The organism is Anaerobiospirillum sp. NML120449 (genome assembly GCF_023051105.1).
Lineage (GTDB): Bacteria > Pseudomonadota > Gammaproteobacteria > Enterobacterales > Succinivibrionaceae > Anaerobiospirillum.
The window spans coordinates 1-91,265 of sequence record NZ_JALKIL010000016.1; the positions used below are offsets into that span (position 1 = coordinate 1).

Annotated in this window: 36 protein-coding genes, 1 other RNA gene and 1 pseudogene; 20 read left to right on the forward strand and 18 right to left on the reverse strand. The window is 50.6% G+C overall.

Features of this window, described 5'->3' with window-relative positions; genetic code table 11:
• Window positions 1-231: 231 nt before the first annotated feature.
• From MXE41_RS06265 to MXE41_RS06275, 3 genes are all read right to left on the reverse strand, one after another.
• Window positions 232-1,176: an FkbM family methyltransferase gene (locus MXE41_RS06265; RefSeq protein ID WP_247099874.1), complete on the reverse strand. Its 945-nt coding sequence runs from the start codon at window positions 1,174-1,176 to the stop codon at window positions 232-234.
• Window positions 1,177-1,764: 588 nt separating this feature from the next.
• Complete coding sequence (locus MXE41_RS06270; protein WP_247099875.1) at window positions 1,765-3,309, reverse strand: FkbM family methyltransferase; 1,545 nt, start codon at window positions 3,307-3,309, stop codon at window positions 1,765-1,767.
• Between the two features lie 582 nt (window positions 3,310-3,891).
• Window positions 3,892-5,382, reverse strand: a complete 1,491-nt coding sequence (locus MXE41_RS06275; protein WP_247099877.1) for an FkbM family methyltransferase — start codon at window positions 5,380-5,382, stop codon at window positions 3,892-3,894.
• Between the two features lie 715 nt (window positions 5,383-6,097).
• Between MXE41_RS06275 and MXE41_RS06280 the strand changes: the two genes are divergently transcribed.
• Entirely contained in the window at window positions 6,098-6,535 is a 438-nt protein-coding gene (locus tag MXE41_RS06280; RefSeq protein ID WP_247099879.1) for a metalloregulator ArsR/SmtB family transcription factor, read from the forward strand.
• A gap of 397 nt (window positions 6,536-6,932) precedes the next feature.
• Window positions 6,933-8,117, forward strand: a complete 1,185-nt coding sequence (locus MXE41_RS06285; protein WP_247099881.1) for a cysteine desulfurase family protein — start codon at window positions 6,933-6,935, stop codon at window positions 8,115-8,117.
• 684 nt (window positions 8,118-8,801) lie between these two features.
• On the opposite strand, the gene MXE41_RS06290 is transcribed toward MXE41_RS06285, so the two are convergent.
• From MXE41_RS06290 to MXE41_RS06305, 4 genes are all read right to left on the reverse strand, one after another.
• Window positions 8,802-9,797 carry a hypothetical protein gene (locus MXE41_RS06290; protein ID WP_247099882.1) on the reverse strand — a complete coding sequence of 332 codons (996 nt, stop codon included), beginning with the start codon at window positions 9,795-9,797 and terminating at the stop codon, window positions 8,802-8,804.
• Window positions 9,798-10,694: 897 nt separating this feature from the next.
• Window positions 10,695-11,648: an ROK family protein gene (locus MXE41_RS06295; protein WP_247099883.1), complete on the reverse strand. Its 954-nt coding sequence runs from the start codon at window positions 11,646-11,648 to the stop codon at window positions 10,695-10,697.
• A 1,084-nt stretch (window positions 11,649-12,732) separates the two neighbouring features.
• Window positions 12,733-13,416 carry a D-lyxose/D-mannose family sugar isomerase gene (locus MXE41_RS06300; protein WP_246978486.1) on the reverse strand — a complete coding sequence of 228 codons (684 nt, stop codon included), beginning with the start codon at window positions 13,414-13,416 and terminating at the stop codon, window positions 12,733-12,735.
• 451 nt (window positions 13,417-13,867) lie between these two features.
• A complete protein-coding gene (locus MXE41_RS06305) occupies window positions 13,868-14,272 on the reverse strand; it encodes a hypothetical protein (RefSeq protein ID WP_247099884.1) in 405 nt (134 codons plus the stop codon).
• A 922-nt stretch (window positions 14,273-15,194) separates the two neighbouring features.
• Here MXE41_RS06305 and MXE41_RS06310 point away from each other — a divergent pair.
• The 3 genes from MXE41_RS06310 (at window position 15,195) to MXE41_RS06320 (ending at window position 36,464) form a co-directional block, all read left to right on the forward strand.
• Complete coding sequence (locus MXE41_RS06310; protein ID WP_247099885.1) at window positions 15,195-21,107, forward strand: autotransporter outer membrane beta-barrel domain-containing protein; 5,913 nt, start codon at window positions 15,195-15,197, stop codon at window positions 21,105-21,107.
• Window positions 21,108-22,858: 1,751 nt separating this feature from the next.
• Window positions 22,859-28,711, forward strand: a complete 5,853-nt coding sequence (locus MXE41_RS06315) for an autotransporter outer membrane beta-barrel domain-containing protein (protein ID WP_247099886.1) — start codon at window positions 22,859-22,861, stop codon at window positions 28,709-28,711.
• 1,744 nt (window positions 28,712-30,455) lie between these two features.
• Window positions 30,456-36,464 (forward strand): autotransporter outer membrane beta-barrel domain-containing protein, encoded by a 6,009-nt coding sequence (locus tag MXE41_RS06320; RefSeq protein ID WP_247099887.1) that lies wholly within the window; start codon window positions 30,456-30,458, stop codon window positions 36,462-36,464.
• A gap of 2,139 nt (window positions 36,465-38,603) precedes the next feature.
• Here the strand turns inward: MXE41_RS06320 and MXE41_RS06325 are convergent.
• The 4 genes from MXE41_RS06325 to MXE41_RS06340 form a co-directional block, all read right to left on the reverse strand.
• Entirely contained in the window at window positions 38,604-39,521 is a 918-nt protein-coding gene (locus MXE41_RS06325) for an ABC transporter substrate-binding protein (protein ID WP_247099888.1), read from the reverse strand.
• Between the two features lie 1,331 nt (window positions 39,522-40,852).
• Window positions 40,853-41,872, reverse strand: coding sequence for an ABC transporter permease (locus MXE41_RS06330; RefSeq protein WP_246978474.1), 1,020 nt, complete (start codon window positions 41,870-41,872; stop codon window positions 40,853-40,855).
• A 65-nt stretch (window positions 41,873-41,937) separates the two neighbouring features.
• On the reverse strand, window positions 41,938-42,123 hold the full coding sequence (locus MXE41_RS06335) for a hypothetical protein (RefSeq protein WP_247099889.1): 186 nt from the start codon (window positions 42,121-42,123) through the stop codon (window positions 41,938-41,940).
• Window positions 42,124-42,605: 482 nt separating this feature from the next.
• Complete coding sequence (locus tag MXE41_RS06340) at window positions 42,606-44,177, reverse strand: sugar ABC transporter ATP-binding protein (RefSeq protein ID WP_247099890.1); 1,572 nt, start codon at window positions 44,175-44,177, stop codon at window positions 42,606-42,608.
• Window positions 44,178-46,635: 2,458 nt separating this feature from the next.
• Between MXE41_RS06340 and MXE41_RS06345 the strand changes: the two genes are divergently transcribed.
• Entirely contained in the window at window positions 46,636-47,850 is a 1,215-nt protein-coding gene (locus MXE41_RS06345) for a LacI family DNA-binding transcriptional regulator (protein ID WP_247099891.1), read from the forward strand.
• A gap of 3,167 nt (window positions 47,851-51,017) precedes the next feature.
• Here MXE41_RS06345 and nlpI read toward each other — a convergent pair.
• On the reverse strand, window positions 51,018-52,487 hold the full coding sequence (gene nlpI / locus MXE41_RS06350) for a lipoprotein NlpI (RefSeq protein ID WP_247099892.1): 1,470 nt from the start codon (window positions 52,485-52,487) through the stop codon (window positions 51,018-51,020).
• 751 nt (window positions 52,488-53,238) lie between these two features.
• Here nlpI and ssrA point away from each other — a divergent pair.
• Both ssrA and MXE41_RS06360 read left to right on the forward strand, forming a co-directional pair.
• Window positions 53,239-53,602: a transfer-messenger RNA gene (gene ssrA, locus MXE41_RS06355) on the forward strand.
• Between the two features lie 197 nt (window positions 53,603-53,799).
• Window positions 53,800-54,792 (forward strand): calcium/sodium antiporter, encoded by a 993-nt coding sequence (locus MXE41_RS06360; protein WP_247099893.1) that lies wholly within the window; start codon window positions 53,800-53,802, stop codon window positions 54,790-54,792.
• Window positions 54,793-55,995: 1,203 nt separating this feature from the next.
• On the opposite strand, the gene MXE41_RS06365 is transcribed toward MXE41_RS06360, so the two are convergent.
• On the reverse strand, window positions 55,996-56,910 hold the full coding sequence (locus MXE41_RS06365; protein ID WP_247099894.1) for a flagellin: 915 nt from the start codon (window positions 56,908-56,910) through the stop codon (window positions 55,996-55,998).
• Window positions 56,911-57,990: 1,080 nt separating this feature from the next.
• On the opposite strand from MXE41_RS06365, the pseudogene MXE41_RS06370 reads away from it, so the two are divergent.
• From MXE41_RS06370 to ettA, 7 genes and pseudogenes are all read left to right on the forward strand, one after another.
• Window positions 57,991-58,990 (forward strand): annotated as a pseudogene (locus MXE41_RS06370) (flagellin).
• 185 nt (window positions 58,991-59,175) lie between these two features.
• The gene (locus MXE41_RS06375) at window positions 59,176-60,174 is read left to right on the forward strand and encodes a flagellin (protein ID WP_247099895.1); all 999 of its coding nucleotides are present in this window, start codon (window positions 59,176-59,178) and stop codon (window positions 60,172-60,174) included.
• A 552-nt stretch (window positions 60,175-60,726) separates the two neighbouring features.
• Complete coding sequence (locus MXE41_RS06380; RefSeq protein ID WP_247099896.1) at window positions 60,727-61,668, forward strand: flagellin; 942 nt, start codon at window positions 60,727-60,729, stop codon at window positions 61,666-61,668.
• Between the two features lie 97 nt (window positions 61,669-61,765).
• Complete coding sequence (locus MXE41_RS06385) at window positions 61,766-62,701, forward strand: flagellin (RefSeq protein WP_247099897.1); 936 nt, start codon at window positions 61,766-61,768, stop codon at window positions 62,699-62,701.
• Between the two features lie 97 nt (window positions 62,702-62,798).
• Complete coding sequence (locus tag MXE41_RS06390) at window positions 62,799-63,710, forward strand: flagellin (protein ID WP_247099898.1); 912 nt, start codon at window positions 62,799-62,801, stop codon at window positions 63,708-63,710.
• Window positions 63,711-63,808: 98 nt separating this feature from the next.
• Window positions 63,809-64,717 (forward strand): flagellin, encoded by a 909-nt coding sequence (locus tag MXE41_RS06395; RefSeq protein WP_247099899.1) that lies wholly within the window; start codon window positions 63,809-63,811, stop codon window positions 64,715-64,717.
• Window positions 64,718-65,235: 518 nt separating this feature from the next.
• Window positions 65,236-66,900, forward strand: coding sequence for an energy-dependent translational throttle protein EttA (gene ettA, locus MXE41_RS06400; protein ID WP_246978940.1), 1,665 nt, complete (start codon window positions 65,236-65,238; stop codon window positions 66,898-66,900).
• Between the two features lie 902 nt (window positions 66,901-67,802).
• Here the strand turns inward: ettA and MXE41_RS06405 are convergent.
• The 3 genes from MXE41_RS06405 to MXE41_RS06415 form a co-directional block, all read right to left on the reverse strand.
• A complete protein-coding gene (locus MXE41_RS06405; RefSeq protein WP_247099900.1) occupies window positions 67,803-68,309 on the reverse strand; it encodes a GNAT family N-acetyltransferase in 507 nt (168 codons plus the stop codon).
• Window positions 68,310-69,800: 1,491 nt separating this feature from the next.
• The gene (locus MXE41_RS06410) at window positions 69,801-70,547 is read right to left on the reverse strand and encodes a phosphatase (RefSeq protein ID WP_246978938.1); all 747 of its coding nucleotides are present in this window, start codon (window positions 70,545-70,547) and stop codon (window positions 69,801-69,803) included.
• A 1,478-nt stretch (window positions 70,548-72,025) separates the two neighbouring features.
• The gene (locus tag MXE41_RS06415; RefSeq protein ID WP_246979070.1) at window positions 72,026-73,318 is read right to left on the reverse strand and encodes an NUDIX hydrolase N-terminal domain-containing protein; all 1,293 of its coding nucleotides are present in this window, start codon (window positions 73,316-73,318) and stop codon (window positions 72,026-72,028) included.
• 1,671 nt (window positions 73,319-74,989) lie between these two features.
• On the opposite strand from MXE41_RS06415, the gene MXE41_RS06420 reads away from it, so the two are divergent.
• Complete coding sequence (locus tag MXE41_RS06420) at window positions 74,990-75,163, forward strand: hypothetical protein (protein ID WP_247099901.1); 174 nt, start codon at window positions 74,990-74,992, stop codon at window positions 75,161-75,163.
• Between the two features lie 603 nt (window positions 75,164-75,766).
• Here the strand turns inward: MXE41_RS06420 and tsaA are convergent.
• Together tsaA and rcsF are read right to left on the reverse strand one after the other, a co-directional pair.
• A complete protein-coding gene (gene tsaA / locus MXE41_RS06425; RefSeq protein WP_246978963.1) occupies window positions 75,767-76,480 on the reverse strand; it encodes a tRNA (N6-threonylcarbamoyladenosine(37)-N6)-methyltransferase TrmO in 714 nt (237 codons plus the stop codon).
• A 339-nt stretch (window positions 76,481-76,819) separates the two neighbouring features.
• The gene (gene rcsF / locus MXE41_RS06430) at window positions 76,820-77,593 is read right to left on the reverse strand and encodes an Rcs stress response system protein RcsF (RefSeq protein WP_247099902.1); all 774 of its coding nucleotides are present in this window, start codon (window positions 77,591-77,593) and stop codon (window positions 76,820-76,822) included.
• A 1,056-nt stretch (window positions 77,594-78,649) separates the two neighbouring features.
• Between rcsF and glgC the strand changes: the two genes are divergently transcribed.
• The 4 genes from glgC to MXE41_RS06450 form a co-directional block, all read left to right on the forward strand.
• Window positions 78,650-79,897 (forward strand): glucose-1-phosphate adenylyltransferase, encoded by a 1,248-nt coding sequence (glgC, locus tag MXE41_RS06435; RefSeq protein ID WP_348647417.1) that lies wholly within the window; start codon window positions 78,650-78,652, stop codon window positions 79,895-79,897.
• A gap of 1,046 nt (window positions 79,898-80,943) precedes the next feature.
• On the forward strand, window positions 80,944-82,398 hold the full coding sequence (glgA, locus tag MXE41_RS06440) for a glycogen synthase GlgA (protein WP_247099904.1): 1,455 nt from the start codon (window positions 80,944-80,946) through the stop codon (window positions 82,396-82,398).
• A 1,669-nt stretch (window positions 82,399-84,067) separates the two neighbouring features.
• A complete protein-coding gene (locus MXE41_RS06445; RefSeq protein ID WP_247099905.1) occupies window positions 84,068-84,937 on the forward strand; it encodes a CatB-related O-acetyltransferase in 870 nt (289 codons plus the stop codon).
• Between the two features lie 1,251 nt (window positions 84,938-86,188).
• Window positions 86,189-91,265 (forward strand): hypothetical protein (locus MXE41_RS06450; protein WP_247099906.1); only part of this gene is annotated, 5,077 nt, incomplete at its 3' end.

The following is a 91,265-nucleotide window of genomic DNA, read 5'->3' on the forward strand; positions in this document are numbered from 1 at the left end:
ATATAAAACTATTAGTAAGTTGAGCCCCATTCCCACCATGTGGAAACGGGGCTCAACTTATTCTCCCCGCTGCACTGAAACTTGATTCAGGTTTGGCCTGTCAGTTAGTCAGCCTGCTGCATTGCCTGTTAAGGTAACAGGCCAGGGATGGTGCCAGCTCCAGAACCAGCCATGGCATATGCTATTGGGCATATACCGTGGCTTGGCTGTGCCGGGATGCCTCGCAGGTGCCTACTTCTTTGCTTTTGTGGTGGTGGAGCGGTCGACGCAGTAGAGCACAAACTCGTTGTGGTAGCTGTTCTTGCGGCAGTAGAACTCGTAATCAGGGTTGATGCTCTTGATGAAGATTGGCAGTTCCCACATGTGCTCAATCTTGTGATAGAGGCAGACGCACATGCGTGGCCTGTACTTCTGGATGGTCTTTACAGAGCCCTTGAGAGCTTCAAGCTCGGCGCCTTCAATGTCGTACTTGAGGAAATCTGGCTTGATCTTGTTCTTCTCAATCCAGTCGTCCAGAACAATGCAGTCAACCTCGATATTGCCATCAGCTGTGGCATAGGAGGCACCGGCCATACCAGGAGCGGCAGCAAAAGGAATCTTGCACTCCTTGTCACCTACAGCAAGGTTAATGGCAGTGGCGGTATCGTGGCCATTGGCCTTGAAGTTCTCTACCAGAACCTGGTAGTTGTATGGACTTGGCTCAAAGCTGTAAACCTTGCTGGCTCCATTGTGGTATGCCCACAGAGCAGTATCACCAAAGCAGGCTCCACAGTCGATAAAGACATCACCCTTGTTGACCTTGACCAGATCACCATAGCGGTACTGCTCGGCCACATAGGTGGTCATGAGCATGGTGGCCAGATAGCCCAGCTCCTCTTCCTTGCAGGCCATCTTAGGGCACTGTGGGGACTTTACGAACTCATCCCAGCGGGCCACGATTTCTGTATCCCACTGCTCCTTGGTAAATGGTGATACCTGATCAGCAAGCTCACGATTAATGGTCTTGAGCATCAAATAGGACAGTTCATTCTGGAAATGAACCTTGCTCTGCTCATCACACAGCCAGGACATAACGATTTCCAGCTTGTTCTTGTGGGTTACAAACTTGGAGGAGTTGGTGTGAAGAGCGATTTGCAGAACCTTTTCTGCAAAATTCAGAGAGTCGAGTACAGACATGATATTTTCCGTGTTCGGCCTGACAAGAAGTCAGGCTCCAAAAGATAAATCTTTCCTGCAGTAATACTAATCGATAACCGTGGCAATTCAACGCCACAGGAGATGTGCTATCGACCAAGGCAACACCTCAGCAGCAGGCCATGGCAATGGCTGCGCGTCAGCCCATGGGGCAAGGGGCATGGCAAAGCCTCAGGCTTCTGGTATGAGCAATGGCATGAGCGGCGCATCAGAGCCTCAGGCATGGTCATGGTCATGGTAATCGACCAGACCGTGGGCAATTTCAAGGCAGACACAGGCCAGTCCATTCCTGTGACCCTGCAGCTGCTCCTGCTGTTGTCCATTGAGGAATGCACGGCTGGCCTGACCGGCTAAGCCTGCCAGTACCATGTTTGCAGGCCGATTGGCCTGCAGGATGGCATGCCTGCATGCATGCAGGCATAGTTGTCAGACAAGTTGCCCTGCATTGCCATTATGGCGTCTTGCGTATCGGGAGCGGCCCCGTTATGTGCATGACCTTATGATGTACATGGCTGGAGGCTGATGCAGGCAGGCTTTGGCCGGGCTCAGAGCTGTGGCCATGGCTCGTTGTTACTTTTTGTAGTGGAAGTAGCCGTTGCGTTCTTCCATGGTATCAGGGAGGTAGACCAGGTTGAGGAAATTGACCTCGGCATCTTCAGGTACTGTGCACAGACGCTCATATACGGTCTTGAGCTCCTCTATGGTGGTTGCTCCCAGACCTGGACGATCCTGATTGACTACAGCATAGGCCCTGTAGCCCCACTTGCTTATCAGATCATGCCACCAGGTGACATTGCCTGTGGCCTCCATCATGAAAGGACAGAACTCGGCCATAATCAGAGGGCGGAAGCCCTGCTCAAACATCTTCTGAGCACCGTTGAAGACAAATTGCTCATGGCCCTCAACATCAATAAGAATAAAGTCAGGCCACTGATCTTTGTCTTCCTTTGCGTAGATGTTGTCAAGCGAGTCAGCTGGTACGGTGACAGTCTCAAAGGTGGTGTTGTCAAAGCGTTCAATCTGCTCGATGTGATTGATGGAATTGCCGGCATCGTTGTTATGGTTGATGTGAAACTCCACCTCACCCTTCTTGTCAGTCAGGGCCACAGCATGGACCTTGACCTGGTTGTCCAGCTGATTGATTCTGATATTGTCACGCAGCAGCTCCAGGGTTGCCGGAGTTGGCTCAAATACATCAACACTTACCCTGCCTGTAAGCTTGGCAGCCAGTACGCTGTACCATCCGATATTGCCACCAATATTGGCCATATTGAAGTGGTCTTTCTGGTCAGCAATCATCTTGATGATGTTGGAGGCGATAACAGTCTCTGAAGGCTCCCAGCAGCCGCTCACAGCAATGGACTGTGCTACATAGCCATGGAAGATACCAGGGTCAAAGGTGCGCATGATGTAAGGGCCCATGTCACCACGCCAACGGGTGCCCTCAGGCAGAGCTTTATTGAGCTCACTTTCATCACGCAGCTGCAGGGCTTTGACAGCATCAGGCAGATTAACCAGACCAAAGTGCTCATCAGGCTTTTTCAGGCAAACCAGATAGAAAGAATTGCTGGCTATGCCCTCCTTATTGGCCATAAGAAAAGCGTTGAGCTTACCAGCATCCTCAAAGGTCATGCCTGCAATTCTGCTGCTGAGCTCCGGGGTCAGATGGCACTTCTGACTGAGCATGCGGAAGTTGATGCCACGGGCATCAAGCTCCTTACAGCTTAATCTGGCTGCCTCATTCTGGGCTATAGCCTTGCGTTTCTGGTCATCCCAGAACTCAAAAGTTCCACCACTGATACTGCGTACTATGCCAGGATCAGCCACAGTCATTGGGTTATCCGGTGCAGCGGCTCTGATTTCAATCAAAGCACCATGGGCACAGATACGCCACAGCTCAGCAATAAAATCAATGAAGGTAAAAGAGTCCTCAAATTGCAGTCTCTCGAGGCTGTAGACAAAACGGGCTGAGCAGACTGAGTCACTTTCTATTTTGGAAAGTGTTTTACCCCCCCCCATTAAAAATGGCTTGTTTAAGCCATTTTTAACCATTGATGCTGTATTTTTGAAACCCTTGATGGTAAAGGTTTCATCACCAAAGTTCAGACAAATCATAATTCAAATACTTCGATATTAGTTACAAAGGACTGACCCCAGTCCTGAGATATAAATCTGAAGAACCGCTTTGTTGCCAGGCAAGGTCAGGCCGTGCCAGCCAGTAACTTCACTTTTCAACGTCAGGAAGACTATCTGCAAGCAAGCATACCTGTCTATCTGCATGCATGCATGTGTTCCTGTTTATATGCCTGCCCTCATCCCAGCCTGCATGCGTTCGTTCCTGTTTATCTGGCTGCCGTCACTCCTGCCTGACTGCATTTCCGTCAGCGTGCCTGCAAGGCATTAAAAGTGACTGCAGGGATGATGTGTGCAGTCAGAGGGGTTGTAGCAGTTCTGCAGACTGATTTCCTGTAGATCTGCAGGCTGGAGGCAGTCGCCAGCATGCCCCGGGCACTATGTCAGGGCAGCCAGCTGGGCCATAGCCGCGCAGCTGGCTGGCAGATGTGGCCGGCCGGAGCCTGGCCTGTACGGTCTGGCCAGAGCCAGGGCCATCAGGAGGCCGGGTTAATCTGTCCGGACTGGCAGTAAGCCAGGCTCGACAGGCGGGCTGCAAGCCTGGCTGGCTGGATGGCCATAGGGTTATTTGAGCTTTATGTCACCTGAGCTGGTTGTGTACTTGTCCAGTGGCAGGAAGAGCAGGTCAAGGTGGGCTGTGTCCGGGTTGTTGACACTGAGCTGGTCGTAGAATTTACGCAGCTCTTGTGTTGTCATCGGAGCTATTTTGCCGTCGGTCATGGCAAATACCTGGTAGTTGTATTTCTCGACCAGCTCGTAATGGTAGCGGCACTCACCACGCAGGTGGAGCAGAGCAGGTGAGAACTCAACGAGCATGACCGGTCTGAAGCCATTTTCAAAGAGCTCACGGGCACCATCAAGGATCTTCTGCTCATGACCCTCGGCATCCATGATGATGATCTCAGGCCAGTCCTTCTTATCCATGCTCAGGTAAGTACTGTCCAGAGTGTCGCAAGGAACAGTAATCTTTTCGTAGCGGCCATAGTCCTTGTCATTGCCCTCAGCAAAATGAACTACGCTGTTGCCACCGGCATTGGATTCATAAACATAGAAGTCTACTGATCCTTTCTCATCGGACAGGGCTACGTCATGGACAGCAATAATATGAGCAAGATCATTGATGGCAATTGTATTTCTGAGCAGCCTCAGGCTCTGTGGAGCAGGTTCAAAGGCATCTACCTTTACTCCAGCTGAGGTACGGGCAGCAAGGATTGAATACCAGCCCAGATTGGCGCCGATATTGGCTACGGTAAAGGTTTCGTGCTTATTACCAAGCATATTGAAAAAGGTGGCGGCTACCTCGCTTTCAAAAGGCTCAATAAAGCCCACATTGATAATATTGCGTGAGGCATACATTGACTCTTCACCAGGGTCATAGACGCTCATGACAAAAGCAGCATCACCGGTGCTCATAAACGACTTGGCGCCTGATGTGACAAGAGAAGGATTGGCCAGAGCATAGCGGAACTGCTTATCCCTGTTGAAGATCAGGATGCACTGTATGCTGTTGAGAGCGTTATCAATACCGAGCAAAGCCTCGAGCAGCTGCTCAGGACTGGCAAAGCCTTTGTTTCTGAAGCTTTCTGGCACTTGCCTGACTGATACAGGAAACATTCTGGCAAACTCCAGATCAGCATCGAGCCCGGAGGTGCACTTTACTCCCATAAGCGCAAAGGCTGCATCGAGCTTATCCTTGATTGAGGCAATGGTATATGGGTTCGGGTAGCTGATATTGACCTTGACCATGGCACCGTCGATCATCACTCGACGCAGGTCCTTAAAGAGCCCCTTGAGATACTCGCCTCCCTCACTGCTGCCAATAAGGTCAAGTGATATATTAACAACCGCTGAATTTGCTGAACTGTCAGGAATATCTGTCAGTCTGGAATCAGAGGTAGTAATGCCGGGTATACCCATGGACAGGATACGACCCCTGTAACGCTTTATGCCATGAGAGGTAACTGTAACCAGGCAGCTGACATCATTCCTGAGTTTTTTCAGATTAACGATACAGTACCTGAACACAGGGCGGCTGATAGTTTGGGATTTGGTCATATTTACAACCTCAACAATGGATAAAGGTAAGCGGGCAGACGGTAGCTGCAAGTAACGACTGCACAAACATACTGTCCAGACAGGTCCTGCCATGGCATGGCACGACATTGCACGGCATCCTGCCCAGACAATTCATGCCTGGGCCGGGCAGCCCTGTCGTAAACTCATGCATGGCCGGCCTGCAGCGAGCCCGGCCAGACCGGCCAGACAGGGCCGGGCCGGACACATCTGCCGTGCGCATCATGCATGGCCGGCCTGTACCGATCCCGGCAATGAGCCGGGTTAAAAGTCCACGGCCAGGGTCCCTGATTCAGAGGCATGGATTACAGCCATGTTATGGTCTCATGGCTTGCCCTGGGCTTTTGCCTGGTGGCTTGCAGGCCCTGGTCTCATGGGTGTTTGCGTGCCGTGCTGGCCATGATGGGTGCAAAAGGGCGGCCAGCGGGAGTCATAAGAATGCGTATAATACAACGACAGCACGGCAGTGGGTAAATTAAGGCCTGTTTCTGAGCTTTTGAGCACATTATGGGCGCATTTTCAGCTCAATCTTTGTCTGAAGTTCAGGTGATTAAGCGCTATACTGTGCACTGCTGTCTGCAGACAGCATGATGTTTATTCCGGGGGCCAGATGACCACAAACAGTTCACGAACTTCCAGAGGCAAAAACGCTACTGCCGGCCGCAAAAGTAAAAAGGCCAGCACTGAGGCTGACCTTATGGCGCAGGAGACGCAGGATAAGCAGGATGCGCCGGATTCGGACTCTACAAAAGACAGCAGTGAGAGCAAGTCATCGTGCAGCTGCGGCTGCTGCGCAGGCGAGAGTATCAATCATGCCCATGAACTGGCTCTTGCCAATGGCGAGCTCATGTCCGGTGATGACATTGAGGTACTTTCAGCCTTCTTCAAGGCCCTGTCTGACCCAAGCCGCCTCAATATCGTCTACCTGCTGCTCCAGCACAAACAGCTGTCGGTAGGTGACATTGCCAGTAAGACCAATATGTCCGTCTCGGCAGTCTCCCATCAGCTGGCCATACTGCGCATGCGTAAACTGGTAACAGTCAAAAGAGACGGCGTAAAGAATTACTACGGCCTGTGCGATGACCACGTCTTTAAGGTCATAGAAATGGCCATTGAGCACATCAAAGAAGAATAGCCACCGGTACAGCCGGGAGCCATACCAGCATGGCTCCAGCCCAGCCATGCTCCAGCACAACCAGGCGTCATCCCCTGCCCGGGCACAGCATGGCACCTGCCCAGCCTGGTACCATCAGTGCCCCGGCACAGCAAGGTACCAGCCCAGCCAGGTACCAGCCCAGCCAGGTACCAGCCCCGGGAATACTAAGGATATCTGGCATAGTGCAAGAGCACTCAGTCACCATCATGTCCTGTACATTTATCAATATGCATGCATAGCAGTGGCATGCGTGGGGCAGGAGCCTCGATGGGCTCGAGACCTTGAGGCAGGGAGAGCTTGAGAGCTGAGGTTTTGGGTTTGTGATGGAGCCGGAGCCCGGTCAAATTTGTCCTATCAACCAGAGAGACAGTCTAACGTGAGCAAATCAAATCAGTCAGCATCTGCTGAGCTTCCTGTTTACCTTGATAATGCCGCCTCCACTCCTATGGATGAGAGAGTAGCTGCAGCCATGATTGAGGTTATCTCAGGTTACTGCCAGTTTGGCAACAGTGCCTCCAAAACCCACAAATTTGGCTGGATTGCAGCTGAAATTATCGAAAAAGCCCGCGATCAAATTGCTCAGTCTGTAGGCTGCTCACCTCTTGAGATTATCTTTACCTCAGGCGCCACTGAGTCCAATAATCTGGCCATCAAAGGCATCAGCTATGCCCAGTACCGTATCAATGACAGCCGTCGTCATATCGTGACCACCTCCATTGAGCACAAGTCCGTGCTTGAGTGCTGTGAGCAGCTGGAGCACCACGGCTTTAAGGTCACTTACATCAAACCACGCACTGATGGCACAGTAAGCGCTCAAATGGTTGCTCAGGCTATCAGTGAGGATACTTTCCTTGTGTCCATAGGACATGCCAACAGCGTACTGGGCTCCATTAACGACATTGAGAGCATTGCCATGCTCTGTCGTGAGCACAATATTGCTTTCCATAGCGACTGTGCTCAGACCAATGGTCTTATTGATCTTAAGCTCGATGATGGCAATGTCTCTATGGCTACCCTTACCCCTGAGAAGATCTACGGCCCTAAGGGCATTGGAGCCCTGTACATCAAAAAAGCTCATAATATCGAGCTCGATCCTCTCATTGTCGGTGGCGGTCATGAAAAGGGTCTGCGTGGCGGCACTCTGGCCACTCACCAGATTGCCGGCATGGGGGCAGCCTTTGAAATCATGAAAAATGAGCGTGATGAGGTCTTCCAGAAGCTGGTCAAGATGCATGACGATCTGCTCCCTGAGCTCAAGGCCAGTGCTGACATCACCATCAACGGTTATAACGAAGAGGGCACTACCCCTCACCTGCCCAACATCATTTCCATAACCTTTAATGGATCCGCAGGCATGAACATTGTTTCCAAATTATCCAAAATTGCCTGCTCCACAGGTTCAGCCTGCTCCTCAAGCAAGCTGCTGCCAAACTATGTGCTCACTGAAACCGGCCTGAGCGACGATGCAGCTCTGTCCACCCTGCGCTTCTCACTGGGACGCTTCACCACCAACAAAGACCTGAGCCGTGCCATAGCCGAAGTAGCCCGCATCTGCTCATAACAGCTGCCCCGACAACGCAGCCCGACCAATAATCAGCCGCCATGACCAGCCCAGCCCTCCCGGCTGGCCTGGTCTTCCTGGCCAGATGAGACCATAACGGCACGGACTGCACTGATGGCCTCAGCCAGCAAGGCCTGCCAGGCTGGCCTGGCTCAGCACTGCGCAGCCTGTCGCCTGCTCTTACGGCCTCAGACCTGCAGGTTCGGCTCAGCCTTGCGCAGAGCAGCACAGCTCAGTAGCGCAGCATGGCCATGCACAGCCCTGCCATTCATTGAGCATGTTCTGACTGCCATACCGACCTGGTCCTGCAAAGCCAGCCAGGCCCTGACCGGAACTCACGGCATGCATGAGCAAGGAGCACTGCCAGCCATATGAAGAAGCTGCCATGCAGGCAGCCATAGCGCGGACAAATGCCCGGCCTCAGGCTGGGGATGAGCTGTGGATGAGCTGCGGCTGTTCTGTTGAGCTGACCAGCCCGATACCAGAAGGCCCTGACTTACGTCAGGGCCTTCTTGCTTTCAGCAAAAGTCAAAGATCATCTGCCATGTCTGCATGCTGTCCTGGTGGCAGGTCGTCAGGCTGTCTTGATGACTGAATGACTGCACGGCTGGACAATGGGGCTGCGGTCTGAGTGCATATGATCAGCAGGCCGGCTCAATCCAGCAGGTCTGCTGTACCTGCTGCTTACAGCTCTTCAACGGCAATGGAATAGTTGAAAGTCAGGCCCTGGCCTGCCTTGAGGGGCACTGTTGTTGGGACACCTGCGTCTTTGACGGCATTGTGCTCAGCAACTGACTGAGCGGCCAGATCCCAGGCACCGGCTATAGGCTCAATGCCCAGACAGCAGTTAGTACCGTTCCATGGCTCATACTTGCGGCCGTAATTGCTCATCCACAGCAGACAGGTTGGAATGACTTCCTTATCCCAGTTGAGGGTAAGACGTACTCCCTTGTTTGGGTAAGTAAGCACAGCCTGTCCCTGAGGGTGAAGCATCTGAACGATTTCTTCGGTGTGATAAGCCTTAGGCAGACGGGTACCGTCCATGACCTCGGTATTGCCATCAGCGCCATGATATTTTTCCTGTAAAGGCAGACGGTTCAGGGCATCAAATCTGGCACCTGGTACCAGACGGCTGATACCGGCCTCACACTCAATGCCATAGACAATGCCGTCACCGGCAATGGACAGCTCCAGTACGTTTTCCTCACCCTCAGTTGGGAATACCGGATGTACACCCATTGGAGCAGCACAGTCCTTGCGGGAGGTTACGGTGAAGGACAGCACGACACTGTCATCCCTCAGGGTAATAGTTCTCTCAATATGAGCAAGGTCATTGCCCTCAGGATAGTCATAAGTCAGCACAGCACTGTTACCATAGGAATTAACCTGCTTGAGCTGCCAGTTGCTGTGGCATGGCAGTCCATGAGGGGCAGAGGCTGAAAACAGAGAGCAGTCTTCAGTTACAAAGCCAAAAGGCACACAGGCCCACTCACCTGACAGATGGTCCATGAGACCTGCAGGTGATGAGTAATAATCATCCTTGAGCCATGGAGCCTTATGCAGCAGCGCCTTGCGCTGACCACCGGCACACAGATAAAGCTGAGCAAGCATGCCGCCATTGAGATCCACAACAGCCTCAAGCCTGCCCTCAGGTGATTTCAGTAATACAGGATTGCTCATACATCAGTTCTCCAGTAACCAGCCAGTGTCAACTGTCCATTGTCCAGTGTCCATGACACCATGTGAAGAAATTCTTACCAGCCCCAACTCTCACCGGCAAAAAGACACCCAGCCCACCCCATTGTCATGCCCAGAGCCAAGATCAAGCCATACTTAAGGCAAGCCCATTGCCAGCCACGGCTCTGAACATAAACCATAGCCATAGTCTGCCCACAGGGGCCGCAGCTGCAGGCGGAGCAGATGCTCTGGGCAAATGGCAAAGTGCCCCTTACGGGACCATGCACTGCTCATCCCCAGGTCAAGGCAAGTATCCTGGCCGTAGCCAGCCCTTAGGAGTCGCACGACAGGTCAGGCCGGTCCGGGTCAGGTAAAGGGCCCGTACCGAGCCATGCTCTGCCACACCATGCTCAAAGCAAATGCCATTGCCGTAGTCATCCCTTATGAGCCCCAGTCCGAGTCAGGCATGGACGGGTCAGGTAAAGGCCCTTACCGTGCCATACACTGCATGGCCATCCGGTCAAAGCAAAGGCCAGTGCCGCAGTCAGGCTCATGGAAAAGGGGCATCAACAGAGTCTGGAAAGTCCCCTGACCACAGCCATCCTCTGAAGCTCTACAGTGCCCGCATGCTGCGACAGGGCCCTGTCCATGAACTGTCCACAGCTGAGCCTGTATCACATGGCATAAGCTCCATGAGATGGGCTGACAGACCTGTAAGGCTGTTCATGGCCGGCATGCCCTGAATGGGGAGCATGATGCGCAGGGCTTGCAGGATAACTGGCCAGAGCTGTCTCATGCTCCTGCCGGAGCATATATGCCACGGCTGGCTTGCGGCCCTGTGCCACAGCATGGTCATGAGCCTGCGGGGCAGGGATGCCGGGGTGGAATGGTAGCTCTCTGTCAGCTGCGATGCATGGCTGGCAGCCATGCTGCGCCGCGTACGCCTGAGCTGCCGCCGTAGAGTGCCTTTACCACCGGGGTATCAAACTCACCGCCGAAAATGTACTCTTTAATCTTTTCAGGCAGCAGCTCGTAGAGCTCGTCGATATTGGACATGCCACCGCCCAGGACAATCACATCTGGGTCAAAGAAATTGGCGTAATTGGCAATGGAACGGGCAAGACGGCTGACATAGGCTGCAAAGCTGGCCTTTGCTGTGGCATCACCCTCACGCATCTTCTCAATGATGTACTCACTGTTATGAGGGTAGACCATGGCCTCCGGGTCAAAGCTGTCAGTACGCTTGGCATAGTCACGCTCAAGGCCGGTGCCGGACACAAAGGTCTCAATACAGTTCTTCTGGCCACAGAAGCATTTGACATCAGTCCATGCTGCAGCCTCTTCACTGGTAATCCATGGCAGGGAATTATGGCCCCACTCGCCACCCAGCAGGTTACGGCCACGCCAGATTTTCTTATTGTGGATAAGGCCGGATCCTGACCCTGTACCCAGGATAATGCCCCATACCATGTCCCCATCCTTGCCTGCTCCGTCTACAGCTTCAGACAGGGCAAAGCAGTTGGCATCGTTCTCAAGATAAATCTCGTCATGACCAAGCACGGCAGCAAGGTCAGCTTTGAGGTCATGACCATTGAGCCACCATGAATTGGCATTCTTTATAACCCCTGTCTTTAAAGACACAGTACCAGGTATGGCAATACCAAGAGGGCATGAACCACCGGTCTGTTCCTGAGCTGCAAATACCAGTGAGGAGATAGTCTTGATGGTGTCAGGGTAAGATCCCTTAACTGTGGCAGTACGCTTGCGGTAACGCTCTTTACCGCTGGTATCCAGGGCAATAATCTCAGTTTTGGTGCCACCAAGATCTACACCCAGAGTAAATTGGCTGTTCACTGTCTGTCCTCCCGCTGATTAATCATCTGAAACTTCCTTTCCCATGCCGTGACCATGCCCATGCTGGTGCCCGTGACCATCAACATGCCAATGCCCTTGACCATACCTATACCCATGAATGAAGATACATGTTCACATATCCAGACTGGCTTACAGTCCAGCAATCATGCTGGCCCATGCCCAAATTGGCTTCCAGTACTTAAGTCATGCCAGCATCTGCCATGCTCTAAGAATCAGCCTCAGACCTGCATTAACTCCAGTCAGGCCCCGCCCAAAGTCTAAGGATTAATCTCAGGCTCACGCCCTGCTCCATGCTAAGGCCAAGCCCCATGTTCAGGTTCAGGGCCGGAATAAGGCTCACGCAATCATGCCAGCACTTCAGACTGTGAGGATCATAGCCTGATACTGTCATTGCTTAGTCAGAGACAGCTGACCTCTGGCATATGACATGACGAGCTGCTGATGCGCCGCTCGCTCCTTGGCTTTGCTTTATGGGGCACAGGGCATCACCTCTGAATCCGTATACGTGACCATCATAGACTTGGCCACAGCATTGCCGGACCACGTCTCCATCCTCATATCTGACAAGGACACAGGTAGACAAGTCTCATGCTTCGTCTGTGACTAATACTCGGACTCATGTAGCCCGTCTCAGGCTGCGTCTATCATCAGGCCTCGGACAATGCTGGATAAGCCTGCATAACTGTCTGAGTCCAAAGCGCCCCATCATCAAGTTGGATGACTGACTCATACCTAAGGCAGGTTGTCTGAACATGGCAGGACAGGGATGGATAAACTTGTCAGTGGACGGCATGGCCGTTCACAGCATGTCACAGCTGGACAAGTCCCTTACTGTCAGGACATGGCATCACAAGGCCATGCCTGTCCGTTAATTGCAGGTCGCCCATGGCCGACCTTGTCCGGTCGGACCTGGACCGGTCTGCCCGACCCGACCTGTTCTGCACCTCAGGATGAAAGGATGACCTGGTTTGGGCCGGTGCATGAAAAAAGAAAGGCTTACCTTATCCTGGCAAGCCTTCATCAGTATGTCTAGAAAACTTTTGTGCTCAATGAGCCAAGTTAATTACTTGCGTACCTTGTCGTACTCGTTGCACAGACACCACTTCATTGGTACGTCTTCTTCAATCTCGGAGAAGCGTGGGCAGCCCTTGAGATAGTGGTTGTCATTATGGTCGTCATTGACCTTGGAAACTTCCCAGCTCATTACTTTGCCGTTTTCAGCCCAGAAAGAGTGGTACATGCGTGGAGGCAGGGTTACACCTGAACCTGGCAGCAGACGAATAACCTCGCCTGGCTTGAATACAATCTTCTGGGAATCGACACACAGCTCTACAGGACGCTCTGTGTCCAGGTGGTTATCCTCAGTGGCCCAGTAGCACTTGATGCACAGCTCACCGCCGCCACGGTTCAAGATGTCTTCCATCTTGAAGGTGTGGAAGTGATAAGGAAGAACCTGACCATCTTCGATGATCATCATCTTTTCGGCATATGGCTTGTCGTAACGAGGGTCGGTTACTGAGCCGTTACGCAGGGTGAACAGGCAGGTGCCGGACTTGTAGAAATCGTCTGAGCCGTAATCAGTAACATCCCAGCCAAGCTCGAGGTCAAATACCTCAACCCAGGACTCCTGGTCGGCCTTCTTCCAGTCATCAGCTGAAATGTAGGCGAACTTTGGCAGGGTCATGTTTAATGACTTTGAGAACTCAATAGCATCGTCAACAATCTTATTGATAAAGGAACGCTTCATTAAAACCACCTATTCTGCCTGGCAGAAATGCTAAATCCATTACGCCGTGATCCTTATGCAGCGTTATACATGACCATTGCAGTCATAATTACCCTGTTATCACAGCAAACACAGCAAATTTAGGAGGAGCCGCTTATAAAAGCCCGTTAAGGCCGCGTCTCCGTCAATGCAAATGTTTGCACTAATAATACTCCAAAACGGTCTGACATTGTCAAATTTCATTGGAAAATGATGCGAAAGAACACGACTTTTATAAGCTTTGTGCACTTGATCCCAAAACAGCAAACCTTTGCATAAATCACTGGACAAAGCCGCCAACCATATTTACCCCCGTCACACTGACCATCCGACCCCTCAAATACCAGCCACTCCTCCCGGCCCTGCCACCTTGCACAGGCCACCCCATACCCCGCCGCAGCCATTCTCTCTGCCAGAGCTCAAACGTTCTTTACTACATAGAGGCAAACAGCCACAGGTCGCCACTTGGCCCCGGCAGACCTGTGAAATAAGACAGCACAGAGATGCCAAGCCGCCAGGAACTGTTAAAGAGCCGCCATACCCGCCATCCAGACATCAGACCGAGGAGGGGATCAAGAGATAAAGCGGAAAGAAAGACAGGCACACCCGGAAAAAATGTCACACTCAATGGTACTTTTAGCAGAACTTCACTGTCGCTGACTGACAGTAAAAATGCCCGGAACGAAGAGCAATGAACAGCTTCAACCGCCGCGCAACTTATTGACAGTTTTAAAAATTCGCGGAGCGAATTTTTGTATGAACTGTAAGTTGGCATTAAGTATGCTTTTTTTTTTTTTTTTTCGCAAAATTTGGCGGTAGCCGCGTCTTTGAATTTCACGTCTCGTAAACCTGATATTTAAGCCATTTCTGGCAAAAATACTTGTTTACCAGCCTACCAGTTCTGTCCTGCCCCTCCGCTCTGGACATGAGCCGAAACTCGCACTCATGCGTAATTTATTCTTTATACACATGCGCAAATGATGAGGGCAATCAGGCTCATATTGTAGTTGAAATTTCGCAGTCTGACCTGCCTTTTGGTGTTTTTCACCATAAAAGTACGCCAGACATACTTTTGCATTTATGACACCAGGTTTTAATGCAAATGTAAGCGAACAGTATCAAGCACACCTGACCTTTGAACAGGTACAGGCAAAGGCGCTGTCTGAACTCACTTCTTCCTACCTTCTGGTTCATCCCCCTGTCTACAGACTTAGTACCCCTGACTCAGGGTAAAGACAACACCGGCTTATCTGAATCCCCTGCCAGGCATTTCCCGGCTTATCAAGCCACACGACCTCAACTGGCCCAGCCAGTACATAACGGTCCGTGTCGGCACGCAGACTGAGCAACATCCTGACAATATCCTTTCAACTGCACCGGCAGCCACAGCGCAAGCCGTGACTGCCTCACGTCCAGCACCAGGTATGGTGCCCCTCTGAACACACGTCAACTCTGCCTGACGCTTCCTGTACCGACGCATTGAATAAAAAGCTGCTCCGGCCACATGCCGGGCATCAATGCGCCGCACCACCCTGTCTCCTCTTCACTGCAACCCCGGCAACGTAACATTTCGTTGCCCGCAGTAACCTGCACCTGACCACCAACGAAGTGAAGTGGTCATAAGTTTCTGTAATCCCCTCTGAACTCTTACCGGCTCTCTGCCAGCCGGCCCCAGAAAAAAGCACTTACCACGAGCCAGAGGCACAGAAACACGCACCAGGCCAGAACACCCACTTCATCAAAATTTTCAAAAAAACTAGATGAAACTTTCAAACAACGCCATCAAGTTCCTGATGGCTCAATATCGTGCAATCTACAAGAACGCCTACTTCAAGGGCATCGCCTCTGCCGTTGTCCTGACATCAGTTATGGCTGCTGGCCAGGCTCAGGCTGCAGCTCTTACCGACCTTTCCTCAGCAACTGGTGATATCACGATTACCGGAGCATCCAATGATTCTGGTACTGATAATAAGTGGGAAAAAATCACTGTTTCAGGCTCAGGCTCATTAGCTGCACCTCTTTATGATATTACTATTACAAGTGGCTCAGGCAGCAAAATCAGCGCTTCTGGTAATGCAGCAACTTTAGTCAGCACTAAGGCACTTAACATAACTGGCAAGAAAGCAACTGACGGCATTTCTTTTATGTCTTCAGGCGATAAAGGTATTGATGTCTCTTTCTCAGCCATTAATCTTGAGAAAGGCGCAATTACACTCAACGCTAAAGACTCAACTGCGGCTGCCACATTAACAGCCACAACCATAACCTTAGGCAGCAATGCTGAAGGCGTTGAACTACAAGATGGAGACGCTACCATCGTTATTGGCAAGAGCGGCGCCGTTGGTACAATTAAGGCCGGCGATATTGCATCATCCTCAACCATTACCTTAAATAAAGGCGGTCTTTTTAAGGCCGGCACATCTGGCAGTAATCAGGTTGCTGACGCTACAATTAGTGCTGGCAGCCTGCTGATCCTGGGCGGTAAACTTCACTCAAACTCTGACGGTGACTCAGGCTCAACTCTGAACGTAAAACTGGTTCAGGGTGAGATGAATGGAGGATCTATTGAGATCGATCCCGCCAGCAAGATGAATATTACCTTTGATGCAACATCTGGTATTACAAAGGATGAGGCAGAGGCTGAGCGTATACTCAACCTCAAGTCCGGCAGCCTTGTTATCAAGGGTGATACTACTATATCTGGCGCTGGAACCATCGTAATAGCTGATGATGTTACTGTAACAGGTAATACAGGTAAAGAAGCTGCTTTCAAGGTTTCAGGCAGCGGTGCTGACGCTGCTGCTGTTGTACAGCTGTCTAAGGCTGCCCTTGCTGAACTGGCAGGTCAGACCAAAGCTGAGACCAAGAATACAATCATCAAGCTTACTGACACAGGTGAAATTGATGTTGTATCACTTAAACTCTCTGGCTCATCTGCTGTAGGTACCATTAAGGCCGACTCTGGCTCTGTCATTAGTGCAAGCAATATTCTGGTCAGCGATAAGCTTAAAGGCGTAAGCGGTACCCTTTCTCTTGAAGCCAAGAGCCTGACCCTTGGATCTAAGAAGTATTCAGGTACTGAGTCCCTCAAATTCAGCGGCGCTGTTGCTGAAGACCTGACCCTGCTTTCCAACGGTGCTTTTACCCTCAAGGACAAGATCACCCTGACCAGGCTCAATGCTGACGGCAAGGCTGTTGACGGCAAGATAACTGCAGAAGATGTAGTTGTTTCTGCAGCTGATGCAATCAAGATCGATGGTGGTAAGTACGTTCATGAGAACGGCAAGATTACCCTGTCCAGCGGTACTATGTCCGTTACCAACACTGGCAAGGTAGATGTATCCTCCCTGACCTTAAAGGGTCAGCTGGTTCTTGATATCGCCAAGAGCGGTACTATCTCAGCCAATGGCAGCAATACCGTTCTTGACATTACTGGAGCCGATGTAAACCTTTCCGGCAGTGCCGCCAAGGTGATCAAGCTTGCAGCCGATAACGGCGGTAATATTCTGGTCACTGGCGCAACTGTAGAGAAACTGCAAACCCAGGCAGGTACAGGAAGTGGTGCTATCTTTGATATTGGCGCTACTGCAGCCTCAACCCTTACCATTGATGGTGATTTAAGTCTTGCTGCAGCTAATATCTCCGGGGCACAGACAAAGTCAGGCATCAAGCTCACCAATGGTGTAGTTAATGTTAATGGTGGCCTGACTCTTTCCAATGCAGCCGAAATTAACCTGGGAGCTAATGCTGCAGGTAAGGCTACTCTGAAGGTTCAGTCTCTTGATGCTACTGTGACTGACCCAGCCTCAGGCTCAACCATTAAGTCTGGTGACTATGTCATTACTGGTGGTCTTAAGACAAACTCTACCAAGGGATTTATCGTCAGTGGCTCTGGTGCTGTATTCCTCGGCGACATCACTGCTGATCCAATGCCATCTGGATCCACTCTGCAGACCTATACCTCTGTAGGCGGTGGCACCGTATCTGCTGGTGGCGATAACAGCCTTGAAGTAAGCGGCGGTTCTGTAACTGTTCAGGCAGGCAACTGGAATGCTGGTGGTATTAAGCTGACCTCAGGCAATCTCGTTATTGGTCAGAAAGCCTCCAATGCTGATGCTGCAGGCAACGTTATTGGTGCAAAGCTCAAGACCAGCAGTTTAACAATTGCTGATGGCCAGTCAGGCGCTTCCATTACTTCTGCAGGTACTCTTGATGCTGCCAAGATGAGCGTTGGCGCAGGCGGCAAGCTTAGCGTATCCGGCCAGCTCAACCTTGTCACTGAGTACGATGGCACTGCCACTACTGACTCTCTGGCAATGTATGGCCTCAAGCTGGGCGACAACGCTGTTGAGATTAAGCAGGGTGGTGTAGCTACTCTTGGCGGTACCGGTGTTCTTACCTTACTGGGTATCAAAGACGGTGCAGCAGTAACTGATAAGAACATCACCGATGCTGCTTCTGCATCAGGTGCTGGCGAGGCTTTATCTACCTCTGGTTCTTTCGTTGATGCTGCCGGTGCTACCCTTAAGCTGGATCTTGCTGAAGGCACTTCATTTGACACCAAGGCATTAGAGGCTCTGCAGGGCCGTCTGTATGGTACTGATAAGGTAAACGGCACCATCGACATTGGCGCTGCTACTATCAGTGATGTCGCCCCAGATGCCAACAATGAGATCAAGTGGGAAACTCTGCCTGATGCAGCTCATAATGTGCTTCCTAACTACAAGAACGAAGCCCTCATGGGAGCCGTACTGGTAGGTAAGGACGGCAACACAATGTGCGGTCACGTAGGCTCCATCAAGATTGATACTGCCGACACCTCAGTACAGGCTTCAGTTGACAACAAGGTATCCCTGAATAAGGCCGATGCCTATGGCAACCTGGTTTCCAACAAGAACGGTGATGTTCTGGGCATTACTGCCGCTGACAACACCTACCTTGAGCTGGATGCTGCTGGTAAGGTCGGTTCTGTAAGCCTTGGCAAGGGTGCAACTCTTGATGTAGGCGCCCAGAACGGCGCTGTAACTGTAGCCGGAGTTAATGGTAAGTCAGCCACTCTGGTTAACGGCGGAAACATCGTAGTTACTGGCACTGCCAATGTTGGTAAGCTAAACTCTGCTGAGGGCTCATCACTTGAAGTAACCAAGGACCTGACTGTTAACGACAACACCGTTAAGACTGTAGTTAACGGCAATGTAACTGTAGGCGGCAAGGCTCTGTTCAAGGGCGATACCACCATTCAAGGCAATGCCACTGTAGGCTCCTTTGAATCAGAGCAAGGTCTTACAACCGCTGCTGGCAGCAACCTCAATGTAACCACTGGTGGCTTTAACGCTGAGAATGCTGTTACAGCTCAAGGAAACATCAAGGTAACCAGCGGTACTGCAACATTCAAGAGCGATGCACAGCTTTCAGGCGCTGACAACCAGTTCAAGGATGCAGAGTTCTCTTCTAATGTAACTCTGGCTAAGGGTGTTACTACTGCAACTACTGTAACTCTCAAGAGCGCAGCCGCCCAAAATCTGAACGTAAATCAGGGCGGTACTCTGGACACTGATGTTCTCACTGCTACTTCCGGCTCTGTAATCAAGGCTGGTACCTTTGGCAATAAGGAAACCAAGACCCCTGGCTCAACTGGATTCATCTCTGTTGGTACTCTCAACCTGGAGAAAGGTGAGCTGATCGCCGATCCTGAGTTTGGCTCCGGTCCAGCTTCTGTAATTGCTGTAAAGCAGTTAGGCACTGATGTTACCGGCTTCCAGGCTGGTGTCCTTAACGGCTCCGCCTATGCCCTGCAGAACTCCATCATTGCTTTTGGTAATGACAACATTGCTGGTGTACAGAGCACATTTGCCAAGTACTTTGATGCAAATGGCTCTCTCAAGAGAGATGATGTTGGTGCAGTAGCCTACATTGCTGAGGACATCAAGGTTTCAGCCAACTCCAAGATTGTCGTTGACTCAGCTGCCAATGATGCAACTCTGACCAGAGCAGGCTATACCTCAGATATTACTCTGGGTGCCAACTCTGTTCTGGCTGTAAGCAACAAGGCTCTGGATCGCAAGGCTGACGGCACCTCTGCTGCCGTAACCTTTGCCGGTACCACCGCCACCATCACTGCTGACAAGACCTCCAAGGTTGTAATCGCTGCTGATGGCGTCAATGCTCTAAGCAAGATTGATCTCTTCAACACAACCGATAACAATGGAGCTGCAGCAGATACTGGTATTACCCTCAGTGGTTCTGATCTGCTGGTAGAGACCATGAATGGTCTGTTTACCCAGACTCTCAAGCAGGGTGAGATTGGTACTGAGTTCACCATGAACTTCAACGCTAATAAGGCCAACCAGATGTTTGCCGGTGTTTCTCAGCCAGTACGTGACACCATCATCACCTATGCTTACGGCGCTCATAATCCAGCTGCCGATACCGCTAACGGTGAGGATAACCAGATGCTGGTAGGCAACCTCCACAGCGAGTTCGTCTATGATGCAACTGCCGGTATTGCTCTGAAGGGTGCTGATGGTAAGGCAGACGCCAATAAGACCGCTGATGAAGTTAATGCCGCTCTGGTTAACGCAGGCCTGAAGGATGCCAAGACTGGTGAAACCTTCTACAGCTACGACGTCAACGGTAATGTTTACCGTACTGCTGACAACAAGCTGCTGAGCCATGTACTGGCTACCGGTAATGGTGTCGACGCTGAAACTGCTGCCCGTCTGGCTGACTTCGGTGGCGTAGCTCAGGCTGCTCTGCGTGCTGGTAACACCACCTCTGACGCCATTGCTGCCCGTATGGGTGTAGGCGTTAACGGTACTGTTACTTTCGCCGCTAACGGTCAGGGTTCTGGTATGTGGGTAACCCCTGTCTACAAGACCGCTGATTCCGACAGCTTCGGTGCTGATGGCGTTGACTACGGTACTGACATGAACCTCTACGGCGTAGCCGTAGGTGCTGATGTCTCTGTAATGGAGAATGTAAGCGCCGGTGTCATGTTCAACGTAGGTTCCGGTGATGCTGATGGTCAGGGCCTTGGCTCCAACGTCAAGAACGACTTCGACTACTACGGCTTTGGTGCTTACATGGGTTACACCATGGGTGCTGCTTCCGTTGTAGCTGATGTTTCCTGGACCACCGTTGACAACTCTGTTGAGGGTCAGACCGGTCTTGGCACTCTGGCCGCCTCCATTGACAGCTCCGCTCTGTCTCTGGGTGTAACCGGCAAGTACGCCATGGACTTCGGCGGTGTTAACGTAACTCCACACGCTGGTTTACGTTTCACCCGCATCGACCAGGACGACTACTCTGTAGGTAACGGCACTGACGTATTCGCTCAGTACAGCTCCAACTCCATGAACGTCTTCTCTGTACCAGTCGGTGTAACCGTTGAGAAGGAGTACACCTTCGATGCCTGGAGCGTCAAGCCAGCCTTTGACCTGACCTTAACCGGCAACTTTGGTGATGACGAGACCTCCGGTACCGTTGACTGGGAAGGCATCTCCAACCTGAGCACTGACATCAAGTCAGAGTTCGTTGACACCTTCACCTACAGCACCGCCATTGGCGTTGCTGCTCAGACCGGCAACTTCGGTATGGGTCTGGGTGTTAACTACACCGGCGCCTCCAACGTCAAGGAGTTCGGTGTTAACGCTAACGTACGTTACGTATTCTAATAACAGTTTGTGATATTCATTGTCACCGTAGCCGGGGCAGCAGCCCCGGCGTCTGGTGGTGATGCCACATCACGATTTCCTGGTAACCTTTACTCATGAATACTGTTATCAGAGCGTTGCATACGTTTGCACACTCAAAAGGATTTACAAAGCATTTAAACCAAAACCATGCTCATGCCTGGACAAACTCCTTGCACATGATAGGCAAGCTCATGTGTAAGGAATGAGTCCTAAGCATTAACAGAACACTGGTTAGATGCTTTACAAAATAATTTAGGCGGTTTCCAGAAAATCTGGAAACCGCCTTTTACGCTGGGGTAAATATACCTATGAACAGATTGGCAATTGGACTGCTGGATTTCCTCGAGATTATGATGACCTTATCACGTGACTTCAGTGCCCGGGTGTTGCCGTAATGTACACAAGCATGTTACCCATGACTCACACTCCACCCGAGCCAGAGGATTGCAATACTGCAGAGTGCAGCACAGGCCATGATCCATTGTTTGCATAAACAATTTTTGACATACTTGCAAATTATGATACAGGCACAAGCGCTCTATAAGTTAGGCTCAGAATGCACCAAAACCGCCCGCTATTGACGGCAGGATCAATACAAACTACCCTGAGGAATAAAAGAAACTTACAGGTGCTGGAAAAGCATATAACTAACATTTATTGCCTTTAAGAATAAAAAATTTTTCAAAGGAACTGTTAGTTGGCATATAATATGCTTTTTTTTTTTTTTTTTTTCTCGCGAAATTGGCGGTGCCAGCGTCCTTGAACACGCCCATGCATTCGATATATAAGCCATTTCCGGCCACTTTCGAGTGCCTTTGTTAATGTTCTGTCCCATTCTTTCCGTCTTGGATACCTAGGCCAAACAGGCATTACATAACGGCTGAAATATCAGCTTTAACCTTACATTGTAAGCCTTTTGATGCCCTAATATGTAGTTGTTACGATGTCGCCATGACATCGCTGTGCTGCCACATTATCCTTATGATTTGCAGTACAGTCACCGCGAGTCTTACCGACTCAGTACCGCTTCCCCACCTGTTCAGTTCCAGCCTTAAGTCATGCATCAATTACAGCAAAAGTACCATAAACATGTGACACTTGCTTAGAACCTCACCGCATGACCGGTCTGTCATAAAATCTGCCATTTTCCATGGCACGAGCATCCCTCAGATAACAGCCACCTTGCAATGGTTACCCTTTATTACGTCTGCTGTTGCAGAACGTGAGGATATCCATACAGCAAACTGCATGCTCAATCACGCATGCCAGCGACGGCTGCCATGACCGTATCTTGTAAGGCTGTTCCCCTCTCCTCTCAAAGCCATTCCATCGACTCAAAAAGGACTTTTCTACGTCCCGTATTGCGTCAGGAATATGGCCCAACAGAGCGCTGCAGGCTGATCACTGAACCGAAAAGCCACTGGCAGCTTATGCCAGCGCTCATATCACTAAAAAAGCACTGCGGTACAAAGGTGAGTATACAGCTTACAACTGGTCATACGCTGACAGTACACCAGACATGACCAGCTTATCCAGAAGAGCTCATAGGCATTTATGGCCATGAGAACAGCAAACCGCCAGCAATTCCTTGTCATCACAGGCAAAGAATAAGCTGGCATCGAGCTGCTGTGAAGTGAAGCGGCTCTTTCCTGATGAGACCGGGCCTTAGGGCACTCCGGCTCATCAGGAAGCGCGAGACAGAACACACTTCAAATTTCATTACAAAACAGATGAAACTTTCTAACAACGCCATCAAGTTTCTGATGGCCCAATATCGTGCAATCTACAAGAACGCTTACTTCAAGGGTATCGCCTCTGCCGTAGTTCTGACTGCTGGTCTGGCTGCTGGTCAGGCCCAGGCTGCAGACACTGATGGTGCTGCTTTTGAGAAGCTGACAGGTGATATTACCCAGGCCTCTGGAGATAAATTTAATATCAAGGGTGCTGGAGCCACATTCACTAACAAGAATACTTTTACCTTGACGATTAATCACTCTGGTGCTGGTGCGATTACTGCCAGTGGTTCTTCGTCAGGTGATATTACTGTAAATGCCAATAAAGGTACCATCATTCTGGATCACAAAAAAGGCAATTTAACGATCACCTCTACCAGCGGTGCGGCAACTGTTGACCTTCTCGGACTCCAGGTTAAGCAGGGCACTGTTAAAATCAAGAATGAAAGTGGCGCCGCTACTCTCACAGCAGGCAATATAACTATTGCAGGTACCCCATCCGGCTCAAGCGGAAATTTTGATAAAGGCACCATTATTTTAGGAAGTGGCTCCGGTGGTGTAGCAACTCTCGGTGCCAAAACCTCTGTCATCCAGCTTGATGATGGTGGCGTGCTCAAGCTTGCTGCATCAGGCTCCGGTGCAGCAAACGCTGTCGTACTTGGTACATTCTCTGGTGCTGGCACCGGTGGCGTTATCGATGTAACTTCTGGCAGTGGCACACTTAAGACCGATGGTACTATTGCCGGAGTAACCATTAATGTAGGTGCTGAAAAAGTACTTAATGTTGATGTTTCTGCTGCTACCACTGACACCTTAACCATAAGCAAAGGTACTATCAGCCTGTCTGGCTCAGGGTCCAGCGGTGCTAAGGTGACAGTATCCGGCAACATGATTTTAGGTAAGACTGTTGAGCTTAAGGCAGCTCATGCCTCAGGCGGTGGTAATGTTACTGTAGGCTCTGGCTCAGCTGGCTCCTTAACTCTATCCAAAGAGACTGCCAAAGGTTTACTTGGTTCCAAAGGTCAGTTAACAATTGGCGCCTCAGGTGCTCTAACCCTTACCCCTGAACTTGATGGTGAGTTCGTTGATCTTGAGGGCTTGGCATTCTCAGGAAATGCAGCTAACAGCAAGATTAATGTAGTAGCAAGCGGCTCCGTAGGCGCAGATAAACTCCGTGTTTCCTCCAAGATAGAAAATGGCAACACAGTAACCTTAAAAGCCAATACTCTTGAGCTTGGTTCCACCTCTTATGATGGCACTAATGCCTTTGGCTTCAGCGGTGCAACTGCAAAGGAAGTTAACCTCAAGTTCTCTGGCGACAGCTTTGTCTTAAAAGACAAGCTGACCATTTCCAACGTTATCGAGAACACCGATGGTACCAAGACTGCAGGCAAGGGCTCCATTAGCGGTGCTTTAAGCCTTGACAGCGGTGCAAGCGTTACTGTTGATGGTGCTGTAGTTACCGCCACTGACGCAATTACCGTTGGCTCTGGCAGCCTTGCTGTATCAAACACCAAGGGCACAGTCACCTCAAGCCTCACTGTAAACGGTCCTCTGACCCTGCTGGCTTCTGAAACAAACCATAGTGGCAGTATCACTGTATCAGGCTCTGGTACCTCTACAGCAACACTTGATTTAACAAAGGCCAACCTCACTATCAAAGGCTCCGGATCCGGCTCTGCTCATACTGCAAAGGCTAACAAGACCATAACTGCCCAGCTGGGTACCGTAAAGGTAACCGGTCAGCAGGTAAAGTCACTGTTTGACCAGACTGCCTCCGGTGACAGCGGCGCTCAGTTTATTGCCAGCGGTGCAGGCGGTACCATTGAGATTGTTGGTGATTTAACCGACCTTGATGCCAAGTACATCGGCAGTGGTGTAACCAACGAAGGTATCAAGATTACCAGCGGCGACGTTGTCATCGGTGGCGAGCTTGCACTGATCAACGTCAGTGGAAGCTTAACTGCTGGCCAGTCAGGTGGCATCACTGCAGGCACTCTGACTCTTGAGAATCAGAGCGGTGATGGCACCTACCAAGGCATCAAGATCGGTTCAGGTAACTACACCGTTCTTGAGGGTCTGCAGACCACCTCTCCTGTAGGTCTTACTTTAGAAAGCGGCTCTACCCTGAACCTTGGTAAGGCAGAGGCAACCGGCAACGGTGGCAATATCGACTTTAACAAGGTAACAGCTGCCAGCGGTTCCAAGTTCAATGTGGTAAACGGCGACTGGGGCACCAAGATTAACAACTACGAGTTAGCCAGCGGCGCTGCTCTCACCATCGGCTCCGCCTCTGGTGATGCAGCATCTCTGACCGGTGATAAGCTCACTGTTGTTAACTCTTCAGGTACAAACAGCCTTGCTGTAAATCAGAGCGGTGTGCTGACTCTCAGCCAGCTGGATCTCCAGTCAGGTACCATCACAGTAAACGGCGACATGACTGTTGACGGTAAGGAGCTTACTACTAAGGACTCTGGCGGTGCAGATGTTGTAACTGGTTACGGTGTTAACATTGCCGGTACCGTCAAGGTATCCGGCCCAGATGCCACCTTTACCCTCGGCTCAACTGCTCTGCAGGCTCTTTCTGATGCACGCTTTGTCCAGGACTCTGCCAGCGGCAGCACTGCAGCTGACCTGATTGTTGACTATAAGCCAAAGGCCAGCGGTTCCGGCTCAATGGACATCATTAGCGGAAAATTCACTCTTGAGGACTTTGCAACCCTGAAGCTGGGCTTTACCGAAAATGATACATTCACTCTCGACCAGCTTAAAGCTCTGCGTAAAGAGTTCTTTGGCAATACTCAGACTGACGCTATCTCAGGTGGCTTTATCTCCCTTGGTAATGCCAAGATCGATGGTGTATCCATTACTGATGGCAAGATTGCTGTTACCGAACTTGAGAAGTTCAATGACTTCACAGACTTCGTAATGGCAGACCTCAATACCGCAACTGTAACCGGTGCTACTGCCAGCAACACCATTAATGGTAATATCGGTAACATTGAAGCCGATGCAGGCAACAAGAAGGTCAACGTAGGCGTTGCCACCCTCAACGACTGCAAGGGCAAGGGCTTTGCCTATGCCGCTGACAGTGGTGAGCTTGTTGGTATTACTGTCAAGGCCGGTGGCACCCTGGGCCTGAACAACGGTGGTAACGCAGGTGACATTACCCTGACTAACAGCAATGTTGGTCGTGACACCATTCTGCTGGTATCTGGTGGCTCTAACTCTGCCGTTACAAACATCAATGAAATTGAGGGCAAGGGCGCTGCTACTGAGCTTCAGCTGAGCTCCGGTATTGTCAATGTTAAGCGCGGTGTAACTGCGGGCTCTGTACAGACCTCTGCAGATACTCAACTTAACATTACTTCATGGAATGCTATTAATTCCCTGAATCTGACTGACGCAGATGCCAAGTCTGTCTTTAACGGAAACGTTCATGCTGAGACCGGCCTTGTAAATGTTTCTGGTTCTGCTGAGTTTGGTGGTACCAAGAACTACTTTGCCAACAACGCTGAGTTTGCCAAGGATGTAACCTTCAAGAATGGTGAAACCACTTTTGATAAGATCCTCGACATCTCCAAGTCAGGCGCCAGCATTAAGGTTGTTTCCGGTGGCACCCTAAATGTAAACACCGTAATCAGCGGCGGCAAGACAGCTACCATTGCTGTTGGTGCTGATAACACCTACGATGTAGACGGTACTACTGTACTTGAGTCCGGTTCTACCGGTTACTTATACACCCAGTACCTTAACCTCAGCGGTGGTACTCTGCTGGTTGACCCAGAGTATGGCATGAAGACCTCTGTAGCTGCAGTTGGAGCTTTTGCTGATGCTGGTCACTATGTAACCAATGATGCTGCAAACCTTGGTACCGTTGATGGTAATGTAATCCTGGGTAAGAACTCTGCGCTGGGCGTTCAGAAAGATGTAACTCTGTCCAGCGTACAGAGCTTCATTGCCAACTACCAGGATGCCAATGGCTCACTGACTGCAGACGGCGTATCAAATGTGCTGCTTCTTGACGGTAAACTCACTGTTGCCACAGACAGCAAGGTAATTCTGGATGGCCAGAACAAGTCGGCTGACATCGTAGCTGCTTTAGGAACCAACGGCAGTGGTTATGGCTATGACAGCGATAATAATGGTAAAGCTGATGTTAAGGCTGATCTCTATCTGGGCAACGGATCTGTGCTGGCCCTCGATAACGGTGCCCTCAACGGTGCTGTAGAGTTTGAAGCCGCATCTGCTTCTATCTATGCCCCAGCTGCAGCCAAGGGCTATGAGCAGGGCAAGATTGTTCTGGCTGGCGAGGCTTTCCTCAAGAGCCGTGATATTTCTCTGTTCACAGCAGGTGCTGTTCCAGGTTCAAACGGTGTTGATGGCACTCCAGCATCTGCAACCAATGTAACTGTACAGGGTGTTGCAGGTCAGGATGATATTCGTGTTGAGACCATGAACGGTCTGATGTACTTCACCCTGGTCGCCGGTAAGGCTCTTGATGCCAGCTATAACCTGTCTCTGGACACCAGCAAGGTTGCTACAGCTTATAATGGCGCTTCCGTGCCTATGAAGGAGTTCCTCGTTGGTTATGCAGCTCAGACAAGAAACTGGCAGCAGGCTTACAGCACCGATCCAGACACTGGTGCAGCTGTAGCTGAGCGTGTCGAGCTTCTGGGCAATGTTGTTGCAGATCAGAGTCTCTTTACTGTTGACCCTAAGACTGGTGAATTAACATTCAGTGCAACTGCTCCTCAGGAGTTCCAGACTGAAAACCCAATCACTGGCTTTACCGCTGTTGATGGCGTTGTCTACAGCAAGGCTTCCAACGCTTTCCTTGAGAAGGTAGCACGCAACACCTCAGGTCTGGCCGCTGACCAGGCTGCCCGTATGGGTGTATTCGGTGGCGCTCCTCAGGCTGCCCTGACTGCAACCTCCACTACCTCTGATGCCGTTGCCGGTCTCTTTGGTATGGGCAACGCAGCTGCTGCCCTCACCTATGCTGACAATGGTCAGGGTACCGGTATGTGGGTAACTCCTGTATACCGTTCTGCCGATTCCGACGGCTTTGGTGCTGACGGTCTGGAGTATGGTGCTGACGTAAGCCTCTTTGGTGTTGCTCTCGGTGGTGACTACTCCTTAGGCAATGGTATGCGTGTTGGTGCCATGCTGAATATAGGCTCTGGTGATGCTGATGGTCAGGGTGCAGCCTCCGCTGTAACCAATGACTTCAACTACTTCGGTGGTGCTCTGTATGCAGGTTACTCCATGGATGCTCTGTCCATCGTAGCTGACCTCTCCTACACCACTGTTGACTCCGATGTTGAGGCCAATACTGAGGCTGGTCAGGTATCTACATCATTTGATACCACCACCCTGTCTGCCGGCGTAACCGGTCAGTACGCCATGAACTTCGGCGGTGTTGATGTAGCCCCTCATGCCGGTCTGCGCTTTACCCGCATCGACATGGACGATTACGTCATTACCAGCGCTGAGTTTGGTGATGTAGGCAACTTTGCTACTTCCTCTGCCAATGTATTCTCCATCCCTGTAGGTGTAACCATCTCCAAGGAGTATGCAATGGACAACTGGAGCGTAAAGCCTGCCTTTGACCTGACCTTAACCGGCAACTTCGGCGATGACACTGCTGACGGCACCGTAACCTGGACCAACGTAACCAACTGGGACGTTGCCACCAAGAACGAGTTCGTTGACAGCTTTACCTATGGTGCTTCCATGGGCGTTGCCGCCAAGTCTGGCAACATGGGCTTAGGCTTTGGTCTGAACTACACCGGTTCCTCCAATGTTAAGGAGTTTGGTGCTAACGCTAACGTACGTTACGTATTCTAATAACAGTTTGTGATTTTCATTGTCACCGTAGCCGGGGCAGCCGCCCCGGCGTCTGGTGGTGATGCCAAATCACAATTTCCTGGGAACCATTACTCAGGAAAGCTGTTATCAGATCGTTGCACACAGACGAAAAACCAAAACAATTTATAAAGCATATAGCCTAGAACTGAGTTCAATGCCATGACAGATTTCCTGCATATGATAGGCAAGCTCATGTGTAAGGAATGAGTCCTAAGCATTAACAGAACACTGGTTAGATGCTTTACAAAATAATTTAGGCGGTTTCCGGATTTCCGAAAACCGCCTTTTACGTTGGGATAAATATACCTATGAACAGATTGGCAATTGGACTGCTGGATTTCCTCGAGATTATGATGACCTTATCGCGTGACTTCAGTGCCCGGGTGTTGCCGTAATGTACACAAGCATGTTACCCATGACTCACAATCCATCTAAGCCGGATGCTTGCAATACTGCAGAGCGCTAAACAAGCCTTGAGCCATTATTTGCATAAACAACTTTTGACATACTTGCAAATTAAGATACAGGCAAAAGCACTCAATAAGTTAAGCTCAGAATGCACCGAAACAGCCAGCTATTGACGGCAGGGGCAATACAAACTATCCTGATGAATAAAAGAAACTTACAGTCGCTAAAAAAGCATATAATTAACATTTATTGCCTTTAAGAATAAAAAATTTTTCAAAGGAACTGTTAGTTGGCATATAATATGCTTTTTTTTTTTTTTTTCGCGAAATTGGCGGTGCCGGCGTCCTTGAACACGCCCACGCATTCGATATATAAGCCATTTCTGGCCACTTTCGAGTGCCTATGTTAATGTTCTGTCCCTTTCTTTCCGTCCTGGATACTTGGGCCAAACAGGCCTTACATAACGGCTGAAATATCAGCTTTAACCTTACATTGTAAGCCTTTTGATGCCCTAATATGTAGTTGTTACGATGTCGCCATGACATCGCTGTGCTGCCACATTATCCTTATGATTTGCAGTACAGTCACCATGAGTCTTACCGACTCATTACCGCTTCCCCACCTGTTCAGTTCCAGCCTTAAGTCATGCACTGATTCCAGCAAAAGTACCATTAACTTGTGACACTTGCTTCGAACCTCACCGCATGACCGGTCCTCCAAAATCTCTGCCGTTTTCTTTCGGCACGAGCATTCAATCCGTCAACAGCCAACAGGAATGGTAACCCGAACCATGTCTGCTTTGCAGTATGTGGGCTACCTGCATCTCTGTATTTCATGCTCTCTGAGCGTGACCAAACAGGCTGACAAGACCGTCCCTCAAAGGCATATCACCTCACCTCTCAAAGCCACTCCATCGACTCAAAAAGGACTTTTCTACGTCCCGTATTGCGTCCGGAATATGGCCCAACGGAGCGCTGCAGGCTGATCACTGAACCGAAAAGCCACTGGCAGCTTATGCCAGCTCTCATATCACTAAAAAAGCACTGCGGTACAAAGGTGAGTATACAGCTTACAACTGGTCATATGCTGACAGTACACCAGCAATGACCAGCTTATCCAGAAGAGCTCATCGGCATTTACGTCCATGAGAACAGCAAACAGCCAGCAATTCCTTGTCATCACAGGCAAGGAATCAGCAGACACCGAGCCGCCCCTGAAGTGAAGCGGCTCCTTCCTGATGAGACCGGGCCTTAAGGCACGTCAGCTCATCAGGAAGCACGAGACAGAACTCACTTCAAATTTCATTACAAAACAGATGAAACTTTCTAACAACGCCATCAAATTCCTGATGGCTCAATATCGTGCAATCTACAAAAACGCCTATTTTAAGGGCATTGCTACAGCTGTAGTACTGACCTCTGCTTTGGCTGCCGGTCAGGCTCAGGCTGCAAAGGACACCAATGCTGTATTTGGTACTCAGAAAGTAACTGACAAGACAATTACCTCTATCGTAATTGATGGTGAGCAATACGAGGCTGCTGATGTAAAGAATAACCTCAAAAACTACACCAAGATTGGAGTTGTTGATACAACTGTCACCAACGACTGGCTTGATGTAAAGATTACTGCAGGCGAAATGGCTAATAATAAGGTCAGTTCCGCCAAGTCTGCAGCTAAGCTTACTATCAAGAACCTTGAGATTGATGCTGGTGCAGTAGGTAGCGGTGCTACTGTTTCTGGTACTGCAGGTCTTGCTACCTTAAACGTATTAGATACTATCACCCTTACTACTGGTACTCTGAAGCTGTCTGGAAAGACTACAGCCGATGCTAATGGTGCTGTTGTTGAGGCTAAGAAAATTGTCCTGAACAATGCAGATGCCAATAATGCAGTTCTTCATATTGGCGGCTTTGCCAAGGTAGGTAATGCTGTTGCGGTTAACAACTCTGGAACCATCACTCGCGATGCTACAGTTATTGATATTGCTAAGAAAGGCACCATCAAGTTCAGTGGCACTGCTGCAGCGGATTCTGTCCTAACTGGTAAGTTTACTGGTGAGGGTGCAGCCACAATCAGCTTTGGCGATGATAAAAAAGGTACCCTTCATACTTTCGGCACACTTGCCAACGCCTCAGTATCAATAGGAACAGGCGAGGCAATCCTTGAAATTGAAAATAATGCTGCAACACCTGATGATGAGGGCACCCTTACTATTACCAAAGGCGGAATCAATTTCGCAAAAGGCGCTGCCGGAAAGCTCTCAATTAACAAGGGTAATCTTGTCTTAGGAGATGAGGTTACAATTACCACTCAAACTGCCGATGCCGCTGCCGGTGGTGTCGTCGTAGGTAACGGCACTAATGAGGCAACTCTCACTGTTAAAAAAGAGACTGTTGACTCATATTTAACCGCTACCAAAAAGGGCATGGTTGACATTAAATCTACAGGCACTTTGATTTTTGCTGGTACTGACGCAATAGATTTAAGTAGTCTGACAGTAAAAGGTACTGCGACTGCAGGAACTATATCTGCAGCAGATGGCGCAAAGATAGGTGCTGAAAAAGTTGTAGTTTCAAGTGCACTAACCGATGGAGCCACTGGTGGCGCTAGCACTGCTACAATTGTTGCATTCGATACTCTCACACTCGGTAACGGCTCTGACGCATCTGACACTTACAAAGTTAAAGGCTTTGAAGCTAAGAACCTTACCTTAAAGGCAGGCTTAGGTGAAACTGCATTCAAGCTTGCTGACGGTGTAACACTCTCCAGCACCAAAGACATTGGTCTGTCTAAAGATGGCAAGAAGATGCTCGGTGCTGACTCCGGCAAGATCACCGGTGATGCCCTTAACCTCAATGCAGCTGCTGCCGCAACTGCCTTAACCATCGCTGCCGGTAACTACGTTACTGTTGGTCAGGATATCACTCTGACCAAGGGCACCCTGGCTGTAAATGGCAACACTGCGACTGTTGATATCAATGGCTCAGGCACCAAGGTTGACAGCTCTCTGACTGTATCAGGCGGTACTCTTACCCTTGCTCCAAAGGACGGTCTGATTAAAGTTTCTGGCTCCCATGCAACTTTAGACCTGACTAAAGCAACCGACATCAAGTACACAACTTTATCTACAGCAGCTTCAAACAATACTGTACAGATAACTGTTGCTGATAAAGGTACCTTAGTTGTAAAGGGCGATCAGGTCGAAAAGCTCATTACCAAGGCCGGTAATGACAACAAAGCCATGTCACTCAACCTGACCAAGGACGGTGTTTTAAAGGTCACTGACAGCCTCAAGATTGAAAGTGGCAAGCTTTCTGGAACAACAAGTGCTACAGCCCCGACTAAGCCAGTAATCAACTTCGACGCTAAAGCAAGTGAATCCGGCGGTATCCTTGATGTTGCTCAGGTTCTGACTATTACCAAGGCAGATACTGAGGTAAATATTGGTGGTGACGGCAAGATCTTCGCTCAGAGCATCATTCTGACTCCTGATACTGCAAATGCCCAGACCAAGCTTGGTTCCGGTAACTACACCATTACCCAGAGCATTGGTGCTGATTCTGACAGCGGTCTTGCCCTCACTCAGGCAGACTCCAAGCTCAACCTCGGTAAGCTTAACCTCATCGAAGGTAAAACTGACCGCTACACTACTGTTGTAGGTGCTGATGCTACCATCGACTCTGACATCACATCATCTGGCAGCATCAATGTTCAGGCCGGTAACTGGACTGCCATTGGCGACCTTAACATTACTGCTGGTACTGTTACTGTTGGTAAAGCAGCCAACAAAGATGCTGACGGCAACATTATCAAGACCTCTCTGACTGTTGAAGGCAAGCTGACTGCTGCTGGTGTTACCGTAGCCAAGGACAGCACTCTCAACGCCAAGGAAGTTCTTGGTGGCGCTGCCTCTGCAATCTCTGTATCCGGTACTGCCAGCATTGCTGGTAAGGCAGGCAAGGACACCGACGCCACTGGTCTGTTCGGTGTATCTGGCGCAGCTGGCTCCATCAAGGTAACTGATGGTGGTGTTCTGAACTTTACTGATACCGCCATGAACGGCTTCTACTTCAGCGGTGACGCCCTCTTAAACGACAAGCTCGCTGACACTGCTATCGATACCGAACTGGGCGCTCAGGTAAACCTGAACTATGCTTCAGGTACTGAACTGACTGATGCACAGCTCTCTGCCCTGACCAAGAAGTTTGACGACGGTCAGACCATTCATGGTATCGTAAACCTTGGTGATGCTACCCTTAAGGGACTGACTCCAAACGAGCAAAATCAGGTTTCCTGGACTGATGCAAATCAGAAGTACGGTAACTACCTGGCTGGCTATCAGACCAATGACCTTAAGAGTGCACAGTTAATTGATGTGTCAACCAGTGGCACAGGTGGCACTGCAACTGAAATCAGTGGTCACTTTGGCTCTGTTAAGACCGATGCCACCTTCGACTCCGGCGCTTCTTTAAGTGTTGAGAAGAAGGGTGGTCTGTACAATGCTGCTGTCCCAGTTGATGCTGACGGCAAGCCAACAGGTACCACCAAGTACTTCGTAGTCAACGCTTCCGGTGATGCTCTTGGCATCAAGCTTGACGACAAGACTGCCGAGTTCGCCCTGGGCGGTGAGGGTACCATTGACCATGTAGCCTTTGGCGGTTCCGGTACTCTGGCTATCGACAAGGGTGCTGGTGATGTTGCCGGTAACGTAACTGTAACCAAGAACATCTCCGGTGGCGCTACCAGTGCTGTTAACATCAAGAACGGTCAGCTGACTGTTGTTGGTGAGGGCAAGAAGGCTGGCGTTAATGTTGGTGTCTTAAAGTCTGAGGCCGGTACCTCATTAAAGACCAGCTCTCTGTCTCTGACCAGCACTACTGACACCTCTTTTATCAATGGCGATGTAGTTGTTGATGCTGAGTCCGGCTCCAAGATCACCCCATCCACCTCTATTGGTCGTATGGGTGCTGAGTTTGGCGGCAAGCAGAATGTCTTTGCAGGCAAGTTCGAGTCTGCTGGCGACCTGGCTTTCCTCAATGGCGGTTCCACTGCTATTAAGCTCGCTGCCGGCGAGACAGCTAAGGTTACTGGCGACCTTGAGGTTTACCAGAATGCCCGCTTAGAGGTTAGTGGCGTCTTAAACATGGCCGCTGGCGATGCTATTCTGGGCATTGGTGAGTACCACCCTGACATTAAGGATGAGAACTCCTCTGGCTTCTTAAGAGCTGATTATTTAGCTCTGGGTACCAACCAGATGGTTCTTGACCCATCCTATGACAGCGCTGCCGGTACTGCAGTTGCCGAGATTGGTGCCTTTACCAGCACCCCGACTGCTGCCAAGCCAGCTGATGTCAGCACCATTACCGGTGATGTTATCGTTGGTCAGAACTCTGCACTGCTCGTTGGTATGACCAAGACCGGCGAGATGGATCTTGATTCTGCCCGTGAGTTCTTAAAGAGCTACCAGGTTAACGGCAACCTTGTTGACCCTGCAAAGGGTGGTGAAGTTGGCGCTCTGCTGTACCTCAACAGCCAGCAGAAGATTGATTCTGGCAAGCAGTTAATTGTTGATGGCACCGCCAATCACAAGACTGCATGGCAGGAGAATGCAGCCGGCGACTACGATAAGGCCACCAAGTATACTGAGCTCAAGAACTATGGTGAGGTAACTGCTTCTGCCAAGGCCGACCTCTACCTCGGTAAGGGCTCCATGCTCGCTCTGGGCGAGGGTGCCAAGAATGCCAGCGGTTCTATCGTATTTGCCGCCAAGGACGCAGCCGTCTTTGCTGAGGAGAATACCCGTATCGTTCTTGACAGCGATAACTTCCTCAAGGGTGACCGCTATGTAACCGTCTTCCAGGATGCTGGCAACAATGGTGTCAAGATTCTTGGTACTGCCGGTAACAACGACATCCGTGTTGAGACCATCAATGGCCTGATGTACTTCAACATGGTTGCCGGTTCCGAGTCTAATGGTGGCACTCTGACTCTGGACACCACCAGAGCTCAGGACGCCTTCTCTGAGGCTTCTGCCCCAATGAAGGACTTCCTCCTTGCTTACACCTCTCAGACCGCTAACTGGAATGAGTTCTACAACGACACTACCGGTGAGGTTAAGCGTGTAACCATGCTGGGCGATGAGGCTGACCAGTCCCTGTTCACCATTGACCAGGAAAATGGCACCTTTGTATCCAAGGTTGATGAAGTCACCGGCCAGGCCCTGGTTAACACTGCCAACTATGAACTGGTAAATGTCGGCACTGCCGAGGCTCCAAGCTACGTTGTTTACCAGAAAGCCTACAACGACTTCCTTGAGGCTGTAGTACGTAACACCAATGGTGCTGACGCTGACCGTGTAGGTCGTATGGGTGTCTTCGGTGGCGCTGCTCAGGCAACTCTGACTGCCGCTGCAACCACCGCTGATGCCGTATCCGGCCGCTTTGGCATGGGTCAGAACAGCTCAGCTCTTACCTTTGCTGACAATGGTCAGGGCAGTGGCATGTGGGTAACCCCTGTATACCGTTCTGCTGACTCCGACGGCTTTGCTGCTGAGGGCATCGAGTACGGTGCAGATGTAAACCTCGTTGGTGTTGCCCTTGGTGGTGACTACTCCTTAGGTAACGGTCTGCGCGTCGGTGGCATGCTCAACATCGGTTCTGGTGATGCCGACGGTCAGGGCGCTGCTCAGGGCGTAACCAATGACTTCAACTACTTCGGTGGTGCTCTGTATGCCGGTTATGCTCTGGACTCTCTGTCCTTCGTAGCTGACCTGTCATACACCAATATCGACTCCGATGTTGATGTTGACACTCTGCTTGGCAAGGCCAGCACCAGCTTTGATACTACCGCTATCTCTGCAGGTGTAACCGGCCAGTACACCATGGACTTCTCCGGTGTACATGTTGCTCCACACGCAGGTCTGCGCTTCACCCGTCTGGATATGGACAACTACACTATCCAGGGCTTTGATGGCACTGAAGTTGGCGGTGTAGAGAACTCTTCTGCCAATGTATTCTCCTTACCAGTTGGTGTTTCCATCTCCAAGGAGTATGCAGGCGAGCAGTGGACTATCAAGCCAGCCTTCGACCTGACCTTAACCGCCAACTTTGGTGATGACACTGTTGACAGCACTGTTGGTTTTGCCAACACCTCCAACCGCGATATCGCCACCAAGTCCGAGTTTGTTGACAGCTTCACCTATGGCACTGCCATCGGCGTTGCTGCCAAGTCAGGCAACCTTGGCATGGGCTTTGGCCTGAGCTATACCGGCTCCTCCAACGTCAAGGAGTTCGGTGCTAACGCCAACGTTCGTTACGTATTCTAATTTCAGGAACTGGCTCCTTTGACAGTCATGGGGCCAGGACCAGGTCCTGGCTCCTGGCAGGCAAAATCCCTGACTGACGGGTTTAACCCCGGCTATCATGGCTGATGCCATGCTGGCTTCTGCAAACGCAGCAGCCACTGTCAGGAGCCTGCCTGAAGTTAATACCAGAAAACTGTTTAAAGCTGCTGAATGTCAGTACTGAGCAACAGCGGCATTTATCTGCGATAGGCAAGCTCGCAGATAATATGCACAGCTCAAGCCGGTGCAAGGCGTCAGCGCTTTACAAAACTAAAAATAAAGGCAGCAACCTGATTTTCAGGAGCTGCCTTTTTACCAGCAAATTATATTGACATATATAAATGAGCAACTTGTTTATCAATTCTCATCAGGCATCGACTTTAAAAGCTGCAAAGCCCAGTTTTTTCAAGAACTTCACAGGGCTCAAAATGCCCTGGTTAATGACGCTCAGGTCAATGGATTATCAGTACCTTGAGCATGAGCTTAACCTAAACCATGCCCCTTACCATGAGTGCTGTATGCTTCTGATACCTTATGCTGGACATAGTCTTTGCCTCAGGGGTGGTATGAGCCTGAGACTTTATGCTGGACATAGTCCTTACCAGGCTTCTGCGCTGACCTAGAACTTTGACCTGACATTAGCATGGCCATGGTAATGGCCGCAGTTTTTCCACTGACCGCAACCATAGACCGTCCTAAAACCAGCCCAAGGCCGTGGCAATATCCTTACCCCTGCATTGGAGCAGGTACAGACCTCACGACTGTTTGTGGCCTTGCAATGAAACAGTGTTTTGAGCCAGATCTTATCCATACAGCAACCAGGCAATTAGCCCTGTACCAGTACAGAACCAGGTACTGAAATTGGCACAGCACCAGGTCATTGCCCTGGCCTGACTGTACTTTTGGCCTCGCGACTGGTCATTATCTTTGACAAGTTTCCTGCGGCTGGTCCAGTACCATGGTGGTTGCGCAGGAGCTGGTCGGATCAATAGCATTTGACACAGCATTAACCGTGGCCATGAAAGAGCTTTCGGGCCTAGTACTGCTCGTATCCTTGAGCATTGTCCTGTCTATGGTCCTTGCCATGGTCCTGGCACTGCTATCAGTCTGGGAGCTGGCCTTGGGACTTAGCATGGAATTATATGCAGTCCCTGCATGGCATAGGCTCAGACACCGGCGCAGAAACAGGAAGTGTAGCAGCCCCGTTCCCATGGACATGAACTTGACCATGATTCCGGCCTTGCACCTGCCATTGCCTTAGCATTGGATCTGGCCTTTGCTTGACCTTGAGCAGCTGACTTGCAAGGTCCAATGATGCTGAAGCTCAAACAATATGATGATGCCGCATGTCTATTCGGCCGTAGCTGATTTCCCCGTATTCCTGAGCTGAGACTGCATGCCTACTAAAGAGGTGATATTACCGCAAGAATGCCTTAGCCGTACGGCTCACATTAAGATCGTATACAGTTGACCAAATGCTGATTGTCGGTCTGACCGCAAAACTACCCAAAACGGCCAGTACCGCCACGCTGATAACAGGCTTTACGTTGCCTGTCAGCCCAATGCTATGCCATGCGTTTTGGATGCAAGCAGATTCTGATTTGTATAACCAATGCAACATAAGATACTTTCTAAAACATAAAGGTTATCACTGCCTGACTTTTTTCATACGCTTTCATGCACTGTCTTTCTTCATGTAATTTACTTATTTGCCCGATCTTGCGCCGGCTTATGTAGCGCTGTGCTGTCTGAGGATGTTCTACATGGACCTGTCTGATACTGTTACGCGATGCTATATTTTGTTCTGCAGTGTTATTCTTAATTCTGCCCGGAGATTGGCTGCCCGTCATGCCATGACCGGTCCGGGCTCTAACCGGTACAGGGCTGGCCTGACCGGTCCGGGCTCTAACCGGTACAGGGCTGGCCTGACCGGTCCGGGCATGGCCGTGCCGGACGGGACCGGGACGGGCCGGATCTGTTCTTCTGTCTGGGGCGATATAGCTACAGGGCCGCGCATCTTGCGATGTGCGGCCCAGTGCGTGTCTGCCACCTCAGGCTGGGGCCTGAGGTGGCTGGCAGGTTGAGTAACAGACTATTTTGATTGTTGCCTTTAATCAGAGATTAGAGGAAGTCAGCCATGTTCTTCTTGGTGATTACGGAAACGCCGGTGTCAACGTACTTCTCGCCAAGATCCTTGCCCTGCATGGCGTCAACGGCAGCCTTAACACCCTCATAGCCCATGACCTCAGGGTTCTGAGCCATAACGGCGCTTAACTGACCGCCTCTTACCAGGGAGAGAATCATGTTGGACTTGTCAAAGCCTACAGCGTAAACGCCCTCACCGAACTCCTTAACGGCATTACCGGCGCCTACAGATGAGCCCTCGTTGGTGCCGAATATGCCTACGCAGCCCTGGTTGAAGTAGTTGGCAGCGATGTCCTTGGCCTTGGCGGTGTCACCGTCAGAGTACTGAGTTGGCAGCACCTCAAAGCCAGTGCCCTTGAAGGCCTCACGGAAGCCCAGTTCACGGTTCACAGTAGAATTGGTAGCAGCATTAACACCTACGATACCGATACGGCCCTTTTCAATGCCATTGGCCTTTAAGGTCTCAATGAGCTTCTCACCGGCGGTCTTGCCGGCAGCCTTGTTGTCGGTAGCAAAGGTCTTTAAGCCAGGGAAGTCAGCAGGGGAGTCAACATAGATGATCTTTACGCCCTGAGCGTCAGCTTCCTTTAAGGCAGCGGTAACAGCTGTAGGACCATTGGCGGCGAGGAGAATTACGTCAGCGCCTGCGGCAACGGCATTGTTAACAACCTCGATCTGCTTGGCGTCGTCCTTGAGATCTGGAGCATTCCACTGCAGCTTTACATTGCCCAGTTCTTCGGCTGCCTTGGCGGCACCGGCGTTAACACGTACCCAGTGCTGATCGTTCTGGTCCATGGTGATTAAGAATACGTTGTAGTCTTCGGCCATGGCCATGGAAGAGGAGGTTAAGGCAGCTGCTGCAAAGAGACCGCATACGAGACGAGAAAGTTTCATAGTAAAAGCTCCTGAATATATCTAAGAGTTTGCTCAGAGCGTAACCGCACCTCGTGGCACGCTCAGGCCATTTATATGATCCTCCTGCGCCACGTTCAGGGTACTCCTGACTGTTCTGCAGACCAGGCGCTCACAGCTGCAGTTGCAAATAATTCCGCAGCCGCGCCCGGCAGGCGCAAGGATCAGATAAATTCTTTTTCACAGGTAAGCAAAGGGACACTGTCAGCACCACCATGCCGGGCCACCATATTCCAGATGATCATGCCGGGGCATCATATGCCTGCCGATATTGCCGGGCCACCATATGCCTGATGGTTATGCCTGGGCACCGTATGCCTGCCGATATTGCCGGGCCACCATATGCCTGATGGTCATGCCGGGGCATCATATGCCTGATGGTCATGCCGGGCCACCATATGCCTTATGGTCATGCCGGTACTCCGGGCACGCAGTGCATGCCAGCCATGGCTGGCCATAGCTGGCATGCAGGGCGGCCTGTCTGCTATATGGGGGCGTGGTCACGCCCTCAGCAGCAGGCCGGACATGCCGCTCATGCATTCAGTGCAGGCATGTACTCAGGCATGTGCTCATGCCTGTCTGTATTCATGCAGACATTCACTCATGCTTGTGCTGATGCTTTCATTAAATTATTTCAGGCCAGTACACACGAAGGGCCGACTGGCGTCCTCGCGCTCTGACCTCCCTGACGTTGCTGGTTGCGCAGCAAACTGCGGGGCTGAATGTGGAGAGGCTGAGCCATGCACAGATATGGCTGCAGCAAGTTGCGTCCGGTCATACACTGCACAGTGGGAAGCTGTGCATAATTGCCTGGCCTTTTTATCGGAGCTGACCTGCATATTATGGCACCTTACGTCACGGCGAGCTGCACAGCACAACATCGCGGTGCAAGGTGAGCTGCAGGTAGCCGCTTCGGTGCATTGTGAGCGACTGGTCACTCAGCACGTCACTGCCTGGGATGCAGGTGACTGAATCCCCCGGAACCTGAATGTAATGGTGCCTGTTTCTGGTGCATGCTGCGCATGTATGGGAAGTACATCGCGGCACTGGTACTGGCATGGACAAGGGGACTGTCATGGGCCATGATCTGGCATGAGCCAGGATCTGGCACTTTTTCAGTCTGGCTGACCTGGTGACCTGCTGGACTGGTGTCCTGCTGTCGCGCATGCCAGTTGCGGGCTGCGTGACGGCATTTTGCGGCCCTGCAGCACAGCACTTATGTGATGCTGGCTGCAGGGCCCCTGTGTTTACCTTTTGATGTGCCTGCCTACAGAGACAGGCTCTTTCACTTTGTGCCCTGAGGGGCACGGTAATTATTTAACTGGATGGAGGAACTTGAAGTTCCTGGTAAAGTTCTTGATGCTGCCGGAACGAAGCATTACATCAAGCAATACTGATACTACCACAATAATGCCGATTACGATATTACGGATAGCCAGTGGAGCACCGGCAAACTGCAGGCCGTTCTGGAGCACACCCCAGATACCTGCGCCGATTACGGTACCCAGCAGCAGGCCCTGACCACCAAAGGTGGAGACACCGCCGATTACGGATGCAGCCACGGCATAGAGCTCATACATATTGCCTGAGTCCATGGTGCCCATACCGGCAGTAGCACAGGTAATCAGACCTACGACACCGGCACAGAAGCTGGAGATAAGGTAGGCCGTGGTAATGGTACGTGGAACGGATACACCTGACAGACGGGCAGCTTCCATATTGGAACCTACGGCATAAATGTGACGACCAGTACGGGTTCTGGAGAGCAGGAAGGCAAAGACACACCATAAGATCAGGGCAATCCAGATAGTGTTGTAGATACCCATGGTCTTGCCATAGTAGAAGAAATTACGGAAGACTTCGGCACCATCGCCAATGGAATCGGTATTGAAGTTGTTATTGACGATCTGGGCAATACCACGGGCTATGGTCATGGTTCCCAGCGTGGCAATAAAGGCTGCCACCTTGCATTTGGATACCAGGATACCGTTGACCAGACCTACAGCCATACAGCAGGCCAGAGCAATAGCTGAGGCCATCCATGGGTCAAAGCCCCTGGTCATAAGGGTGGCTGAAATCATACAGGACATGCCCACTACCGAGCCAATGGACAGGTCAATCTGACCAGTGATCAGCACATAGGACTGAGCAATGCCGATAAGCAGGATTGGGGCAATCTGACGGAGCAGATTGGCAGCATTACGGCTGGTGGCAAAGTAAGGATTCAGATAGGAGAAGGCCAGACATAAAATGACAAGGCCCAGGCCTACGGTAACAACCTGACCCATGCCACGAATGGCAAAAATACGGGCAATGAAGCTCTGGTTTTCCATAATAGTATCCCTGAATAAGCAAACACGAGCAGAGTATATTCAATTGTCTGAGGCAGCAAACTGCCTCACAGCGCTTCTGAGGTAAGAACAGAGTACCTGATATCAGGGACATCGATGATATCCATGACATCAGGTACATCAGAGCAGTGCATGCGACCATGCTGCCATACGGCCATGCAGCTCATGGACTCCATTACTTCCATGGCCTGCATGACATCCCGGCCCTTTGCATGTGCAGACAGCTGCAGCATACAGAAAAGAATGAAGCACTGCTGTATGACAGCCTGGCTGGCTGGAAACAGGCTCGCCTGAGCCGGCAACTGCCGGCTCTGAGCCTGAGGCCCAGCCTCAGGCTCAGCCTCAGCCAGGCTACACCAGGCTGACGGATGCTGGATATGGTCTGCAGGCCTGCTTGCCTGCAGGCCTTGCCTGCTGAGCCACATTGAGCCACGACAGCCGTCTGGCATGAACGGCCCTGATAGCTGACAGCCCCTGGGAAAGGGGCTTACCTTTTGATGTCTTCCCTGCAGCAGCTCAGCCCTGTGGTGGCTGCGTCTGCTGCACAACTGATGCTGCCGCTGCAGTGGCTGTTGCCACTGCTTACGGCGGCAGCTGCGACTGCGGCCATAGGCCGCTGTCGCAGGTCTGATTTGCGCTGAAATGTATTATTTGCAGGTGGCGGTTAATCATCTGGCATGCACCTGAGGTTCATGCCGCTTTGCTGCGCTGCAGCCTATGATGCATCTCGGGATTCCTGATCAGAGGCCAGCTTGTTTTCAAAGGTAGTAGCCAGCTTCATGATCTGCTCCTGAGTGGCCTCACGGGCCATCAGCTCACCTGTTACTCTGCCATCACACATCACGATAATGCGATCGGCAATACCCATAACCTCAGGCAGCTCCGATGAGACAAACATAACGGCTACCCCCTGCTGCTTGAGCTGATTCATGATGTTGTAAATTTCGACCTTGGCAGCCACGTCAACACCACGGGTAGGCTCGTCGAAAATTACAACCTTAGAGTCACGTGCCAGCCACTTGCCGATAACCACTTTCTGCTGGTTACCACCTGACAGTGAGGCGGCATCGTTTTCTACATTGGAAACCTTGATGGCCAGATCTTTTACTTCCTTGTCTACAGCTTCCTTCTCGGCCTTGCGGATAACAAGACCCAGAGCTGATGACATCCAGTCGAGATTTGGCAGACCAATGTTTTCTCTGATTGGCAGCTTGGTGCACAGACCGTCACGCTTACGGTCTTCAGGAGCCAGCACAATACCGGCCTTAATGGCATCGGCCACATTATTAATCTTTACTTCCTGACCATTGACGATAATCTCACCGGACTCCTTAGGATCCACACCGAAAATGGCCCTGGTAGTCTCAGTACGACCTGCGCCCATCAGACCTGCTATACCAAGAATCTCGCCACGGCGTACCTTGAGGTTGACGTCACGTACCGTACGTCCGGCATTGAGGTTCTTAACCTCAAAGAGCACTTCACCGGCCTCACACTCCACACGAGGGAAACGGTCAGTAATCTCACGGCCCACCATATGGGCAATGATCTGATCCATTTTGTTCTCGTCAAAATCCATGGAGGTGATGTAGTGACCATCACGCATGATGGAGACACGGTCTACGATGTGCTTGAGCTCTTCAAGACGGTGGGAGATATAGACAATGGATACACCTTCGCTCTTGAGACGTCTGATCATATCGAACAGATCGGAAATTTCATTGGAAGTAAGAGCAGAGGTAGGCTCATCCATAATAAGAATGCGGGCATTGCAGGACAGGGCCTTGGCAATTTCCACAATCTGCTGTTTGGCAACAGAAAGGGTTGAGGTGATGGCAGTAGGAGGGAAATCTACATTGAGGTGGTCAAGAACTTCACGGGCAGCATTGTTCATTTCACTCTGACGCAGCCAGAAACCACCTGCTGATGCTTTCTCACGGCCAAGGAAAATGTTCTCAGCAACTGTAAGATGCTGACACATGTTAAGTTCCTGATGGATGATGGCAATACCCTGTTCACGGGCCAGATCACCAGTCTGAGCCTTGATGCTCTTACCGAAGATCTCCATATCGCCGCTGTCACGGGTATAAATACCGCTTAATATCTTCATCAGAGTTGATTTGCCTGCGCCGTTTTCTCCGAGCAAAGCCAGAACTTCACCCTTGCGCAGCTCAAAATCAACATCAACCAGAGCAGGTACGTCATTGAATGACTTACAGATACGTGACAGCTTTACTACTGTCTCTTTCTGCCCTGCAGCAGTCTGTGGATTAGTGGCATTTTCCATAGCACAGCCCTCATTTATTGGCCAGGTTCATGCTGTACACAGCACCAAAGGTAATTGTATAAACAGCCGCCCCTGAAAAATGAGATTTACATCTCACTTAGAGAAATGACTATGCAAACGATTGCATGAAACCGCATCGAGATCACATTTTTCAAAAAATTTTTCCAGTCTGACCACCCCACCAAAACAGGCTTATATAAGCCATTTATAAAACAGCCAAAAACACCCCTCCCACCTTTTGCAAAGATTTTCACACCTCAACCACAGCAAGAACCCAACTTTTTATCCCCTAACAGCCCAAAAATACTGGTAACGTTGCTATCAGCATAAGTATCGTATTTGTCACCCAAAAGTCCGTACCCTGCCACTCCGCACATCTCACCTCCAAACAACCCGGCCTTCCCAACATCCAATCACCTCGGCCTCTGCCGCTGCACGGCAGCCCGAAAAACGGCCCACAATACCACCACCTGACAGACTCTCTTAGCAAATTCAGCCACTGTTTAAGCCATAAGAGCCATGGACTGAGCCGTGATCAAGCCATTGCCAATCCCATGGCCCATGCTGCAGCATAGTCGCACATTTACGCAGACACTCCCAAGAATATGAGGGTGCTGGATACGCTGCCGTTGCCCAGCTGATTAGGACGGATAGAGTTTGCAGCCACAGCCACAGCCACAAGAAAGCATATACCTGTGCCAAAGCCACTGTTCAAAGGCTGCAATAACAGGAGCTGCAGCCTCATTATGAAGATACAGGTGCACGTGCAGGTGCCGCAGCTGGTCCTGAAGCAGTGGCTGTAGCTTTGGCCTCTGGGGCAGATGACGATACGTGCTGTCTCAGGCAGAACGTAGCATCCTCATCTGGCTGAGCAAGGGCACAGCCAAAGCCAGTGCAAAGGCGCACTACAGGACAGCATCAGGTCAAAGGAGCAGCCAGTGGCAAAAAGCCAGTGAAACAGCATGATCATAAGGACAGGAATCTTTGCCATGAACGAAGCTCACATAGGCCTGTACTGAAAGGGACTAAGACGTAGCCCCAGAGAGACTGGCTTGCTGAGGTGTGGTGATTGACTTGCCTGCTTTTGCAGCTGGGTACTCTGGTCATGCCCAGCACTGGCCTAAATGAATAGGGGAGTTTGGGTAGATTCCTTTGCTATTGCCGCTGCAGAGCCGCAGGCACTGCAGTGGCATGTGGTCAAAAGGGACCACTTTGAGCATGGGTTAGCACGACTGAGACTGGTTGAGACGGTGGACATAGACGCTCAAACAGCTTGAGCAGCTTGAGCAGTTCGAGTGACTTGCGCAACTTAGTGACTTCATGAGCTCAGGTGGGGCAAGTCTTACAAGCTGCTCAAATACCGTGTTTATAGGAAAAACAAGCTCATATCCCACACAAAGGACAAACTGGAGACTGCCATGAAAGTAAGAAAGCAGAAAGCATACATTCGGCTTGTTGGCTGGCTTGCCTGCCTGCTGGCTTGCTTGCTGATGGTCTTGCAGGTCTGCAGCCACATATGTATCCATATGGCAAGCTAATGGGTGAAATGGCTGGCAGAGGTGATGTTTTATTGGGGTATATGACTGGCAGTCAGACTATTGCAGCGCTTGGACTGAGTATTTGCCTTTGAGGCAGATCACGGCAACTTTGCTGAGATAAGTGGTAATGGCCGTCTTTTGAGCCGATGGTTGGGCTGAAAATCGCCGCTTAGAAACCATGGAGCAGCTGCCGATATGAGTTTTTCGAGGAAGGATGCGTCCGTGCATTGCATGGCTCAAGGGCAGCAGTATCAGAAGGTGCTTTTCTGGTGAAGATGGCCTTTGACCCGGAGGGCTCTTGTGGTGGGTAAGCACTGCTCCTTGCTCTACTGTGCCAGTGTGGGTTTGGCTGACTATGCCGCTGCTTTGCTGTGCTGATGTGGGGTTTAGTGGAGCTGAGCTGTTACCCTACTGTGCCAATGTGGGGTGTTACTAAGCTTTGCAATTGCACTTCTGTGCCAGTATGGGGTGAGGCTGAGATGCCTATTGCCCCACAGTACCTGTGTGGTGTGGCAGACCTGTGCAGTTGCACTACCTTGCCTGTGTGGGGTGTGAGTGACTATGCAGCGGCTTTGCTGTGCTGATGTGAGGAGTGACTGAATTGTTGCAGTGCCCTGCTTGCCGATGATCTTATGGCTCCGGGCATGGCCACATGGGCTTTGCTGTGGTGGTGTGGTCATATGGGGCATTATGGCCTGAGATTAGGGCTGTAAATGTCTTAATACGTGACACCGGTGGCAAAATTGGCTTAATCCCCCTTTTTTGGTACTAGTTGCTGCAAAAGTGCTGTAAGCTGTATACATATTGCAGCAAATTGTCAGCAATTTGCCCTGCAATAATGAAAATGGCAGTGCATGAATACCTGTTTAATCAACTTTGCTGCCACAACAAAGGTTTGCATTAATCTGGAGAGACACAGTATGCCAGAGTCTATTACCGACATAGCCAGAGCCCTGAAAGTGGCTCCATCAACTGTCTCCCGTGCCTTATCGGCTCCGGAAAAGGTCTCACCTAAAACAAGACAGAAGATTCTGGAGTACACAAGGAAAGTTGGCTATCACCCTAATATCTCAGCCCGCAATCTGCGCAAGCAGCAGTCCCGCACCATTGGTATTGTGGTCAACGATCTGTGCGACATTCTCATTGCACAGGCAGCCAATATCATGCAGGACACAGCCTACAAGCGTGGCTACTTCCCGGTACTGCTCTCCACAGATGAAAGCCCGGTCAAGGAGCGTGAGTCTTTTGAGCGTCTGCTTGTGCTCAATGCCTGTGGTGTAGTGATTATTCCTTCATCGGCCACAGCCTCACTGCTGCCTGCCATCAACAATATCCCTGTAGTAGAGCTCGACCGCAGTACCTCTACCAACATCAATGATGAGTTCCGCATGGATGATACTGCCGCTATGCAGATGGCCACCAGTTACCTGCGTGACCAGGGCTGTCGTCATCTTGCCGTAGTATTTGGCAATATCGACCGTATCTCCTCATTTAAATCACGTCATCTGGCCCTGACCCAGTGTGCCTATGATGATATTGAGTACAGCTCCTTTTTCATCAAGGACGTCAATGCCGACGGCCTTATCAATGATGCCCGCCGTCTGACCAGCAGCCTGATTAACACCTGCACCGGAGTCATAAGCTCAAAAGACAGCAGCTCAGCTGCCCAGAGCAATGGCAAAGGCACTTCAGCCTCAGCCTCAGCAGCTGCCGATGCTGCTGCCCCGGCAGCAGGTGGCCGCAAAGTCTCAGGCAAGTCACGCAAATCAAAAACAACTGCCTCTCTTGCCGATGACTGCAGCGATATCCTGCTGCCAACCAGTGCCACTCCGGAAAGCTGCCGTGCCAGCCAGCCAATAGACGGCTTTATTGCAGCCAACCACTCCATTGCTGCCGGTATACTGCAGGCCTGCTATGACCAGGGCATTGAAATCAATAAGGATCTTCGTATCTTTACCTTTGATAACCCGGCATGGCTGAGCATCCTGCCATATCAGGTAGCCAGCATTACTCATCCTCTGGTCAAGGCAGCCGAGCTGGCTATTAACCGCCTTATTGACCGTGTGGAGGGCAAATACACCGAAACAGCCGAAGCCCGCCTCCTGCGTCCTGCCCTCAAGGCTACCAACCGCTAAAAGCGCAGGCCAGCAGGCCAGCGTCCACAGCAAACACAGTTCAAAACAGCAAAAATCACCAGTAATCTCAAGCCCTCGTATCTGCAACAGATACGAGGGCTTGCAGCTTCATGTGGCTTAGAGTTCAAACACATACCTGCTGCCAAGGCAACACCTGTCCGACCTAATTCTTAGTGACAACTTCAATGCTGCCCGCAATACAGCCTGCCTGATAAGTCCCTCCAAAGTCTCCACATTCAAAAAGCCAACCTCAGCAATAAGCTCCTGCCATAATTCATATTATTCTTCAGGACCAACCGTTTACTGGATGAAGTATGAGAAGTGGCTTTTGAGAAAGACGCAATACGGCTGAAACCTAGTGAAAGATTCATAACACTTTGTAAAGTATTTTCGAACTACTAAATCTCTACAGACACGTTAGTGCTTTTGTGATTTGCTGCTTTACAGTTTTGCAGGTTAAGCAAGATGGCCTAAATGGCAGTCAAGTGAGGGTGAATGGTGCGGCTTAGGGCATGGGCTTTTCTGCCAAGGGCAGATGGAAACAGCACTCTTATGAGGAATACGTTAATCCCACGGCCCTAAACGACAAAGATTTCCGCTTATGCTTACGAGCCCGGATAAGGCTTAAAATTGGGATTTGCAGGTGGCTTTGGGCAGGGCTAAGGGCACGATACGATGTCGATACAGTCAGTTGCTTATTTGGCTGCCATTACCAAATCTGGTTAGCAGCAATTAGACAGGGCACTTGAGATGAGCTGACTGTTGAGCTGGAGGTGGGGAGTGGCTTTTGAGTATTGATAAAACTTTTGGAAAGTATCCTTAGGCTGGATTTTCAGGTGCTTTTCAGCATAAGGTTCCAGACTTACGGTTCCACAGTACAGCACGGCATTAAAGCTGACAGGCAACTGACTAAGGGCAAATTGATTTACTATGGCTGCCGTGCATAAGGGCATAGACACCGGGTTACGGTAGTGCTCGTGTAGCCATTTAGACTGCTGGGATGCAAGCTACCGATGTACTTCAAATCAATGGGCAACACCACTGAAATACATATGCAGTAGCCTGCAGCTCCCCGCCATGAGTGGCATGCCATGCCAGCAGCCAGTTACTCAAGATCCATTACCCTCATAGCCAATGATGCCATCTGAGCTACAGGTTCAGATTGCCATACAGAGGCTGTAAGTTGTGTGCCGTAGCTGCTCAGGCTACTTCGTGTACGAATGGCTCTGCAGGGGTATTACTGGACATTGAGGGCTGGTACAGCCTAAGGCCTGGTGAGAGTATGCTGAGATGAGTGGCTGGTGAGCAATGATTGGCCTTGAACATCATGAAACGGCAGATGCCAGCAAGACCAAAGGATCGGGACCACCTCAGTGAACACCGTGGTGACCGCCGTGGTGACAGCTCCCAGGCTTTACAGCGTTTTGCAGAAACTTACATTTCTTGCATCAATCGTTGCATTGATGATATTCAATTATCACCAGATTAACTGCTCCTCCCTTGCAACAGGTACGCAGCAAATGTTCGCAATGTGGTTTGCAAATTTGCAGATAATTGCATTCCTTGCAGCAGATGTTGCATGGACGTCATTCAATAACCACCTGGTCAATGGTCACTTACCCTTACACATCCCTGCATCCAATGGCTCACCCGTATGTTGCAGTCTTTGCAGTGAATTGCATTCATGGCAGAATCTATTGCATGGATATTATTCAATAACTACCTGATCAACGGCTCCACCTGCCAACAGTCCTTCATCCACTACAGGCCTATGACAATTGCAGACTTTGCAGTTAACTGCACTCCTTTCAGCTACCTTTTACATTTCTTGCAGCAAATATTGCATTGAGATCAACAAATAGATGGTCGAACCTAATGCCTCCATGCCTATCCTGACGATCATGAGCCTGCATGGGCTCCATGGTAGCCCTGGTCCTTCGAAACATTACATGGTATGTAATTTTATTGCATATATAAAAATCGATAATGGACCTAAAGGAGACCTGCGTCACTTGTCAGGCAGCTTTACTAATGGATTCTTCGGCTGAAAAAATTGCAGTTTATTGCAATTTTTGCAACATTTATTGCAACAATGGAGGATAGTGCCCCTGCAGGCTGTTGGGCAGTACACAGTATGTGCTGTTACTTGTTTGGTTATTTTTTTGGGGATAGCAGATTTGCAGGTATCTGATTGCCTGGAGAATCTGATGCAGAAAGGACGAACAGGCCAAATGCTACTGTTGCCAGTATGCATTGGGCTGCTACTTTTTTGGAGAATGCAGATTTTGCAGGTATTGATCTCTGCAGAATCTGCTTACATGTGAGACGGTATGGGCACCTTGCGGCTACTGAATGTATGCGGCAGATGCATGAATTTTATTTTAGTTTGCATATTTCAGACTCTGCATGTGTGCAGAGTCTTATGCATGGGGAGATACAGGAAGACCTGCGGACTATCCAGTTAGTCCGCATAAGCGCAGGTCCTTCAAACTGACGGATTTTGCAGCTTTTCGGTGACTGCAAAACCGCTGGCATGTGAGATGACCACAGCGTCTGTGATTAAGTCATCAGTACGCTTGCGGTTCATTACTTTATTCAGACTCAGCCATTCAGAGTATGCATGCTTTACTGAGCCTGTAGCATGTGACAAGTCCGTACACCATCCCTTTACAGGCAACTGCTGAGAGCTGCCCTGCATTTTGCGGTGTCGGTTCTTATATATTATCAAACTCTGCAACCTTTGCATTGACTGCAGAGACTTTTGCATGTGAGATCTTTAAAGGACCGGCACTCAGCTCATCATGAGCTGTTGCCGGTCCTTTAACTTTTTGACTGAGCAGGGTTTAGCCCCTTGCCAAGTCTGCAGCATGTGGTGCTGCCCGTTCCCATGGCTGCAACCCTTGATGGGGTGCATACTGAAATGCCCATGGGAGCGTGCAGATTTTACAACATTTGTTGTGCTTACTGCATCGGTTGATCGTGACTTTTCTTCAGTCTCGCAAAGCTGTATTTGTTCTTACTGGAACTCTGCAGCCTGCAGCAGACCAGAGGAGTGAGTTTATTATGCCTGATTTACGGCATTTTTATGGCCAAAGGCCTCTAAGTATATTGCTGCACTGACACAGGTCTTACTGTCAAACTTTTCGGGCTTTGAGTTGCCTGACGCTTTAATCTTCTTTGGCTGAGCCATGCTCATTTGATGAGGCAGTGTTCTTTGAACTGGAACCAGGCTGGGCTTTGGTCTTATCAGCTGCCTTGCCGTCAGTCATGTCGATTGTCTGGCCTGCAGTCTTTGCTTTTGCTTTCCCGGCTGACTTGGCGGAGCTCTTGGTTGTAGACCTGGTTGAAGCCCTGGCCGAATCCTTTGCTGAATCCCTGGCAGAATCATTTGCAGCTGATTTGTCAGGTGCCTTGCCGACAGCAGGGGATGCTGCCGGGTCTGCAGCCATGTATGCAGACTGGGATGCAGGCATGGATGACTGCTGAGCTGCCTGTTTGGATGATTGCCGGGATGTATTGCTGGTTGCGGCATTGCCTGCGGCCTTGAAGGCTGGCTGGTCTGCTGTGGCTTTGGTGTCGATGAGCTTGCGCTGAGCCTCAAAGTAGCGGTGGGCCTCGTCGGCCTGCTCCTCAAGCTGCTCATTTCTTTTGCGCTGCTGCTCTTTGGCCTGAGTGTCGACAATGGCTACGGCCTCAAAACGCTTGAGGCGCATGATTTCCATCATGGCGTAACGGTATTCAAGGTAGCCGGTGACACTGGTGGCCATGGACAGGTGGAAGAGGTCATAGGCTCTCTTGTACTGTCCTTCAAACTGGGCAAGCTTGGCCATGTAGAAATAGGCCTCGCACAGACGACGTCCTCTTTCTACATTATCGATTGCTGCCTTGCGCAGATCAGCAATCATCTTTTTGGAGCTGAGCTTGCCGCTCAGGAAGTCGAGCACCTCAAGGCCCCATGGAACCTTTTTGTCTATGGCATTGCGACGTTCGATGATTTTCTCAGTGGCATATTCCTCACCGTAGACATCACGCTCCAGAATGTAGAGCCATGCAATACGGAAAGGGTCATTTTTGTCAAATTCGTAGAACTTGAGCAGATCGGTTATACCAAGCTCGGATCGGCCACCGTAGTAAAGAGCAATGCCCCGGTTAAACCAGGCAAATTTCTCTTTGGGATCGAGCTCCAGCACTGAGTCATAGGCATCATAGGCTTCAGCAAAGCGCTCAGCTGAGGCAAGGTAGATACCCAGGAAATTGTAGGCCTGAGGGAAATCAGGAACTTCTACCAGAGCATTGAGAAACATGTTGCGGGCTGTGACATCAAGACCAAGCCGGTCGTAGATAATGCCCAGCTGATAGAGCAGCTGAGCCTTCTGCTCACGGGTTATGCCCGGATTTGCAAGGGCAGCCGTAAACTGAGTGAGCAGCATCTGATACTGCTCTCTTTCAGCAGCATCAGGCAGTACCAGTATGGTTTCATCCTTATCAATAGAAAAAGGAGCATCCAGCGCCGGAGTAAAAGGTCCGCCGTTGTTAACGGTGCAGCCTGACAGGCCGTAGACAGCCATGGCCAGCACTGACAGCTTTAATCCCTGAGAAAGCAGCTGATGCAACCGCCTGGTAATGAATTTATGCATTGGGTAGCCACACAATAATTTCAAAATGCCAATGTCGGCAATTATAAGACAAACTCTTATTGTGCCATGGCTTTTGCAAAATTTAATAGCCTCAGCCATTTAACGGCCCATCATGGTGCCTGCCCAGCACATACGCCCCAGGCAGGCACCATCCGGGCTACAAAAAGCCTGCTGCAACCCTGACTTAATCCAGCTCCCGACCTCAGTCAGGCCATGAAACTCAGGCATACCGCCGCCATTCATCTCAGCTGCCATGCGGCTAATCATCCAGGCTGCTATGCAGCCTTTGATATGGGCTGACCGGGGCAGCTCACAGGGACGCTCAGTCAACTTCGCATCCGGCATTTATCTTATGGCTTGTAGCAGATTTCATCTCTCATCGTTCGCCCGTAGACTGACGGCTTGCCCCATTGCCCATAGCCCATTGCCCCCTTTTCTATTGCCCACTCCCCCTTACTCCTTACCCAGTGCCTGTCAGCCACTGATCAGCCCAGGGTGAGGCCATGCAAGCCAAGAAAAGGGAGATGTAAGGGGCTGTAAAGACTGCCTTACTGTCCATATGAAGAGAGGTCCTGGCATGTAGGGCACCTGTCCATGTCCAGACATGATGCCCAGGCCTTGCCGGCTCGTGGCTGACTGTCGTCAGGCCGGGACCTCAAAACCATGGCCTGCTCAGTCATGCCGTTGCAGGAGATTTTGTTTGCTGCATCTTGCATGATGGCATTTAAAGACATATAATCGGGGCACCCTTGGGGGTGATTCTGGATTCGACCGGAAGTTACCGAGCCTGAGGTGCATGTCGAGGGCGGATTGCCTCGTAAAAAGTCCTTTAAAATAGTCGCAAACGACGAAAACTACGCTTTAGCAGCTTAATAACCTGCGTAAGGCCATCGGTGTTAAGCCCTGCTGGTGTCGCTTAGCAAATCCGGTGTCAGTTTCCTCATCAGCTCGTGTGGAAGCTTCGCTTGAGGTGGAAGCATTAAATCTTTTATCAAGCTGGATATTTGGTGGCGTGACTCTCCGCAGCCAGTATTGAGATCAAAGAGAAGTCTAAACATGTAGTACCGACGGTAGAGTCTTTTGGGACGTGGGTTCAAATCCCACCACCTCCACCAGAATTCTCAAACAAAGCCTCAGACGGTTTAAAAGCACCGTTTGAGGCTTTTGTTTTTTCAGGCCTCCCATAAGCCCTTCTAAATGGCACCCGACAGCCACCCTGGCCGTCAAAAGACATTCCTAAGCTTGTGCCATTACAATCACACCCTGTCTGTATTAACAGTATCCTTGTAACAGCAAACTGCATGAGGTAAATATGCTTCTTCCTGCTGCGGCCATAGTAGTTGGCCTGATTTTATTAGTTTGGAGTGCTGACCGCTTCGTTGACGGAGCAGCAGCAACAGCCCGCTACTTCGGCATGCCGGCTCTGCTTATCGGTATTATCATCGTGGGCTTTGGTACATCAGCCCCTGAGATGGTGGTTTCAGCCCTGGCTGCCAGTGATGGCAATCCAGGTATTGCCCTTGGTAATGCCTATGGCTCCAATATCACCAATATCGGCCTGATTCTTGGTCTGACCGCCATTATCAGCCCGGTAGCCGTATCATCTCAGGTACTGCGCAAAGAACTGCCAGTACTGCTGGCCGTTACTGCTCTTGCCATGTTCCAGGTTTGGGACAATGAGATTACCCGCCTCGATGCCTTTATCATGATCGCTGTATTTGCTCTTATCATGGGCTATACCATTTACCAGAGCCTGCAGGAGAGAAATAAAAAGGTAGTACCAGACCCTGACGAGGGGAAAGAGGATGAAGGAAATGACATGCCTTTATCCCGTGCCATCATGTGGCTGGTCATTGGTCTGCTGTTACTGATTGCCAGCTCCCGCATGCTGGTCTGGGGTGCAGTTGAGATTGCTACTGCCCTGGGTGTCAGTGATTTGATTATCGGCCTTACAATTGTGGCAGTAGGCACCTCACTGCCAGAGCTGGCCTCCTCCATAATTGCTGCCATGAAAGGAGAGCATGACATTGCCCTTGGCAATATCATTGGCTCCAATCTCTTTAACACCCTGGCCGTTGTAGGTATTGCCGGAAGCATCTCCCCAATGATAGTAGAGCCTGAGGTCTTCTACCGTGACATGACAGTCATGGCCGGTCTTACTCTCTTTATCCTCATTGTAGGCATAGGTATCAAAGGACCAGGCCGTATCAACCGTGTTGAAGGTGGCCTGATGCTGGCAACATACATTGGCTACACAGCCTATCTTGTCAGCACCACCTTTGTCGCAGCCGCCCCGTCAGCCTGATGCCCTGGATGGCCGCCAGCCTGCGGCTGCGGCCATCCACGGACGTCACGCAACCCGGCACGGCGTGCCAGCCACGCTGTGCCGCCACAGACAGCAGCCTCAGTCCCCTGAGGCTGCTGTTTTGTTTTCAGCCCGCTGAAATGAACCATGAGGCTGACCTCCAGCGTTCCTCTACAAGGATGCCCCACCAGCATGACAGTATGGTCCAGCAGGCCCATCCCTGAAGTCAAAAGCAACATGACAGCAGGTAAGCACGGAACTGGCAACTGGCCATGAGACAAGACAGTCCGGACATGGTATTGCAGAGTACGCCATAGATCTGAACAGAAATGCAGGGCACAACGGGGCATGGCATAACCTGGCACTGCACGGCATAACAGGGCACAGCCTCACCGGGATTGAGCCTGTTGTGACCTTACCTGGCCATGTATGTGTACGTTTAACCTGCCATATTGCCTAAACACCAATGGCTGCATAGGCAGTTTGCTGGCAGCTTGATAACTGGTTTGATCATGGCCTTTGCGGGCAGCCTGATGACTGGACTGTGAGGGACTTTGCGGGCAGCTTGCTTATTGGGTGTTGATCTTGCAGCACAGCCTGTTGGCTGACATTCTTTCAGGACAGGTTTATTGCTGACGGGCTTCCTGTTTGACAGGCTTGCTGACCAATGCCTTGAAGAGTACAGATTGGCGCAAGGCACGGATATACAACCTGATACCAACATGTATGGAGTGATAAGTATATGAGACAGGGCACTGCCTTGCAGTTGGCTGTCTCCTTCATGTCGCCCGTGTGACATGATTGAATGGTGATATGACTGCTTAATTTACGGACAGTTGAAGGACTGAAAGGGAGGTGTATCTTACAGACGGATGGACAATGGTACTGACGTGCTGGTTGTCTACTGCCGGTTTGGATGTACCGGCAGGTAGCTGAACGTGCTGACGCCTGTATTGATTGCGGAGGGTAGTCAGTACCCCTCTAAACAGGAACCGGATTTTCAAAATCTGGCCTTTCATAAATCCTGTTTGCCTGAAATCGGCATTTGGGTTGTGTTTTCAGGTCAAAAAAAACCATCATACCCAAAAGGGCACGATGGTTTCTGATGCCAGCCATACCGATTCTGTCCTGTGCCGGACAGTACAGCAGGCTGTTCTATGAGAGTTTAAAGAAAACTGTTCAGGGCAGTTCTGCCGGTCTCAGTTAGCGGTTGAGCAGGTTTAAGGCAACCTGTGGACGCTGATTAGCCTGAGTCAGGATAGTGGCAGTAGCCTGCTGAATAATATTCTGCTGGGTCAGGTTGGCAGTTTCCTCGGCGAAGTCAGTATCACGTAATACGGAACGTGAGGAAGCTACGTTCTCCTTGATGGAGTCCTGGTTACGTACAGTTGCTTCAAAACGGTTCTGTAAAGCGCCGAGCTCAGCACGCTTGCGGTTTACAGCGTTGATCAGGTGATCGATACCGCCCAGAGTTACAGTGGCAGACTCAGCAGTGCTGATGTCGATACCTGGCTTGTTGCCGTTGTTCTTGAAGACATCCTTAATCTTGTGCTTAACACCGTCAAGCTCAAACTCCTCGCTGCCGCCGTACAGTACAGCCAGAGAGGCCAGACCGTTAACGTCCATGGACTGGGTCAGGTCAATCTTAACGATGGAGGATGGGTCAGCACCGAGCTGGAAAGAAGCGATACCGGCATTGCCGTTTAAGACGTCAGCACCGGCAAAGGTGGTGTCGTTGGCAATACGGGTGATTTCCTCAACCATCTGAGTAACCTCGATCTGGAGGGACTCACGGTCTTTTTCGGTATTGGTACCGTTGGCAGACTGTACTGACAGGGTACGAATACGCTGCAGCATGTTGGTAACTTCATCCAGAGCACCTTCAATGGTCTGGCAGAAAGCCAGAGCGTCCTGGGTGTTACGGTTACCCTGAGTCAGACCGTCAAGCTGAGTGGAAAGGTTGTTAACAACCTGCATGCCTGCGGCATCGTCCTTGGCCTTATTGATACGTAAGCCTGAGGATAATCTCTGGTAGGAGACATCAAGGCTGTCATTGGCACGCTGGGCGGCACGCTGGGCATATAAAGATGAAATGTTGCTGTTAATGAATAAAGGCATTTCTTTAAACTCCGGTTACGAGAAACACATCGTTTCTCCAGGAACAGTTAAGCCGAATGTGGCTGAGTCTTTGCCAGGGTGCAATTATTGCCGCTCTCATAACGACAATGTGGGGAGCAGGGCTCCCCGCATATTCTCTCTCTTTACCTTTTAAATCTGTGCCCGGTGGCTTTTACAGGCTGACCGGCACAGAATGCAAAGACTTTTTTCTTTCTCTCTTTAAAGCATGAACAGGATAAATAACCTGTCTGCACAGATGTTATTGCAGGTAGTGTGCCAGTTATAAAACTTGATTTTCATCACATTTATGCTGCGTACCACCCAGCAAGACCCCCATCTTTTGAACCATTTGCCTCAGACATTCCAAAACGGCAAAGTCGTGACTTTACTCCCGGAAATTTTCACTGCAGGTCACATCCCCACGTGACCACCACCCAGGAGACACTCACCAACGTACTTTTAAGTTTGACCAGAAAATACCTGCTGTCACAACTGTGACAGCCAGTAGACGCTGTTATTTTCCTGTCACAGCCAAGGCAAAACTTACCGTCATTTTCACGGCACAACCTGGCTGTTCCCGTAACATCGACACATTTCAACCTGGCAATTCCCAGAACCTGTCAGGCACATGTAATGTCCAGCCAGGCCAGGCCATGACAACCAAAGCACGACCATGACAGGCATATACATATTATGAAACTTACATTGGGTAGAGAGAGCTATGCCAACACAGAGCAGAGGATAACTATCAGATGGATGGGGATAGCCTGATGACACCAGCAGTAGCAGCTCCAGGCAAGAGCTCAGGTACAAGCATGAAGAAGATTGAGAGGGATATGAATTCAGAAAGCGGCGCATGAGCTGACCTGAAGTCAGGCCTGGGCAGGACTAACAGGGAAAGCATATTGAACAGTCTGTAATACCTTTTATAGAGCATTCTACAAAACACAACCACCGTCATCAATGTCAGTGGCATGGTCATTGCTAACAGATAAACTAAATAAGATCATGTTCAGCACATGTGAACGATAAGAGAAACAGAAGTTATCGGCCGTAAAAGGCCATAAAGGGAGATCGGATATGGCTCTTTACGTCAACACGAACGTCAGCTCCATCAATGCCCAGCGCAAGCTGGCCAATAGCACTCTGAGCTTAAATACCTCCTACCAGAGACTGTCCTCAGGCCTGCGTATCAACTCCGCCAAGGACGACGCTGCCGGCCTGCAGATCTCCGACCGTCTGACCTCCCAGATTAATGGCCTCAACCAGGGTAACCGTAACACCAATGACGGTATCGCCCTTGCCCAGACCATCGAAGGTGCTCTGGACGAAACCACCAACATGCTCCAGCGCATCCGTGTCCTGGCCGTCCAGTCCGCCAACGGCACCAACTCCCAGGCCGACCGCAAGGCCCTCCAGGAAGAAGTCACCCAGCTCTCACAGGAAATCAATCGTATTGCCCGTCAGACAACCTTTGCAGGCGCTACTGTTCTTAATGGCAAGAACGACCCTACTAATAATGTTCCTCATTTAAAAGTTGAAAACAGCCTGATCCCAGGCGGTAATGGAGCCAATGCAGGAAAGATTATTTTCCAGGTAGGCGCAAATGCTAATGACACTCTTTCTCTGAACTGGGGTCAGCCATTTACATTATCAGGTCTTGCAAAGATGGCTGGATTTGGTGCAGCTTAAAGATATAACAAATGCAGCCGGAAAGAATGCTACAGAAGGTCTTGTTGTCGACGGAACTTCAAATGATGCAAAAGCACAGGTCCGCTGGACAATTTCTGCAGCATCACTTGCTCAGTACACCCTTGGCAACATCGACAAAATAATCCAGCAGGTAGACTCTAAGCGCGCTGAGCTTGGTGCTCTCCAAAATCGTATGGAAAGCACCATACGTAACCAGGCTTCTATCTCTGAAAATGAGGCTGACGCCCGCAGCAGAATTCGTGACACAGACTTCGCCGCTGAGACCGCTTCTCTCACTCAGAACAACATTATCCAGCAGGCGTCTCAGACTGTTCTGGCACAGGCCAACCAGCGTCCTACTATCGCTCTGAGCCTGTTAGGTCAGTAATACAGATTTCATTCTCTCTTTATCATCTGAGGCGGGTTTATCCCGCCTTTTTAATTTCAGGCATATTTAAATGCATGGCACAGCCATTGCACCAGAATAGGGAAAACTATGACCATGCCCATGGCATGAGAACGATAAGAGAAGATTATGTAGTGGCCGTATAAGGCCATAAGGGGAGATCGGATATGGCTCTTTACGTTAACACGAATGTCAGCTCAATCAATGCCCAACGCAAGCTGGCAAACAGCACCCTGAGCTTAAATACCTCATATCAGAGACTCTCCTCAGGCCTGAGAATCAACTCAGCCAAGGACGATGCTGCCGGCCTGCAGATCTCCGACCGTCTGACCTCCCAGATTAATGGCCTCAACCAGGGTAACCGTAACACCAACGACGGTATTGCCCTTGCCCAGACCATCGAAGGTGCTCTGGACGAAACCACCAACATGCTCCAGCGCATCCGTGTCCTGGCCGTCCAGTCCGCCAACGGCACCAACTCCCAGGCCGACCGCAAGGCCCTCCAGGAAGAAGTCACCCAGCTCTCCCAGGAAATCAACCGTATTGCCCGCCAGACCACATTTGCGGGAGCAACGGTTCTGAATGGTAAGAACGACCCAAATAATACAGTTCCACATCTTAAAGTTGAAAACAGCCTTATTCCTGGTGGTAATGGAGCCAATGCAGGAAAGATTATTTTCCAGGTAGGCGCCAATGCTGGCGATACACTATCAATGCAGTGGGATAAGCCATTTACTCTTTCTGGACTCGCTGCAATGGCCGGTTTCGCACAGGCAAAAGACATCACTACGGCAGCAGGCAAAAACGCAACACAAGGACTTGTTGTTGATGGTGCGACTAACGATCATAAAGCAAACGTTCGATGGACCATTTCCGCTGCATCACTTGCCCAATATACTCTTGGAAACATCGATAAGATCATCCAGCAGGTAGACTCCAAGCGCGCTGAGCTTGGCGCTCTGCAAAATCGCATGGAAAGCACTATTCGTAACCAGGCCTCCATCTCTGAAAATGAGGCTGATGCCCGCAGCAGAATTCGTGACACAGACTTCGCTGCTGAGACCGCTGCTCTGACTCAAAACAACATTATTCAGCAGGCTTCACAGACAGTGCTGGCACAGGCTAACCAGCGTCCAACTATTGCTCTGAGTCTATTAGGTCAGTAATACAGATTTCATTCTCTCTTTATCATCTGAGGCGGGTTTCAACCCGCCTTTTTACTTTCTAAAATGTTATGAAAGTGGCTAACACTCAAACGCAGAAAATAAGGTATCAAGAAAGAACCTGCAGGCCTTTAGATGAACAGGCATTAGAACGCAAAAGAAAAAGCTTAGCCCTGCTCTTATCCCGCCCCGCAGCATACGTAATTACCCTATGCTTGAACCTCAAAGCAATAACCCTTTGCCAGCCTGAAACCTCACCCCCCAAATTGGTACTTGTAAATCCGTGGCCAGAACATCCGTAATCAGCGATGTACCGTCCATAAATTACCCGCCAAACCAAGTCCCCACCCGATTTGCAATCAATTTCACCTATATCTATTACAAACATCGAATCGCTTATACATAGCTAATGTATTTGTCCGATTGCAAGTTGAATTTGTCAGGGTTTATGACGTTGATCAATGTGATTATCTCAGGGAGAGAGTTTAGTCCTATGCATACCTTGAGATTGTAGCAAGCATGTTAGTGAAAATATGATAGCAAGAGGTTAGCAATATGGCAGTGTACGTCAATACAAACGTAAGCTCCCTGAACGGTCGCAGGTATCTCAATAATGTCCAGAATCAGCTCACTACGACCTACCAGAGACTCTCGTCTGGCCTGAGAATTAACAGTGCCAAAGACGATGCCGCTGGCTTACAAATCAGCAGCAGGCTCACAACTCAGATCAACGGCCTCAACCAGGGTAACCGCAATGCCTCTGACGGTGTAGCCTTTGCCCAGACCGCTGAAGGTGCTATGGACGAAATCACTGGCATGCTCCAGAAGATTCGTACTCTGGCTGTACAGGCTCGTAACGGCACCAACACTCTTGATGACCGTAAGGCACTTGGTAAAGAAGCCACTGCTCTTGCTCAAGAAGTAACCCGTATTGCTCAACAGACCAAGTTTGCTGGTGGACAGATTCTGGATGGCGCTGCAGGCTTACTGACCAAGGGTGGTGGTAATGCAGGTAAAAATGAAATCGGTAAGCTGACTCTTCAGGTAGGAGCTAATAAGGGTGACATCATCGATTTTGAAATCTACGGAATGAAGTTCTCTCAGATTGCCTCACAAGCAGGACTTGATAAGACAAACGACCTGGAGAAGTTTTGGACTGCAGGCAAGGCACAAGGCCAGAATCCTACTCAACCATCTATTACGTTCACTAAGGTTGAAAATGTCGATATAGCAATTGCATCCCTCGATAAGATGATCGGTGCAGTTGATGCAACCCGTGCCGGCCTAGGCGCTATCCAAAACAGATTGGAGAGCTCCATTAGAAACCAGGCAAACGTCTCTGCAAACCAGGCCGATGCCCGCAGCAGAATTCGCGACGCTGACTTCGCTGAAGAATCCGCCAACCTTTCGCAGCAGTCCATTATTCAGCAGGCTGCCGCCTCCATGCTCATGCAGGCTAACACACGTCCGCAGCTGGGCCTGTCCCTCCTTGGCTAATCGATTACCGCTAATATTTCTATGGAGGCTTACGAACTTAGGGCCTCCATTTTAGCTATCAGAATCTCTCTTATATTGTCTTCTTAATGGTGAAACTATGGCTGTGTACGTAAATACAAACGTAAGCTCCCTGAACGGACGCCGCTATCTCAACAATGTCCAGAATCAGCTGACTACGACCTACCAGAGACTCTCGTCAGGCCTGAGAATTAACAGCGCCAAAGACGACGCAGCAGGCTTACAAATCAGCAGCAGACTTACAACTCAGATCAACGGTCTCAACCAGGGTAACCGCAATGCCTCTGACGGTGTAGCCTTTGCCCAGACAGCTGAAGGCGCCATGGACGAAATCACCGGCATGCTGCAGAAGATCCGTACTCTGGCTGTGCAGGCTCGTAACGGCACCAATACTCTTGATGACCGTAAGGCTCTCGGTAAAGAAGCTACTGCTCTGGCGCAGGAGATTACACGTATTGCCAAACAGACAAAGTTTGGTGGTTCTCTCATTCTTGACGGAGCTGGCGCTAACTCCATTATGACCAAGGGCGGCACTGGAAATACCACAAAAGATGAAATTGGTAAGCTTACTTTGCAGGTAGGCGCTAATAAAGGCGACACCATCAGCTTCGAAGTGAATGCAATGAAGTTCTCTCAGATTGCCGTTGCTGTCGGTGTCCAGGCTACTGATCTGAACAAGTTTTGGAGTAAAGGCCAAAACAATAATCCTGCTTTCATTAGCTTCACTAAGGCTGATAACATCGATTCCGCAATATCAATTCTTGATCAGATGATCGGATCTGTTGATAGCTCACGTGCAGGGCTAGGCGCTATCCAAAACAGATTGGAGAGCTCCATTCGTAACCAGGCAAACGTCTCTGCAAACCAGGCTGATGCCCGCAGCAGAATTCGTGACGCAGACTTCGCCGAAGAATCAGCAAACCTTTCCCAGCAGTCCATTATTCAGCAGGCTGCCACCTCTATGCTCATGCAGGCTAATACCCGTCCACAGCTGGGTCTGTCCCTCCTGGGCTAAACGATTACCGCTTATATTTCCATGGAGGCTTACGAACTTAGGGCCTCCATTTTAGTGGTATTTGTCTCTCTCAATATTTTCATCAAAAGGTGCAACCATGGCTGTATACGTAAATACCAATATCAGCTCTCTGAATGGCCGCAGATATCTTAATAATGTCCAGAATCAGCTGACTACGACCTACCAAAGACTCTCGTCAGGCCTGAGAATTAACAGTGCCAAGGACGATGCCGCTGGCTTACAAATCAGCAGCAGACTGACGACTCAGGTTAACGGACTCAACCAGGGTAACCGCAATGCCTCTGACGGTATTGCCCTTGCTCAGACCATTGAAGGCGCAATGGACGAAGTCACTGGCATGCTCCAGAAGATTCGTACCCTTGCTGTACAGTCCCGTAATGGCACCAACACCGCTGAAGACCGTGCTGCCCTGTACAAAGAAGCAAACGCTCTTACCCAAGAGATTAACCGTATAGCTGGCCAGACCAAATTTGCCGGTAAGACAATTCTCGATGGCGCAAATAACGACTCGCTCTATACTAAGGGCAATCAGAACGATCCTGTAGGTAAACTTACTCTTCAGGTGGGTGCCAATAAGGGTGACACTATCGAATTTCAAGTTAATGCAATGCGTTTTTCTGTTATTGCTAAGAACGCAGGCTTAACCGACCAAGGTATTCAGGAGTTCTACGACAAGGCTAAGTCAGCAGTAAAGATTAGTACCGCAGAGCTTGCAGACAAGCTTTTAGCTAGTATTGACAAGATAATCGGTCAGGTAGACAGCCAGAGAGCCGACCTTGGCGCTTTACAAAATAGACTGGAAAGCTCCATTAGAAACCAGGCAAATGTCTCTGCCAATCAGGCTGATGCCCGTAGCAGAATTCGTGACGCAGACTTTGCCGAAGAATCTGCAAACCTCTCCCAGCAGTCCATTATTCAGCAGGCTGCCGCCTCCATGCTTATGCAGGCCAATACCCGTCCACAGCTGGGTCTGTCCCTCCTGGGCTAAACGATTACCGCTAATATTTTATGGAGGCTTACGAACTTAGGGCCTCCATTTTAGTGGTATTTGTCTCTCTCTCAAGATTTTCATCAAAAGGTGCAACCATGGCTGTATACGTAAATACCAATATCAGCTCTCTGAATGGCCGCAGATATCTTAATAATGTCCAGAATCAGCTGACTACGACCTACCAGAGACTCTCGTCAGGACTGAGAATTAACAGTGCCAAAGACGATGCCGCAGGCTTACAAATCAGCAGCAGACTGACCACTCAGGTTAACGGCCTCAACCAGGGTAACCGCAATGCCTCTGACGGTATTGCCCTTGCTCAGACCATTGAAGGCGCAATGGACGAAGTCACTGGCATGCTCCAGAAGATTCGTACCCTTGCTGTACAGTCCCGTAACGGCACTAACACAGCAGAAGACCGTGCTGCCCTGTACAAGGAAGCCAGTGCTCTTACCAAAGAGATTAACCGAATCGCCGCTCAGACCAAGTTTGCCGGTAAGACTATTCTTGATGGTGCCAATGACAATGCAATCTATGGAAAGGACAACAATCAGAATAAAGACACAGGCAAGCTCACACTTCAGGTAGGCGCCAACAAGGGCGATACTATCGAATTTTCAGTTACTTCAATGCGCTTTTCCGTAATTGCTAAGACTGCAGGTCTTAACAATGCTGATGAGTTTTATGACAAAACTAACTCAGCAGTAAAGATTAGTACAGCTGAGCTTGCAGACAAGCTTTTAGCTAACATTGACAAGCTTATTGGTGCAGTGGACGGCCAGAGAGCAGATCTGGGCGCTTTACAAAACAGACTGGAAAGCTCCATCCGCAACCAGGCAAATGTCTCCGCCAATCAGGCTGATGCCCGCAGCAGAATTCGTGACGCGGACTTCGCCGAAGAGTCTGCCAACCTTTCCCAGCAGTCCATTATTCAGCAGGCCGCAACCTCAATGCTGATGCAGGCTAACACCCGTCCTCAGCTGGGCCTGTCCCTGTTAGGCTAAAAGCCACCTTTGGCAGTCCTTTATCAGACTACTTCAATCTCTATCATTATTTAAAAGCCCTCTGTTCACTCGAGCAGAGGGCTTTTTTGCAGGCTGCTGGAATTTCTTTAGGTGGCTATCGAGTTCATCTGTATGGCGTATTTTGCTCACTCCCCTATTCTGGAAGTTACACATAGACCAGATGATGTCGCATATGATGCGACATCATCTGGTGCGGCAGTTTTCCTGAACTTCTGCAGTTCTTTCGGTGTACTTTGCTTGTCTGTTGGCTTCTGTTGTGCCCTGTCAGGTGGTAAGCGCTGTAGCACTGCATGTACCGGCTCTGGCAGCCTCAGCCACCTCTGGTGGCGATATGGTCCTTAAGTGTTGCGTGCCTGCGTGGTTTTGGCGGTTGCTTCTCTGGTGGTAAGGGCGTGATTGCGTGGGCCTGGAGGGAGGCAGGCATATAAAAGCCCGGCTGCATGGATAAATAATCCTATGTTGTTATAATTAAGCCAATCTTTTTTAATGAGGATGATATGGCTCAATTCATTTTTACTATGAATCGTGTGGGCAAGATTGTGCCCCCAAAGAGACAAATCTTAAATAACATTTCTCTGTCTTTCTTCCCGGGCGCAAAGATCGGCGTATTAGGTCTGAATGGTGCCGGTAAATCCACCCTGATTAAGATCATGGCTGGTGTTGACCAGGACTATGAAGGCGAGGCCCGTCCACAACCAGGTATCAAGATTGGCTATCTGCCTCAGGAGCCTAAGCTCGATCCTGAAAAGACTGTTAAGGAAGTCATTCAGGAGGCTTTTGGTGAGGTTAACCGTGCCCTGACCCGCCTTGATGAAGTCTACGCTGCCTATGCAGATGAAAACGCAGACTTCGACGCTCTTGCCAAAGAGCAGGCTGAGCTTGAGGCCATCATTCAGGCTCACGACGGCCACAATCTGGACAACCAGATTGACCGTGCTGCCGATGCCTTACGTCTTCCTGACTTCAGCCGTCAGATCAAGGTTCTCTCCGGTGGTGAGCGCCGTCGTGTTGCTCTGTGCCGTCTGCTCCTTGAGCGTCCTGACATGCTGCTGCTCGATGAGCCTACCAACCACCTGGACGCCGAGTCTGTTGACTGGCTTGAGCAGTTCCTCCACCAGTATCCAGGTACAGTAGTAGCCGTTACCCACGATCGTTACTTCCTGGATAACGTTGCAGGCTGGATTCTGGAGCTTGACCGTGGCGAGGGTATCCCATGGCAGGGTAACTACTCCAGCTGGCTGGAGCAGAAGGATCAGCGTCTGCAGATCGAAGAGAACACCGAAAGTGCCCGTCGCCGCTCCATCGAGCGCGAGCTTGAGTGGGTCCGTCAGGGTGCCCGTGGCCGTCAGGCCAAGTCCAAGGCCCGTATGGCACGTTTTGAAGAGCTGTCCTCTGTTGAGTACCAGCGTCGTAACGAAACCAACGAGCTGTACATTCCACCTGGCCCACGTTTAGGTGATTCCGTACTGGAGGTTAAGAACCTCTGCAAGGCCTATGACGGCCAGGTGCTGATCGACGATCTGTCCTTCACTCTGCCAAAGGGCTCCATCGTGGGTATCATCGGTCCTAACGGTGCCGGTAAGTCCACTCTGTTCCGCATGATCACCGGTCTTGAGAAGCCTGATTCAGGTGAGATCAAGCTGGGCGACACTGTAGTAACAGCCTACGTTGAGCAGTTCCGTGACGAAATGAACGACGACAACACTGTCTTCGAGGAAATTTCCCACGGTCAGGACATTCTGCGTATCGGTTCCTACGAGATCCCATCCCGTGCTTACATCGGTCGCTTCAACTTCAGAAGCACCGATCAGCAGAAGCGCGTAGGCGATCTCTCCGGTGGTGAGCGTGGCCGTCTGCAGCTGGCCAAGCTGCTGCAGGTTGGCGGCAACCTCCTGCTGCTGGACGAGCCTACCAACGATCTGGACGTTGAAACCCTGCGTGCCCTTGAGAACGCCTTACTGGAGTTCCCAGGCTCAGCTATGGTTATTTCCCACGATCGCTGGTTCCTCGACCGTATTGCCACCCACATCCTGGACTACGGTGATGAGGGCAAGGTACGCTTCTTTGAGGGCAACTACACTGAGTACGAAGCCTGGAAGAAGAAGGAGCTGGGTGAAGAAGCTCAGCCTCACCGCCTCAAGTTCAAGAAGGTCGCCAAGTAAGACCCGGCTGAACTTTGCAGCATGAAAAAAGCGCCCTGCCTTTCGGCAGTGGCGCTTTTTTCATATGTGCTGCGAACAAACACCAGTTTTTGACCGAAATGAACCAGGACAGGCCTGAGTTACGGTCTGAGCTGCGGTCTGAGTTTCTGTATGACTGACTGTCTGTCTTGCTGTCTGGATGGCTGACTGACAGGATGGGCTGGAGTGGGCCTCCTTGCAAGGCAAAGCCATGATCCCTCCAGCTTATGAGCAGTCCAATGCAAGGCCATACAGCCATCTCTTATGCCCGCTTATCCTGTCCTGCCTAACTGACCGTCCTGTACCATAACGTCCCGTATACTCCAGCAGATCGGGCTATCCCCGGCACAACTATGGATGCGGATACAGTAACAGCTATGGTTAAGGCTGCACCCAAAGCCTCAGACAGGGCTACAGACACCTGCTAAGCCCCAGGCACATCCAGCCGCTCTATCACTATCCGTTGCTCTTAGAGGCTGCAGACAGTCCTTGAGAAACTGCTGAGAGGCCCATCAGCTTATCGCTGCAGGCCTTTTGCAGAGCATGTCATGAAGTGACGACAGATGCTGTCCAGGTAATGAGCTGTCACATAAGCTGTAAACAGGGACGTATAGAGGCTCATAGCTTCGCTGTAGCGGCTTCATGGCCTCAAGAACGTGCAAGGCCTGTCCAAATGGACAGGCCTTGCTGTAGGGGCTGTATGGAGCCCCAGGGGCGTCTGTGCGCCCTGGGGCAGAGTATGCCCTGCTGTGCCCTGTGCAACAGTTGTGGACTGTGCAGTCCGTGAGTGCGCAGCACTGCGGCGCTGGTGCTGGGGTGCACAATGCCCCCTGCCACTGGCTGGAATGAGCAGCGCACAGGTGCGCTGCGCTGTCCTGCCTTGCTTAGCGGGCAATGGTCAGATGTCTGACCAGATAGTGACCAGGCGGCTTCAGGGCCTGCTTTTCAATGCCGTAGCCTGCCTTCTGGGCTGAGCGCAGGGCTCTGATGTCATTCATGTCGGCGACAGTAGACAGGGCATTGAGATTGCCAAAGTCGTAGGAGGCAATAGACCAGCGGCGCAGAGCAGTAGCAATACCCTGACCCTGCAGGGATGGATGCACACCTACGTACAGTGAATGCAGGATATGGTGCTCGATTTCACCCTCATTGAGCATAAAGCACTCATAGCCTACCACCTTGTTTTCCTTATCCAGGACCAGTGAAACCAGCTCCGGAGAACGGAAGCGGTACAGCCACACAAGCCAGTTGAGCATTGGCACACGGAAGAGCTGGGAGTGCAGGCTCTGTACCTCCTTGAGGTACTTTACTTTCCCGGTGACAAAAGTGTAGTCGCCGAACTTCTCAGGTTCCTGGCGTCTCATAATCTGGCGGGCGTACTTTTGATTCATCTTCCATAACTGCACGTTATGGCTGAAATGATGTAGTTCCATGCCTGACCTTACCTGTTAAAGGATATTATCAGCACAGTCAGCTGCCCCCGACAGCCTGTCCATATGCTGTACTAAACCACAGACTGCCTGCTGAAAATCAGCGTATGCAACCGTACCTGCAGGCACGGTAACAAAAGTGGCACTCATATATCTTCAGGCAGTGCTCATCAGCACTGCCGCCCTGCCGTGCTCACCTGATATCCTGATATAAGGTGCAGCAATCAGCTCAATATCCCATGGTCTGACCAGAGCGGGAAAAATTCGCTGCCAGTCGGCAGCGCTGCATGGTCAAATGCAATACAAAAATGGCCAATACACACATTGCCGCCTGTGCTTACAGGCCGCCTCAAGTGTAAGTCCTGTCAGTGAGCTGATGCAGGTTACTCCGTCAAAAGTGACGGAATTACCGGGGGTATAAATACAAGATAATCAATTGCGCCTGTAAGCTCAATAGAAAAGCCCATCCCCCATATCGACAATATTACTCAGATAAGCGCCTTACTCTTCAGTGGATCGCCATTTTATCGAAACAGATTTACCCCATAGATAAAAATCAGGCCCTGTCCGAAAAAGTGTATTTTTGTGATACACCACAAATAGCGCCACGCATTATGACACCATCCCCTGCCTTGCGTGCACAGCACCCGGGAGCACACTCCTAAAGCCAGGCACCTCAATCATGCCTCTGTGGCATCAGCCATCAGGCCAAGCAGACCGGCTCCAGGCCCAGCCCGGCCTGGCAGCATCAATCATTAAACCTGATGACCACACCTGACTGACCATACCTGCGTCATACAATCCGTATCGTTTGACAGAACCATGCTGGGCACGGCAAGGCCAGCCCAGGCAAGGCGCAACAAAGAGCAGGACAGCTTAGCATTGCATGACGTAGCAATGCACCTCAGTTCCTTACACTGCCTTACACTGCTCAACCCTGCACTGGATTTGATTCAATCAAAATTTGATTAAATCAACACTTGATTCAATCAACAATGGCCACGGCATATTGTCGGGCACAGAATGAGATACTGACTAATGGCCAGCGTAAAAGGCTGACATGGGCCTCAGCCAAAGGCTCGCTTCAAAAGTTCAGCCTGAAACTCAGGCCCATTTAAGCATAAAGCCCCGTGATTAAAACGATCACGGGGCTTTATGCTGTATGGCAGCTGTCATCCGGATACCGTCCCTGAGCATGAGCTCAGTGGCGGCTGGCCCTGGGCCTCAGCCGTCAGCTGCAGACAGCCTGGGCAGGCAGACTTGCCGGCAGGCATGCAGGCTGTGACTCCAGCTGCAGGGCTGGAAGGCGGCCTGCAGCTGGTCTGACATGCCTGCATTCAGGCAGGGAGCCTGGGGCAGAGTGCCCAGGAAGGCCGTCTGCTGGCATGCTTGCTTAATGTATGCTCGTGGCTCTTCATGAGGGCCTGCTGACTGATGCCTTTGAGATTGCTCTTAGAATGGAGCAAAGAAGCGGTGGAGTGACTTGATTGGTTCACGGCCACGGGACTCGAGGAAATCGAGCACCTTCATTGGGCTGGTGTTGATAACCTGGTCATAGCAGATACCGGCTGCCTCAATAACCTGCTCTGCTTCCTTGAAGTTACCCAGGAAGTAGCAGACATGGGCATCAGAACCAAGGGCAATGACATTGCCTATTTCCTTTGCCAGGGTAGCTACCTTTATGCAATTGTCACGACTGCCTGAGCGGGTATTTACATTAGATGATGAGTTGAGCTCAATGGCTACATTGTGCTCTTTGGCACACTCAAGTACCTCACGGAAGTTAACCGGATATCTTGGGTTGCCAAGGTGGGTGATGATATCTACCTTGCCTGAGGCAATGACCTTTTTGACAATCTCGGTGTGCTCAGCCTCAGTAGTAGGATCAAGACTTGGGTGGAAACCGGCCAGAACAATATCCAGACGGTCAAGAATGTAGTCTTCAAGGTCAATGGTGCCGTCAGCACGAAGATTGGCTTCAACACCACGCAAAATTGCAATGTTATCCACCACATGAGGAATTACTCTGAGGTTGCCAAAGTGCCATGGATGAGGGGCATCAGGGACATCAGGACCATGGTCGGTAGTGGCAAACATGGCTATGCCACACTTCTGAGCCTGTAAGACATAATCATTGATAGTGCTGTAAGCATGATCGCTGGCCACAGTGTGGGTATGCAGATCTACCAGGAAACGCATTTTATGTATCCTCATCTAATTGGTTTGCAGCCTGTCATCAGACAGCTCTACGATATCAGAACCTGCCCTGCAGGCACAGCATCACATAATCCAGCCTGCCAGGCCCGGCCAGGCCAATGGCAGCCCGGCCACGGCATAAGCCGCATACCTGGCCACGGCTGGCCATACGGTCAGCCATACAGGCATGCATGCATGCAGGGCCAGCCCCATCTTCAGCTCCAGACAGCCTCGAACCATCAGGAACCGGTACGGAGCTCAGGCGGGTTTACACCTTGTGTTGAACTTATATTCTAGAACTTTACTGTATGTTTTGTGTTTACAGGCCGTAACAGACAGATGTTATGCCCCGGTATGATCCACAATACCCGTCATAATGCACCATGACTACGGCCAGAAATCCCACTGCCCCAAGTCACCTAAGCCCCACCAGGCATCTCCATACCTTGCCTTTGCCCGGAGCGGAGATCATACATGAGCTCATTCCAAAGCTCTTTCCAGAGCTAACTTCAGAGCCCATTACCATAGCCATGCTCATGCACATTAGTGTGCCTGTACCAAAGAACAAAGAGACAAAAGCCGGGAGCTCAGAACAAGTGAACTCATAGCTGACGTCAAAGGGCAGATGACTGATGACCAGTTGGCGTCCCCGGGGCAGGGACAATGACATGATCAAAGGGCAGGAAGCTGAAGACTCATAAGCTGATGCTCACCCCAGCTCAGCCCTGCCCAGCTCATCCCTGGCCATGCAGGAACACCTTGCTGCTTCTGCTGCGACAGGCAGCCCCGGATGCTAACCTGACCAATGACAGCCCCGTGACCGAGGCTGGTACGGCTGCCTGGCCGTCTGCAGCTCTGGCTGCAGCACATACGGCAGATACTGACACAGCATGGGCACAGAACTGCTGCAGGCAACTGCTTTGGTAATGACAGGATAAGGCAGGCCCCAGGGTTGTCTTGACTGAAGTTTACCTGCCATGCCTGCTGGGCATGACCTGGGCAAAGAGAACAAATAGCTATTCCAGAGTAACTAAACTGCTATCCCATGGCTATACCGTAGCTCTACCTTGGCTGCTCCGTGGCCATGCTGCTACCTGGTAAGGGGTTCTCTATGGCTGCACCAGGGCATTACATGGGCCCCAATTGCCATGCAGCGGCCATGGCCAGGGCAAGCCCTGCACTGGACATGGCCAGGCTATGGAGATTTGCTGTCTTTGCAAGGGATATTATCTTGTCTGCCGTAGCCATGCACTGGCTATGTCATGGCAAGGTGGATAAGTGGAATATTGGCTGGTCAGGGCTGTGCTGTGCTGTGCAGTCCACGGCCAGCCATGATAAAGCATGGTCTGGATGGGACTGTTATGGCCATGCCCTTGCCTTGACAGGCAAGGGCTTGTCCATGGCATAGCAGGCAGGGCCGCATGCCTTGCAGGGAAAGGCAGTTGCCTGCGCGGCTGAGGGACCGTCAGCTGGCCTGGGGATTATTCGACCACTGGCTTCCAGTCTGGGGAACGGTGGGCATGGAAGCACATCATGAGCTGATCCAGTGAGGTGGTGGAGGTGCGCAGCTGATCTAATGGAGGCAGCTCGTTTTCGGCAAAGAAGCGACGCTCTGAGGTCTCGATATTTTCGACAAATTCACCAGGACCAGCATTGCATTCGACAAAGGCCTTCAGGCAGCCGCAGATATGCTTTGGAATGTTGTGGGCATTGCGGTCCTGTATGGCAATGAGCTTGACCGGGAAGACGTCCATGCAGGCCTCTTCTCTGACTTCCTTGAGGGTGTTGGAGATGATGGTCATGTTGTCATCACACCAGCCACCTGGCAGGCTCCACTTGCCTGACATCTTTTCCTTGACCAGCAGGATACGATCCTCATTGTCGAAGATCGCAGCACGGGTATCGAGCATAGGAGTCTTATAGCCTTCAGTGCACCACTGCTTTCTGATGACACTCTGCTTTTCAAAGACATAGTGTGAAGCCATGGCTGCAGCAATGTCCATAAGACGCTCATAGCGTTCCCTGTCAAAACGGTCCTGAACGTAGCTCAGGCCAATCTGACCAATGGCATTAATCTCACTGGCCCAGATGTGCATCTGAGCTGCCAGGTCCATGCCCTGCTCTCTGCGGCTTAACATACTTACTACTTCCCATGGAGTCTTGAAGTAGTGGTCGCAGTAAAGATGCTCAAGGCCACGATAGCCCCATACGGCAAGACCAAAGTCCACTCCGGCATCACGGGCGCACTGCAGGTCGGTATGAGCATCACCAATGAAGATAATTTCCTCACGGCTGGCTCCGGTCTGCTTCATGTACAGCTCAATGGACTCAGGATGAGGCTTGGGATTGGTTACATCATTGGCACAGATAGCATGATTGAGATAAGGACGCAGTGGGCCGGGAATGTAATCACCAAGTGGGCCTCCCATTGGGACGCCACGGGTACGGGAGGTAACTACGGCCATGTGATAGCCCTGTCCCTTGAGGTAATCGAGCATGGGAATGACGCCATCATAAAGACGGCACATATGTGCTCTGCCTGACACCAGCTCCAGCCACTCGCTTAAAATCTGAGGCACCAGCTCATCAGGTACACCAAGAATCTTCAGACACTGAGGACCAGGCAGGCCGTAGATAAAGGCAAGGTTCTCTACAGTGCGGTCATGACCCGGCATATAGCGATCAAGCAGGTCGATGATGCTGTGCATGTTTGCTTCGTAGGTATCTACCAGGGTTCCATCGATGTCAAAAAGAATATGTCTGTATTTGCTCATGTTCAGCATCCTGTTACTTGCTCCTGGAAATTCCTCTATCATCAAACAGCCAGCTACGCAAATGGCTGTATAACAATATGTCTGAATCCTCATTATAATCACAAAGCCAGGCCTGGACCCCAGCCACAGCATGCGCATGCCAATTATGTGAGCTGGCACGCACCCGTTGCCCCATCACAACACAATCAGCCCCCAAATCATCCCGGCCAAATCCCGGTCAAATCCCAGCCATCCCACCAGACCACATGGCCGGGCATGGCAGGGCATGGCAAATCAATAACATTCACAGCCAGACCACCAGCAGCTGACCTAAAGATGCCACGGCCAATAAAGAGTCCACGGCCAAAAAGCTGCTGCCAGTGGTATGGCCATAAACAGGTTAGGGCCTGCAATGGACCAGCTATTGATGCAGTCAGGCATGAGGTAATGCTAAAAGCCCTTAAGACATGCCCATGCAGGCCATGCCATCCTGTGCGGAGCATTACCATTAACCAGTAACCAGTAACATTGCATGCCTTGCCAGCCTGCAGCCAATAAGCCCAGCCCGCAGGCTGGCATACCTGCAGCCATTCCGCCAGATATCCCAGCAGCCAGACATCCCTGTCTGCAGGGCCTGCAGGCCCTCATGCATTCATAAATCACTCATCAATGCACTCAATCCCGCTTGCATTCTGACACACCCATTGTACTGCCCTATGTCTATGCAAAGATTGCAGCCTATTGCATGAATTTCATAAATATTGCAGCAAAACCATGCAATTTGTGACATCTAACATCATAACTACACATAAGGCACAAGTACGCATCAGCCAGTGAACAGGCCGCTATTTGTTTGCAACTCGTTAACATTCATTGCAGTTTTTGCAGAACATTTGCTGCAATTTTGTAGAGAATTTCATGATTTTTGCTGCAAAGATATGTAACAGCAGTCGCAAAGGAGAATGTGGCAAGGGCAGAGAGACAGAACGATTTGTAGAGTGGCGATTCTGGCTTATGGTGATAATTTAGACGACAGTGATGCTGGATGATGCTGCTGGAGATGGTGATGCTGGCCTATGACAACTGTGAGGCATGTATTGGCCGCTTACACTGCTGCTTATTATGATTATGAACGGTAGCAGGAAGAGTATGAGATTCAGCCTGCACTTAGGACTGATAAGGCGCAGGTGGTGATGACTGCGATGCAGCTAATGATTGCTATGCTGCTGATGAAGGTTAAGGTGGTGACGGTAAAAGGCATGTCGTTAAGGTACATGGCGGAATTGGACCACAACTTGGGAGGGTACCGGGTAGCCCCCTGAACAGCCAATTGAGCTCAACTCAGGCAGGGTAAATGGTGGTGCAGTACTTTGCCATGGCTGTGACCACAGATCTGCTCAGATCATGGGTATTGGCAAAAGCAAGAACAAGGGCAAGGGCCGGGCAAAGGCAAGGACTGGGCAAAGGGCCTGTGCTTTTGGATGGACTGGGACAGAATGGTACGTTCAGATGTGGGTAGCTGCAGGAGCTGCTCAGCTTTGTGCAGCAGCATGAAATGGCTCAGTCCAGAGCCACTGCGCTGACGGGCACTGATTGCTTACTAAGACTTCAGAGAGCAGGCAGTGATCCATCCTGCTAAGGAGCACTCCTCATAAAACAGAAAGACATGGCTTATTTACCTGAATCTTGCATATGCAAGAATACTCAAAAAACAAAAGAGGTAAAGCCATGTCCAGCAGTTACTTTACACCAAGTCAGGCTGATTTAGTATCACCAGCACCTGCCTTCTACAGTCAGGAAGTGAGCACTGAGTATCATGTGCAGTCATATGAAATGAGCCTCTCTATTAATTTTGAAACCTCGTAATACCGTATTTCTATGCCCGTAGAAGACGGGGAGGGGCACAGGGCTCAGGTCACCTCTGACATTGACCAGTACGCCACAGGGCATAGCTATAGGGCTTGTTGCTTTGGACTTTGAGAACAGCTTTGAACTCATTGCCTTGAGCAATCCTCCGAATGAGGACGTTAAAGCCTGATTGAGTCACTGCTCATAGCAAAGTCTTACATTTACATTTCCCTTACCTGGCAGATGTTGCCTTACTTTTGCTGCAAGACTATGAAAGAGCACTTGTCTGACAACAATGCAAGTATGGCGGCTGAAGAGGCTCAATGCTCAAGGAAGAACATCACGCTGCAGGAGCAGGATCAGGCCATGCACTGCACTACATTGCTGCGACTTCACTGCCATGGACTGCTATGCATTGCCCTGCCACAGCAGGCACTGCTGGGCCGTACTCATGTACCTGCATAACGGTGCTCTGCCCATACCCACCCCCGTGCCCATGCACTTCCCCGGCTGAGCCATGACGTATCCGTGCTGGGCAAGAAAAGGCCGATCTATGGGGGCCTTTCCATGGCCTGACATGGCTGTGCCTGCAGGTTTTTGCAGGCTTTGCAGCTTTTTGCATTAGAGGTGTTCGGTGGCCGTTTCCGGTGGGAGGATGTCCAGGACGGTTACGGTGTTGTCGGTGACGCAGAATTTGATGTTGTGGCCCAGCAGCAGGGCAAAGTATTCCTTGCTGTCAGTCTCTCCCTTGTAGGCAGGACGCGGGTCCTGGGAAAGTATCTCTACCAGCAGCTCACGGTCGAGGTTGAGGGAGGTTGCACGTAACTCTGCCTGTGGGGTAAAGACCACGTCTTTGAGCTCAGGGGGCTCAGGGGCAAAGCCGCTGCGGGCATCGGCTATGGCATCAACAAATGGGATATAGGGTTTGATATCGAGTACAGGGGTGCCATCTACCATGTCTGCACCCAGTACATGCAGTACCGTGCGTCCTTTGCGGTTTTCAATATGGTCAAGCTCCAGTACGGAAAGACCAAGACGGCTTGGTCTGAAAGGAGAGCGTGAGGCAAAGACACCTACTCTGGTATTACCACCAAGGCGTGGGGGTCTGATCATGGGACGGAAGCGGTCTACCTGTATGCGGTCAAATACAAAGATCACATGGATGTGACTGAAGCCCTCAAGGCCGGTTACTGCCTGAGGATCACTGTATGGGGGAAGCAGCTCAATTTCGCAGTGTGCCTTGCGGGCAAGGCCCGGCTGACGGGGAACGGCAAACTTCTGACCGTAAGGAGTCCTGATAATGCCCACCGGTTCAATGTTAAATGAACTTTCCATAAGGAAAATGTTGCCCTCAATGACGCAAAGGGCCCCGATCCTGTAAAGACCGGAGCCCTGACAGCCCCATGGAGGGGCTGGAACAAAAATCTGTGCCCTGATATCAGCTGTGGCCAGCTGATTTCAGGGCATGACAGTCAAGTCAGTCCTGGGAAGGCATTCATGCCTGCGTGCCGACACTCATACGTACCAGCATTCGCGCATGCTGTTAATTGCTCCACCCTGTCGGGTCAGCCTGAGCTGCAGCTGAGCGCAGCAGGCAGACAGCAGGATGGCTGCAGGGCCGGTCTGCCTTGCCTGTCTGACCCTGACTGTGACTTTGAGGCATCCAGGATGAGCTTAAAGCTCAATCTTCTCGATGCGGCGGCCAAAGCGTTCTCTTTGTGGCTGAGGCTCTGGCTCAGCTGGGGTACGGTCCCATGCAGGCTTACGGATAAAGCGTTCCTGCTGGACAGGAGGAGCACTCTGGACAGCCTCCTGAGCCGGGGCGGCTGATGCAGCTGAAGCGTTCTTTGCAGCCTGAGCGGCCTTTCTGGCTGGCTGAGCAGCATCAGAGGCCTGCTTTGCTGCAGGGGCAGTGTATGCTGCGGCAGGGCCGCCGATTGGTTCGCTTTCACCTGATGGGATGAAAGCACCGGCTGGAGGGGTCTGCTGGCCAGCATCATGGGTGGCTGCCAAGGCTGGCTCTTCTACTTTTACCGGGGCTGGACGCTTTGGCATTTCACCCTTGGCATTGGCTACCTGCAGAGCCTCGGCATAACAGGTTACGGATACGTAACAGGCCTGAGTCTTTTCAAGGCGGATGCACTTGTTGAAGATAATACCGTTTGCCCCCATATCAGCTGCCTGAATACGGGCATCAGTGCGGGCCTCGCTTTCACGGGCAATGAAGTCATCAGGATCTTCCTGACAGGCAAGACCGGTTACCAGGCCCAGGGAGCGGTACTTATGCTCCAGAATGCTCTCATTGGTATAAACCTCAACACGGGAAGGCTTGGCATATTCCACAAAGTTCTGAGGATTGAGGTTTGAGTCAAAGGAGACTTCCTGACAGGCGTTAAGCATTAAGGCTGCCGGTACCATTAAAGCGGCAGTCAGCATAGACTTCTTCATAGCAAAAAAATCCCGGAAAAATAAGGCTGGCCGGCCCGGCTGATACAGGCCGTCACGGCTCCAGATGCAGTGCAGCAGCGTCATAAAACGCTGCAGTCTCTACTTCAGATGTGAATGCCAGACGGCAGAAACACCCGGATAATACCGAAAATAACCCTCTATCATACCTGATCTTGTACTTTCAGATAAACCACCAGATCAGCCCTGTCTCTTTAATCCCCATCTTGAGGCCCCACAAGCTCCCGGACCTGTACCTGCCTCATAGTTCACCCTGATCTCAAAGCACATCCCGCCTCAGAACCATAACCAGCCTGCCTCTTCTCCCATAACCTGCAGGCCAGCAGACCTGCAGGTCAAGGCACTGGCCGTAATCTTAGCCAGAGTAATTAGACATTGCTTTTGACTGTTGAAACAGCCCCAGTCCCGGTCATTGCCATCCGCCATAGCCAGGGCGACAGCCATAACCATAGTCGTAATCGCAGCCATTGCTATTGCCCTCAGCCATTGCCTCAGGCACTGGTATTGGTATGGGGCTTGGCACTGCAATTGGCATGTGCATGGGCATGGGCATGGGCACTGGCATAACCTCAGTCATCCGCCATTTGCATAGCCATGGCAATTGCCATGGTCATGGCTGTCTGCCATGCCATGGGCATCATCCCCGGATGTGGACTTGGTCATCAGTAATCCACAGAGCTGTGCGCAGTACAGACGGAGCTGAGGGGTGATGGGATAACAAAAGTTGCAAAGTGAGATGCAGCCCCCACTTTCGGGCCGATGTGGCCTGTGAGGGTACCGCTTAATTGCAAAAGTGAGCCCTGTATCATATTTGCTGTGGGCATTTTTTCTTATCCTATCAGATGGCCGCATGGCAGTGAGTATGTTCACTGTCATGGCTGTTATGACGCTGTGCGTCCTGATCAGTCTTTCTGCATCTTTCTGTGTTCTTCGGAAAGTGTCCTGTATCTGTACTGCAGTGCTGACTGTCTGTGTTCAGCAGTACTGACTGTCCGGCAGTAAGACCGTCATTTTTGAGTACTACTCTGGAGGATTGTTATGTCCGGTGTAATGGCAATGATACTTGCAGGTGGCGAGGGCACCCGTCTGATGCCTCTTACCAAGCCACGCTCCAAACCTGCTGTACCTTTTGGCGGAAGCTACCGACTTATCGACTTTGTACTGAACAACTTCGTTAACTCAGGCATTCTGCGTCTGTTTGTTATCACCCAGTACAAGTCTCAGTCTCTGTACATGCACCTGAAAAACGGCTGGACAGTTTCCGGTATTCCAGGCTGCTTTATTGACCCTATTCCGGCCCAGATGCGTACCGGCAAGGAATGGTACCAGGGTACAGCCGACGCTATCTATCAGAATCTGACCTTCATTGAAGATCAGTACCCGGACAATGTCTGTGTCTTCGGCTCTGACCATATCTACAAGATGGATATCCGTCAGATGCTTAACTACCACTCTGCCAATAAGGCTGACCTGACCGTATCAGCCATCAGACTGCCTGCAGCTGACTGTGCCGGCAACTTCGGTGTGATTGAGGTTGACCAGAGTGGCCGTATGATTGGCTTTGAGGAAAAGCCTGCCGTACCAAAGGAGATTCCTGGCGATCCGGGCTACTGCCTCGTATCGATGGGTAATTACATTTTCCGTACTCCGGTACTGGCCAACGAGTTAAGAGTAGATGCCGAGGACCAGTCATCCTCCCATGACTTTGGCAAGGACATCATTCCAAAGCTGTTCCCAAGAGGTAATGTCTTTGTCTATGACCTGTCCAACAACGTCATCGACGGTGAGCCAAAGGAGGTTTACTGGCGAGATGTAGGAAGCATTGATGCCTACTGGGATGCCCATATGGATCTGCTCAAGGACAACGCTCCTTTCTCCCTGATGAACGTCAAGTGGGCCCTGCATACTTTCTACCCTCCACTTCCACCGGCACACTTCTCTGATACTGCTCACAACCAGTCTCTGGTCTCCCAGTCACTGATTTCTGCAGGCTGTAATCTTGAGGGTGCCCGCATCAGCAAGAGTGTTCTGGGCTTCCGCTGTGAGGTACTGGACGGTGCTGATGTTGAGGAGTCGGTATTTATTGGTGATGTAAAGATTGGTGAGGGATGCCGTATCCGTCGCGCCATTATTGATCGTGGTGTGGAGCTGGCTCCGGGCTTTACTCTGGGCTACGACCCTGAGGCTGACCGCAAGCTTATCGATCCTGATGACAATGGCGGCGTAGGCATCTCATCAGGTGGCATTATCGTTATTCCTAAAGGCATGAAGCTGGGCTTTAACTAACCACCCAGCCAGCCCGGCCAGTCCAGCCTGCAAGGCAGGCATCCAGACCTGCCAGGCAGGCAGCCTGGCGGCCTGAGCCACAGGCATGGAGGTCCGTCCGGGACCCCTGTACCTCTGCTCCAGCGGCAGCCCCGGCGGCAGCGACAGCCGGAACACCAGACCAGCATGTGGTTAGCCTGTGGCTCAGCCATGGAATACTATCCAGCTGTGCATAAGCCACAGCCTGAGCCCAGGCTGGCCAGGCCACTGCAGTCCAGAAAGACCAGTACAGTCAGATCAAACAGCAAAATTGCTCTGTGCCCTCACCTGGAAACAGCAGCCGTCATGACTACAGGTAATGGTAATGACAGGGCAACCATACTGCGTATAGCAGCAGTTCCAGGCGCAGCAGCCGCAGGCTATACAGCTGCAGGTTATGCCACATCAGTCAGCTGTAGCTTTGCTGGCAATGCTGCAACCTCCTTACGGAGTGTAGTTTCAGGTCATGCTCAGCAGCCAGCTGCAATGCAGCTGCTGCCCAGCCCAGCCCAGCCCAAGGCAGGGCATCCAGCCTGAATACATGCGCAGGTCATGCCACGCAGGCCATGCTGCACAGGTCTTTCGTAATGCAGTCTCGTGACATGCTCAGCAGCTATCTGTATTGCAGCTTCTGGCAATGGCACAGCCTGCTGACACTGTGCAGTTGCTCTTGCTTTTGCACCTGAGCGCATGTGCCTGTGCACATGCATGTGATCATACGGCGTTATTGAACTTGTGCACGAGCGTCAGGTATTGCGCTGTTGCCGGCTGCAGCTGCTGCCATGAGGGCAGCTGAGCAGTTGCAGGCTGTGACGCAATTATGTGCCCAGAACCATCAAAAAGAATTATCAGGACATAGGTACTGATATAATGGGCACGATAACAGATTTTCAGGGCACTGTGTGCCCGGGCAAACAGACAAAGGTCAACGCAGGACTGTCCCATGACTGTTCCTGATGAACAGCCCGGCTGTTGATGACAGGCTTTTATTAGCCTCCTTATGCAGAAATTACAAGGAAGGTGACTTTTTGAACATCATATTTATCTCATCAGAAGTTGCAGACGTTATTAAGACTGGTGGACTGGCTGATGTAGCTAAGGCTCTGCCAGCACAGCTTAAGAGCAATGGGCACAAAGTCCGTGTCATCATGCCATGCTACAGCCTGATCAAGGGTGTCGAGAACTTCCCTGTCATTGGCAAATCCTCCCTGAACAAGGGCACTGACCGCCAGATTGACTACCATATCCGCTCTACCACCATTGGTGACGGTCTGGAGGTATGGCTGCTCGACTGCCCTCGCTACTTTGACCGCACTTCCATCTACGGCGACAACAACCAGGCCTACTGGGACAATGGCGAACGCTATGCATTCCTGGCCGCCGCTTCTCTTGATGCCACCAAGACCATGGACTTCAAGCCGGACATTGTTCACTGTAACGACTGGCATGCCGGTCTGACCCCAATGATCCTGCGTATCAAATACGGCGGCGACAAGTTCTTTGATCTCACCCGCTCTATCATCACCGTGCACAATGGTGCTTTCCAGGGTGTCTTCGACCGTGGTCAGATCTACCTCGTTCCTGAAATCTGTCAGGTCTACAACGACATGATTTCCCAGGGCACCTACATCAACTTCTTAAAGTGCGGCGTATTCTACGCTGACAAGATCACTACAGTATCGCCTGGCTATGCCACCGAGCTGACCACCTACCTTGGTGGTCACGGTATGACCCAGAACTTCCTCAACCGTGCAGCTGATCTGGTAGGTATCATCAATGGCTGTGATTACAGTGACTGGGACCCTGCCACTGACAAGCATCTGAACATACGCTATGACCTTGATACCCTTGAGGAGAAGATCCTGGGCAAGTACCTGCTGCAAAAGGAGCTTGGTCTGCCAATGGGTGACGATCCTATGTACGGCATGGTGGCCCGTCTTACCGACCAGAAGGGTGTAGGTATTCTCATGCCTATCCTTGAGGAGTTCTTAAGACACCGTGTCCAGATCGTTATCGAGGGTACAGGTGATCCTAACTTTGAGCGTCAGATGCACGAAATTGCTGCCCGTCACCCTGACAAGATGGTGTTCCGCTCTGTATACGATAATGCCCTTGCTCACAAGATTGAAGCAGCATCTGACTTCTTCCTCATGCCATCAGTATTTGAGCCATGCGGCCTCAATCAGATGTACTCCCTTGCCTACGGAACAATCCCTATTGTTCGTGGTGTAGGTGGTCTGCGTGACACTGTAACCAGCTATGACAACGATCCTGAAAAGGGCAACGGCTTTATCTTCTGGGACCCTAATTCCGAAGAGCTGCTCAGCTGCCTGCGCCGTACACTGATCTTCTACCTTGAGGATCCTGTCGAGATGGACCGCATCCGTCGCAATGCCATGAAGGTACGCTTCAGCTGGGCCGACTCCTGCATCAAGTACGAAAAGCTCTACGCTGATGCCCTGACCAAGCCAAAGTGGTGGTAAGGCCACACAGCAAAGCACACGGCCTGAACGGCCCGGTCCCATGACCGGGCCCCAAAGGCCCACAAGGGGCTGCCTGCGGGCAGCCCCTTTTGCGCTCAAATCCACCACATTTAATCCAGCCCCATCATCCGTCCCGGCCAGCTGACCGGAGGGACAGCATGTCAGGAAGGTCCATACCTCCATAAGGTCACCAATGTCTCTCTGCCAGTCCGGTAGGCGCAGACGCCCATCCCGTCATTAAGGGCTCTGATGAGTCTGAATGTGTATCCCAATAATGCTGCTCAGCACGTCCACTTGATCTGGGCAGCCCCAGTACAGTACCTGCCAGTCGCCCACTGTCTGAACAGGATGCACTGATCTGTACAAAGTATGGTCACGGCAGTAACGCAAGACCCTGCCTGGCAATGTCAGTACCAGCATTGTGAGCACACTCCCGGCTGAGGTAAGTAAGGCAGAGGTATGCCTTACGGACATACCTGCGGCAATACGCAGACAGGAACTGCGTTTTGAGCTTAAATGGCAGGTCATGGCTCATGCTGTCAGACAAGTAACAGAGCAAGGGCAAGTCCTGACTGATTGATTGCCTGTCTGCATGCCGGTCAGTTAATTTGCACGTGATTTTTAGCGAATGACAGGTTCAGCCAGGTAACTGAAGAGATGGCTGGCTCGAACTGCACAGAGGAGTTATAGCCTGCCTGATTGAATGACCGACTGAGTGACTGATTGATTGGCCTGCTGACTGGCTAACCGGCTCAATTACCTGCTCCCCGATTGATTGCCTTGCTTGCCTTCTTACTCAATGCGTAAGTGAGCGAGTGAATGATTGAGTGGGGTGACCGGAGATTGACTTGTTCGGTGATGTAGAGAGCATCTGAGTGAAGTGATGTTGAGCGTGAGTGTTGGTATGAGTATGAGGCTTTTCCAGAGGGAGGCTCTGCTCCAGAGGCGGGCTCTGTGCCTCTATGGTGAGCGTTATGACATTAAAGATGATGTCTGGTGCCCGTAGATGATGCTGATGCAGACGCTACAGCTTATGCAGAATGCGCCTGTTCACACTGATTGCTAAGGCTATGAGCCATGATGCAAGGATGTCCAACTGTGGCAGTGCCCAACGAAGCTCGCGACCAGAGCATACGACAGCATGGATGATGTGCCGGGTTTATCTCGTCAAACGTTTCGCTTTACAAAGTATATTAGAACACTACATGTCCGGATATGGCTGTGCCATGAAATGGCATAGAATGACATGTCTTGCAGTGCTGTTATGAAATGCTTTATGGCCAGACAGTTGTCAGACAAGTAAATCATAACCAGTCACTGATACGGTTAACTCCTTGACCATCAAAGTAACCAAGGGGACTCCTGGCACAACCTGGCGCGTCCCTGCATATCACATAATTGAGTGAATGTAACTGAGCTGGTCTACCTGAAGCACCTGATTTAGATGGCCGATCTAAGCGGTGGCATCTCAGTCTACTAAATATTTTAGAAAGTATCAGACATTTGGTTTTGCAGATGCCTCGACATTGCTGTTGTCTCATACAGATTTGCCGCAACTGCTGCCGATGCAACCGGTCAGTGGCAGGATGCCGTCTTTGTCCTGGGCAACTGTCCACTTGCCTGAACTGTCAGCCCACTGCTCTAAAGCTCCAATGAATAAGGAATTTGCATGTCCATAGAAATAATTAAGGCTGCTACTCTTGAAGAGAGTGTGCGAGCCCGCATCGCGCAAATGAACCTGGTGATTCACAAGGATGTAAAGCTGGCCCGTAATCTCAGATTCCGCAGCCCTGCCTTTCTGGGTGAGGGTGTAACAGCTTTCCGCCTGCAGATTGATGCCTATTCCTACATGGAGCGCAACTCAGTAGCCATGGCTACCACCATAGGACGCTACTGCTCTATTGGTCATGGGGCTGATCTTGCCATGGGCAAGCATGATTACACTCATCCTACTACCTCACCTGCCTTTTACTTCAATGTCTTTTTCATGGGGCACTCAGGCAAAATCTCTGAGCAGCATCCACTGGTTCTGGCCAACAACGGCATCAGCAATCAGGTCCATATTGGCCACGATGTCTGGATCGGTGCCCACGTCCGTATACCGGCCTCAGTCACCATTGGCCATGGTGCAGTCATTGGCACAAACACCGTAATAACAAAGGACGTACCACCTTATGCCATAGTAGTAGGTGGTGGAGAGCACAGCTCTCAGCGCATTCTCAAATACCGCTTCCCTGACGAAGTTATAAGTGACCTGCTGGAAATCAACTGGTGGGATTACGACATACCTAAAATGATTACCGCCGGCATCAAGGTACCACGTGACAATGTCAAAGACTTCATTGCTTTCTTCAAGAACGAAGACAGAGACAAGCTCATCCCAATCTCTGAGCCATGGCGCCTGCTCTGCACAGCCTCAGAGAGCAAGGTATTTGTCTTTCCGTCAGAGCCTGACACCTTTATGGACTTCAACGCGGTAGAGATAGACGACGCCACCGGCAATGCCATCCGCCTCTTCGTAACCGACATGGAGCTCTAACCGCCCAACACCACAAGGCCAGGAGCCCCGCCATCCACCGCCCATAGCCACACAATGAGAAACCAGTTCCAGCCCGGCAATACCCACAATCCTGGCCAAAGAAAGGCCCAAAAGGGCCCCAAAACCACTTCCACAGGATAAAACGAAGTGAAGTGGTAACAAAAAACACGAAACATGTACCATGTAAAAACCGTGTGTACGCAAAAGTATTTTTCAGTTCACATTACGCTGTTGCAAAGATATGCTTTTTAAATTTATCTTTTTTGAGCACCCTCACATGTCTGCGGCCGTTCCTGAATACGCGTATGCATTCGATATGCGCTATTCTGGCAATATCGGGTGTTTGCGTTAATGTTCTGTCCCTTTCTTTCCGTCCTGGATACACGGGGGCAAACAGGAATCAAACAGAAAGCTCAGAGCCAAGTCTCTAAGTATCTGTATCCCTTTGCCATCCCCGGCAGTTGTAAGATGTCTCCCCGACATCAACGTGCTGCAAAGCCATTCCAAATGACTTTCAGTACAATCTCACAGAGTTTCCCAAACTCGGTACCATCCCCTTCCTTTAGTCAGTTACAGTCTTAAATCAGGCATAAATACCAGCAGCTGCAACAGCTGTTGAGCATAACCGTGCCCGACCGGTCAACAAACATACTCATGCCCACATCAACAGGCACGAGAACCCTACATAACATCCCATCTGCAAGACAAACCTAACACCACGGCTGCCATGCACTGCCATGCAGCTCGTGCGGCCACATTTTGCGGAAACAAACAGGTGCGCCCAATGGCACGCTTTACAAAAGATGTTATAAGACCACTCCAGCAAGACTGAAAGCCACTCAGATCAGACCATCCCAAGACACAAAAAGGATTTTTCTACGTCCCTTATTGCGTCCAGAGTATGGCCACAAACTGAGCAGGCAACCTCCTGAACTGACTACGCCTCTGGCATCTTTATGCCATTTCATATCACTAAAAAAGCAATCTGGTACCCGTGAGAACCCTTGCAACAGCCAAATGGTCATACGCCGCCAGTACACCGGCCTTGACCATCATATCCAGTAAGGTTCCTCAGGAATAAACCTCGAACCACCCTAACAAAAAACAAAACGCCGACTGCACAGCCATGCTCAATCAAGAGCACGCCCGCAGCCGGCGCCGGACCGTTCCCGAAGTGAAGCGGTCCAGACCTGCCAGGCAGCGCCTGCGCAGGGCCCGGACAGGACACACTTCAAACAATTCAAGAAACAGATGAAACTTTCTAACAACGCCATCAAGTTCCTGATGGCTCAATATCGTGCAATCTACAAGAACGCCTACGTAAAGGGCCTCGCCACTGCCGTCATCCTGACCTCAGCCCTGGCCGCCGGCCAGGCTCATGCAGCTAACCTAGCTGCTGATTTAGGCAATATTTCTACAGCTGGTCCTCTTGATATCGATACTTCTACAGCTACCTTTACCTCGACACCAGATCAGGCATCTTACACATGGAATGCTGATGTTTTATCAAAATCCAACAGTGGCGGTGCTAACAGCATTACATCTAATAAGGCCGGCGGTGTGACCCTGACCGGAACAGGATCATTAACTCTTAATCACACCACAACACCTACTGAGATATTCAAATTTGCAGGCGCTGCCTCAGATAAATCGCTAACTGTAAATATTGGCAAAATCGATGTTAAAGCCGGTGTTCTCGATATAGCCAGCGATGCTGCCGGTGCTGTAAAGGTTGGCGCCAAAACTATTGATATTGGCGGAACCGAGGGCAAGGCTGCAAAGGTAACCTTTAACAAAGGCTCAACTTTCGGTATTGACCTTGCTAAAGCTAATCAGTCCACACTGAGCACAATTACCTTAAAGAAAGACGGATCTATTGAGACAGGAACCCCAGCTGGTACAGAAACTAATACCATTAATGCTGCTGTGTTCAACGTCACTGGTGGTACATTAAAACTTAATGCAGCTTCAGCAGACCACGCTACTAAAAACATTGCAGTTACATTAAATATTGCCTCTGGCTCAATGAGCGAAGGTGTATTCGATGTAGGTAAGAATGATACCTTGACCGTTAGCTTCACCGACCACGAAATCGGCAAGAGCGGTAGCACCACTGAGAATCTTGAAAAAGTCTTCGAGATTAAGAAAGGTGATATCAAGCTTGCAGCTGACTCCAAGTTAGTGTTCTCTGGAGCTGCTACTGCAAATGGCGTGGTTAAGATTGACGCTGCCAACACAACATTCAGCACAGCAGAAGGTGCTCTGATTGTTAGTGGTAATGCAGGTTTATTAACAACAGTTGACAACCTGAATACTCTGGCAGGCAAGATTGCAACCACTATCAGTGGAGGTGCTCTTGATCTTGGCGAAGATGATCTTGATCTTACTTCATCTGAAAACAAGCTTAACATTGGAGCAACTGGTTCAAAGGGAGGCTCTGTAGGCTTTGGCGCTGACTCTACCTTAAGAACCACTGGCACAGTTACAATAGCAAAAGACCTGGTCAACAATCAGGCAAATACCATTGAAGCTGGTAAGGTTGCTCTTAACAGTGCGGATGGAGACAAGTTTAAAAAGTCAATAATTGTTGCTAATAACAGTCTTGACCTTAAGAGCAATGCTAATTTCTCCGGTTCTAATGCCAAGATTAATTTAGGCACACAGTCATTCAATACCATCACCAAGAGCGCTGACTACGTCGCAATTGAAAAGCAGAATCTGAGTAATGCAGAGAAGAATGAAAAGAGAAAGATTATGCTTTTACAGCATAGCGGTACTATTTCCTCTACTGCTGGCAAGGCTCTTACTCTGAGTGAAGGTGCCGTTCTTAATATCGAAAACGGCTCATGGAATGCTGACACCAAGATTACTCTTGGTGGCAGTGCAGCAGCAAGTAAGCTCAACATCGGTGATCACACCAGTGGTGCAGCTCTTCTGAGCTTTGGTACTGGTGGTGCCCTTGATGTCACCAGCGGCGACATTGTAGTCGGCAGTGGCTCTGTTGGCACACCATATTACGCAGAGCTGGATCTGACCAGCCTTGCTGATGACAACCTCAATCTTGCCAAAGGTACTTTAAAGGCCGGAGTAAACGGCTTAATCAAAGCCAAGGCAGGACAGTTATCAAAGCTTGTCTCTACCAACTTTGGAACCACAATTTCCAGTGGTGGTACTCTTGCTTTAACTGGTGATGCTGTTCTTGATCAGTCAAAGATTGCTACTACTGCATCAGCTAATAAGCTTGCATTTACTGGCGGTGCAAGCAATCTGGCAACCTTAAAGGCTGACACTCTTACAATCACAGCTGCCAATAACACTGCATCTGCAGCTGCTGTAGATATTGGCGCATCAGGCGCTATCCTTGCTGGCACTCTTACCCTCATTAATGAGGTTGATAATACTCAGAAAGACTTCCAGCTGGATTCAGGCAACTTTACCGTATTAAGCAACCTGTCTGCCGATGGCACATCAGGTCTTAAGCTGACTCTTGGTAAAGAACAGACTGTATTACAGCTGGGCAACCTCGTTGCTGATGGTCAAAATGCTTTCAAGATTGACCCTGAAGCTTCACCATCTGGCAACACAGTTGAGTACGATGTTGATGTAACTGCTAACGCCAAATTAAATGTACACTCTGGCCAGTGGGAAATAGGCAATCTGACTCTTACTTCTGGTGCTGCAACTATCGGTAAGGACAGCAGCGGCAGTCCTGTAAAGGATTCCGATGGCAATATCATCGGCTCCTCCGTCAAGGGCAACAAGCTTAACATCAGCACCAACGGTACTTTCAAAGTAGTTGAGGGCTCTGAAGCCTCATTCAAGGAGTTTACTCAGGCTGGCACCACAACCACCATCAATGGCAAGATGCATGTAGATGGCAAGTACTATGAGCATATTGCTGATGACCAGACAACAGCTGGAACAAATGAGTACCAGAAAGAAAGATTTGGTCTTGATATTACTGGTACAGTAGCTGTTTCAGGTTCTGACGCTGTGCTGTCCTTAGGCAATGCAGGTTTACAGTACATCACAGGATTTAAAGAGCAAGATATTGCTGGTAACAAGGAAACTGTAGTTACTACCAAGGAAAGTGACGAGACCTCTGGAACATATCTGGATGCAATTTCCGGTAGCGGCAAGATAACTCTGACTGACTTTGCTACTCTGAAGCTTGATCTGAGTCACTTAAAGAATAATCAGTTCACTGCCTCTGAGCTATCTGCTATTCGTAAGGAGTTTACAGGCTTAGACAAGGCTGAAAACAATCAAGGCTTTATCGAGCTGGTTGGTGGATCTCTGTCAGGTGCTGGTGTTACCGCTGACAACACTATTGATATCAAGGACCTTACCAAGTTCAATGATTTCAAGGATATCAAGGTTGATAACCTGATGAATGCTCAGGTTACTGGCATTGATCAGAACAACAACCCTGTTATCAGCCAGAACGTTGGCAGCCTGAAGGCTGATGGCACTACTACAGCTTCAATTGGTCAGGCTACCTTAAACAAAGCTTTGCCATTAACTTCAGGTGGTGAGGCTCACTTTGCCGTAAATACTGATGGTAAGGACCTGAAATTAAATGTTAAGGGCGGCGGTTACCTCCACCTTAACAATGGCGGTACTGCAGGCGAAGTAAAGCTTGCAACTACCACCTCTGGTAAGACTCAGCTTCTGGTAAGCGGCGGACAGACTCAGACCGTTATTGATAAGGTCTCTGGTGCAGACAACAGCTACATGGAGCTGGTTTCTGGTGTAACCAAGATCAATAAGGGCCTGACTGTTTCCTCCATGAACACTGCAGCTGGAACTGAACTGACCTTTGGTGACTTTGCTAACGGATTTACTCTTACCGATGAAAACTCCGTATCTGAGTTTGAAGGCAATGTTAATGTAAATACCGGTCTTACCAATATTTCCGGTACTGCTGTTTTTGCCGGCCAGAAGAACTTCTTCAAGAATAATGCTAACCTCGGCACTGAAGCCTCATTCCTCAATGGTGAGACTGTATTTGACAGTGTACTGAATGCCAAAAAGGCTGAGGATGGCGTTTACATTCAGAAGAATGCTGTAGTTACCGTAGAAAAAGGCGTTGTTTTAGGTGCTAACACCCATTTTGTAGTTGGCGCTGATAATGAGTATGCTGCTGATGGCAAGACTGTTGTAGAGTCCGGCTCTACCGGTTACCTCAATGCCAAGTACTTCAAGCTCAACGGCGGTGTTCTGATGGTCGATCCTGAATATGGAATGAAGACCTCTGTTGCTGCAGTTGGAGCCTTTGCCGAGGCTGGTCACTGGCTGAGCAAGGACGTAACTGAAGCTAACCTTGGTACCATCGACGGTAAAGTAATTCTTGGTAAGAACTCTGCCCTGGGTGTTGAAAAGGACATCAACGTTGCAGGTGTTCAGAACTTCATCTCCACCTACCAGGATGCTAACGGCTCCCTGTCTGAAGATGGCGTATCCAATGTTCTCTACCTCAATGGTAAGGTAACTGTTGCAGCTGGCGGTCAGATTGTTCTTGATGGCCACACTCCATCTGAGACCCTTTTCAGTAATGTAGAGAATAACAAGTACGGCTATAAGAAGGATGAAGCTACTCCTTTAGTAGCTTCAGACCTGTACCTCGGTACCGGTTCCGTACTGGCTCTTGATAACCGCGCTGTAAATGGTGCTGTTCACTTCAACAAGGACAGTGCCACTATCTATGCTCCAGAAGGCGAAAAGGACAGCCAGATGGGTAAGATTGTTCTGGCCGGTGATCAGTTCCTGAACAGCCGTAACATTACCCTGTTTACTGCCGGTACTACTGCTGAGGGCACCAAGGCTTCCAATGTTGAGGTTCTCGGTGCTTCCGGTGGCAAGGGCATCCGTGTTGAGTCCATCAACGGTCTGATGTACTTCACTCTGAATGTTGGCAAGCTCGATGACAATGGCTACACCCTCAAGCTCGACAAGGAGCGTGTTGCCACTGCCTTTACCGCAGCTTCAGAGCCAATGAGAGACTTCCTCATCGGTTACACCGCTCAGGACAAGAACTGGTATGACGTTGCCAACGCCGTTGACGGCGCTAAGACTGAGGTTCTGCTCGGTGAGGTTGCTAATCCTATGATTAGCGCAGATAAGGGAACCATCGCCTACTCAGCCGATGCTACTGAAGAGTTCAAGCAGGCCAACCCTCTGAGCAACTTCGTAGCCGTGAACACTGGTACTGCTGAGGCTCCTCAGTATGTAGCCTACGAGAAGGCCTACAACGGGTTCCTCGAGGACGTAGTACGTAACACCAATGGTGCTGATGCTGACCGTGTAGGTCGTATGGCTGCCTTCGGTG

Excerpts from the sequence above, each read along its gene's own strand:
- MXE41_RS06265 (WP_247099874.1), bottom strand. The coding sequence starts at position 1,176 with ATGTCTGTACTCGACTCTCTGAATTTTGCAGAAAAGGTTCTGCAAATC.
- MXE41_RS06270 (WP_247099875.1), bottom strand. The coding sequence starts at position 3,309 with ATGATTTGTCTGAACTTTGGTGATGAAACCTTTACCATCAAGGGTTTC.
- MXE41_RS06275 (WP_247099877.1), bottom strand. The coding sequence starts at position 5,382 with ATGACCAAATCCCAAACTATCAGCCGCCCTGTGTTCAGGTACTGTATC.
- MXE41_RS06280 (WP_247099879.1), top strand. The coding sequence starts at position 6,098 with ATGGCGCAGGAGACGCAGGATAAGCAGGATGCGCCGGATTCGGACTCT.
- MXE41_RS06290 (WP_247099882.1), bottom strand. The coding sequence starts at position 9,797 with ATGAGCAATCCTGTATTACTGAAATCACCTGAGGGCAGGCTTGAGGCT.
- MXE41_RS06300 (WP_246978486.1), bottom strand. The coding sequence starts at position 13,416 with ATGAAGCGTTCCTTTATCAATAAGATTGTTGACGATGCTATTGAGTTC.
- MXE41_RS06310 (WP_247099885.1), top strand. The coding sequence starts at position 15,195 with ATGAAACTTTCAAACAACGCCATCAAGTTCCTGATGGCTCAATATCGT.
- MXE41_RS06315 (WP_247099886.1), top strand. The coding sequence starts at position 22,859 with ATGAAACTTTCTAACAACGCCATCAAGTTTCTGATGGCCCAATATCGT.
- MXE41_RS06320 (WP_247099887.1), top strand. The coding sequence starts at position 30,456 with ATGAAACTTTCTAACAACGCCATCAAATTCCTGATGGCTCAATATCGT.
- MXE41_RS06325 (WP_247099888.1), bottom strand. The coding sequence starts at position 39,521 with ATGAAACTTTCTCGTCTCGTATGCGGTCTCTTTGCAGCAGCTGCCTTA.
- MXE41_RS06330 (WP_246978474.1), bottom strand. The coding sequence starts at position 41,872 with ATGGAAAACCAGAGCTTCATTGCCCGTATTTTTGCCATTCGTGGCATG.
- MXE41_RS06335 (WP_247099889.1), bottom strand. The coding sequence starts at position 42,123 with ATGCTGCAGCTGTCTGCACATGCAAAGGGCCGGGATGTCATGCAGGCC.
- MXE41_RS06340 (WP_247099890.1), bottom strand. The coding sequence starts at position 44,177 with ATGGAAAATGCCACTAATCCACAGACTGCTGCAGGGCAGAAAGAGACA.
- MXE41_RS06345 (WP_247099891.1), top strand. The coding sequence starts at position 46,636 with ATGCCAGAGTCTATTACCGACATAGCCAGAGCCCTGAAAGTGGCTCCA.
- nlpI (WP_247099892.1), bottom strand. The coding sequence starts at position 52,487 with ATGCATAAATTCATTACCAGGCGGTTGCATCAGCTGCTTTCTCAGGGA.
- MXE41_RS06360 (WP_247099893.1), top strand. The coding sequence starts at position 53,800 with ATGCTTCTTCCTGCTGCGGCCATAGTAGTTGGCCTGATTTTATTAGTT.
- MXE41_RS06365 (WP_247099894.1), bottom strand. The coding sequence starts at position 56,910 with ATGCCTTTATTCATTAACAGCAACATTTCATCTTTATATGCCCAGCGT.
- MXE41_RS06375 (WP_247099895.1), top strand. The coding sequence starts at position 59,176 with ATGGCTCTTTACGTTAACACGAATGTCAGCTCAATCAATGCCCAACGC.
- MXE41_RS06380 (WP_247099896.1), top strand. The coding sequence starts at position 60,727 with ATGGCAGTGTACGTCAATACAAACGTAAGCTCCCTGAACGGTCGCAGG.
- MXE41_RS06385 (WP_247099897.1), top strand. The coding sequence starts at position 61,766 with ATGGCTGTGTACGTAAATACAAACGTAAGCTCCCTGAACGGACGCCGC.
- MXE41_RS06390 (WP_247099898.1), top strand. The coding sequence starts at position 62,799 with ATGGCTGTATACGTAAATACCAATATCAGCTCTCTGAATGGCCGCAGA.
- MXE41_RS06395 (WP_247099899.1), top strand. The coding sequence starts at position 63,809 with ATGGCTGTATACGTAAATACCAATATCAGCTCTCTGAATGGCCGCAGA.
- ettA (WP_246978940.1), top strand. The coding sequence starts at position 65,236 with ATGGCTCAATTCATTTTTACTATGAATCGTGTGGGCAAGATTGTGCCC.
- MXE41_RS06405 (WP_247099900.1), bottom strand. The coding sequence starts at position 68,309 with ATGAATCAAAAGTACGCCCGCCAGATTATGAGACGCCAGGAACCTGAG.
- MXE41_RS06410 (WP_246978938.1), bottom strand. The coding sequence starts at position 70,547 with ATGCGTTTCCTGGTAGATCTGCATACCCACACTGTGGCCAGCGATCAT.
- MXE41_RS06415 (WP_246979070.1), bottom strand. The coding sequence starts at position 73,318 with ATGAGCAAATACAGACATATTCTTTTTGACATCGATGGAACCCTGGTA.
- MXE41_RS06420 (WP_247099901.1), top strand. The coding sequence starts at position 74,990 with ATGCAAGAATACTCAAAAAACAAAAGAGGTAAAGCCATGTCCAGCAGT.
- tsaA (WP_246978963.1), bottom strand. The coding sequence starts at position 76,480 with ATGGAAAGTTCATTTAACATTGAACCGGTGGGCATTATCAGGACTCCT.
- rcsF (WP_247099902.1), bottom strand. The coding sequence starts at position 77,593 with ATGAAGAAGTCTATGCTGACTGCCGCTTTAATGGTACCGGCAGCCTTA.
- glgC (WP_348647417.1), top strand. The coding sequence starts at position 78,650 with ATGTCCGGTGTAATGGCAATGATACTTGCAGGTGGCGAGGGCACCCGT.
- MXE41_RS06445 (WP_247099905.1), top strand. The coding sequence starts at position 84,068 with ATGTCCATAGAAATAATTAAGGCTGCTACTCTTGAAGAGAGTGTGCGA.